The sequence below is a fragment of the Pseudomonas sp. Wu6 genome, assembly GCF_019891515.1.
GTDB lineage: Bacteria > Pseudomonadota > Gammaproteobacteria > Pseudomonadales > Pseudomonadaceae > Aquipseudomonas > Aquipseudomonas orientalis_A.
This window is the reverse complement of sequence record NZ_JAFLXH010000007.1, coordinates 115,344-214,931: the sequence shown is the minus strand read 5'-3', so window position 1 is coordinate 214,931 and position 99,588 is coordinate 115,344. Positions and strand designations below refer to the sequence as shown.

Sequence of the window (99,588 nt, the reverse complement as noted above, 5' to 3'; positions counted from 1 at the left end):
CGATGGCGGCCTCAGGGCCGACCAGGATGTTGGATTGGACCGAGTACATATCCATTTCTGCGGTAACGGCTGCTTAGGGTTCCGCCCTGACGGCGGCCCACGGATTCAAGCCTGCGTTCGGCCAGCGTGGTTTAACGGGCCGCCTAAGATCAAAAGCGCAAGCGCGGCGGCCTTCGAGCCGACCGGTATCTTGTGTCGATCCCGGTCAAAATGTGGGAGGGGGCTTGCCCCCGATGGCGGCCTCAGGGCCGACCAGGATGTTGGATTGGACCGAGTACATATCCATTTCTGCGGTAACGGCTGCTTAGGGTTCCGCCCTGACGGCGGCCCACGGATTCAAGCTTGCGTTCGGCCAGCGTGGTTTAACGGGGCGCCTGAGATCAAACGCAAAAGCGCGGCGGCCTTCGAGCCGACCGGTATCTTGTGTCGATCCCACATTTGGACAGGGATCTGCATCCCGATGCAACGAATCGCTCCCGCCGTCGCTCCTATGCTTACGAATCACCTTTAACCACCACAGGTATCAGGCTTATGACGGCGGCGGACAACGATCATGTGAATTGGCTGGTGCAACAGTCCATGCTGAACGCGGCGCGCCAGCGCGCCAAGCTCTATTCGGGGCAGGGACGCATGTGGCAGCAACCCTTCGCACACACCCGCCCGCGTGACGCTTCAGCCTTGTCATCGGTATGGTTCACGGCGTATCCGGCGTCGATCGTGACCCGTGAAGACGGTACGGTGCTGGAGGCGCTGGGCGATGAAAGCCTGTGGCATGCGTTGTCGAAAATCGGCATCCAGGGCATTCACAACGGGCCGCTGAAGAAGTCCGGCGGTTTGTCCGGCACCCGACACACTCCGACCATCGACGGCAACTTCGACCGCATCAGCTTCGACATCGACCCGCAACTGGGCACCGAGGCGCAGTTGCAGGCGCTGACGCGCATGGCCGCCGCGCACAACGCGGTGATCATCGACGACGTGATCCCATCCCACACCGGCAAGGGCGCGGATTTTCGGCTGGCGGAAATGGCTTATGAAGACTATCCGGGCCTGTATCACATGGTCGAAATCCGTGAAGAAGACTGGCCGCTGCTGCCGGACGTCGCCGAGGGCCGCGACGCGCAGAACCTCAGTCCGCCGCAGGTGGATGCACTGCGCGACAAGCACTACATCGTCGGCCAATTGCAAAGGGTGATTTTCTTCGAGCCCGGCGTCAAGGAAACCGACTGGAGCGCCACGCCCGTGGTGATGGGGGTCGACGGCAAGCCGCGACGCTGGGTGTACCTGCATTACTTCAAGGAAGGGCAGCCGTCGCTGAACTGGCTCGATCCGTCATTCGCCGCCCAGCAGATGATCATCGGCGACGCGCTGCACGCCATTGATGTCATGGGCGCGAAAATCCTGCGCCTGGACGCCAATGGCTTCCTCGGCGTGGAACGCAAGCTCGACGGCGCGTGGTCGGAAAGCCATCCGCTGTCGATCACCGGCAACCAGTTGCTCGGCGGCGCGATTCGCAAGGCCGGTGGTTTCAGTTTCCAGGAACTCAACCTCACCGTCGACGATATCGCCTCCATGTCCCACGGCGGCGCCGACCTGTCCTATGACTTCATCACCCGGCCGGCCTACCAGCATGCGTTGCTGATGGGCGACGCCGAGTTCCTGCGCCTGATGCTGCGCCAGATGCACAGCCTCGGCATCGACCCTGGTTCGCTGATCCACGCGCTGCAAAACCACGACGAACTGACCCTGGAACTGGTGCACTTCTGGACCCTGCATGCCCATGACACCTTTCTGTTCCAGGGCCAGACCTTTCCCGGCAACATCCTGCGCGAGCATATCCGCGAGCAGATGTATGAACGCCTGACCGGCGAGCACGCGCCGTATAACCTCAAGTTCGTCACCAATGGCGTGTCCTGCACCACCGCCAGCATCATCACCGCAGCCCTCGGCATTCGCGACCTGGACGCGATCACCGCGGCCGACGTGCAGCAGATTCGCCAGATTCATTTGCTGCTGGTGATGTACAACGCCATGCAGCCGGGGGTGTTTGCGCTGTCCGGTTGGGACCTGGTGGGTGCGCTGCCATTGGCCGCCGAAGAGGTCGGGCATTTGATGGCCGATGGCGACACGCGCTGGATTCATCGCGGCGCCTACGACCTGGTCGACCTCAACCCCGATGCCGAGCTGTCGGCCGGGCAGATGCCGCGTTCCAGAAGCCTGTACGGCAGTTTGAACAGCCAGTTGCAGGACCCGGATTCCTTCGCCTCACAGTTGCAGAAGATCCTCGGCGTGCGGCGTGCCTACGATATTGCCGCCAGTCGCCAGATCCTGATTCCGGATGTCGAGCACCCGGGCCTGCTGGTCATGGTGCATGAGTTGCCGGCAGGCAAGGGCACGCAGATCACTGCGCTGAACTTCGGTGCCACGCCGATCACCGAGTCTCTGCACCTGCCCAACATTGCACCAGGGCCGGTGGTGGACATCATCAATGAGCGTGTGGAAGGGGATCTGACGGAGGAGGGCACGTTCACGATTACGCTGGATGCCTATGAAGGGCTGGCCTTGCGGGTGGTGAGCAGTACGCCGATGTAACGGGAGTGGGGGCAGCCTCTTACACGCCGGGTTGAACGCGTTTAACGTCGTTCAACCCGGCGAGTGTGCTGTCGGGACAGTGTCGGAGGATCAGCGGTGCCTGTTCTTGTGCTTATGCTTGTTGCCTTTGTGTTTCCCGCCGTCGCCTCCCAGATTGTTGCCCACCGCGCCGCCGGCGGCGCCACCCAAGCCGGCGCCGATAGCCGAACCGGTGCTGCCGCCCAGGTGATTACCGATCACTGAACCACCCGCAGCGCCAACGCCGCCGCCCAGTGCCGCTTCCGCTCGATTGCCTTTGCGCGCGCCCACCGCGCCGCCGGTCGCACCCCCTACACCGGCGCCGATGGCCGCACCGGTGGAGCCACCGAGCTGCCCACCCACGACATTGCCCAGTACGCCGCCGACGCCGCCGCCCAGAGCGGCGGTGCCATCTCCGGCGGCCGAGGCGCCTTGGGAGATCAGGATGCCCAATGCCAGGGCTGGTAGAGTCATTTTCATTTTTCTTGTACCTCAAGGGCTGTCTCAGGCGCTCACGGGGTAAAGCACGCCTGTGTTGAGATTAGAGCACAAGCGCGCGCCCCGCCGTTCCTGCGAGAGCGATATCCGCCAAGAAAAATTTTTTTCCGCCCTCTTGAAATCCTTTTGTGCGTCCATAAATTTTTGATCACGCGATGCCGAATGCGGGTCGCGTCCTAAATCACTTGGAGAAACTCAGGAGATTTTAAAATGGCTACTACCCTTTCGTTGGCCCCACTGTTCCGTCAATCGGTGGGCTTTGATCGCTTCAATGACCTGTTCGAGTCGGCGCTGCGCAGCGAGGCTCCGAACTCCTATCCACCTCACAACGTGGAAAAGCACGGTGATGACGCCTACCGGATTGTCATCGCAGTGGCTGGCCTGACCGAGGAGGATCTGGATATCCAGGTCGAACGAGGTGTATTGACGGTTTCCGGCGGCAAACGCGAAACCGACGAGAAGGTCGCTTACCTTCACCAGGGCATCGCCCAGCGTGCTTTCCGGTTGTCGTTCCGCCTGGCGGACCACATCGAAGTGCGTGGCGCGGCCTTGAACAACGGGCTGCTGAGCATCGACCTGCTGCGCGAGGTGCCTGAAGAGGCTAAACCGAAGCGCATTATGATCGGTGGCGAGGCCAAGCCCGAGCTGCGTCAGGTCAGTTTGCAGTAAGGCAATCGGCGGTAAAAAAGGCGCTCTTCGGAGCGCCTTTTTTGTATGCGCGCAGAGTCGCAACCACACGGTCGCGGCCCGCGCGACCATTCATTTTGAACTGCCCGCGCCGCAGAGTGCCGAATCTCTACAACCTGGAGGAATCAGCCATGACCGAAGAAAAGCCCAAGGAACCCGAAGAGCAAACACCGGCGCACTCCACCGAAGAGGAGCGTGAGCGACTGAAGGATTTCAACAAGGACGGTATCCCGCCGGGCGCGTGCTGAAGGGCACTCTCACGTTCTGTCTGAACAGCCCACTTAGCCCTGTGCGCAACCGCGCTAGTGAAATAGAGGTGATTTATGGTCGATGACAATAACGGTCCCGCAGCGCCCTATCCCGGACCGGAAAAGCTAGTGCCCGACCTGGGCGAAGGCCACGCGTCAGGCCTGGAGCAAGCTGAATCCGAGCCCAAGCAGGGCACAGGCGAGAAGCCGGAAGATTGGAACCCCCCGCCGGGCAATCCCGGATCGGATCAGGACGCCCAGACCGACCGTAACAATGGCGGTGCGAAGTAGTTCATCCCACAGCATGAACTGACAAAACCCGGCCAAGCGCCGGGTTTTTCTTTTGCAGGCAGGAAGGATGTCTGCTCCCTGAGTAGGAAATGGTGTTTATGAAGAATTATTTAGGTTGCGCCCGCGGGTGATTCCTACTCGATATCCCCCTCGGCTCAGCCGGTTTTCGTGCCTGCAGATTAATGTCAAGTAATCAGCACGTTAGAAAATATGCAGGCAGTTAACCGGACTTCAGTGCCGTTATTTTTATTAGCTTCCTATCTTTATTTTCAAGTTGGCTATTCCAAAAAGGTCTTTTGTGGAGAAATCCAAGCCATGTTTTATTGCGGGCGGATGTAACAATTTGTTTCAGTTTTCAGCCGTTTTTCGGTACCGGCTAGGGGGCTTTCTGTCGGCGAACAGGTAATTTCCGTTCGTTGCGACGCTGTGGGTTAAGCCTGGGACATTGACGATTTTGCGTGTGTCTGTCCGGCGCACTGCAAACAAGGGATTTGACAATTATCGAGGCTTGAACCCATGAATCATGTGATCAATTCCATACTGGAAAATGCATCAACTCGCCCCTCAATCGGCCATACCAACCCCGCGCTACTGCATGACGTTCTATGGCGAGCACTGGAGCACGCACTCAAGGCCAACACGGATGATGCTTCCCAAGCCCCGCACACCCGCGCCTGCCTGAGAATCTATGCTGAAATCGATACGCTGTCGTATCTGGACAAGGGGGATTCGAAATTGGCCGCTGCCCTGGGCAAGGCGTTCTTTGAATCCCGTTCCAGCAAAGACGTCGAGGCGTTCTGGAAGTTGTTGCTGATCAAGCAACTGCTGTTCGAATTGTCGGTCAGGAGCGTGGCGACCCAGATTGCGTCGCAGGCCAGCCTGCCTCGTCAGTTGCTCACGCTTGACCCGCAGTTGATTACAGCGCCTGCGGGAGTAAATATCAGCCTGGGAGTGCTGTGCAAAGAGACTGACCAGCTCAAGCATTCCGTTGTGCTGGTCTTGCAGAAACTGGCCCAGCACGTCGAAGACCGTGGCCTCAAAAAGCCTCAAGTCACTGCGCAGCTCCTGCTGGAGCTGTACAACGCCGTGTGGTCGGGCAGTAATGGCACGGATATCGAATCACAGATTTTTTACGCCGACAGTGTGTATGACGCGTTGCCCGACGTGCATCACGCCCTGGGCCTGGCGCCGCAGGAAAAATGGCTGACCTTGTTCACCTGGTTATACGGCGACAAGGATGGCCGCCCTTATGACACCAACCAGCACACCGAAACCCTGGTGCTGGCGCTGGAAACGGCGCTGCGCAATCGCTACATCGCCGATATCGACAGCCTGATCAAGGACGGCGGCGCACGGCATCGCCTTGAAGAGATTCGTGCCCGTGTGGGCCGGGATCATCCCGAGCATTTCGAGCGTCCCGCCGAACTGATAGATGCACTGAGCAGCATTCGTTTTACCCAGCCGGCCGCCATCGACCGTCTGCTGCTGCGGGTGCATGCGTTTGGCTTTCACTATCTGGATATCGAGTTTCGTGAAAACGCCGAGATGTTCAGCAGCGTGGTCGATGAGATTCTGTCCAGCCAGTGGCTGGAAACCATTGGCCTGGGCCAGGGCCGGCACTACCACGAACTGGATGAGCGTGCGCGTCAGGCCGCGCTTGAGGTCGCGCTGGAAGGCGGAGCGGCCCAGACGCCCGCAGGCCTGTGGCAGGAGTATCTGCAACGCACCACGCCGCTTTACACCCGCAAAGTCGAGCAATACGCCGGCCAGGATTACATTGCGCTGATGGAGCAGGACCCAAGCTATATCCGCATGCACGATGCGCGCAACGCGGTGGAACGGTTTGAAATGATCGACCGTTATCGCGACCGCATGAAAATCCACGGAATCGCCGAGTACACCTCGGCCCTCAGCGCGCTGGAGGTGCTGTTTCTGATGAAAGCGGCCCAGGTGCGGGATGGGATCGACATCGCCCTGCAACCCGAAGACCTGGCAGGTGCCGAGCGCACGCTGGCCACCGTGCATGAGGTGTACGAAAACCCGGTGTACCGCCAGCACCTGGCAACGCGCGGCAACCGCCAATACATCACGTTTGGCCCCAGCGACACGGGCAAGCAGGGCGGCAAGGCCATGCACAAACTGAACATGGCGATTGCCAACCAGCACAAGCTGATCGCGGCCCGTTACGGCATCGAGGTGGTCGTCCACGTCATCATGGGCGGGGAACACGCACGGTGTAATGGGGTGATCGCCGAGACCTTGCAGGAGTTCGGCGCGCTGGAGGGCCCGGAAACCCGCTTCATGCTGGCCGGCTGCGCGGAGATGCGCGCGCATCTGCTGACCCGCAACCAGTCCGTCAACTTTCTCAGCCAGTTGTACCGTATGCACGCCGAGCCCCAGCCGCAACTGTCCGAGGAGGTCATTGCCGGCAGGATTCAACGTTGGGGGGACGTGGTGCGCCGCTACCAGGCGACGTTCTTCGAGCATCCTGCGCTGCCTTCCCTGCTGCGCGACCTGGCGCGATTCGATGTGGTCAGGGCCACCGCCAAAGGCACCCGGCCGCCTTCTCGTATCTTCAACATCAAGGTGTTCGAGTCGCGCCCCGATGCCATTCGTGCGATTCCCTGGACCCGCGCCTTGCTGGCCGGTGGGTTGCACAGCGAACTGATCGGCGTCGGGCAGTTCGCGCCAGCGCCGGCAACGCAGCTGTCGAAGGCTTTTAACGAGGATGAGAGCTTTCATACCTATGTCAAAGGGATGGCCTACGCCATTGCGCGAACCGACCTCAAATGCGCCTGGCTGACCCTGACCGGCAGCATTCCGGAGAAGGCCCACATCCTGGCGCTGGCGCAGGCCTTGAAGACTGAAGCTGTCGGCACGGCCGAACAGTTGCTGGCCAGCCTGCACCTGGAAGTGATTGAAGGTAAGCGCTTCGTGTTCAAGGCCACCACCGGTACCGAGCCGGCGGACCCATGGAAAATCAAGGAAAACAGCGTGCTCAACCTGTGGCCCAGTCTCAAGGCCGAGGTCTACCGCAAGGAAAAGAACCTGCGAATCTATCGGTTGTTCCTGATCTACGCCAAAAGCAATCCCTCGTTCATCCAGTCTTCATCGCTGAATGATTTCTACAGCGGGTTCCTCGCGGCCGTGAGTACCGACGCGGGCCTGGTCGATCCTGCAAGTGCGCACCATTTCACCTGGTGATTAACCCGATGGTTAACCCCGATGCCTGGGGCAACCCGGGTATCGGCAGGCGCTACCCTCCAAGAGGATCAACGGTATGACATTGACCACCCTGATACTGGATGCCCCCGGGCCGCCGTTACTGTTTGAGGAAGTCGATCGCTTTCTCGAACGGGGCCTGGGCGTCACCCTCAACCTGCACTATTTCGCCGACAAAGAGCGCATTCGGCAGCACTACGGCACGCGCATTGACTATGCCGAGATCAACTGCCATGACGAGCCTGGATTTATCGCCGCCGTGAGTCAGGCCGGGGGTTACAGCGTGTTCAAGACGCGCCTGAACATCCCCCTGGGCGCCGGCCTGATCCGAGCCGCCACCTCGTCGGCGCTGGCCACGCCACTGCGCGCCATTGCCCAGGCTGGCACAGGGGTCAATCATATTGATCGGCTGGCGTGCGAGCAGTGCGGCGTGGTGATCCTTAATACGCCGGGCTCCAACGCGGCCGCTGTTGCCGAGTACGTCCTGGCCCAGGCGCTGTTTCTGTCGCGCGACCTGGATGACTACAACGCCGAAACGCACAACGGCCATTGGGCAAAAGGCACCTTGGCACCTGCCTCCGAATACGCCGAACTGACGCTTGGGCTGGTGGGCACAGGCAGCATTGCCCGGCAGGTGGCGCGCAAGGCTGCGGCGCTGGGCATCAAGGTGATCGCCACCGGGTCCGAACGTTTTACCGAACCGGTAGCGCACAGCCTCGGACTTGAACGACGCGCAGGTCTTGAACAGTTACTGGCCGAGGCGGACATCGTCTCGATCCACGTACCGCTCACCCCCCAGACCCGAGGCTTGTTCGGCACTGCTGAGTTCCGGCAGATGCGCCAGGGCTCAATCCTCATCAATACCGCGCGCGGCGGGATCGTCGACGAGCAGCAATTGGCCGCCTTCATGCGCCAGTTTCCCAGGCACGTCAAAGCCGTGGCCATCGATACCTTTGCCCTGGAAAAAGACCGTTTCGCCTCGCCATTGACCGCTATTGCCAATGCGCAATTGACGCCGCACATCGCCGGCAATACCAGCACGGCAATCCGGACGGCGTCACGCCAGATCGTCGACAAAATCCACGCATTCAGTGCCGCCGCCACCGCGCGTTAACCCACAGGACACAAGGAAGGCCCCATCATGCAAACCTCTATTTTTACCCGTCTTGACGCCCTGAGCTGCACCGACCTCAGCGATGCGATGGACCGCCTCAATATCGTTTGCCAATGCACCGACATCATGCCCCTGGACCGCACGTTCAAGCTCACGGGCAAAGCCTGGACCCTGCGCTACGGCCCTATTGGCCTGGACGGTGGTTCGGTGGGTGATTACATCGATGACCTCGAAGCCGGCCAGGTGGTGGTGATCGACAATCAGGGACGGCAGGACACCACCGTGTGGGGGGATTTGCTGACCTCGACCGCCTCGCGCCAACACTTGGCCGGCACGGTGATTGACGGCATCTGCCGCGACGTTGACCGTGCGCTGGAACTCGGCTACCCGATCTTTTCCCGAGGTAACTGGATGCGCACCGGCAAGGACCGCGTGCGTGTCGAAGCGATCCAGGCACCCGTGACGCTGGGCGGCGTGCGGGTACAACCCGATGACTGGTTGCGCGGTGATGGTGATGGCCTGGTGGTGATTCCATCCGGTTCACTGAGCCAGGTGCTGGCGGTGGCCGAAGAAATCCACCAGGCCGAAGAGCATATTCGTGCGGCGATCGAGGCGGGCGTGCCGTTACGCCAGGCCCGCGCCGATTACGGCTACCACGCCTTGCAGACGCCGCGCCGCTGACAGCCCAACGACAGAAGCCGCAGTGGACGCGGCTTTCGTCTTGGGTACAACTGCCGGCCTCATCGCAGACGCGTGCCCGGGATGTATCCGTTCACAGCATGCGGCGCAGTACGTCGTTGCGAGGGTCGCGGTCGAACAAGCGGTGTTTGAGCGCGCCCGCGATATGCAGCACGATCAGGACCAGCAAGGTATAGGCCAGGACTTTGTGCAGCCATTGGAACACCACAAACCAGTTGTCATTCTTCGGCAGCAGCTCCGGCAGGTTCACGCCGAAAAAGAACACGCCGTCGCTCATGGTGAAGGTGCTCGACATCGAGTACCCCATCAGCGGCACGGCCACGATCAGTACGTACATGGAGCGTTGTACGAACCGTGAGAGGAATCGCTCATGCGCCGCCAGTGTGAGCGGTGGCTGCGGAAGGGCGGGGGTGCGAACACGCAGGGCGATCTGTACCAGCACCAGCAGAAACGCCAGCACGCCGAACGATTTGTGCCACGGGTAGTAGAGGGTGAATTTACTCACGACTTCATCATCAAGCCCGGTCATGTGCCAGCCGGCCCAGAGCAGCCCGGCTATGACGACGGCACGCACCCAGTGCAGGATGCGCAGGGACACGGGATACCGATCGATTGCCGTTTGTGTTTGGTTGTTCATCGCAGTCTCTTTATTGATCATCAAGGCGTCGAAACGCACGGCTGAATCCCACCCTCTGCGACCAGGGCCGAGAGGGTGGCAGGTGCAGTGACTGTTCTAGGCAGGCAGCAGCACGGTGATCACTTTCTCCTCGGTGTAGGCCAGCGCGCCGCTGATTCCGCCTTCGCGGCCAATACCGCTGGCCTTGACGCCGCCCCACGGCAGGTTGGCGTCCAGCGGGCTCCAGCAGTTGACGCCGATGGCGCCGGCCTTTACCGCTGCAGCCACGCGGTGCGCGCGCGCAAGGTCGGTGGTCCACACCGTGGCGGCCAGGCCGTAGGCGGAGTCGTTAGCCAGTGCCACGGCCTCTTCTTCGCTGTCGAAGGTGATCACCGTGCCGACAGGGCCGAAGATCTCGTCCTGGGCGATCGCCATGTCATTGCGGGCATTGGCGAAAATCGTCGGACGCACGAACCAGCCCTGGTCAGGGGTGGATACGCCGCCGGCCAGCAGCGAGGCGCCTTGGTCGATACCCAGCTGGATGTAACGGTTGACGCGATCAAATTGCGCTTTCTTGGCCACCGGCCCCATCTGGATGTCAGGTTGGCGAGGGTCGCCGACCTTGATCGAGCGAGCGGCCTCGGCCAGGGCGGCCGCGAAGCGTTCGGCGAGGCTGCGCTGGACCAGGATGCGCGAGCCGGCGGCACAGATCTGCCCCTGGTTGACGAACAAACCCAGGGTGCAGCCGAACAATGCATCGTCGAAGGGCGCATCGTCGAACACAATCTGCGGGCTCTTGCCGCCCAGTTCCAGGGCCACGCGCTTGAACAGCACACCCGCAGTGCGCTGGATCTCACGCCCGGCCTCGGGGCTGCCGGTGAAACTGATCTTGGCCACATCCGGGTGTTCGCACAGGGCCCGACCGACCTGCGCACCGTAACCGGTCACCACGTTGATCACGCCGTCAGGAAATCCCGCTTCCTGCGCCAGCGCCGCCAGGTGCAGGGCCGATTGCGGGGTTTCTTCCGAGGGCTTGATCACCACGGTACAGCCTGCCGCCAGCAATGCGGCGAGCTTCCACACGGTGATCATCAGCGGTGAGTTCCACGGCACAATCGCGCCCACCACGCCTACCGGCTCGCGTACGGTGTACGAGAGGGTCTTGCGACCGAAGTAGCCGCCGGTGGGAATGGTGCGCCCTTCAAGCTGATTGGCCCAGCCGGCGGCCGCGCGCAGGTTGGCGATGGCGTTGGGCAGGTCCATCCGGCGCGGTTCGAGCGGTGAGCGGCCGATGGCGTCGGCGTCCATGTCGGCCAGTGATTCGCTGTCGCGCTCCACCAGGTCGGCGAGTTTGGATAACAGCCGACCGCGCTGGGCGCCGTCAAGCTGGCTCCAGGCGCCACCTTCCAGTTGGGCGCGCGCCGCTGCCACGGCACGGTCGACATCGTCGGCGGTGCCGCTTGCGCAACTGCCGTACACCTGTTCGGTCACGGGGTTGATGAGAGGGATGCGCGCTCCGTCGCTGGCGTCGCAGGGCGCGCCCTGGATAAAGTGTTTCAGGTGCTCGGTCATGTGGGTGTCCATGCGTGATGGGAGGGGTTGGAGATGACGCACTCAGGCCTTGAGGGAGGCCAGGGCATCGCCGAAAATGTCCAACGCCTTGAAGAACAGCTCGCGCGTGATCGTCAGCGAAGGCATCACACGCATCACGTTGCTGTAACGCCCGCAGGGAATCATCAGTACGCCGTGGTTCATCAGGTAGCCCATGAGCTGGCCGATCTTGGCGCCTTCGAGCGGCGTCTTGGTGGCGGCGTCTTCAACCAGCTCGATACCGATCATCAGGCCGCGACCGCGAACTTCGCCGACGAACGGGCTGTTGAACCCGCGGATACGTTCCTGCGCTTCCAGGCCCAGGGTGTGGGCGCGATCGAGCAGGCCGAGTTCCGGGTCCTGCAGGATGCTGATATTGGTCAACGCCACGGCCGCAGACAGCGAGTTGGCGGCGAAGGTATTGGGCATCGAACCGTCGGGAATCTGTGCGGCGAGGTCCGCTCGCATGATCAGCCCGGCCATCGGCAGGTCGCTGCCAATACCCTTGCCGAAGGTGAGCATGTCGGGTTTGACGCCGGAGTGCTCGACCGCCCACATCTTGCCGGTGCGGCCCGCACCGGACTGGACTTCGTCAACGATCAGCAACGCGCCGGCGCGGTCGCAGGCCTTGCGCAACAGTTGCAGGAATTCGGGGGAGGGCGGCACGTAGCCGCCTTCGCCCTGCACCGGCTCCACAATCACGGCGGCCACGTCATCGGCGGCGGTGTAAGGGCTGTTCAGCAGGTAATCCACGTAGTCGCCGGCAATCTGCTCGGCACTTTTTTGCGTGGTGTCGAAGGGAAAACGGTAGGCATAGGGGTAGGGTGCGTGAATCACGCCGCCCATCATCGGGCCGTAGCCCTTGCGGTAGGCCGTGCCGGTGGTCAGCGCGCCCGAGGCGTTCCACACGCCGTGGTAGCCGCCGTGGAAGGCGAGGATCTGGTGGCGCCCGGTGATGCGCTTGGCAAACTTGATGGCCGCTTCCAGCGCATCGCTGCCGCTTTGCGTGAAGAACGTGATGCAGTCACCGCGCAAGCCCTCTGGCGCGATCTCGGACATCTTGGCGGCCAGTTCGGTGCGGCGGGTGCTGTTGATTTCCAGGGCATGCATCAGCACTTCGGACTGTTCGCGGATGGCTTTTACCACCAGCGGATGACAGCGCCCGACGCTGCTGACGCCCACGCCTGCGGAAAGGTCGATGTAGGTGTTGCCGTCGGGGTCCTTGAAGGTCGCGCCGAACGCGCGGTCCATGGCAATAGGCATACGGCCGCCGCCGCGCGCCATCGATTCGGTACTCGCCGACAACGCCAGCGCTTCGCGGGTCAGCGGGCCGGGCAGGGTGCTGGAAATAATGTGCGGGGCATCCGCGAAATGCAGGGGTTCTAGTTTGGACTCAATCATGACGCACTCTCTGGAATGTCGGTTTCAGTATGTGGATCATTCTCATGGAGTGTGCCTGTCCGTTAGCCCGAATCGGCAAATGATGAATCGGTCCATCGGCAGGCTCCGCCAAAGGCCCTATTTGAGAAGAAACTTCGCGGTAATTGATCTATGTGCGAATATTGCAAGGTAGCTTGAAATAAAAACAAAAATTGGCAGAGGCTTTTCGCACATTATGAAAAATCATCATATAAGCCATTTTCGCGATATCCACGTCCATGCGGCCAATGTCCAGGAGTGGAGCCAGGATTACAGCCAGTTGACGGCCGGTCCGGCCGAGAGTTCGTTGATGCAGCTGACCACTGCGCGTTGCCACGTGTTTCGCGAGCAGATCAACCAGCGGGTGGTGCAGCGCGGTGTGGCACCGCGAGACAAGATGTGCTTTGCCGTGCCGATCAGCGTGCCGGGTTCGACGCGCATGCAGGGTCGCGAAGTCGATGACAGCAGCCTGTTCTTTCTGCAGGGGGGCGAGGAGTTCATGTTCCATATGCCGATGGGCATGGAACTGCTGTCCGTGACCTTCGAGCGCGAGTGGTTCGAGCAGGTACTGGAGCAAACGGCGTCGGCCAGTGAGATCAGTCGGTTGCTGCGCCAACCCGTGATCCGGGTGTCTGCGCAACGCTTCGCCCAGGCTCGGCTTGGATTGCTCGCCGTGCTCTCCCTGGCGGAGGTCGGCGAGGAACTCGACAGCGCGGGCGAGCAGGGGCTGGAGCGGGCGTTGCTCGGTGAGTTGTTGCAATTGCTCACCGACCCGGCCTGCGACAAGCTCCAACGCAGCCCCAGTTCCACGCGCAGCTTCATTGTCGAGAAATGCCACCGACTGGCGACCGCCGAAAGAATCGACGTGCCCAGCGTCAACGAGTTGTGCCAACGCCTGCAGGTGAGTCGGCGCACCGTGCAGAACAGCTTCCGCTCGGTAGCCGAGACCACGCCGCTGAACTACTTGCGCTCTGTCCGGCTCAATGGCGTGCGTCGGACCCTGATGTGTACCCTCGCGTCCCGCCTCTCCATCGGTGATGCCGCCGCCCAGTGGGGCTTCTACCACCTCAGTCATTTTGCCGAGGAGTACCAGGCACTGTTCGCAGAGTTACCGTCCCATACCGTCCGCGCCGCCATCCCCGTCTGCGCGCGCGCGTGATGGCCTGCACGGCGGCGCAACGGCACGCCACGGGTTAAGCGCGGAACTGATCCATCAGTTTCATTTGCTGATTGGCCCGTTCGTTGAGCTGGCTGCTGATCTGCGCCGACTCGCCCGCCTGCTCGGTCAATGTCTCGGTGACACCGCGAATGGTCGAGACATTGCGATTAACCTCCTCGGCCACCGCGCTCTGCTCTTCTGCCGCGCTTGCGATCTGCAGGTTCATGTCATTGATCACCGTCACCGCTTCGCTGATTTTACCGAGCGCCTCCACCGCCTGATGGATCTGGCTGGCGTTGCTCTGGGCCTGAGTCTGGCTTGAATGCATGGTTGCCACCACGCCACGCGTGCTGGCCTGGATGCGCTCGATCACCAGGCGAATTTCCTCTACCGAGTCCTGGGTACGCTTGGCGAGGTTGCGTACTTCGTCGGCCACCACTGCGAAACCTCGGCCGCTTTCGCCGGCCCGTGCGGCCTCGATCGCGGCGTTGAGGGCGAGCAGGTTGGTCTGTTCGGCGATACTGCGGATCACTTCCAGCACCGAACCGATCTGTTCGCTGTTGACCGCCAGGGCTTCGACTTCCGTCACGGCCTTGCTGACTTCGCTGGCCAGTGCGTTGATGTCACGGGTGCTGCGCTCGATGATGGTGATGCCTTCCCTGGACGCCTGGTCTGCGCCCCGGGCCGCCATCGCTGCGTTTGACGCGCTGTTGGCGACTTCGTGGGCCGTGGCGCTCATTTCGTTGGACGCGGTTGCCAGTTGATCGATCTCGCGAAATTGCACCTGCATCCCTTCGCTGGTCTGGCGCGCGATGTGCGACGACTGGTCGGCGGTGCCGCGCGCAGCGATGATGCTCTGCTTGAGCTGCGCAATGGTGGGTTGCAGTTTGTCGAGAAACCGATTGAACCAGTTCACCAGTTCGCCCAGTTCATCTTTCTTGCGGTAATCCAACCGCTGGGTGAGGTCGCCGTCGCCGCTGGCAATCGCCTTGAGCATCCGAGCGACGCTGTTGATCGGGCGTGTCGCACCGGAGGCGGTGAACCAGATGAGCAGCAAGCCCAGCAGCCCCGCACCGACGGCGACCAACAGTGACTCCAGGGTGTCCCGGGTTTGCGTCTGGTCAAGCAAGGTCTGCAGCTTCATCGAGTCCGCCAGCAAGACATCCTTGGGCAGGTCGATGGCCACTCCCCACGCCGGCGCTTCGGCGATGGGTGCAACGGGGTACACAGCGCGAATCAGCGCATCACCGACCAGCACCACCGGTTTTTGTTGCGCCAATGCCGCAAGCACGACCTTGCCCTCATCCTTCAACGGAACGTCGATATTTTTGCCGACCTGGCTCGCATCCGCGCTGTAGGCGGCAAGTACGCCACTGTCGGAAACAATCAGCATGCGCCCTGAACCGTTGAACAGGGTACGCTGGGCATCGCTCGCGGCAGCTTGCAGGGCGCCGAGCGCGAGGTCGACCCCAAGGGTGCCGATCACCTTGCCATCGGCGATCAGGGGCATCGACAGCGTGGTCATCAGTTGAACCTGCCCGGCCTGGGTGTCGGCATAGGGGGCCATCAGGCAAGTGCGTCGCGTGTCTCGCGGGCAGGTGTACCAACTGTTGTAGGGCGTGCCGCTGATGCTCAACTCGGTCTTCTGCAAATCGCTTTCGGGAACCAGAATATTCATCGCTTGACCCGCGCCGCGATTCCAGGCGCTGGCAAAACGTCCGTTCTCGTTGGCGGCGCGTGCGGCGTCGTTGACGAACTCACTGTCTTTGCCATCCAGCGCATCAGGTTCGTACACCAGCCAAAGCCCGAGAATCTCGGGATTGCGTTCGAACGTGGTCTTGAGCGCCAGGTTAAGTTCTTCACGCAATGTCGCAGCCGCCAACCCCCGCTGGGCGGCCATGGTGCGCAAGCCGGCCGCCTGGTCGGAAAAAGCGGTGATGATCTGCCGGCTGCGGGCGAATTCGCCCTGCAGGTTCTTCGCCTGTTCCGCCGCCCTGGCCAGCAGCAGGGTCTTGCCGCTGTCAGTCAGCATCGTACTGCTCGAGGTGCTGATCAACTGGTTGTTCTGGTTGCCCTGGTAGAGATTCATGCCGACGATCAGACCGATCACGCCAAGCAGGCACAAACCCGACAAGAGGACGAATTTCAAACGGATGGAAAGGGCGTCGAGCATTGGGCTATCTCACTGGTAAACCGCGTGTTGATCGATCATCGGTTGGTGTGGCACCACCGACTTTTTTTATTGGATGTGTCACTGCATCGGCTGATGTCACTGATTCATGACACCCGGTTGCGTGGCCTGACCAGCAGCGCTGCCATCAACAGCAATGCCGCACAGGTGGCCAGTACGGCGACGAAACCCGCGTCGAACGCCGAACGGGCCGACCCGATCAGCATCGCCGCGTCCTCCGGCGCCAGCGTCGCGGCGACCACCAGCGCATCGTCGAGGCTCTCGAAGATCATGGGATTGAGGGCCAGCCATGGAGGAATCATCTGGCTCGCGGAGTAGGCGTAGATGGCCGATAACAAACTGCCCGCCAACGTCACGCCTGCGGCGCCGCCCAGTTCAAAGGAGACTTCCTCAAGGGAGGCGGCCATGCCGGCTTTGTCGGCGGGCACGCTGAGCATGATCGTGCTGGACGCTGCGGTCAGTGCGGCGCCCATCGTAAGACCCAGCAGTGCGAGGCTGACGATCTGCACTGGCACTGCGGCGTTGTGCGCCAGCAAGTAGGTCAGCATTGCGGCAGCCGAAAGCAGCAGCGTCCAGAACAGCATGCGCTGCTCTCCCAGGCGCGGCAGGTAATGCCCGGCTAGCGGCCCGGCGACGAACGAACCCAGCGGCAGCGGCAGGATGAACAGCGCCGCCTCCAGCGGCGACAGGTCCAGCACCAGTTGCAGGCGTTGGCTGAAGACCAGTTCCATGCCGATCAAGGCGGCGGCTGATACCACTGCCGAAATCACCGCATTTCTGAAGCCAGACGTGGAGAACAGCGACAGATCCAGCATCGGCTGATCGGCCCGCCGTTGACGTCGAATGAAAAGCGCCAGAAATAGCGTGCCCAGGACCAGTGCTATCAGCATGGCCTCGAAGGAGGGTTGCCGTTTACCCAGCTCCTTGACCGCATAAGCTACGCTGATCAAACCGATCATGACCTGCAGCGAACCCAGCCAGTCCCAGCGTGTCTGGCTATTTCCCGGATGATCGGGAATGGCTATCGCCCCCAGCAGCAAGGCCAACAGCACAATTGGCACATTGATCAGGAATACCGAACCCCACCAGAAATGCTCCAGCAACAATCCACCTACGACCGGTCCGAATGCGGCGCCCCCTGAAGCCACTGATGCCCATAGTCCGAACGCCATCGCCTGTTCGCGTCGGTCGGTAAACGTCAACCTTACCAGGGCCAATGTGGCGGGCATCATCATCGCCGCGCCCACCGCCAGGAACCCACGGGCAACGATCAAGACGCTGGCCGATGGCGAGAACGCAGCGATCAGCGAGAACAGGCCGAAAACGCTCAGGCCGCCGATAAACAGCCGTTTGTGCCCGAGACGGTCGCCGAGGGTGCCCATGCCCAACAGCAGGCCGGCGGCGATCAACGCGTAGATATTGATGATCCAGAGCTTTTGCGACGCCGTGGCGCTGAGCTCCCGCGTGAGTGTGGGCAGCGCGGTGTACAGCACCGTCATGTCAATGACGATAAGCAGCAGCGCGCTGGAAATGATGGCAAGTATCAGCCAGCGACGTTTGGAGTCGGTAAAGGGCATGGCTGGCGTCCGTAAAAGAGGGCTGGACCTAGCATGCCTGAATGCACAAGGGCGCCGTTATCCCAAATCGGCCGTGACTTTCGGGGCATTGCCGGTCGGGGGTGACGCCGGCGATGTTACCGATTTGGGATAGCGGGGTGTTCGTGGGCGGGCATAGGATCGAATACAGCGTGCAATCCCAAAAACAAAAGCGCTATCTGGTACCGATGGCGCCTTGATCGGTCCTATACCACAGCGACTGCCTCATACAATAAGGTTAATAAGATGAGTGTATCTATCCCGGTCAACAGCTCCACGGAGCTCAAGCGTGGCGCCTTGGGTGTCGGCTTTATCATCTTCTTCGTGATTTCGGCGGCGAGCCCGCTCAGCGTCATCGCCGGAGGTTTCCCGATTGGCATCATGCTGGGCAACGGTGCCGGCACCCCGGCCTTGTTATTGCTGGCCCTGGCGGTGCTGCTGGCGTTTTCGGTCGGTTACACCACCATGGCCAGGCATGTCACCAACGCAGGTGGTTTTTACGCCTTTACCTCGCGCGGCCTGGGCGGCCTGGCCGGAGGGGCGGCGGGCGTGCTGGCGATGTTTGCCTACAACATCCTGCAGGTCGGCCTCTATGGCATGTTCGGCGGCGTGGTCAGCGGCACCATGGAAAGCGTATACGGCGTGGTGTTGCCCTGGTGGTCCTACTCGCTGATGGCGATGGTCAGCATCGCGATCCTGGGCTATCGCAAGATCGATCTGTCCGCCCGCGTCTTGTCGGTGGTCGTGATTGCCGAATACCTGGCGATCCTGACCCTGGATATTGCGATTCTCAAGACTGGCGGCGACAGCGGTGTCAATCTCGACTCGTTCACCCGCCAGCATGTGTTCAGCGGTACCCCGTCGATCGGCCTGCTGTTCTGCTTCGCGGCCTTTATCGGCTTCGAGGCCACGACGATTTACGGCGAAGAAGCGAAAAATCCGCACCGCACCATTCCGATTGCCACCTACAGCTCGGTGCTGCTGATCGGCGGCTTTTACGCGCTGTCGGTCTGGTCGATGGTGGTGGGCGTAGGTACGGATAAAATCGTGCCGATGCTGCAAGCCCTGCAGGACCCAACCACCTTTATCTACGGCATGTCGGACCACTTTGTCGGCCCGTACCTGACGCAGATTATCCGGGTGCTGTTCATGGTCAGCATCTACGCCGGGCTGCTGGCATTCCATAACGCCGCGGCGCGCTATTTCTACGCGATCGGGCGCGACGGTCTGCTGCACAGTCTGTTGGGCACCACCCACCGTGTGCACCAAAGCCCGCATATGGGCTCGGCGCTGCAAAGCCTGATCGCCGCCGTGGTGGTGCTGATCTTCGCCGCCATGGATGCCGATCCAATCCTGCAACTGTTCGCCTGGTTCTCCAACCTCGCCACCTTGTGCGTGATTTTGCTCATGGCGATGACTTCGGTCTCGGTGTGTGTGTATTTCCACCGGCACCCGGAACTCAATGTCGGCCTCTGGCGCGGGCGTATCCTGCCGATTTTCTCCAGCCTGGCCTTGCTGATGGTGCTGATACTGGCGGTGGTGCATTTCGATGTGCTCACCGGCGCCAGCCAGCTTTTGTCCTACGCACTGTGCGCGGTCATTCCAGCGGCGCTGCTGGGCGGCATTTTTCTCGCCGCGCGACTGCGCAAGGTCTCGCCGCAGCGCTTCCTGGCGCTGGGCAGCCACAAACTCTAAGGCATCAAGCGATACCGCCCCACTGCACACTGTTCGCTTGCCGTTGTCCGGCAAGGCTCGCCAGCGTTAAAGGAAGATGACACATGCACCACTACAAGATGCTTATCAATGGGATTCAGGTTGCCGGTGAAAACGGGCAGTTTGATGTGATCAATCCGGCTACCGGCGCCGCATTCGCCCAATGCCCGGCCGGCTCGCTGGCTCAATTGGACGACGCGGTGGCCGCCGCTCAAGTGGCCTTCAAGGCGTGGCGTCACGTTTCCCATGCTCAACGCTGCGAGCGGCTGTTGGCGATTGCCGAGAGTATCGAGCAGGGCGCCGATGAGTTGGCCCGGTTGATCGTGCAGGAACAAGGCAAACCGTTGGAACTGGCGTTTTCCGAAGTCATGGGCGCCGCCGCGTGGACCCGCTATGCGGCCGGGCAGCAGATTGAAGTGGAGCTGGTGGAAGAAACCCCGACCCAGCGCATTGAGCTGCACCGCAAACCCCTGGGTGTGGTGGCGTCCATCACGCCATGGAACTGGCCGTTCATGATTGCCGTGTGGCACATCATGCCGGCGCTGCGGGCCGGCAACTGCGTGGTCAGCAAGCCGTCGAGCCTGACGCCGCTGAGTACCCTGCGCCTGGTGGAAATCATTGCGAAGCATGTACCCAACGGTGTGATCAACTGCGTGACCGGCGAGCAGGGTTTCGGCAGTGCGATCACTTCGCACCCCGGCATTCAGAAGATTGTCTTCACCGGTTCCACCGCCACCGGCCAGAGCGTGATGCGCGGCGCTGCGACCAATCTCAAGCGCCTGACCCTTGAACTGGGCGGCAACGACGCTGCGATTGTATTGCCCGGCACATCGGTGGAAGAGGTCGCCGAGGAAATTTTCCAGGCAGCCTTCCTCAACATGGGCCAGACGTGCGCAGCGCTCAAGCGTTTGTACATTCACGAATCCCAATACGAGGCCTTCGCCGACGCGCTGACGCTGATTGCCCAGCGCCAGGTGGTGGGGGATGGCCTGGAGCCCGGCGTCAACTTCGGGCCGGTGCAGAACCTTGAGCAATTGCAGTTGGTTGAAGCCCTGGTCGCCGATGCACGGGATCAGGGGGCGCGGGTCCTGTGTGGCGGCGCCCGTCTGGACCGTCCGGGGTTCTTTTACCCACCGACATTGGTTGCGGATGTGACCGATGGCCAGCGTCTGGTGGACGAGGAGCAATTCGGCCCGGTGTTGCCGCTGATCGCTTACAGCGACGTCGAGGACGTGCTGCGCCGCGCCAACGCCGGTGACATGGGCCTGGGTGGCTCGGTATGGGGCCCGGATGTCGAGCAGGCGCAGGCGTTGGCCAGCCGCCTGGAAAGTGGCGTGGCCTGGGTCAACTGTCACGCCCGGATCCAACCGAATACGCCATTCGGCGGCAGCAAAATGTCCGGCTTCGGTGTCGAGTTCGGCCTCGAAGGGCTGTTGGAGTTCACCGGCCAGCAATTGCTGTTCGTCAATAAGCGCGCGGGCGAGTAACCCTCGGCCAACAGGGGCGCGGCGTCGCTGCACCCCTGTTGCCGCTATCTGAGACAGCCTTTAACGACGCGCTTCAAGGAGCTTCGATCATGCGCTACCCATCCACTTTATTCTTCGGCGGTACGCTGGCATGCAGCTTGACGCTCTGCGCCATCAGCCAGGCCCAGGCCTATGAGCTGTACAGCGATGACAGCCGCCATCTCAACGCAGACATGACTGCCGTATTCGGTATGTTCAACAGTCGCAAGAACTACAACGGCACGTCGGGCGGCTCAACCTGGCGTGAAGGCTTTATCAAATACGGCCTGAGCGGCGACCAGTCCCTGGCAGGCAACGGCACCGCCTACGGTGCGTTCGCCCTGCTCAGCTCCGCCACCTGGGGCGACGGCGACGCGGCCGGCAATACCCTGGGCACCGAACGCACCACCAAAATCGAAGACGCTTACCTCGGGTGGCGCTCCGGCGACCTGTTCCCGGCACTGGGCCAGGACGGCGTGGATATTTCCGGCGGGCGCCAGGTGGTCAAGCTCGGCAGGGGCTTCCTGGTCAACGATGACGGGCCGAACCTGGGCAAGGGCCCGGCCGATGGCGCGCTGAACCGGGGCGGTGCCTACTATCTGGCGGCGCGGCATGCGTTCGATCAGACCGCGTTCCTGCGCCTGGGTGGCAAGGACGGCCTGCATGGCAGTCTGTTGTGGCTCAAGTCCGACAACCGCGCCCAGGCCGAAACCGAAGTGGCCGCCGGTACCCTCGATTACACCACCAAGCCCGGCACCTTGGGGTTGACCTGGGTGCATGGCATCGATGTAAACGACCGCTGGGCCAGTGATTTTCAGCGCCAGCGCAAGGGTATGAATATCTACAGCGTGCGTGGCGAAGGCGACGCGGGCCTGCCCAATGTCAGCCTGGCCTTCGAATACGCCTGGCAGGACAAGGACAGCGGGCCGGAAAAAGCCTGGTACGGCGAAGCCGGTTACACCTTTGCCGATGTCGCCTGGGCACCCAAGGTCACCTACCGTTACGCCCGCTACTCACAAAAATGGGATTCGCTGTTCACCGGCCAAAGCACGGGCTACGGCACCTGGCTGCAAGGCGAAGTCGGCGGCAACTATTCCGGACCGTTCAACAGTAACACCCGCATCCATCATGTGGGCCTCAAGGCCACGCCGCTGGAAAACCTGACCCTGGGCGCGTTGTACTTCGACTTCGAGACCGTGCGCAAAAGCAATGCACTGAACCTCGATGCGCGGGAGCTGGACGTGTACGCCGAGTGGGCGGTCAACCCGCACCTGATCATCACGCCCCTGATCGGTCTCTACAAACCGAAACAGGACTCCACCACGGGCGGCAACCAGGCCGTCGGCAACGGCACCAATGTGTACAGCCAAGTGACCGTCGCCGTACCGTTCTGATCCACCCTGGCTGTCGCGTCTTGACCTCAGGACGTGGCGGCGCCCGGCTGATTGCGCATGTTCTCGGCAATCCGCCGGGTGGTGTCCATCACCATCTCGATCACGGTTTCCTGGCGCAGCAGCTTGAAGCTCTGGGTGCTGCCGACAGCGGACAGGCTGCCCACCACCTCGTCAATATCCGGCTGGATGATCGGCGCCGCGATGCCGGTCAGGCCCAGGTTCAGTTCATCGTGGGTCATGCAATAGCCGTCCTTGCGAATCTTCTTCGTGGCCTTGGAAAAGCTTGCCCAGTCGTAGGCACTGTCCGCATCGCCGGCCATGTGTTCTTCGAACAGGCGTTGCAGGCGACGACCTTTCTGAAAGGCGATCAATACCTTGGATTGCGCGCCACGAAAAAACGGCAGCGGGTGACCGCGCCCGAAGGAGAAGTGGTAAGTGTCGGTGGGTTCGGCGATGTAGGTGTTGATGATGCGTCCGTCATAGAAAACGCTGGCGAACACCGCAAGGCCGGTCTGCGCCGACAACTCATGCATCAGTTCGCGCCCGGCGAGGAGGATGGGGTCGTACTGTCGCATCATCCAGTCCAGCTCGATCACGCGCGGCCCCAGGCCATAGTTGCCGGCGTCCACGCGCGTCAGCAGCCCGGCGTCGCATAACTCCTTGACGTAGCGGTACGCGGTGGCACGCGACAGGCCCATGCGCTCGGCGATGGTGTCCGGGTCGATCTTCAACGTCTGTGGACCGATCAGATCCAGGACCCTCAACAACTTGTTCAGACTGCTCATTTCGTTCCTAGAGAAGGGGTTGCACGCGGGTATGCACTATAGGCGAAAACGCCCCGGATCCACTGTAGGAGCGAGCTTGCTCGCGAAAAACTCACAGGCACCGCGTTCCTTCAGGAGGCACGCGTTATCGCTGACGGTTTTCGCGAGCAAGCTCGCTCCTACAGGTCATTACATTAACTTATCTCGGTTTAAAAATCGCATAAATCTCAATATAAGAGACTTATGATTAAAAATACTTGTCCTGTATGGTTTTATGTGTGATAAATCTCATCAAAGAAAACGCTCAAGTGAGAGGGCTGACAATGAATGGTGCGCAACTGATAGTGAATGCGGCAGCGGCAAGCGGTATCGAGTACTGCTTCGCCAACCCGGGAACCACCGAGATTCCACTGGTGGCCGCGATGGCCAGTGCACCCGCCCTCAAGCCGGTGTTGTCGTTGTTCGAAGGGGTGTGTACCGGTGCCGCGGACGGTTACGGCCGCATCGCCGGCAAACCGGCAATGACCCTGACGCACCTGGGCCCTGGCTTTGCCAACGGCATCGCCAACCTGCACAACGCACGGCGCGCCAACACGCCCATCGTCAATGTGATTGGCGACCACGCGTCATGGCACGTCAATTACGATCCGCCTTTGGCCAGCGACATCCAGGCCCTGGCCGGTACTGTGTCCAGCTGGGTACGCACCTCGCGCACCGCGTCGGGTGTGGGCGAAGACTTGCAGGAAGCCATGCGCGCCGCCTGGCAAGCCAAGGGCCAGATCGCCAGCTTGATCCTGCCCATGGACCTGCAATCCAATACCGTGACCCACAACGGCCAGTTCAGCCCGCTGCGTGCGCCGGTGCGGCGCTTTGCCGGCGACCGCATCGAAGCCGTGGCCCAGGCCCTGCGCGACGGCCAGCGGCTGGTGTTCATCGTCGGTGACCAGGGCTTGTCGGTGGCCGGCCTGGAAGCGGCGGGGCGCCTGGCGCAACTGCCCGGCGTGCGTATGTTTGCCGAAACCTTCCCGCGCCTGAGCTACCGGGGGGGGGGCTTGCCCGACCTGGATCGCCTGCCGTACTTCCCGGAAGTGGCCATCGAGATCCTCGAGCAGTACGACAAGGTCGTGTGCGCCGGTGTCGTGGAGCCCATCAGTTATTTCGGCTACGAAGGTATCCCGTCGCGGCTGGCTGAGCGTGAGCGTCTGCTGTCGCTGGCCGAAGTGGGCGACGATGTGGCCGGGGCGCTGACCGCGCTGGCCGATGCGCTGGACGCGCCTGCCTACATACCGACGCCGCAGGACATCCAGCTGCCGCCGGGCGAGGCCGCGTTGAGCCCGCAGTCGGTGGGACAAGTGTTGGCCGCCGCGCTGCCGGACGACTGCATTGTCTCGGTCGAGGGCGGCACCTGCGGCTATCCGTTTTTCACCGCTTCTGCCCGTGCCGCGCGGCACCGTGTATTGACCAATACCGGTGGCGCGATCGGCCAGGGCATTCCGGTGGGGTTTGGCGCGGCCCTGGCTGAGCGTGGCAACCGGGTGTTCTGCCTGCAATCGGACGGCAGCGCCCAGTACACCATCCAGACCCTGTGGAGCATCGCCCGCGAGCAGTTGCCGGTGGTGATCCTGATTGCCGCCAACCACCGCTACGCAATCTTGCAGAACGAACTGCGCCGTTTCGGCATGACCGAGCTCGACCCGCAGTCGCTCAAGCTGACCGTACTCGACACTCCGCGCATCGACTGGAAGGCCCTGGCCAAAGGCTATGGCGTGCCGTCCTGCACCGTACACACCAATGCCGAACTGCAACGGGCGCTGGCCAATGCCGCCGCCGATGCCGGGCCTTGCCTGATCGAAATGGCGCTTTGAAGGAGTCGACCATGAACCAGCTCCCATTATTACCTGCCGTCCAGGCGTTCCTGGACCAGCCCGGTCGCCTGTTCATCGGCGGTACCTGGCAGGACGCCGCCAGCGGTCGCCGCTTTGCCGTGGAAAACCCGGCCACTGAACAGACCCTGACCGAAGTCGCCCAGGGCGATGAGCGCGATGTGAATGCGGCCGTTGCAGCCGCCCGCGCAGCGTTTACCGGCGCCTGGGCCTTCCAGTCACCGGCGCAGCGCGGCCTGTTGCTGTTTCGCCTGGCCGATCTGTTGGACCAGCACCGCGAGGAGCTGGCGCAACTGATCACCCTGGAGAACGGCAAGCCGATCGGCAACGCACGGGGTGAAGCGGCCAGCGCGGCCAACATCATTCGCTACTTCGCCGGCTGGCCCAGCAAGATCGAAGGCAGCACGCTGCCCGTCTCGCCGGCCAGCGGCGCGCCGATGCTCAACTACACCTTGCGTGAACCGGTCGGTGTCTGCGCGCTGATCGTGCCGTGGAACTTCCCGTTGACCATGTGCGTGTGGAAGCTCGGCCCGGCGCTGGCCACCGGTTGCGTGGCGGTGCTCAAGCCCGCCGAGCAGACGCCGTTGGTGGCGATTCGCCTGGTGCAACTGATCGAGGCCGCCGGTTTCCCCGCCGGCGTGGTCAACCTGATCACCGGCCTGGGCGCCGACACCGGCGCACCGCTGGCACAGCACCCGGACGTGGACAAGATCGCCTTTACCGGCTCGACCCAGGTCGGGCGGCTGATCGCCCAGGCGGCCACCGGCAACATGAAAAAGGTTTCGCTGGAGCTGGGCGGCAAGTCACCGAACATCATCCTGCCCGACGCCGACATCGTACGCGCCGCCAAGGGGGCGGCCGACGGGATTTTCTACAACCAGGGCCAGGTGTGTACGGCCGGCTCGCGCCTGTATGTGCACGACAGTGTGCTCGACCAGGTGCTTGAAGAACTGCAGCGCCACGCCGCCGCCTATGTGCTCGGCAATGGCCTGGACCCGGCCAACAGCATGGGCCCGCTGGTATCCGGCCGGCAGTTGAACACGGTCAAGGGCTACCTGCAGCGGGGCCAGGAAGAGGGCGCCCAACTGATCTGCGGCGGTGGCCGTCCTGAGCACCTTGAGCGCGGTCACTTCATTGAACCCAGCGTGTTCCTGGACCGTGCCGAGCGGGCCTGCGTGGCCCGCGAAGAAATCTTCGGCCCGGTGCTGACCGTGATGAGCTGGAGCGAGATCGACGACCTGGTGCTGCGCGCCAACGACTCGCCCTATGGCCTCGCCGCCGGCCTGTGGACCCGTGACCTGCGTTCGGCGCACCGCGTGGCCGCGCAGCTCAAGGCCGGCTCGGTGTGGATCAACTGTTGGAACGTGGTCGATCCGGCGTCGCCGTTCGGCGGTTACAAGCAGTCCGGCTGGGGCCGGGAAATGGGCAAGAACGTGATTGACGCCTACACCGAAACCAAAAGCGTCTTCGTCGATCTGGCCTGAATCGAATAATCACAAGAGGAAATGGCAATGGATCTGGAATTGAAAGGCCGCGTGGCAATCGTCACCGGTGGTGGCATGGGTATCGGCAAGGAAGTCGCACGCTTTCTCTCCGAGGAAGGCTGCAAGGTGGTGATCTGCGCGCGGCGCATGGCGTTCCTGCAACTGGCCGCCGAAGAGATCACGGCACAGACCGGCAATGAAGTGCTGCCGCTGTTCTGTGACACCAATGACATGAAGGCCGTGTCCGAGATGGTCGATGCGGCGTACAAGCATTTCGGCCGTATCGACATCCTGGTCAACGGTGCTGCCGCGCCATCGGGCGTGGTGCGCAATGACATCGAACACGCTGGCGACGATGAGTTGCTGTCGGACCTCAACACCAAGGTGATCGGCTACTTCCGCTGCGCCAAGGCCGTGACCCCGCACATGAAGGCGGCCGGCTTCGGTCGCATCATCAACATCGGCGGGCTCACCGGGCGCAGCAGCAAAGTGCTGTCGGGCATGCGCAACCTGGCGATTGCCCACATGACCAAAACCCTGTCCGACCAGCTCGGCCCGTCGGGCATCACGGTCAACCTGATTCACCCAGGCGTGGTGGATACCCCGCATATCCAGGAGCTGTACGACCGCGAAGCGGTCAAGCAGGGCAAGACCGCGGAACAGGTCGAGCAGGCCTACATCGACGCAACGCCGATTCGCCGCACCCTGGCGCCGATTGAAATGGGCTGGTTGATCGGCTTCCTGGCGTCGCCGAAGGCCGGCGCGGTAACCGGTGAGTCCATCGGCATCGACGGTGGTTTGACGCGCGGCATCTATATCTGAGGAGTATCAGAGATGAGTAACGGAACCCTTTTGGTCGCCACTGTCGGGCAAGCGGTGATTCGCAGCGCCGACGATGGCAAGACCTGGCACCGCCTGGGCCTGGGGCAGGACCTTGAGTTCGATGCAATCACCCGGTCCCTGAGTGTGCATCCCGACACGCCGGAGCGGATCTACGCCGGTACCGACGTGGGCTTGTGTGTCAGCCAGGACACCGGCGGGCATTGGCAGCGCATCGATTCGCCGTTCAACGGGCAGACCGTGTGGAAGGTAGCGGTCGACCCACAGGACGCCCAGCGGATTTTCGTCGGCACCGGCGCGCCGTCGCGTGCCGTGTTGTGGCGCACCCTGGACGGTGGCCTGAGCTGGGATCGCGCTCCGGTGGAGATCCCGGAGTTCTGCGACGGCGTCAGCCGTCCCCGCTTGCTGGCCTTCGCCTATGACCCCACCGACCGCAACCAACTGTGGTTCGGCCTGGAAGAGGGTGGGCTGTTTCACTCCCGTGACGGCGGTGACAGCTGGACCCGCGTCGACGACCGGCTGCTGTGGGACTACAACTCGGACATCCACAACATTGTGGTACTGCCCAATCACGGTGAAAAAGTCATCGTGGTGGTTTGCGTCAATGCGGTTTACCGCAGCCTGGACGAGGGGCTGACCTGGACCGGCATTGTCGGTCGCGAAGCCTTCGGCCTGTATTACCTGCGCGCCATGAACGCGCCGCTGGGCACGGAAAACGAGCTGTACCTGAGTATTTCCGATGGTACGCCGGGCACCACCAGCAAGATCCTGATATCCCGTGACGCTGCACTCACGTGGACCGTGCTGCCCCTGCCGCAACAACCCAACTCCTGCGTTTGGGCGATTGCCTTCAACCCGGCCAACCCGCGCCAGATCGTGGCGGGCACCAAGTATGGGCATTTGTTCACCTCCGACAATGGCGGGGATAGCTGGCAGAAGCACTGGCGCGAATTCAGCGAGATCGCAGATGTGCTCTGGACGCCTGCCGTGGCGCAGATCAAGGCCGGGCATCAATCCATCGTCAAGAAGAACTGAGGTAATCAGTGATGAAAGTCAAAATCCTTCGGACTCACTTATCGCTATTTGTGAGTGATCCTGATGTGTCGGCACTGTGGTACGCCGACATCCTGGGCATGCACGAAAGTGCCCGGGGCGAAAGTTGGGTCATGATGGCATTTGGCACCAAGCATCACGACATCGCCTTGATTCGTGCAGAACCGGGCGCCCACCAGGGCGGCCTGGGCCTGCAGCACTACGGATTGGAAATCGAAGGTGACATGACCACCTTGCGCCAGCTCTACGGCATGTTGCTGAAGAAGGGGGTGGAGGTGGTGAAAATTACCGATCATGAAATCGGCAACGGCCTGTATTTCAACGACCCCGATTGCAATCGCATGGAATTCTTTCTCGAGACCGAGCATGACGATGCGTGCGGCAAGGCCCGCTTCAAGGCCGCCCGTGCGCCGAGTCGCAACATCACGCTTGATCCCCTTGACCCGATTTGAACCGAGGTTCACCTGATGAAAACCGCGAATTTCGCCAGCTATCACATCCGCAAATGGTACAGCTTCGTCGAAGAAACCCTGGCTAACGAAAGTGGCCAGTTGGCCGATGGCGAACCGGTGTTCAAATACGCCGTGGCCGCCGTGATCGCCAACCCGTACGCCGGCCGTTACAGTGAAGACCTTGCGCAATTGATCGAGCCGTCGCCGCTGCTGGGCGAAGAGTTTGGCCGGCGCATCCAGGCCCTGGCCGGTGCCCGCAAGATCGAAAGCTACGGCAAGGCTATCCTGGTAGGTAGCGCGGGTGAGTACGAGCACGGCAACGCGTTCCTCACCAACCCGGCCGCCGACCCGATCCGCGTTGCCCTGGGCGGTGGCAAGTCGTGGGTGCCGTCCACCGGCAAGCGTGGCGGTCCGGGTTCGACCATCGACGTGCCGCTGGCGCACAAGGATGCACTTTACGTGCGCTCGCACTACGACACGTTCTCGGTGACATTCGGCGACGGCCCCTCGCCGGATGAGCTCGTCGTGATCTGGGCTTTCGCCACGCGTGGACGTCTGCATGCACGCTTGGGCGGGCTGAAAGTAGAAGATGTAAAGGGCCTTGACGGCTTGCACTGATAAAAGCACAGCAATTGCAGGAGCGAGCTTGCTCGCGAAAAACGTCAACGATAACGCGTTCATCCTGGATAAATGCAGTGTCTATGCGTTCTTCGCGAGCAAGCTCGCTCCTACGCGGTGCCGGACCCAAACCACAACAAGAAAGCGGTGAATAGCGATGAAGCAGGAGAAAACCCAGGTTGTCATCGTGGGCGGTGGCCCCAACGGCATTACGGCCGCGCACTACATGGGAATGTACGGTATCGACTGCATCGTCCTTGAGCTGGCCGATGGCATACTGCCTTATCCGCGTGCCGTGGGCATGGACGATGAGGCATTGCGTGTGTTGCAGGGCATCGGTATCGCCGAACTGGCGGTACGCGACATGATTTGCGATGTGCCGCTGCGCTACTACAACGCGCGCGGTGTGTGTTTTGCCGAGGTCAAGCCAAGTGCTGCGCAATACGGCTGGCCGATGCGCAATATTTTCATGCAGCAACTGCTCGAAGGCACCTTGCGCGAAAACCTTGGGCAGCACACCAGTGTCGAGTTGCGCCAGGGGCATGAACTGCTTGAACTTGAGCAGGACGGGCAGGGCGTGACGCTGCAGGTGCGCGGCGCCGACGGCGAGCTCTACCAGCTCCAGGCCGACTATGCGATCGGCGCCGACGGCGGCCGCTCCACGGTGCGTAAAAAGCTTGGCATTGAACTGCTGGGGTTGACCCATCCACGCAAATGGGTGGTGGTCGATACCGCCAACGACACGCTGGACGCACCTTATACAGCCCTGCATGCCGATCCGCAGCGGCCCTTCGTGTGCATCTACTTGCCTTACCAGCAGCGGCGCTGGGAGTTCATGCTGATGGAAGGCGAGGACGAAGCGAAAATGTGCGAAGAGGCGACGATTCGCAAGCTGATCCACGGGCATATCGGCGACGCCGTCGACCAACTCAACGTCATTCGTATTCGTGCCTATACGCACCACTCGCGCGTCGCGGCGCGCTTTGTCGAAGGGCGTGTGGCACTGGTGGGTGATGCGGCGCATATTTCCCCGCCCTGGGCCGGGCAAGGCCTCAATTCCGGCCTGCGCGACGTGGCCAACGTGGCCTGGAAGCTCGCCGCGATCATCCAGGGCCGGGCGGCGCCATCGATCCTGGCCAGTTACGACCAGGAGCGACGTGGCCACGCCACCGAACTGGTCGCCCTGGCCGACAATATGGGTGCTGTCCTTGGCTTGACCAACCCGCTGATGGCCGGCGTGCGCGACTGGCTGTTCCAGGCCGTCAACAGCGTCGACAATCTGCGCTCGCACTTGCTGGAGTTCAAATTCAAACCCAAGGCGACCATCACCAAGGGGCTGGTCTATCACGAGCGGGCCGAATTGCGTGAGGATGACCTGGTCGGGCAACTGTTCATCCAGCCCAATATCGAGGACGCCCAGGGCCAGCGCCGGCGCCTGGACGAAGTCCTCGGCAACGGCTATGCCGTGCTGGGTTATCGAGTGAACCCGCGCGCACACCTCAGCGAACCGATGGCCGAGTATTGGGCTCGTTGGGGCACGCGTTTCATCCAGGTCAATCGGTCGCGCAGCGGCGTGGGGCGTAACCAGCCGCTGACGGCCAATGACGCCGTGAGTGTGGAGGACGTGGATAACCGCTTGGGCGAATGGTTCTCCAAGGTGCGCGACTGCATCGTGGTGGTGCGTCCGGACCGTTTTGTCGCGGCGATTACCACCCCGGAGCGGCTTGATGGGGTACTGCGCAAGCTGGCGGAGCAACTGTCATGAGCGGCGCCAACGCGTTGCTCGTTGAACTGGACGAGGCCTTGCGCAGCGTCCAGCCCATTGCTCCTTTGGCGCCCGAAGCGCTGGACCGGCTGGAAGGCTACGGTCTGCAGCGCCAGGGGCTCGTGCGGCGCCAGGCCGGCGGCGAGCGGTTGAGCGGCTGGAAGGTCGCCTTTGCCGGCCGTGCGGCGCAAGCACGCTTCGGCCTCGACGAACCGGTGTACGGCGGCCTCACCACGGTCATGCAGGTCGAGCCGGGCAGTGCGGTGTCACTCGGGCGGTTGATCCAGCCCAAGCTTGAGATCGAGCTGGCGTTCGTCTTCGGGCGCGCGCTGGAACCGGGCGACTACGCGGATGAGGAGATTCTGGCGGCCATCGCCCAAGTGGCGCCGGCGTTCGAAATCGCCGACTGCCGCTGGCAAGGCTGGCGTTTCGGGCTTGGCGCGTTCCTGGCCGATAACGCCGCCGCCGCACTTTACTGTGTAGGACCGCATGTGCCGTTCGACCCTGTGCGGCATGCCTGCGTGGCGTATCACCTGGAACATGAGGGTGTGTATCTGGGGAGCGGCGATACCCTGGACCGAGAAGACACGCCCCTGTTCAACCTGTGCTGGCTGGTGCGACGCCTGCTGGCCGATGGTCATCGCGTGGAGGCCGGGCAGGTGGTGCTCTCCGGTGCGCTACTGGCGCCGATGGATATTCAACCGGGCACTTATCATCTGCACATGCTTGGCACGGAACTGGCTTTGGTTTTCCAGGCGGGCGTTGTGCCTGTCTAACGCCAACCAATGTCACGGACGACTGAGCCCCTTCGGGCCAATAGCAATAACCCGGCGGCCGAGGAGTGACGAATATGCTCGCTGAAGTCCGAACCTTCAATGACTCCCAACAGCACGCCGGCTCGATCCATGGCTGGCAGCAGGTGTATGACCAGCTCGGTCGTGGCTGCCTGACCAGTGAGCTGCGGCAGCTGTCCGGCGATCGCTTCCAGATCTTCCAGGAGGTGCTGGACAAGCGCGTGGTGCAGCATGGCCGCTCGCCCCAGGGCCGCTTGTGCGCAGCCATGTCACTGGGCAACCCTCCGGTGGTCCAGGGGCAGCGGGTAAGTGCGCAAAGCGTAGTGCTGCTGCGTGATGCCGAAGAGTTCGTATTGCATGCGCCGGAAGGCACGCATTTTTTCGCGTTCAACGTCGATGCCGTGCGTTTCGCCAAGCTGGCGGCCTTCGAGTTATCCAATGAGCAACTCAAGCGTTTGACCAGCGTGCCCGCGCTTAACGTGGATGAAACGTTACTGCTGCGCATTCGTCAGCGCATTCACCCCTTGTTTCGTCACTTTCTGCAACACGCGGACGCCATCAGCCCGGCGTCGGAAAAAATCCTCGAAGACGAGCTGCTCGGTGCGTTCCTCGACCTGTTCAGTCACGCCAGCGATGAAGTCCGTTGCCGGCGTGGCAATTTTGCGGTCAGCGCCTATCTGGTCAGGCGCAGCCAGGAATTGATCATCGCCAGTGGCGATACCCCGTTGAGCATCCTGGACCTGTGCGAGCAATTGCGTGTCAGTCGCAGGACGCTGCAGAACAGTTTTCAGGCGGTAACCGGCATGCGGCCGGTTGAATACTTGCGCAATTTGCGCCTCAACGCGGTCAGGCGACGCCTGATCGAAACCTGCCCGAGCCAGAAAAACGTCGGAGATATCGCCGTGGCCATGGGCTTTTTTCACCTGAGCCACTTCGCCACGCATTACCGCGAGCTGTTCGGTGAATCGCCCTCCGAAACGCGCAGGTCACCGCGCTGAATCACGCCAGGCCTGGGTCCACGCGCTTGCCGATATCCTTGAGCCGCGCCAGTTGGTCGATCATCGAGGGGGCTTCATCCAGGCAACTGACGAAGGTCCACAGGTAGGTCATCACCGCATAGATATGCCCGGCTTTCACCGCCGGCGCCAAGGCCAGTTGGGTGATCGCGACCACGAACAGCAGCGCCGCCAGAATGCCGATGGACAGGAAAGCCACGGCTTCACGATCCGATAGCCAGATGCGCAGCCGCGACAGCACCTGATAGTGGCGGTGCAAGGTGTGCGCACCGACCGTTTCCACCAGGCCGATTTCCTTTTCCAGTCGATTGTTCAGGCGTTCATGCAGGCGTTGATTGCGTCGCGCAAAACCCGGCATGAGCGTGACGCACAGCAGCAGCGCCAGCAGACAGGCCAGGCCGACCCAGGGCTCGATCACCAGCAGCATGCCCGCCGCCCCGACGATTGACACCAGCGCGGTGGCGATTGTCGGCACGTGCTTTTCAAAAAAGTCGACGAAGTCCCGTGCCAGCACGACCCGCGCCGCCGCCTTGGAGGTGCTGTGGCGCTGCAGGCGCTGGTTGAGAATCACCGGCACTGCAAGGTCGGCGTAGATGCGCGTAAAGGTCCGCGTGTCCAGCGCCCGCCGCGCCGCGCCGACTACCCAGAAGCCGAGGACCACGGCGGCATACCACAATGCACTGGCGGCATCGCCGCGGATGATCGAGTCCACGGCAAACCCGGCGAACAGCGGGTAGGCCAGCAACAGCGCATTTTCCAGTGCGACAAGCGACAAGGTGCCGAACAATTTACCGGGGTAGGCCCGGGCGATGGCCTTGAGCGTCTGGCTGGCGGATTGCTGCCCCAGCTTTTTACTTTCTTCGAGCAGAATCGGCGGTGTTACGGATGCCATGGTGCACCTGTGGCGCGCGTTGCGCGTTGATGATCGTCGCGGGAGATGCCCAGGCGATAACGCGCTTCATCGGTCATCAACAACAGATCGGTCTGGACTTCTTCGATAATGATTTCCAGGGTGATCAGGATGCAAATGGCCGGCGCCATCAACAGCCAGTGATAATAGGACTGAGTGATCAACGACGCACAGACGCCCACCAGCCACAGCGCCAGGACACACGACGGCGCATGCCGCTGCAATGGAATCCAGAAACGCTGCAACTTTCTGAGTTTGAACGTATAGAGCATCAATGATGCTTCCAGTTGTTTAAGGGTAATAGTGTTGCGAGCTGAATGCATTGTAGGCATAACAGTTATCCACGCTAGAGCGTTAAACAAGGGAGCCGGGCGTTACACAGTGCGGTTATTCGCTGCCTGGCGTTCCAGTTCAGGCAGCGTTTTATTGAGCCAGGCGAGATTGACTGCTTCGACTTCCACCCAGTCACCCGGGCTTGGTACTCCTTCGCAACTCATGAAAGCGATACAACGTCCGTGTATGTCCAGTAAGGCAAAGTGGCGATATTTAGTTGCTCTTTTGAATAGGGAAATACACAGGCGCATGCCATCACCTTGGTGAGTGCTGATAAAGCAAACCTCGCTCTACGGTTGTCAGGATTGGATAGTCAAATGGGTGCCGTTGGCCAACTGAGTTCAAATAACGTGCCGCCATGTACAAGTGTTCGACAGGCCACGGCGCCGCCATGGGCCAGTGCAATCGAACGCACCACGGCAAGGCCAAGGCCACTGCCGCCCTGGGCACGGGAACGCGAACTGTCGCCGCGTTGAAACGCATCGAAAATAAGCTCGGCGAACGGTTCGGCGACACCCGGCCCCTCATCCGCAACCCTGAGGAAATGACCGCGTTCGTCACTGCCGAGCTGGACGCTGACCTTGCCCGGCGTGGCATGCCGGCGCACGTTGTCCAGCAGCGCGAGCAATGCCTGGCGAATGCGGGCAGGGTCGCAGTTCACGGGGCCTTTGCGCAGGTCCAGCAGCAGCGCGAACCCGGCAGCGTTCAGGCTGGGTTCGAACAACCGCGCTTCGGCCTCCAGCGCATCGGACAACTCGACTTGCCGGATTTCAAGTTTCAGGTAGCCGTTATCCCCCATGCCCACGACACGTAAGTCTTCGACCATGCGGGTCAAGCCTTCGACCTGGCTCAGCAGGCTGTAGAACTGCGCGGTGTCCGGCTCGAATACGCCCTCGGCCAACCCCTGCAGACGGCCACGCAGGATGGTCAGCGGGGTGCGCAGTTCATGGCCAATCGCGGCGTTCCAGAAGGCTTGTTCTTCGGCCATGCGTTTCAATCGGTTCGCCATGCTATTGAAGTCATTCACCAGCCGGGCGGCTTCGCCCGGAGAAACGTCGGGCGCCACTGCCCGTGCATCCAGGTCGCCGTCAGCCAGGCTGCGCAGACTGGCCGCCACCGAGTTCAGCGGCATGAGAATGCGTCGGGCCAATTTGACGGCCACCGCCACGCCGACGCCCAGGCTGACGCAGGTGATCAAGCCCATCCAGGCCCATTCCACGCCGCTGGGCAGCCATTCATCCGACTCCAGCTCCAACTGCGTCGGCGGCGACAGCGCCCACAGCAACGAATAGAACACGTAGGTACCGACGACCGCGAGTGCGATGACGCAGAGCACCACGGCGGTCATCGACAAGATGATCTGGCGGCTCATGCCGCTGCCGACGTTCATGCCTGGCTCCCGAAGCGGTAACCGACGCCACGGATGCTGGTCGGTACGCCGCGCAGGCCGAGGTCTTCGATCTTGCGGCGCAGCTTGCTGATATGGCTGTCGACCGTGCGCTCCAGGCTGTCGCTCTCGGGGGAGCAGAGCACCAGCAGTTCGGCTCGGCTGAACACGCGACGCGGCGACTTTGCCAACTGCGCGAGCAACCTGAATTCGGTCACCGTCAGCTGCAACGGCTGTTTTCGCGTGCCGATGCGCACGCTCACCTCATGGTTGTCGATGTCGATCTCGAAGGGGTCGACGCGCAGCACACTGTGGCCACCGCCATGCCCCTGGTCGGCGCATCGACGCAGCACGGCCTGGACCCTGGCGATGACTTCCGCCGGGTTGAAGGGTTTGACGATGTAGTCATCGGCGCCTATGCGCAGCCCCATGAGCTTGTCCATGTCCTGATCCTGGGCCGTCAGCATGATCACGGGCGTGTTACCGCGATGACGAACTTCGGCCAGCACCATCCAGCCGTCAAGCTTGGGCATCAGCACATCGAGCAGCAACAGATCGGGCTTGAGCGTCTGATGCAGCTCCAGCGCGCGCCGCCCGTCCTGAGCATGCGCGGTTTTAAAGCCGGCGCGCTTGAGGTAGGCCGAGAGGATGTCGGCAATTTCCGGCTCGTCTTCGGCGATCAGGACCAGTGCCTGGTTGGAGCTCGATGCAAGGAGTGATTCAGTCATGGTGTGCTCGGTCGATGTGCTGGGCGGTGACTCAATGCTGCAACGGCGCGCAGGCGTTCAGCAACGGATAGGATGATGCCTCGTCAGCATGCACGTTCAGCGTAGGATTTATGGAGAAATGATGGAGGCGCTAAATAATTTTTTCGGCGAGGGCAGGGGATAGGGATTCAGGCGAAGCAGATGCGGTCGTTATAGGCGTTTCGCAGCATTTTGCGTTGGTATTCGCAGGGCGTGGTACTGACCAGTTTCTTGAAGTCGCGCAGGAAGTGCGACTGATCGGAAAAGCCCAGGTCCAGGGCCAGTTCCGAGAACGACACATCGTGTTGGGTATTGAGGGTTTCCAGCGCCGCCTGGCAGCGGATGATCCGGCAGAAGGTCTTGGGCGACAGGCCCGTGTCCTGGCTGAACTGACGATGAATGGTGCGGCTGGTGTAGCCACTGAGGTGTTCCAGCTGTTGGATGCGCAGGTCGCCGCGATGGGCGAGCGCCTGTTGAATGACCATGGCCGTCAACTTCGAGGTCCTGCCCATCAGGCGCGGGATCAGATAGTCGTTGAACAGCTTCATTTGCTCCTGCAACTGCGGGGCCTGGACGATGCTCTCGAAAATGCGCTGAGCAAACGCAGACACCTCCAGCAGGTCCCATTCCCGTTCGGTCAGGTCCTCGGCCATTACGGTGATAAAGCCGGGAATCACCCCCGGCGAAAAGCGCACGCCAAAATAATGATGACCCTGCAGCAACTCCACGCGCTGCGCCACCAACGGCGTGCCGCAAATCCTCACGCTGGGGCGCGTGGGGTCACAGTCGAACACGATGTCCACACAGCCATCCGGAACCGCCAGCAGGTCGGCCGAGTGGGCAACGTCGAAGGCGTAAAAATGCGAGATCGCCGGGTGATCCGAAGGCATTACCGAATAGCGCGATGAATTGAGTACGAACCAGGGTTGTTCGTATGCAGTGTGGTGCTTCAGCGGCGCACACAGGTTGACCATGACCGGACCTTTAAATGGTGTTATGCGCGAATATTCACGCATTTATCGCGCCAATTCCTGCGCGCGGAATAGATGTCGATGTCCGAAATTTACAATACCGCCCAAGTTCGCCCGCTGATACTCAAGGTCGATAGCGTGGAGCCGCGCCTACCGCGGTGATATCACCTTCAGTCCGAGAATAATTATGTCCATTACTACAAAAATAGACTTCATCTACTTGTCCGAGCAGGACATGATCCGCGCCGGCGTGACCGACATGCTCGCCTGTGTGAACACCATGGAAGAGATGTTCGCGCTGCTGTATAGCGGCGACTATCGCATGGCTGGCCCGAACAACGATTCCCACGGCGCAATGGTGATATTCCCCAAGGAGTCGCCGTTCCCGAACATGCCCAAGCCCACCGCTGACCGGCGCATGATGGCGATGCCGGCCTACCTGGGCGGCAGTTTCTGCACTGCAGGCGTCAAATGGTACGGCTCCAATATTGCCAACCGCGACAAGGGCCTGCCTCGCTCGATCCTGATGTTCACCCTCAACGACCCCGACACCGGAGCACCGTTGGCGCATATGTCCGCCAACCTGCTGTCGGCCTATCGCACCGGTGCGATCCCCGGTGTGGGTGCACGCCACCTGGCGCGCAAGGACTCGAAAGTGGTCGGCCTGCTCGGCCCGGGCGTGATGGGCAAGACCACGCTCGCCGCATTCATCGCCGTTTGCCCGTTAATCGATACCTTGAAAATCAAGGGCCGTGGCGAGAAGAGCCTGAATGATTTTCTTGCCTGGGTGAAGGACACCTACCCGCAGATCACCACGATTAAAGTGGTCGACAGCCTCGAAGAGGTGGTCCGTGATTCCGACCTTGTTACTTATTGTAGCTCCGGTGAGACGGGCGACCCCTCAAAGTACCCAATTGTGAAGCGCGAGTGGGTCAAGCCGGGTTGCTTCATGGCGATGCCGGCGGCCTGTTCGCTGGACGAAGGCATGGAGCGCGCCGACGTGCGCAAGGTGCTGGACAACACTGGCCTTTACGAAGCCTGGTTCGAAGAACTGCCCAAGCCTGCGCACCACAACGTGCCGGTGATTGGCGTGCGGTTCATGGACATGATCGCCGAAGGCAAGATGCAGCTCGAGGAGCTTGAAGACATCGGCAAGATCATCGCCGGCGATGCCCAGGGCCGCCGCAACGATGAAGAAATCATCATCATGTCGGTCGGCGGCATGCCGGTCGAAGACGTGGCCTGGGGCACGGTGGTGTACCGCAATGCGATCGAAAGAGGCATCGGCGTGAAGTTGAATCTGTGGGAAACCCCGGAGCTGCGCTGAGCCATTCCCTTTACAACTGACGAGACCTTCGACATGACAAAAATCATCAAGCTCAAGACCGGTTCCCCGTTTGAAGACCAGGCCAGCTATTCGCGCCTGGTGGTGGTGGACAACTGGATCTATGTGTCCAACACCGCCGGCCGCAACCCGCAAACCAAGCTGATCCCCGAAGACATCCTCGAGCAGACGCACCAGGTGTTCGCCAACATCGAATCGGCCTTGAAGGCAGTCGATGCCAGCCTGGCCGATGTGGTGTGCTCGCGGGTGTTCATCCAGGACCCCAAGGATGTGCCGGCGGTAATGGCCTTGATCGGCGAGAAGTTTCGCGGCGTCGACCCGGCCAGCACCGTCACGTGCCCGCCGCTGGGCTCGACGGTCTACAAGGTGGAACTGGAAGTGACGGCTTATCGCAACGCTTCCAAGGCGCAAGTCGAAGTCATTCGCCTGTCGCAGTAACCCGTTATGCGGCCGTGCGTGTGCGCGGCCGACCTCTATTGCTTATCGAGTCTTGATCATGGCCCCGACGATTGCGCCCGTGAATACGTCCACCGAGTTTCCCACCGCGACCAGCGTCGTCATTATCGGCGGCGGCATCATTGGCCTGACGGCTGCACTGACGCTGGCCGAACGCAATATTCCGGTAGTGGTGCTGGAAAAAGGCCGTATCGCCGGCGAGCAGTCCTCACGCAACCTGGGCTGGGTGCGCAAGACCAGCCGCCACGCGCACGATATTCCGCTGGCCCTGGCCGCAGACCGTTTGTGGGCACAAATGCCTGAGCGAGTGGGCGCGGATGTGGGCTACCGGCAAGAGGGCATCATGTTCGTCGCCCGCAACGACACGCAGCTGGCCATGCATGAAGGCTGGCTCAAGTCGGTCGACCACCTGTCCCTTGATTCTCGGATGCTGAGCAAACGCGAGATCGAACAGTTGGTGCCGGGCGGCGCGGGCAATTGGTCCGGCGGCATCTACACGCCGTCCGACGCGCGTGCGGAGCCGACGCTGGCCAGCAGTGCGATTGCCAAGGCCGCCATGGCCCTGGGCGTGGTCATCATCGAGCAGTGTGCGGTGCGTACGTTGCAGATGTCTGCCGGCAAAGTCAGTGGCGTGGTCACGGAAAAAGGCGAGATCCGCTGCGACCAGGTATTGCTCGCGGGCGGTATGTGGTCGCGGCGCTTCTTGGGTAACCTCGGGGTGTCATTGCCGACCCTGGCCTTGACCTGCTCGGTGTTGCGTACCCACCCGATGGAGGGCCCGACGGAAATTGCCGTGGGCGCACCAGACTTTTCGTTTCGCAAACACAAGGATGGCGGTTTCATCGTTACTCAGCGAGGCAAGCTGGACGCTTTTCTGACCCTCGATCACCTGTTGCTTGCCAAGCAATACATGCCGCAATTTCGTGCGCAGCGCAGCGTGTTGAACGTGTCGCTGGGCAAGTATTTTTTCAACGACCTGGCGCTGCCCAGGCGTTGGTCGGCCGACAGTGTCAGCCCGTTCGAACGTGTACGCATGCAAGACCCCGCCGCCAACCCGCGGCTCAACAATGATGCGATGAACAACCTCAAGGCGGCCTGGCCGGTATTCGAGCAAGCCCGGATCGCCCAGACCTGGGCAGGCACTATCGACGTGACTCCGGATTCCAACCCGGTAATAGGCCCGGTCGCACAGATTCCCGGGCTGACCGTGGCGACCGGTTTTTCCGGGCACGGCTTTGGTACTTCACCGGCGGCGGGTCACCTGGCGGCGGATATCGTCAGCGGGCACACGCCCATCATCGATCCAAGCCCTTATCGTTTCGACCGTTTCTAAGTCGACCCAGGCCCCAGATGCCACTGTAGGAGCGAGCTTGCTCGCGAAGAACTCAAATGCACCGCGTTCATACAGGATGCCCGCGTTATCGTTGACGTTTTTCGCGAGCAAGCTCGCTCCTACAGGAAAATCTTAACTGTACTTACGGAGCAAACCCATGTCCCCAGACAGCCGCTTTTTCATCAATCGCACCGGCTTGCGTTTGCATTTTCTACGTTGGGGCGATCCGAGCGGCGTGCCGCTGGTGTTGTTGCATGGCTTGCGCGCCTATGCACAGACCTGGGAGTCGCTGGTCGAGGCCTTGGGTGCCGGTTATTGTGTCTACGCGCTCGACCAGCGCGGTCGCGGCCTGAGTGACTGGGGCCCGGCCGCGAGCTATCACACGCAATCCTATGTCGAGGACCTGCAGGACTTCGTCGCCCATGTCGGCTTGCAGCGCTTCGTGTTGCTGGGGCATTCGCTGGGCGGCGCCAATGCCCTTGAATACGCACGGCAGGCACCGGGACGCTTGATGGGCCTGATCATCGAAGACATCGGCCCCGGGTCGTCGAGCCAGGGCGACGGTGCGGCGCGCATCCGCCGCGAGATGAACCAGACCCCCCTGCGGTTCGACGACTGGCAAGCCGCCCGCGCTTTCTGGCAGGCGTCCCGCCCGGGCTTGTCGGAGCAGGGCCTGGCGTCACGCCTGGCGCATTCGATGAAGGAGAGCGAGGGCGCGATCATTTGGCGCCACGATCAGCAAGGCATCGCCGAGGCGCGCCTGAGCATCGAACCGACGGACTTGTGGCCGGCGGTGCGCGCCCTGGATTGCCCGACCCTGTTTATCCGCGGCGCGCGTTCGGACTTTTTGCCGGCGGCGACGCTGCAGGCGATGCGCGACTGCAATGCGCAGGTGCGCACCGCCGAAGTCGCGGATGCCAGCCATTATGTGCATGACGATCAAGGCGAGGTGTTCAACGGGCTGGTCATTGAGTTTCTTGAGAGCCTGGCGACGTCGGCCCCGTCAGCGTAGGTATCTATTTACAGCGCTCCTGGTCCAAATGTGGGAGGGGCGGTGCGACGATTCGACTTGCTCCCAATGGCGGCCTCAGAGCCGACCAGGATTTTGAGTCGATCCAGGCCCAAATGTGGGAGGGGGCTTGCTCCCGATGGCGGCCTCAGAGCCGACCAGGATTTTGAGTCGATCCTGGCTCAAATGTGGGAGGGGGCTTGCTCCCGATGGCGGCCTCAGAGCCGACCAGGATTTTGAGTCGATCCTGGCTCAAATGTGGGAGGGGGCTTGCCCCCGATGGCGGCCTCTGGGCCGACCAGGATGCTGGATCAGTCGAGTACATATCCGTTGCTGCGGTAACGGCCACTTAGGGTTCCGCCCTGACGGCGGCTCACTTTTGAAAAGCGCAAAAGTAAGGTTCTATCGGTTCGACCTACGTGCACGGCCTGGATGTGGAAGAGAAATACGCCTTCGGAGATCGGGCTGAGCGCAAGGGCATGAACGTCTACAGCATCCGTGGACAGGGCAATGCCGGGATCGAGAACGCCGATTTTGCGTTCGAAGTGGCCCGTCAGGAAAAGCGTTCGGGCTCGCAGCGGGCGATGTTCTTCGACGCGGGTTACACCTTCGTCGACAAGCCATGGCAACCGACCGTCAGCTATCGTTATTCGCGCTATTCCGAAGGCTGGGACTTCCTGTTCCAGGGCGGTTATCGCAAGCGCCTGCAGGGAGAAATCGGGCTTAATTATGCGGGCTCCGTAACCTCGAATATGGAGATCCACGACGTGCTCCTCTCGGTCAAGCCGACCGAGAAGTTGACCCTTAATGCGATGGCGTTCAACTATCACCAGCTGTCCCGTCGCCATGAGTTGGACTTCGCTGCGCAGGAGGTCGATTTTTTTGTCGATTGGGCGGTCACGGAGAACATCACGCTGTCGCCGCTGATTGGCTTCTACAAACCGGAGAAGTGGCTGGGCAACGGTGGCCGGCAGAGCGGCGACGCCTCAACCAACACCTACATGCAGTTCATTGTGTGGGCGACGTTCTGAGTCGTCTGAGTCGTCATTGAGGGCTGGTGCAGTCAGGGCAGGCGTTGACGTTTTGCGTCAACGCCTCCTTGCGTTCATGCCCATGGTTTCTCGAATCTGCTCAACCCCTTCTCGTGTCAGCTCAACCCTTCGGCGCGGCAATAGCCGCGCCGCTGCGGTCCTGCAAACCCCCTCCCAGAGACTTGTACAGCGCGACTGTGTTGACGATATCGTCACGTCGCAACTCCAACAACGCCTGGCGTGCGGCGTAGAGCAGGCGCTGTGCGTCCAGCAGCTCCAGCCTGCCATCCAGCCCCGCCTGATAGCGCAGGGTTGACAGCCCAAGGCGGCGTTCCGCGGTCTTTACGGCACGTAGTTGCGCTTCGATTTGTCTATCGAATGTCGCTGTACCGGCCAAGGCGTCCGCGACCTCCCGAAAAGCCGTCTGGATGGTGCGCTCATAGAGGGCAATGGCTTCGGATTTACGCACCTTGGCCAGGTCCAGTTCGGCGCGCAGCTGCCCGGCCTGGAACAGCGGTTGGGTCACCTGAGGCACGAATCTCCAGACCTGCCGCGAGGGGTCGAACAAATCCCCGATTGATGAGCTGGCATAACCAAAAGAGGCAGTCAGTGAAATTCGCGGAAAGAACGCCGCACGCGCGGCGCCGATATTGGCGTTGCTGGCGATAAGGTGTTGTTCGGCCTGGCGCACATCGGGACGCGTCAAGAGCACGTCAGCCCGCAGTTCGGCGGGCAGTCGTGCGATGACGGGTTGCCGTTCCAGCGGCAGTGCCGAAGGCAGATCGTTGGGCAGCTCGCTGCCGACAATCAATTGCAGGGCGTTGCCGGCCTTGGCAAGCGTACGCTGACGTGCCTGCAAGTCGGCTTCGGCCAGTGCGACCTGGTTTTCGGCCTGGGCGACGTCCAACTCACTGCTCTGCATCGACGTCTTCATCAGGCGAGCCAGTTCCAGGGACACTCGCCAATCCGCGAGTGTGCGCTCGGCCAGTTGGCACTGCTCACGGGCCAGTTGCTGTGCGAAATACGTCTCGGCAACGGCACTCACCAGGATGATCTGAGCAGCGTCACGGCCATTTTCACTGGCGAAGTAGCGTGCCAGCGCGGCATCGGAAAGTGCCCGTACACGTCCGAATAGATCCAGCTCGAACGCATTGATGCCCACGTTCACACCCACCTGCTGAGTGACTTGGCGATTTTCGCTGCCCTGGCCGCTCACGCCTGCGGCCCGCTCGCGAGTGGCGCTTGCATCGGCGGACACGGAAGGAAAACGTCCGGCGATTTGAATCTGTGACATGGCCCGGGCGGCTTCGACATTCAGCGTAGCCAGACGCAGATCACGGTTGTTCTGCAGCGCCAGGTCAATCAACCGCTGCAAACGCAGATCGCCGAACATCGTTCGCCAGCCCAGGGCTGCAGCCGTCAACGAAGCGCCTGACTTCATCGCGGCCCCTTCCTGCAGTGGAAAGTGCGAAGGAACGGGCAGCGCCGGACTGTCCAGCTTGGGCGTCAGCACACAGGCGGACAGGCAGCCAGCCAGGGACAAGCAAACCAACAGGCGCATGTTTAATTTTCCGGGGTCATGGTTGAGGTGCTTTTGGAGCGGCGTGCACGCCATGCCTGGAAGCGTTCCTGGCTGCCGATTACGAAGACGAAGAACGCGGGCACAAAGAACACCGCCAGCAAGGTGCCACTGAGCATCCCGCCGAATACGCCAGTGCCGATTGCATGCTGGGTTTCCGCGCTGGCGCCCGAGGCGAGCATCAGGGGGACAACGCCGAGAGTGAAGGCCATGGACGTCATCAGAATCGGGCGCAGGCGTAGCCGAGAGGCGGTGACTGCCGCGTCGATCAACGTTCGGCCTTCAGCATGCAACTGCCGCGCGAACTCTACGATCAAGATGGCATTTTTCGCCGACAAACCGATGATTGTGATCATCCCGACCTTGAAAAATACATCGTTGGGCAAGCCTCGCAGCATCACTGCGGCGACTGCCCCGAGCAGGCCCAATGGCACCACCAGCACCACTGAAAGCGGAATCGACCAGCTTTCGTACAATGCGGCGAGCACCAGGAAAACCACCAGCGCTGACAACAACATCAACAACGGCGCCTGCGCTGCCGACTGTTTTTCCTGTAGCGATTGGCCTGTCCACGCCACAGCGAAGCCCTGGGGCAACTGCGCGACCAGGCGCTCCATTTGCGCCATCGCCGCTCCGCTTGAGACACCCTCGGCAGCGCCACCGGTAATGCGCACCGCCGGGAAACCCTGGAAGCGCATCATTTGCTGGGGGGACTCGGTCCACACCGGCGTCACCACTTCGCGCAACGGCACCATGCCATTTGTCGAGTTGCGTACACGCAGGCTCAGTACGTCTTCCAATTGCATACGCGCAGCGGCATCGGCTTGCAAAATGACGGATTGCAGGCGTCCTGCGTTGGGAAAGTCGTTGACGTAGAGTGAGCCCATGGCCGAAGACAACGTGCTGTTCACGGCGGCGAACGACAGGCCCATTGATTCGGCCTTCTGCCGATCGATCTCCAGCCGGACGCTCTCGCCAGGTGGCAGGCCATCGGCGTAAACGCCGCTGACGAGCGTGTCATGCGCGGCCAGTTTCAGCAGTTGCGCCTGGGCCGCCAGGAGCGCGTGCTCTCCACGATTTGCCCGATCCTGTAGAAAAAAGGTGTAGCCGGACGACGTGCCCAGGTCATCTATCGGCGGCGGCATCAGGCTCATCGTGGTGCCTTCGACACTGTCGGTCATCGCGCTCTGGGCCAGTGCGGCCTCATTGCTCGCTGTCGCACCATTGCGTTGATTCCAGTCCTTGAGCATGGTGAACGCCATGGCCGTGTTGGGGCCGGAACCTGCGAAGCTGAAGCCCTGCACCACCAGGTTGGCGGCAAGCGCCGGACGTGACGCCACATGGGCTTCGAACGCCTTGACCACATCCAATGTGCGCTCGCTGGTTGCGCCGGTTGGCAACTGGATCGATGTCATGAAATAACCCTGATCCTCCTCAGGCAGAAACGAGGAGGGCAACTGCGCCATGGCAACGGCCAATACGGCGCATATCGCCGCAAAAATCAGCATCATCCTGCCGCTGCGCCCGACCATTTGGCCAACGCGCTCGCTGTAGCGGCCTGTGAGTCGCTCGAAGGCTCGGTTGAACGCACCGAAAAAGCCGCGCTTGTCGTAATGACCAGGCGTGACCGGGCGCAGCAGCGTTGCGCAAAGCGCGGGCGTCAGGGTCAACGCCAGCAGCGCCGAGAACAGGATCGATACCACCATGGACAGGGTGAATTGCTGGTAGATGACGCCGACGGACCCGGTGCCGAATGCCATGGGTATGAACACCGCCGTGAGCACCAGGGTGATCCCGATCACCGCACCGCTGATTTCCTTCATGGCCTGGGACGTCGCCGCTCTTGGCGATAACCCCTGGGTAGCCATCAGGCGTTCCACGTTTTCCACCACGACGATGGCATCATCGACAATGATGCCAATGGCCAGCACCATGCCAAACATGGTCAATGCGTTGATCGAGAACCCCGCCAGCAACATCACGGCGAAGGTGCCGAGCAGGGCGATGGGTGCAACGATGGCGGGAATCAACGTGTAACGTACTTTTTGCAGGAACAGGTACATCACCAGAAATACAAGGACCATGGCTTCGAGCAAGGTATACACGACCTTCTCGATAGAGACCTTGACGAAGGGTGCTGTGTCGAAGGGGATGGAGTACGACATGCCTGTCGGCATGCTGGGTGCCAGCTCGGCCAATCTGTCGCGCACCGCCTGGGCGGTGCGCACGGCGTTTGCGCCTGGCGCGAGCTGAATGGCGGCGCTGGTCGCGACCTTGCCGTTTTCTCGATTGGAGAATGCGTAGGATTGCGCACCCAGCTCGACACGCGCTACTTCGCCAATCAGCACTTTTGAACCGTCCACATTGGCACGCAGTACGATAGCCGCAAACTGCTCCGGGGTTGATAGCTGCCCTTGCACGGTCAACGGGATCGTCAGGCGCTGGCCGGGCAGTGTGGGTTCGTCACCCAATCTACCCGGGGCGATCTGCGCATTCTGCTGCTCGACTGCCTGGGCCACATCACTCATGGTCAAGCCGAACGCCGTCAGCTTGGCCGGCTCCACCCAAATACGCATGGCCTGTTCAGCGCCGAATAACTGCACGCGACCCACGCCTTTGATCCGTCTCAGCTCCTGCACCACGTTGCGCGCCAGGTAATCGTTGAGGGCGAGTTCACCGAAGCGCAAGTCGGGCGATGTCATGCCGATCATCATCAGAAAACCCGACGCCGCCGACTCGACCTGCATGCCGTTCTGACGCACCACCTGCGGCAGGCGTGTTTCGACCGCCTTGACGCGATTTTGTACATCGATCTGGGCCATTTCGGGGTTGGTGCCAGGCACAAAAGTGGCGCTGATCTGCGCGGTGCCCGATGCGTCGACAGCGGATTCGAAGTACAGCAGATTCTTCACGCCTGATAGTTCACGCTCAATCAGGCTGACGACCGAGTCGTTAAGCGTTTGCGGTGAAGCCCCCGGATAACTGGCCGTCAGGCTGACTGACGGAGGCGCTACCGAGGGGTAACGCGCGATCGGTAGTTGCGGAATGGCAATAAGGCCGAACAATACAATGAACAACGCGATCACCCAGGCGAACACCGGGCGATTGATGAAAAACTGAGACATGAGGGGGTTCTCTGCCTAACGCGCAGTGGCGTTGAGTGGGAGCGCAGCGGCATTCGCCTGCCAGGAGGCGGCGCTGACTTGCGCGTTTTCGGTCAGGCGCTCCAGACCCTCGATGACCACGAGCTGTCCAGCGCTGAGCCCGGACACCACGCGGTAGCGGCGATCGACCAGTTCCCCCAGTTCGATTGCGACAGCGTGTGCCTGCTCCTTGGCATCTATCACCCACACGCGTGCCTGGCCGCCGCTACGCAGTACGGCTTGCTGCGGTACGCTCAGCGCCTGCGGATAATCGGCCAGTGGCACCCGTGCTTGTACAAACAGGCCTGGCAGCAGCTGGCGATGGGGGTTGTCGACCAGTATGCGGAGCAACACGTCTCCGGTACCCGCATCTACGTTGATCCCGGAGAACAGGATGCTGCCGTTGAGGCCGGTGGGGTTGCCGGAACTGTCGAGAATCTCTACGGGCAAGCCAGGCGCGCGTTGACCGTCCTGGGCGCTGAGTGATTCACGCAGCGAGCGCAGTGTCGATGCGGTTTGACGAACATCGACATACACTTGGTCAATCTGCTGGATTCTCGCCATCGGTGCGCTGTCAGTTGATGACACAAGCGCGCCTTCGCTCACCAGGGTCTGGTCAATGCGTCCGGCAATCGGCGCGTCGACTGTCGCGAACCTCAGGTCCAGCCGGCGTCGAGCCAGGGTTGCCTTGGACTGGGCGACATCCGCCTCAGCCTGATCGCGCAGTGATATGGCATCGTCGTAGACTTGGCGGCTGACTGCCTCGGCGTGCATCAAAGGCGAAAGCCGTTCGGCCTGGATACGTGCGCGTTTCAATGCGGCCTGCGCTTTGAGCACCAGCGCTGCAGCGCTATCGACTTCGGCTTTGAAGGGGGCCGGGTTAATCTGAAACAAGGCCGTGCCGGCAGTCACTTCAACGCCCTGATCAAATAGACGCTTGTTCACGATGCCGCTGATCTGCGCGCGAATGTCGGCAGTGCGAACTGCCGAAACACGGCCAGGCAGTACCTCGCTGACTTTTATGGAAGCGGGTTCAAGGGGCATTACGGAAACCTGTGGGATAGGCACGTCGTCGGCGACTTGCCCCTCGGGGTGACACCCGGTTAAGGCGAACATAAAAAGCCCGATCCATAAGGGACACGGTCGCCTGGATCTAAAAGACATACCTGAATAACCTCATTAAAAATATTGCCAGGCTCAAGGCCGTGGCGCTCGAATGGAATGTTCAACTAAAAGAGTTGGGATTCATTCGACGTTATGTGTAGGTAGTGTGGATTTTGAAACTAACGTGGCGGGCGGTAATGATGTTCGGAGTATCCGAAAACAGTAGCGTGGTTAAATCTCCATCAAAACTCCATCGTTTCTCCACACGGTCTTGGCATTGTTCATGGAGCATGCGTTATATATAAATAGCCCCTGAAAACCTGGCGCTGAATCGATCTGGCTGTTGGCAATAACGGTTGAGTCAGGGTGCGCAGAGGCAAGTTGGCACAGGTCGATATAATGAAATTTGATGGTTTTAATCAGCGGCTTAGACAGGCGATTGGCGGTGAAACAATCTATTCATTCGCGAAGAAAAGTGGTATTTCCGAACCCTTGTTGCGCAAATATTTGAGTGGTGAATCTGTCCCGAGTCTGGAAAAAGCCTGGAAAATGGCCGTCACGGCCAATGTCTCGCTTGATTGGTTGGCGGGGAAGGGAGCCCCGCACGTTATCCAGCAATCAAGCAGTATGGTATCCCTGGATCACAACTCACAACGTTTGAGCATTCCTCCTGGTGACGGCGCTGTCAAAGAATTTGGCGGGTTCAGCGCACGCTTGAAAAAAGCGCTGGGCGATGAAACACCCCACGCATTTTCAAATAAATGCGCAATCGCTAACAGTTCGCTATACAGTTATCTAAAAGGACGGGTTGTACCTAATATTGAAAGGGCCTGGAAAATGGCTGTCGTCGCCAACGTATCACTTGATTGGTTGGCGGGTGGGGGCTGTAAGGAGAGTCAGCCCGATCAAAATGGAGCAGGCAGTGGGGATAATGACGCCTACGTCTATATTCCACTTTACGAGCCTGTTTTGCGTGGCCGTAAGGGTCCAGGGAATCTCAGCGCAAACGTTCTCACCCACCTTGCGTTCCCCGCCGACTCATTGCACAAACAGAAACTGTGCCCGCAGCAGCTTTTAGCGATTCCAGTAATGGGTGATTCGATGGCTGGAATATTGAATGCGGGCGATATCGTAATGATTGACCTGGAACGCAACCAGCTCGATGCCGATGCCCTCTATGTGATTCGGTTGAACGACCAGTTGTATGCCAAGCGGTTGCAGCGACTTTCGGACGGTTCGGCATGCATCATTAATGAAAACAAGGCATACCGTGATGTGCTCGTAACAAAGGCTCAGGTCAATGATATTGACATTATGGGCCGTGTGATATGGACCTCCAGCTGGATGTAGGCGCTCAATATCGGGAAGCCTGCGTAGCGGCGTTGGCGCACAAGCGACATGCCGCAGGCAGAAGCGAGTGCGTTATTCCGCATCAGCGGGAAAAGGGCTATGGAAGCGTTTGCGCTGGCTGCGATCAACGCCAAAATGTACCAACATCCTTTGTCCTATACGTACGGAAGCGGGCACCGCCTGATCGAGCACCAATATGCATTCGACGGTACGCAGATTACCGCGTGTCTGCGGATCGTCCTCAAGCGTGCTATTACCAAACACAGGGCTGACACGCAGTACATGGGCAGATATGGCCGGTAGTCCGCTGCCGGTATCATCGGTGACTTGTGCCTTCATACCCGGGACAACGATGCCGATAAATGACTCGTTCAACTCGGCCCGTATGATGCGCTCTGTAGTGGGCAATAATATGAATGCGGGTCCTGATGACGCGGAGAGAGACGCGCCCAGTTGAACGAAACTACGAACAATCTGCGCATCCGCGGGTGAAACAATATTGCGCTGTTCCAGTTCATAGCGCGCACTGGCCAGTTTTCTCTTGGTGACGGCTGCGTCCGCGTCATTATCTTCAATTCGATCGTGCAACTGCTGCGCAGCTTCACGCGCATCGTCAGCACTCTGTTGATCGCCGGCCCCGACGCTTGCAGCGGTCGTCAACCGTTTGGCCTTTAGATCAGCGGCCTTGAAGTGTCTGGCCAATTGCTTGGCGCGAACCTCGAGTTGTTGTTGCTCGGCCTGCGCCGCACTGACGGCCAGTTGCGCAAGTTCGCTGTCCAGGGAGGCTAGCAATTGGCCTTTACGTACCTGATCGCCCTCGCTTACCCAGATTTTTTTCACGACACCCTCTCGCTGCGTGCCAAGCTTCAAGACCCCGCCTTCAACATCGAGACGGCCGCGCGCGATGGCCAGGTAGGGAGGGGCGGCAGGCACTGCGCCTGAAGAGGTGTCTTCCATACCGCAGCCGGTAAGACCCAGGGCGAGAACCAGTGCCAGCAATGGCCGAAACGAACCCGGATTCATAACACATGTTCCTTTTTACTGGCGATGTTGATTGCGTGGGAGAAAGAGGCGTGGTCAGCCAGGATTCGACCGTCTTCAATGGTCAAGACACGGTCGCTATGATTTATCAGTCGTGGGTCATGGCTTACGCACAACACCGTTGTGCCTCGATTGCGCGCAATCTTGTGCAGTATGTCGATAATGATCTGGCCGTTGGCCGCATCCAATGCGCTGGTGGGTTCGTCGGCGAACAGCAGTTCAGGTTCCTTTGCCACGGCTCGCGCAATGGCGACGCGCTGCTTTTCGCCGCCGGACAACTCGGAAGGACGCAGGTGCATGCGCGGCCCCAGGCCAACGTCTTCCAAGGCTTGGGTAGCACGTCTGGTGACGTCCTTGGCCGAGAGCCCGAGGTAGCTCAGGGGCAGCTCGACCTGTTGCAGCGCATTCAAGGCAGGAAACAGATTGAAACCCTGGAAAATAAATCCCGTGTGTTGCAGGCGAAATTTTTCCAGCTCATGGGTATCGAGTTTCCCAAGGTCATGCCCCAGCGCGGTAACGCGGCCTTGTTCCGGCCGTTGCAAGCCGCTGAGAATTGCCAGTAACGTACTCTTGCCACAGCCGGACGGTCCTGAGATCAACGTCAGCTCGCCTGGCCTTATCGCCAGATTGACATCATGCAGCACAGCCGTAGTCACGCCACCCGCTATAAAGGATTTGCGAATATTGCTTGCCTGAAGTGTGGCTGGAATTGCTGATCTTAACGGTTTCATAAGGCCTATCTCAGAAGACTCGCCGGATCGGCTTGACGTAAGGTTCGAATGGCTGCCAGTCCGGATACCAGCGCCAGAATCATGCTTAGCAGCAGGCAAGCCCCCACCGCAGCGGGTGAAATTTCCACGGGAACGTTGAAATGCCAGGCGATGGCGAACAATCCGCAAGCCAGGATGCTGCTGCCCAGCAGGCCGATCGCCCCGACCCAGAACGCTTGCTCCATCACCACTTTGCGCAGCGCGTTTACGCCGACGCCAAGCGCGTTCAAGGTCGCGTATTCACGAATGGAACCGGCCACGGCGGCCACCAGGGTTTGGCTGGTAATCACCGCACCGACCAAAAATACGATGGCGGCCATGAACAACACCCCAGCCCCGGCCCCGGTGTCGAAAATCCAATACATCTGTGAGCGATGAGCAAATTGCTCTGCAGTCCAGACCGCGTAGCTGCTGAACGCCGTCGCCCCTTCGAGACGACCGGCAACCGCATCCGCCTGGGCCGGATCGCGCACTTTGGCCACCAGGTAGGTGGTGCGGTCACTGGCGATGGCGGTATCGAGTAGCCGGGCGGTGGACAACGACGTCAGCACATTCACACCCCCCAAGGCCCGCAGTCCGCCGGTGATGCCCACGACGTGCACGCGACGGCCGTTAATGGTGGCCACGTCCCCCAGATTGACGCCCAGGGTGACCAGGTCGGCGCGGTCGACGATGACGGCTCCCGGCTCGTTCAAAAGCGCGCGTAGCGGCGTAGCCAGTAGTTGCTGAAACATCAATCCACGTGGCCCTGTCTCAATACCAGAGACAAATACCGAGACACCGCCGGTATCGCGTGCGCCTCGCCAATCGGCATCCAGCCATTGAAATTGCTCAACCCTGGTGATGTCGGGATCCATGCGCAGACGCATCTCCACGCCGGCGTCTATCGTTCGGCCCAGGTTGACGCTTTGAGTGCCTGGGAATCCCACCCAGAGATCAGCGGCGGAGCGGGTGATATAAACACTGGCGCTACTGAAGATTCCCGTCACCAGACCCACCTGGAGCAATTGCAGCAATCCGGCAAAACCCACCGCAATAATCGCGGGAAGGAACCGGCGCCATTCGTAGAGGAGCGTTTGACGCGCAAGGGCAACCATCAGTCAATGTCCTTCAGGGTATCTGCCGGCAATGGCGCACCGCCTAATGCTTTGTACAACGTGATGTAGGCCAAACCTCGCTCGGCGTTGGCGCGAGCGACCTGTTGCTGGGCGTTCAGCTTCTCAATCCGCGCATCGTCGATGTCCAGTTCACTCAGTAAACCCAATCGAGCGCGTTGCTCCAGCGCGGCAAGGTAAGCTTGAGATTCGGTTAACGCGTGCAGGGACGACTGTTCATACACACGCAACTGTTCGAGGTCTCCCAGCGCGGTTTCGGTTTCAGCGACGCCCTGTAATACGGATTGTTGATAGGCCAGGACCGCGGCCTGCAGTTGATGGTCCTTGGCCTGTGCATTGGCCAATCGCTGACCCCAGTCGAACAACGGGATACTTATCCCAGGTCCGGCCGAGAAGATGCTGTCGCCACTGCGTGTTCGTTTGCGGTTGCTGGCAATATTGACCGACCACTGCAATGACGCACCCAAACTGATACGCGGATAGATATCGGCCCGACTCATACCCAGTTCGCCCGCGGCAATGAGTACCTGAGCTTCGGCAATACTGATTTCAGGCCGCGTTCGCAACAGGTCAGCCGGTAAGCTGGTCAGTTGCCAAGGCCCCAGTTTGGGTGGGGGGCCGGGCTGCAGCCACAGCGGATCCGGCTCGCTTTGTCCGACTAATACCGCTAACTGTTGCGCGCTTCGGTTTATGGTTTGTCGTGGTGCATTCAGCGCCATTGTGGAACGCGCCAGTTCGGCACGCGCCTTTGCAATTTCAGTCGAGGCGGTGAGATTCAGGTGCTCGCGAACAAGCAATAATTCCAGCTTTTTACGTTGCACTTGCTCAATGGCGCTCAAAGTGGCTTCAAGCTGCTGCGCCGCGCGCAGTTCGAGCCAACGACTGCTCACTTCTGCGACCAATGACACGCGTACCGTGCGTAAGTCGCCCGTCATCAGCGCTTCATGGCCATGGGCAAGACGATCGGCACTCTGTTTCGCCCCAAACAACGGGAGCTCCCATTGTGCGTCGAGCCCCAGGAGCAAGTAAGACGTGCTGGTGTCAGGGCTGACGGCATCGGTGGTTTTTATTCCCAGTGCGGGCAAGTAGGGCGACTGCGCGCGCTGACTGAGTATTCGTGTTGCCCGTAATCGCTCTGTTGCCTCGGCAACATCCAGGTTTTTCTGTAAGGCGCGAATCACCAATGCGTCCAGCTCGGGATCACCGAATGCATGCCACCATTGCTTGAACTCCGGGTGTGCAGGCGCGGTGTAGGGACGTGAGTTACGCCATGCGTCAGGCGGCGCCGGGTTCAGCGGAGGCAGCGGCGCCACGGAGCAACCGGCAAGCACCAATAGCACTATTAGCGAAAGAGCCAACCTAGTCCTACTTGTTCTAAGTCTGATAAAAGGCTTGATGTTCTTCACCTGGTAGTAAATGGCTGTTCGAAGCTTTAGGGGCATGTGGTTAATTGCAAGAACCGCATCGTAGGTTGCGGTTCTGTATGGTTATTTTATTTTTTCAATAAGGATGGATCTTCTGAGCGCAGAGGTAGGGTTTTGCCCGCATGCTGAAAGTTAGGTTTTAAACGTTATCGTTGCAAATGGCGGATGCCCCGCAGCGGATGCAATGGTACTTACCCAATGTGTGCTTTTGCGCAAGGCTTGATGGAGAGTTTGTGGAGAAAGTGCTTTTGATTAGCGAGACGGTGTAGTGATATGGGTATTACGGGAAACCGGCATGGAGCCGCGTCAGAAAAAAGTGAGCCATAAATTGTCTGAAGAATTTCCAGAATTCTCGCTCAGGAGAATCAAGCTGAGAAAAGTCCGCCTTGGGGATGTTGCCTCTGTTTACGCGGGACTGTCGGATCCCCGTGTGGTCGCTCAGTACGGTGTTTCCTATACAAGCCTGGCTGCTACCGATGAGCAGATGAGGTGGTTTGAGCACATAGTCGCGCAGAAGACAGGAATGTGGTGGGCTATCGCCCTGAAGACCGATGACGCAATGATCGGAGCATGCGGCCTGAATGATTGGTGCCACAAGCACCGCAAGGCTGAAATCGGCTATTGGTTGATGCCAGAGCACTGGCGACAAGGCCTTTTGACTGAAGCTCTGCCGTCAGTTGTGCGGTACGGCTTGCGCGATATGGGACTCCATCGTATCCACGCAGACGTAGAGCCCGATAACGAGCCCAGCTGCGCGCTTTTGAAAAAACTTGGGTTTCACCTTGAAGGAACGCTTCGTGACGTTGAGCTGAAGGAGGGCAAGTTTTTAAGCCTCCACCAGTTCAGCTTGCTTGCATCAGACGCGGGTGCAGAGCGGGTCCTGGATTAATTGGCGAGACGGGTTATGGTGGGTGAAATTGGGTTTGCCTAAAAAGCCCCGCAAAAAGGGCGGGGCGTTACCATTTTCAAGGGCTTTTGCACCGCTAAGGCATGTCATCCGCGACAGCAGCTAGTAAAGTCAAACTGCGTTCATTGAATCCCGAACTTTGTGGAAGGACCCATCATGAAAGTCATTTGCACATTCACATTTTTACTGCTCGCCCAAGCAACATATGCGGCTGACTCCGCTCCTATCTCTGATCCCTACGGCGGTCCTGATAAGCGCCCAGAGAACAGTGAGAATGTCACAGTCTACTTAAATGAAGACGGTACCTCTACCACCACGGCAGTGATCGTTTACGGCGATGGTCATAAGGAGTTTTGCATTAGCCAAGCGGTACGGCCTACAGCGGACTTACGGCGGTGGAAAGTCACCAGCCATACGTGTACACGAATTGTCTCGTACCTCAAATAACGAAATGGCTATTGGGTGGACTGCCGGAGCAAGTGCCAAAGACTCATCCAGTGGGTCGAAAGCCGGATTGGAAAACGCTAACGCTGCGTTATCTCGATCCCATGGCAAGGGCTCAACTTCATACGTTGCCGTATGGGCTTGAAACATTGATGGCGCCATGTCTGGCACATCCCCATCAAGCTCATCGACAAAGCTCGCGAAGGTCTTGGACACTCGAACTGGGGCCACCGGCACCGCCTGGGCTATCACCTCAACAGGGGCGGCTGGTGGCACGTCGAGCGTTAGCTTGCCCAAGGTTTTCATGTATTGGAGTGCTGGCACTAATGTTTAGGCTGGTGTCGATATGAAAACCGGTGACACCCTTAATGGCGCCGGCGGAGCCGAACCCCATTCGCGCCCTGATGGTGGTCCGCCTTGCGCGCTCGATCAACTCGGCGCTCGTCCTCCAGGACAGTTCGAACTCTTCGCGGGAGCAGGGCGTGAACACCAGGCGCTCGACAAGCCCCGATCGCGAATCCTGATCCTGCAAAACTTGGGCGTGTAGGCAGAGAGCTGGGAATTCCTTTCACGCGGCCCGTGCTATGGCAGGAGTTTAATGTCGTGACTAAGCGCAAGGTCGTCAGCGAGATCGCTTAAGTCGTATCGACTAGACCCACTAATGAGGGTTGTCAGCCTGCCAAAAACGTCTATTGCCTCATTGCTGAGACTGTGAGGTGGCCGATTTTCATCTTCGATATTTAAATACTTATCACAAAGTTTGATTGTGGGAATCTTCGTGCCCTCTAGGGCAGCGAATATAATTTTTCGTGCTTCCTCGTGTTCTTGAACGCTTCTGCCTGCGCCTTGGATGGCAGCGCTAATTTCTTTCGCACGATCAATATTTTTTATAGCGACATCGCAATTCATTTGCTTATCCGTATGCGAATGAGGGAGGCGCAACGCTACTACGCGCGGCCCGAGCCTGCCACTGGCATTCCATCCACGCTGGATGCCTGGACAGCGGGCAGACTGCTGAAGACGAGAGGGAACTTTCTCTTTCAGTAGTGTCAATTTGACATGCACCTGCGCAAAGCGCCAGGGTGCCGAAAATGCCGGGTGGTCTCCCGGCAAACCAGGGAAGAAAACGATGAGATTGATTGTTGTGATGCTGCTAATGCTTAGCGGCTATGCCTTTGCCGGCTGCGACAGCATTGGCGATTCGGACCAGCGTGCTTACTGCAAAGCCAAGGAAGGCCGTGGTAGTTGCGGTTCGATCAACGATAGGGACCTACGTGCACAGCGTGATGCTTTGAAACACTGATTGAAGATGAACAGCGCGGTTTTTCTTCGTGAAAAAGATGGGTTGGGAGACAGGTCGGCAGGACGCCGGAGGAAGGGTAATTGCGGAACAGAAACGACAAGGGCCTGCCCAGGTTTCCCCGGCAAGCCCTTGATATCTATGGTGCCCGAACCCGGAATCGAACCGGGACGCCCTTACGAGCGGGGGATTTTAAGTCCCATGCGTCTACCAGTTTCGCCATTCGGGCGGTAGCGCGGTGCAGCAGGGTTGCGAATATATAGATCCAGACGCTTCGGTGCAACCTCGATGCATCCTTTCCTGCACAAACACAGGTCTGAAAAAACCTGCCAGATCAGTGATCTACGCTGCGAGGCAGGCTCCGCTCAGTCAATCAGCGCGAGCAGGTCGGTATCACCCACGTCCACGCCGGCCTGACTCAATAATGTGGTGACCTGGCCGCGATGATGGGTCTGATGGTTGAAGAAGTGCATCAGCAGGCCGAAAAACGGTTTTTCAGACGCTACGCCGCCCATGGTGTGATAACTCAATCGCAGGTCCAGGTGAGCGTCGCGCAAGCTGTGGGCCCAATCGAGGATGAGTTGATCCAGCCAGGCCCGATGGGCCGAGAGTTCACGGATGTCTGCGAACGCCAATTGCCTGAGGTCGCCGGGTGTGGCGATGGCGTTCAAGGGCGCCAACGCGCTGAATTCCGCCGGGTGCTGGGCAAAGCGTTTGAGCCAGACGGTGTCGCCCAGTGCCAGGTGATTGAGGGTGCCGAGGATCGAGCCGAAAAATGCCTGGCGGTCCGCAGTCAACGCCGCGTCTGTGAGGGTGCCGACAGCCTCATAGACCTTGCGATTCATCCATTGATTGTAGTTGGCCATCAACCCGATGTGCTCGATGCGGTTCACCTGGGTTCTCCCTTGAGGTTGTTGTGGCGCCATCATAAAGCTTGCCCGCCCGGCGGTCATGGTGTTCCATCAAGGGCGGACTAAGGTTGATTAACGCCACTACGTACCTGGGAGGGCGACACCATGAATACCGGCGATTTACTGGAGCAATTGTTGCGCGGCGCAGGGCAGGGCGGCGCTTCTTCGAGCGGCGGTTTGGGCGGGGTGCTTGGAGGACTGCTCAAGGGCAACCGCGCCGGTAATGCTTCGGGCGGCGGCCTCGGCGACTTATTGGGTGGGCTCGGCGGCATGCTGGGCGGTGGCGCGGCTACGCGTCCAACACAAGGGCGCTCCGGTGGGATGAACTATGCCGCGTTGGCGTCTCTCGGGATGATGGCCTACAAAGCGTATCAGGCCTGGCAGAGCCAGCAGGCGAGCCAGGCACAACCAGCGTTCCAGACGGCCGACCAGCTCTCGGGCGCGCAAGTCGAAGCGCACAGCCATGCAGTGCTGCGCGCACTGATCGCTGCCGCCAAGGCCGACGGCCACATTGATGAAAAAGAGCAGCAGCTGATTTCCAATGAGCTGGGCAAGCATACTGACGACCCGCAATTGCAGCAGTGGCTCGACGCTGAAGTCGCCAAGCCGCTGGATGCTGCGGATTTCGCCGAGTTTGCCGCAGACCCGGCGGTGGCGGCCGAGGTGTATCTGGCCAGTGTCCTGTTGGTCGATGACCAGCAGGATGCAGAGCGCAATTACCTGGACGACCTGGCGGGGCAGCTGCACATCGATCCGCAATTGCAACTGCACCTGGAGCAGCAGGCCAAGGCTTAAAACCTCAGGGTTGCCGCCGTGGTCAGCCACTGGTCACGCTCACCGATCAGGCTGCGCCCTATGACCAGGTCCACGTCGACACGCTTGCCGACGTGGAATCGCGGCCCGGCCTGCCAGGCCTGATCGCCGCCTTCCTGGCCGTAGCGCTCGGCGAGCAGCGTAAGGACCTCGGCCACGCGATATTCAAACCCCGCGCCCCAGGTCAGCCGGTGCTGCTGGTCGCCATCGTGGTAGGCATGAGTCCAGCCGGCATTCAGATTCAGGCGTAACGCGTCCAGGGCTTGCCACGTCAACGGCAGGTTGAAGTCAGCCCCATCGAATGTGTGCTGCCTGTCCAGGGCAAAGTGCGCCCCGGCGGCAATCGCCAGTTCAAGCCCCCAATCGTCCCGCGACAGCACCTGTGCCTTCAGTTGCGGACTGATTTGAGTCTCGCCCTTGCCCTCGGCAGTTGCGCGCGACAATGCCGTTCCCCACTGCACCGATTGCAGCTCGTTGAACGTACAGGCCGGCGACAGCGTTTCGTTATGGGTATCGCCAGCGTGGCGGTTGGCGGTGTGCCAGGCGTCGACATTACATTCGCCCGGGGCATTGATGGCGCCATCGTCGACCACATAGGCGCCGCCTGCCGCATGAGCCTTGGCAAAAAACACCATGAGCAGGACAACGCCCAGGCTCACCCCGATAAATATCAGATTGCGCTGCAGCGCCCGGCGCCTGGCCGGCGGCAACAGCAGCAGGCTGGGACGTACGGGACGCGAGTGACGCGCGCGGTATTTGGCAAATCCGTCCGCCTGCTTTGGTTTGTGAGGGTTGTGCATGATGCACCTCGCTTGAATTTCAGTTTTCTACGCTCAGCACCGAAATGCCGCTGGCTTTGGCCTGGCAGACCAGCTCCGAGGTGTCATCACCGCCCGGCAGGGCGATGATTACGTTGGGGCGGCTGTCGGCCAGCATGAAGTGATTGCGCTGGCGTTCCGCCTGCTTGCCGTGGCGTTGCCAATTCGGCGGATAGCGCACCACGTCAATCGCGTTTTCGCGGGCCCATTCCTCGATGTCGCTGCCCAGGAACTGGTTGCCGCCATGGATCAGCACCTGCACCGGGCGCAGGCGGTGGTAAGCGTCCAGCACCTGGCGGGACTTTTTGCTGTCGGCGTAATGCCGACCTGCACAGATCAACACGCGCATGAGTAAATCCTTGTGTTGCACGGTGAGGGCCGGGCGGCCTTCACCGTTTGAACGGAGGGGGTCAGTACCACTGCTTGAAGCGGCGGATGTAGATCGTCTTCATCAGTTGGGCGACGCAGCAGTAGGCGAGCAGGGTGCCCACCAGCCATGGGAAGTACGCCAGCGGCAACGGTTGCAGGCCCACCAGGGTGCCCAGGGGCGAGAACGGTACGTAGATGCCCAGGGCAATGACGATGCAGGTCATCATCAATACCGGCCAGGCGGCCGTGCTCTGGAAGAACGGGATCTTGCGGGTGCGCAGCATATGCACCACCAGGGTTTGCGAGAGCAGGCCCTCGATAAACCAGCCGGACTGGAACAGGGTCTGCATTTCCACGCTGTTGGCCGAGAACACGTACCACATCAGGGCAAAGGTGGTGATGTCGAAGATCGACGAGGTTGGTCCGATCCAGATCATGAAGCGGCCGATGTTCTTCGCATCCCATTTACGCGGCTTGGCCAGGTATTCCTTGTCCATCTTGTCCCACGGCAGGGCCAGCTGGGAGATGTCGTACATCAGGTTTTGCAGCAACAGGTGAATCGCCAGCATCGGCATGAACGGAATGAACGCACTCGCCACCAGCACCGAGAACACGTTGCCGAAGTTGGAGCTGGCGGTCATGTTCAGGTACTTCATGATATTGCCGAAGGTCTCGCGGCCTTTGAGCACGCCTTCTTCGAGCACCATCAGGCTCTTTTCCAGCAGGATGATATCGGCCGACTCCTTGGCGATATCCGTGCCGCTGTCCACCGAAATACCTACGTCGGCATCGCGCAGGGCGGGCGCATCGTTGATCCCGTCGCCGAGGAAACCGACGGTGTGGCCGTTGGCTTGCAGCGCCTTGAGCACCCGCGATTTCTGCAGCGGCGTGAGCTTGGCAAATACCGTGCGTTGTTCCACGCAGCGCAGCAGCGTCGCGTCGTCCATCGCTTCGATTTGCGGCCCCAGCAGCGGTTGACCGGGTTCGAGGCCGACCTGGCGGCAGATCTTGCTGGTCACGACCGCGTTGTCGCCGGTCAGCACTTTGACCGCCACACCGATTTGTTGCAGCGCTGCAATCGCCGGGCCGGCGGTTTCCTTGGGTGGATCAAGGAACGTCAGGAAGCCATGGATCACCAGGTTGCGTTCATCGGCGGTGGTGTACTGCTGGCGCGCCAGCGCTGCAGGGATGGTGCGGGTGGCGACGACCAATACGCGAAAGCCGTCTTCGTTGTAGTCATTGGCGATCGCCAGCAACTGCTCGCGGCGGCGCTCATCCAGCGGTACGGCGGCGCCGTTTTCCAGGGTGTGGGTGGAAATGCTCAGCATCTCTTCCACGGCGCCCTTGCACACCAGCAGATGATCGCCGGCGGCGTCCTTGACCATGATCGACAGGCGCCGGCGGACGAAATCGAACGGCAATTCATCGACCTTGCTGTAGGCAAACGGCACTTCGAACCTGGGATTCTGCGCAGCGAACTGCACCACGGCCTGGTCCATCAAGTTCTTCATGCCGCTCTGGTGAAAGCTGTTGAGCCAGGCCAGGGACAGCACCGCATCATCGCGCTGGCCACAGGCGTTGACGTGATGCTCGAGGATAATCTTGTCCTGGGTCAGGGTGCCGGTCTTGTCGGTGCATAGCACATCCATCGAGCCGAAGTTCTGGATCGCATTGAGGCGCTTGACCACCACTTTGCGCCGGGCCATGGCCGTCGCGCCCTTGGCCAGGTTGGCGCTGACAATCATCGGCAGCATTTCCGGGGTGAGGCCTACGGCAACGGCAAGGGCGAACAGGAAAGCATCGCCCCAATCGCCTTTGGAGAAGCCGTTGAGCAAGAACACAATCGGCACCATCACCAGCATGAAGCGGATCAGCAGCCAACTGACGCTGTTCACGCCACGGTCGAACGCGGTTTGCACCCTTGAGCCGACAATCGCCTTGGCCAGCGAGCCGAAATACGTGCGCGGCCCGGTGGCGACCACCACGGCTGTCGCCCGGCCGCTGACCACATTGGTGCCCATGAAGCAGATGTTCGGCAGGTCCAGCAGGTTGTCCGGGTCGGCAGACAACGGGGACGCGGACTTTTGCGTGACATCGCCCAGGGTGTCGTATTTTTCCACCGGCAAGGCTTCGCCGGTGAGCACTGCCTGGCTGATAAACAGGTCGCGGGATTCGATCAGGCGGATGTCGGCGGGGATCATGTCGCCGGCCGACAGGTGCACGATGTCACCGGCGACCAGTTCGCGCATCGGCACTTCGCGCAGGGTCGGCCGGGCGCCCACCTGTTCGCGGCGCAGCACCGTGGCGGTGGTGCGCACCATGGCCTTGAGCGCCTCGGCGGACTTGGCCGAGCGGTGTTCCTGCCAGAAACGCAGCAGGCTGCTGAGCAGCACCATGGTCATGATAATGATGACCTTGGTCGGGTCGGCTGCATCGCCGTCCTGCATCGGCAGCCAGCAATCGGTGATGAAACTGATGCCGCCCAGGGTCAGCAATACATAAATAAACGGATTGTTCAGTGCCTGCAGGAACTGGACGAGGGCGTGAGGCGGCTTGTCATGGGCCACTTCGTTGTAGCCTTCGCGATGCAGGCGCGCCGAGGCGTCCAGCTCGGTCAGGCCATCCTGGGTGGCGCGCACGTTGGCCAGGGTGGCGGACAGGCCGTTGCGGGCCTCACGGGCGGCGCGCATCGACAGTTTGGGGGTGCTGCCGTCGCTGCCTTTTTTGTGCTGCAGTGGCGTGTTTTTTACGGCGCTCATGGTGTGTACTCCTGTCGCCAACTCTCGACGCAACATGCCCGATACTTGCCTGATAACAGGCGAGCGAAAGCACGCCGAGCCGCGAACTTTGCGATCGGTTTAAATAAGGTCTGGACAACCCTTAATAGTGAATACTGACGGCGCGTTAATTAACGTGCGCGCAGCCATCCACGACTGGGAAAGTTCATAAGGAACTCCAGTGCATCAATAAGAAAGTTGCTGTTTCCAGTCAGGTCAGGCGGCGCGAGCGCTCAAGTAAAAACCGAGCATCACGTCAGCCTGGGCCAGGCTGGAAACGATCGGTCTCTGCGGGTCCTGAGGGTCGGCGTGATCCCACTGCTGCACCAATTGGCCGCTTTGCGGGCAGACACGCCAATGCGCCAGCGGGCGGGCTGGACGCACTTGGAGGGAGGATGAATCAAAGGCCGCGCGGGCAGGGCGCAAGCCAGTAGGCGCACGATGCAGCTTGGCGCGCAGGGCCGCGGCCAGGGTGCATACATCAGGTAAAACAAGGGTTTGCAAGGTCATAACACACCTCGGGACCGGACACGCGACCGGCGAGGCAGTTACGGTGGAGCATCAAGCTCTAGCGCAGCTTACCGGGCCTGGAGGGCAAGTCCCGTCATGTTCTGGGTTTGGCGCCCGACGCCCGCTGAGGCGGTGCTCGGACAGCGACTAGATACTGTGTCCATTGGCTTCTTTTGTGAGGTTTAAAAAAGGCCCCTGTTGCGGGCAGGGGCAATTTACTCAGGCAGTTACAGAATGTCAACGCATGGTTAATTAAATGAGTCGATATTCAGAATTTATTCAGATAAGTGGCGGCCTATGTAACTTCAAATACTCTGTGCCGCGAGGACTGCCAAATAAATCAATACAATACCGCAAGCGCCATAGCTGATGCGTTGCCAAGTCGGCGAAGCATTCTTGCGCAGCAAGTTGACCAGCGCGGCAGTAAGAAAGCAGGACAGCACCGACGCAAGCATAAAGCCTGCAAAAAACATCAGCGTTTGCCCATGGCTCGGAGTAGCACCAACGATGCCCGACAACGCGCTGCCCAAGGCGCCCCAGTAAACGATGTTCTTGGGGTTGGCCAGGGAGATCGTCGCGCCCACGACCAGTGCGTTTTTTGCCGAACTGGCGGGTGCGCTTTCGACTTGAGGTAGCTGCCAGGCATCGATCAGGCTGCGGATGCCCAGCCAGGCCAGGTAAAGCGCGCAGATCACCGTCAGCGGCACGCGTACCGCCTCATGCTGGATCAATAGCGCGATGCCCGTCAGCCCGATCACCGCCCAGACGGCGTCGCCCACCAGCGAGCCAACCTGTACCAACAGGGCCGGTGTGAAACCGTGGAGCAAACCACGGCGCAGGGTTTCGGCGAGCACTGCGCCGGGAGACAGGCAAAATACAAAGCCGAAAACCAGCGCGTAGAAAAAGATCGTCAGCATGCCCGTGTCCTTTCGAGAAAGTGCGAAAGCATACGTCAGTCCGAGGGCAGGAAACCATGCAGCATTGAATGTGCAAGAGCGGGCGCCTAGCTCTTGCTCGCGAAAAACTCATAGGCACCGCGTTCATTTAGAAAGCACGCGTTATCGTTGACGTTTTTCGCGAGCAAGCTCGCTCCTACAGACGGCCGTATACGCTCAACTGAATGGCATTCCTCAGACACTCAGGCGCAAGGCGAGGGCGGCGAGGGTGATCAACAGCACCGGCACGGTCAGCACAATCCCGACCTTGAAGTAGTAGCCCCAGGTGATGGTGATGCCCTTGCGTGCCAGGATATGCAGCCACAGCAGGGTGGCGAGGCTGCCGATAGGGGTGATTTTCGGGCCCAGGTCGCTGCCGATCACGTTGGCGTAGATCATTGCGTCCTTGACCACGCCCACGGCATGGCTGGACTCGATGGACAGCGCGCCGATCAACACCGTTGGCAGGTTGTTCATCGCCGAGGACAACAGCGCGGTCAGCACACCGGTGCCCATGGCCGCGCCCCACACGCCGTGGGCGGCGAAGGTGTCGAGCCAGGTGGCCAGGTAATCGGTCAGGCCGGCGTTACGCAAGCCGTACACCACCAGGTACATGCCCAGGGAAAAGACCACGATTTGCCATGGCGCGTCTTTCAAGACCTTGCGCGTGGAAATCGTGTGGCCCTTGGCGGCGATCACCAGCAACAGCACGGCGCAGACCGCGGAAATCGCGCTGATGGGAATGCCCAGGGGCTCCAGCGCGAAGCAGCCGACCAGCAGAATACCCAGCACCCACCAGCCGGCACGAAACGTCGCACGGTCGTGGATGGCACTGTCGGGTTGTTCCAGGTCGGCCGGGTCGTAGCTCTGCGGAATATCGCGGCGGAAAAACCACAGCAGCACCGCCAGGGTCGCAGCGACGCTGACCAGGTTCACCGGCACCATCACGGCGGCATATTCGTTGAAGCCGATCTTGAAATAATCCGCCGAGACGATATTCACCAGGTTCGACACCACCAGCGGCAGGCTCGCCGTGTCGGCGATAAAGCCTGCGCCCATGACGAATGCCAGCGTCGCCGCCGGAGAAAAACGCAGGGCCAGCAGCATCGACATCACAATCGGGGTGAGGATCAACGCCGCGCCGTCATTGGCGAACAGCGCCGACACCAGTGCGCCGAGCAGCACCATATAGGCAAACAGGCGCCGGCCTCGGCCACGCCCCCAGCGCGCCACATGCAGCGCGGTCCAGGCAAAGAACCCGGCTTCATCCAGCAACAGGCTGATGATGATCAAGGCGACAAAGGTGCCGGTAGCGTTCCAGATGATGTGCCACACCACCGGGATATCCGCCAGGCTGATCACCCCGCAGGCCAGGGCCAGGATCGCGCCCAGGCTGGCGCTCCAGCCCACGCCCAGGCCCTTGGGTTGCCAGATGACCAGCACGATGGTGACAAGGAAAATCGCAATTGCGACAAGCATGAATTAACGCTCCGATGGCTCAGCAGCAGGTGCTGGCCGGTTATGGTCTGTCGCCCAGTGCATCCGGACGCGGCGCGTCGTTCTGCCAGCAGGGCCGGCTGTCATCCAAGGCATGGATCAGTTCGCCTACGTAAAGTTCGCGCACGCGCAGGATTAATAGCGTCGGACGTGCTCAGGCGGCAGCGGCCAGCATTTGAACAGGATTGCGGATAAAGGGCCACGTAGGTCAAATCCTGATTTCGGTTGACGTGGATCAACTGCCCGATGATCGACCACAAGTGATTGAAATTAAAATGAAACATCAATGTCCTAAAGTGCCCGCCCATTGCTGATGAAGGAAGCTCCCGCGTGACCCGAGCCACTCGTAACCTGCGCAAAACCCTGGATTCCGTCGCGGATAATAACGAAACCGCGGCGTTTGACTTGATGCGTGCCGTCGAAAAACTCGGCGATGAAGTGCTGCGCCAGCGCCTGCTCAACACCATCCACCGGTTGAACCAGGACGCCTACGAACTGCGCGAAGCGCGCGACTCGGTGGAACTGGTCTCGGTAAAACTGGCCTGAGCAAGATCGTTCAAGACAAGCCCCCGCGTGCACCGGCATGCTGGCCGACTGTTTGTCGATGAGCCCCGTCCATGCCTGCTGCCCTCCCTTATGACGCGTTCACACGTGGCGCGATTGCTGTCATTCCGTTATCCCTGGCCTGCGCCCCCTGGGGGTTGCTCGCCTGCTCCATGGCCATCGATGCGCAGTTCACGCCGCTGCAAGCCCAGGGCTTGTCCGCCATCGTGTTTGCCGGCGCGGCCCAACTGGTGGCGATCGGCATGGTCAAAAGCGGCGCCAGCCTGATCTCCATCGTGCTGACCACCTTGCTGCTGACTTCCCAGCATTTGCTCTACGGCATGCACATGCGCCCGACGCTGTCCTCGCTCAACACTCGCTGGCGCATGAGCCTGGGCTTTCTGTTGACCGACGAGTTCTTTGCCCTGGTCAACCACTATGACCGCCAGACCTTCAATCGCTGGTATGCCCTGGGTGTGGGCCTCACGTTCTATATCATCTGGAACCTGTTCACCCTGGCAGGCATTGTGCTGGGCAAAAGCATTCCCGGCCTCGACCAGTTGGGGCTGGAGTTTTCGATTGCCGCGACCTTTATCGCGCTGATCACGCCGGTGGTGCGCGACGTGCCGACGCTGGTCTGCGTCGCCGTCTCGCTGTTGTGTTCGGTGTGGCTCAGTTACCTGCACTGGGAATCGGCGGTGGTGGTCTCGGGCGTATTGGGGATGAGTGCAGGGTTCGCCTGCAAACGCATGGGAGTCGGGCAGCGATGATCTACCTGATGATTGTGGCAATGGCGCTGGTGGTGTTTTTCAACCGCTACCTGTTTATCGAGCCGCGCCTGCCGGTACGGCTCAATCGGGGGACGCGTGAGTTCCTCGGGTTTGCCGTACCGGGCATGCTCACCGCGATTTGCGGGCCGATTATTTTCATCAAAGACCACCAGCTCAACCTGAGCCCGAGCAACCCCTACCTGCTGGCCGGGATCTGCGCCGTGGGGTTGATGCTGTGGACGCGCAGCGTGCTGGTCACGGTGCTGTCGAGCATGGCGCTGTTTTATCTGCTGCGCTGGTGGTTGTGAACCGCAGGCGAAAAAAAGCCCGCGGGAGGGCGGGCAGAAGGGAGACTTCTAAAAATGAGCGTGGCCACTATAAGCGGCCGGCTTTGCCTTTACAGTGAAACAAAGTTCATGGGCGCGTCAGTTGGCGGCGGCGCAATGGTAGAGTCACGGTTTTTCCAAGGAAGCACAGGCATGTACAAAGTGGTGATAGGCGCAGTGGTACTGGCGACGCTGGCCGGCTGCGCGGGTTCGAAGATGAAGGAGGCGCGTGCGGGCAGCCCGTACAAGACCATGGCGTCGGACAAGGCCACCCTGGTGGTCGCCCAATGCATTCAGTACGGCTGGCAGGACGAAGGCGTGTTCGGCGTCGATGCCGGCGGCTTCAAGGAAGCCACCGAGGCCGGGGGCTTTACGGTGTACACCACGGGCGGTGATTACTTTGTGGATGTGCTGAGCACGGGCGCAGGTTCTACCGTCAAGTATTACGCCGCAGAGGACACGATGCCCGCCAAACGTCGTCTGGCTGCGCTCGCCACTTGTCTGTAATACCTTGCCTTAGTCATATTCAGAAACGCCCGGCGGGACAGCCGTCGGGCATTGGCTTATTATTCACCGGCTCGCCCGACGTGATGGCTCTTTACCGGTACACGGATGTCGAGGCCGAAACGTCGGGCGGGCACCTTTTTTCCATACTCTGCTGTTCAGCGTGGCATGAAACCCAACTGCCAGCGCCGGGGTATCGCCAGGGTCGCCAGGCCCAGTGACCCCGCCAGCGCGCCACTGACCCACAGCGCGCGCAGCCCGATCTGCTGTTCCAGCAGCGCCCCGATCACCGCGCCGACAAACATCCCTGCCCACGGCACCAGCTGCATGCGCCAGCCATTGCGGCGTTCGCCCATCAACCAGCGGCCCAGCCCGCGACCGAAGCGTGAGAGCGCCCCGGTGACATAGGTGAGCCCCACGGGCACGCCATTGACTTGTTCGACAGCCGCGTTAAGCATGCCCATGGCGATAATCGCTGCCAACAGCGCGGGCAGCGTATCGGACCATGGCAGCAGGGCCGCACCACAGAGCAGGGCGCCGATGCTGAGCAGCAGGGGCAGCGCGTGGCGCTTGCTCAAGCGGCTGACAATCACCCCCAACGCGTTGCCGATGATGAAGGTGGCAACCAGCAATACCAAGCGTGCGGTCAGCACCCCGTCGCCTGCACTGATCGCGACCGCCAGGCGCGTGGTGTTGCCGCTCATGAACGAGACAAAATCGCCGCTGGCCATGAAACCAATGGCATCGGTCATGCCGGCAAGTACCGACAAACCAGCCACCAGCAGGAGGCCCACGCGTCCACGCCAGCGTTGTCGATGGGCGAGCGCGGCATTGGCGTAAGGCTTGACGGGTGAAGGCAGCATCGGCCGGTTTCCAGTGAGATTATCCGGCCACTACCCTAGGACGCTTTGCCACGGCGTGCAATCAGATCACACAGGCTCCAGGCGCCACCCGGTGCTGTACCAGCTCAAGTAATGGCTGGGTTGGATCGCCTGCAGGAACGCCTCGTCGTGGGACACCGCCATCAGCGCGCCAGTAAATCCCTGCAAGGCCTGTTCAAAGGCCACCACCGTCTCCAGGTCCAAGTGATTGGTCGGTTCGTCCAACAGCAACAGTTGCGCCGGTGCCCCGCGCCATAAAGCGATCGCCATCGCCGCCTTCAACCGCTCGCCACCGCTGAGTTGCCCGGCGGGTTGGGTCACGCGCCGGGCATCCAGCTGCAGCAAGGCCAGGCGTGTGCGCAGTTCAGCTTCCATCAGTGGTGTTTCGAGCAGGTTGAGCTGTTCGACGATACTGCGCTGGTCGTCCAGCAGCGTCAGGTGCTGGTCGATATAAGCGCAGGGCACCGTGACCGCGCAGGTGCCACTGACGGCGTGCCATTGCCCGGCAAGCAGCTTGAGCAAGCTGGATTTGCCGCAACCGTTCGGCCCACGCACTGCCACGCGCACCGGTCCGGTCAGGTCCAGGCTCAGGTAGGTCGAAGGTGCACGCGGGTCCAGCCAGGGCAACTGCGCCTGGTGCAGGCTGACCACCTGGCGACCGTTGGCCAGCGCCGAACCGGGCAGGGCGAGCAGGGTCGGCGTCTCGTCCACCACACGTGCGTAGGCCTGGCGCACCTGCGCGTCGAGGGTGTCTTTGTGATCGCGATGGGCGCTGCCCCGTGCGCTGACGATTTGCGTGGCCGCGCTCTTCCAGCGTGCCCTGGTAAAGCGGTCGACGTTGGCGGTCTCTGCCTGTTTGCGTGAGCGCGCCGCATGGCGCTGCAGGCTGTCATGGGCCTTTTGCAAGCGTTGACGTTCGCGGCTGCGCTGCTCGCGGGCGTATTCCCACGCTGCGGTAGCCGCCTGCTGTTGCGCGTCGCGTTGCTCAAGATAGGCGGCGTAGTTGCCGCCGTAAGCCTGCACACCGAGCGGGGACAGTTCGATGATCCGGCCCATGGTGTTGAGCAACTGCCGATCATGGCTGACCACCACCAGACCACCGCGCCAGGCGGCCAATTGCCGCAGCAGCCAGGCCCGCCCGCCACTGTCGAGGTGGTTGCTGGGCTCATCGAGGATCAGCAACGGCGGCGCCGCGAGCAAAGCACCGATCAGCGCCACCCTGGCCAGTTGTCCACCGCTGAGTTGATCGACCTGAGACGCGGCGCTGAGCGATGGCAACCCCGCCGTATCAAGGGCGCTACGCAGGCGTTCGGCCAGGTCCCAGCGCTCATCGATCAGCGCCAAGTCGCCGGCCAGGGCCACGCCCTGATTCATGCGTTCAAGGGCGGCCAGGCACTGGGCGGTACCGGTGAGGTCCGCGACGCTCGCACCGGGTCGCACCACCACGTTCTGGGGCACATACACCACATGGGCCGGGGCTTTCAACGTACCGGAGGTGGGCTGCAGGATGCCGGCCATCAATTGCGCCAGGATACTTTTGCCGCGCCCGTTGCGACCGACGATTCCGGTGGGGGCCCGGTCTATGGACAGATTGAGGTCTTCCAGCACGGTTTCGCCATTGGCGAACTGGAAACACAGGTGTTGCAGGGAAATCAATGCGGGCAGCCGGTTGACGTGAGTCATCAGCACCTCCAGGAAAATGTCGAACAGGCCAACAAGCGCGCCAGGCGGCTCGTTGCAGATGCATTTTTGGAAGGCTTAGTTGTTCACGTCGGCAATCATCCCGGGAGTCATAGGGGCTTTGGAGGCTAACCCACCTTGGCGGGCTTGGGCAAGTCTGCGACCAGTTGCTCAAGGAACATCGCCAGGGCGACTTCTTCGGCCTTGAGGCCCTTGCGCACCCTTGGCTTGGGCAGCTTGGACAGCTCACCCAGGCTGAAATGCTCGAGCACCGCCGGGTGGATATAGCACTTGCGACACACCGCCGGCGTATTGCCCAGTTGCCGTGCGACGTCCTTGACCATCGCCACCACATGGCGCTTGGCGTCGGACTCCGGTTGCCACGCCAATTCGCGCAACACCGCCAGCGCCATGGCCGTGCCGGCCCAGGTGCGGTAGTCCTTGGCGGTGAAATCCTCGCCGGTCAGGCTGTGCAGGTACGCGTTGACGTCCTGGGAGCTGACGGTATGGCGCTCGCCGTTTTCGTCCAGGTACTGGAACAGGTTCTGCCCGGGCAGTTCCATGCACCGCTTGACCACACTGGCCAGGCGTCGGTCCTTGACGCTGATCTGATGCTCCACGCCGCTCTTGCCGCGAAACTGGAATTTTATCTCGCTGCCCTTGATGTCCACGTGACGGTTGCGCAGGGTGGTCAAACCGTAGGATTTGTTGTCGCGGGCGTACTGGGTATTGCCGACGCGGATCAGCGTGGCATCAAGCAACATCACCACCGTGGCCAGCACCTTGTCGCGGGTGAATCCGGGCTGGGCGATCTGTGCTTCCAATTGTTTGCGCAACTTGGGCAGGGCCGCGCCGAACGCCTGCAGACGTGCGTACTTGTCGCTGTCACGCACCTCGCGCCAGCGCGCATGGTAGCGGTACTGCTTGCGACCACGGGCGTCGCGGCCGGTGGCTTGCAGGTGACCACGCGGGTCGGCGCAGATCCACACATCGGTGTAGGCGGGCGGCACCGCCAGCGCATTCAGGCGCTTGATCTCATCGGCATCGGTGATGCGCTCGCCGTCGGGGCGGAAATACTGGAACTTGCCGCGCAGCTTTTTGCGGCGAATGCCGGGTTGGCTGTCGTCAACATAGTGCAGGTCGCGGGGCAGATCGGCAGGCAGCGAAGAGTCGGGCATGGTGCGGGTTCCTTGGCAACGGATCAGGCCGGTATGTCTGATTGACCGCGTCGTCCTGCGGTCGTGCCAAATGGTTTAGGCGAGCACCGCCACCGCCTTGATGTGCGCCCACAGCACTTGCCCCGGCTGCACATTCAACTGGTCCCGCGAGAACCGCGTGATGCGTGCCAGCAACGGTGTGCCGGCGGCATTCAGGCGCACCAGTACATGGGCGTTGTTATCCGCTGCGACGTCCTGGATGACCGTCACCGGCAGGCGGTTGAGGATGCTGCTGTGCGCTTGCGCCTGGTGGCTGAGGCTTACGTCCCGTGCCTGAATCTTCACCCGCAACTGTGTGCCCAAAGCCATCGGCGTGTGGGCTACGCGTATCTGCAAGAGGCAATCGGGCAGTTGCAGGGTGAGCAACTGATAGTGCTCGTCGTAGGCAATCACGCGGCCAGTGACGACCACACCGGCATCGTCGCCCCGCGCCAGGGGCAGGTCGAGGCGCGCCAGGGTTTCGCCGATGGGGCCGCTGGCCAGGGCCTTGCCGTCGCCGAGCAGGACGAGGTGGTCGGCCAGGCGCGCCACTTCGTCCTGGGCATGGCTGACGTACAGCACCGGAATATCCAGTTCGTCGTGCAGGCGTTCGAGGTAAGGCAGGATTTCGTTTTTGCGCTGGCTGTCGAGGGCCGCCAGGGGTTCATCCATCAGCAGCAAGCGGGGACTGGTGAGCAGGGCGCGGGCGATGCCGACGCGCTGGCGTTCACCACCGGACAGGTGCTGCGGGTCGCGCGCAAGCAAGTGAGCGATACCCAGCAGCTCAGTGGCCTGGGCCATATCCACGCGCCGCTGCGCACGTGGGATGCGCTTGAGGCCGAACGCCAGATTGGCCTGCACCGACAGATGGGGAAACAGGCTCGCCTCCTGGAAGACGTAGCCCAGGGCGCGTTTGTGCGGCGGCACGAACACCCCGTTACGGCTGTCTTGCCAGACCTCGTCGTTGATCTGCACAACGCCGTCATCGGCGCGCTCCAGGCCGGCGATACAGCGCAGGCAGGTGGTCTTGCCGGAGCCGGAAGGGCCGAAAAGGGCGGTGACGCCACGGCCCGGCAATTGCAGCTCCACGTCCAGCGCAAAGCCTGTGTACTTCAGGTGCAGGCGTACCTCAATCATCGCGATCAGCTCCAGCCCATTTTGGTTTTACGGCTGGAGTAGAGTGCCAGCAATACAAGGAACGCGAACACCACCATCGCCCCGGCCAGCCAGTGGGCCTGGGCATATTCCATGGCTTCGACATGGTCGTAGATCTGCACCGAGACCACCCGGGTCTTGTCCGGGATATTGCCGCCGATCATCAGCACCACGCCGAACTCGCCGACGGTATGGGCGAAGCCGAGAATCGACGCGGTGATAAAACCTGGGCGAGCCAACGGCAGGATCACCGTGAAAAACGTATCCCACGGGCCCGCACGCAAGGTCGCCGCCACTTCCAGCGGGCGCGTGCCGATGGCCGAGAACGCGTTTTGCAACGGTTGCACCACGAAGGGCATGGAGTAGATCACCGAGCCGATCACCAGCCCGGCGAAGCTGAAAGTCAGAGTGCCCAGGCCCAGCCACTGGGTGAACTGGCCGACGTAGCCATTGGGCCCCATGGTCAACAGCAGATAGAAGCCGATGACCGTCGGCGGCAGCACCAACGGCAGTGCGACGATTGCACCGACGGGCCCGCGCCACCAGGAACGGGTGCGCGACAGCCAAAGGGCGATTGGCGTACCGATCAGCAGCAGGATCACCGTGGTCAGCGAGGCCAGTTTGACCGTCAACCAGATCGCGGAAAAATCAGCACTCGTGAGCGGCATTTACAGTTCATAACCGTAAGACTTGATTACCGCAGCGGCCTTCGGGCCTTTCAAATAATCGACCAGGGCCTTGGCGGCGGCGCTGTCCTTGCCTTTGGTGAGGATCACCGCGTCTTGTTTGATCGGGTCGTGCAGGGACGACGGTACGATCCACGCCGAACCGCTGGACAACTTGCCATCCTTGTAAATCTGCGACAGCGCCACGAAGCCCAACTCGGCGTTGCCGGTGGAGACGAACTGATAGGCCTGGGTGATGTTCTGGCCTTCGACGATTTTGTCCCTGACCTTGTCAGTCAGGCCTTCCTTGGCCAGCACCTGAGTGGCGGCCAGGCCGTACGGCGCGGCTTTCGGGTTGGCGATGGACAGGTGCTTGAACGCATTGTGCTTGAGCACTTCACCCTGGGCATCCACGTAGCCTTCTTTCGCCGACCACAGGGCCAGGGTGCCGACCGCGTAGGTGAAGCGCGAGCCCTTGACGGTATCGCCTTCGGCCTCGAGTTTTTGCGGGGTGGTGTCGTCGGCACTGAGGAACACCTGGAACGGCGCGCCATTCTTGATCTGGGTATAGAACTGCCCGGTGGCGCCGAAGGACGCGACCAGTTTGTGGCCGGTGTCTTTCTCGAAGTCGGCGGCAATCGCCTGGATCGGCGCGGTAAAGTTGGCGGCGACGGCCACTTGCACTTCATCGGCCTGCGCCGAACCCAGGGCGAAGACGGCAAGCAGGGGGGCCAGGCGCGCGGCGCGGATCATCATGAAGCAACTCCTTGAGGGTGTACGGCCGATTGCCGCTATGTACGAGAATATATAGCGGTTACCGGCTGCCGGTACAGTACGAAATTGCGCCACGTGCCGACAGGCCTAGCGCAGCCTGGCCAATGCCTGCTCGGCCAGGTCGCGGGTCAGGTCATACGTCGAGCGGTCGTGACCCAGACGCAAGGCCTGGCCCGCCCACAGGTTGCTGAAGCCGGCTTCGTCCCTGGCCTTCAGCGGCAGCAATGCGCCACCGGCCCGTGGAAAGGCAGGCGCGGCGGGGTTGATCGCGCCCAGCTCGCGCATCACGCGGTTGACAATGCCCCGTGCTGGGCGCCCGGTGAACAGGTTGGTGAGGGCCGTTTCGCTGGCCTGGGCATGGCGCAAGGCATGGTGGTGGGAAGCGCTGACGCTGGCTTCGGGGGTGAACAGGTACGCCGTGCCGATCTGCACCGCCGAGGCGCCCAAGGCAAACGCGGCGAGCATTCCGCGCGAATCCGCGATACCACCGGCCGCGATCACCGGCACGCTGACGGCGTCGACGACTTGCGGCAGCAGCGCCATCAAGCCGATCTGGCTGTTGAGGTCGTCACTGAGGAACATGCCGCGGTGGCCACCGGCCTCAAGGCCCATTGCGATAATCGCATCACAGCCGTGCTGTTCCAGCCAGATCGCTTCCTCGACCGTCGTCGCCGATGAAAGTACCTTGGCTCCGGTGGCTTTTACCCGGTCCAGCAAGGCTTTTTCCGGCAGGCCAAAGTGAAAGCTGACGACGTCGGGGCGAAAGGTTTCGATCACTTCACACGCCGCTTCATTGAAGGGCGCACGATTGGAGACCGGGGTCGGCGCATCAAAATCGGCGCTCAGCTCGCGGTAGTAGGGCTCCAGCAGCGCTTTCCAGCGCCGCTCGTGTTCCTCGTTCGCTGCGGGCGCCTGGTGGCAGAAGAAGTTGACATTGACCGGGCGGGTGCCGGCCTGGCGGATGGCGGTCAACGCCTCACGCAGTTGCTCGATGCTCAGCGCAGCGGCAGGCATGGAGCCCAGTGCGCCGGCCTGGCTGGCGGCAATCACCATGGCGGTGGTGGTCGCGCCCGCCATGGGGGCCTGGATGATGGGCACGTCGATGCCCAGCAGGTCGAGAATGCGCGTGTCTGGCCAGGTGCTCATGGGGTGCGTCTCCAGCGTCAGTGAGGCTTTTCGCTGTTTTAACAGGCCCCTTGGCACCCGGCCACTCTGTTTTATTCACTGGACGAGGGCAGTGCTTTATGCAGCCGGGTCAGTCCGAGGTTTCCCGCGCCAGCAGCGTGCGCTTGCGCTCTACGCCCCAGCGGTAGCCGGACAGCGCGCCGTCGCTGCGCACCACGCGGTGGCAGGGGATTGCCACCGCCAAGTGGTTGGCGCCACAGGCCTGGGCCACTGCGCGAAATGCCGTGGGCGCGCCGATACGCTGGGCAATCTGCGCGTAGCTGGCCGTGCTGCCCACCGGAATATCCCGCAGCGCCTGCCACACTCGTTCTTGGAAGGCCGTGCCGCGTAGATCCAGCGGCAAGTCCAGGCCCAGGGCGGGCGCTTCGATAAAGCCCACGACCTGGGCGATCAATTGTTCGAAATCCCGATCCGCGCCGACCAGTTCGGCGTTGGGGAATTGGTCCTGCAGGTCGCGCACCAGCGTATCCGGATCGTCACCCAGCAAAATCGCACACACGCCGCGTTGACTCTGCGCCACCAGAATCGCTCCCAGTGAGCATTGGCCCACGGCAAAGCGAATCAGGTTGTTGGCACCGCCGGCCTTGTACTCCTGCGGCTTCATGCCCAGCACCTGGTCAGCCGCCGCGTAAAAGCGGCTGTTGGAATTGAAGCCGGCGTCGTACAGCGTATCGGTGACCGACTGCTGCGCTTTGAGCCCATCACGCACCTTGCGTGAGCGCAGGGCGCCGGCGTAGCCCTTGGGGGTGAGGCCGGTGATGGCTTTGAACACGCGATGGAAATGGAACGAACTCAAGCCGGCCTGGCGGGCGAGGGCCTCCAGGCTGGGCGGTGTTTCGGCCTGTTCTATCTGGCGACACGCGTCGGCGACCAGCTTTGCATGGTGGGCGGCCAGTTGAGTCTGGTCGCCGGCGGCGCGGCGGCTGGGACGATAACCGGCAGCTTCGGCGAGTGCCGGGGTGTCGAAGAATTCGACATTTTCCGGGCGCGGCAAACGTGAGGCGCTGCTGGGGCGGCAGTACACGCCGGTGGTTTTCACAGCGTAGACAAACAGTCCATCGGCTTTGGCATCGCGGGCAACGATGGCGGCCCAGCGTGGGTCTAGTGAGTGGTTCATGGCCTGCACTCTTGAGTGGTGATCGGCAGATTAACCCGACAGTTGGCGCTCGACACTCCGAAGCTTGCGGTCAAATCAGCCGGCGGTGCGAAAGGTCAGGTTGATGCGTTGCGGTCCCATGATCGGGTGCTCGCCTTGCTTGATCGGCATCACGCCATGAAAACGCAGGCGATCCACTCCACCCCAGACCACCACATCACCGTGGAACAGCGAGACTTTTTGCGTCTTGTCACTGCGCTGATGGCCGCCGAACAGGAAAATCGCCGGCAGGCCGAGGGACACCGACACCACTGGCGCGTCATAGCGCTGCTCGTTCTTGTCCTGATGCAGCGACATTTTGGCGCCGGGTACGTAGCGGTTGATCAGGCAGGCATCCGGCGAGAAATCGCTGAAACCCGCCGCGTTTGCCGCCGAGATGGCCAATTCGCGCAGCGCGTCGGGCATTGCCGGCCAGGGTTGCTGGCTGCGCGGGTCGAGGGCGCTGTAGCGGTAGCCGCGCGTGTCGGTGGTCCAGCCCAGCGCGCCACAACTGCTCAGCGCGGCCGACATGGTAAAGCCGCCGGGCGTGACCATTTGCCGAAACGGCGACTGGGCCAGGACACGCCGCAATTCGGGTAATAAACGCTCAATCCAGGGCAGGGCGTAACCTCCCAGGACGTAAGACTCTTCGCCAATCTGTTCGCGCCTTGCCGGTTGCTGCAAGGCCTCATCGGCGAACAGGTCAGCGGTAGGCCCGGCCATGGCTTACAGCGCCTTGCTCACGTTGATGTCAGTAATCTCGTCGCTGGCATCGTGGATTTTCGCCAGGGCCTGCCGGGCCTCCTCGACGCTGTTGCTGGTCAGTTGGGCAAATTCGAAGCGACGTTCGCCGTTGAGCTTGTACTTGATGACGTATTTGGTGGTGTTCACAGCTTTTTTCCTTACGGTGTTCAGGTCAGCTCAGCTTGGTGCTGGTGCGACGAACGATGCGAATCTTGTGGGACAGCGCCGGTTTGCGGGTAACGCTGATGGCGCGGCGCGTGACCACATCCAGGGTGATGTTCCAGAAACCGGTGCTGGGCGCGGTGATTTTCGCCGGGAATTTATCGAAGGCGCCACCGTGGTAGGTATGCCGGCCACCGTTCTTGAAACTGCGAAAATTCGCATCGCTCATTAGACGAATATTACAGGTCTGTGAGCATTCGATGACGACAATGTCTCCCTCGTTGAGGTGCTCACGCTGGTGGATGAATTTCATGGGGTGTCTCCAGAAGGGCTTTTTCTGAAAAATCAGAACGATACGTAGGTTAAGATGGAGTTTATCAGCCCCAGCGCGTTTATTATCGGGCCGTCGTCGACGACTTCGACAATTTAAAACAGTTATTTACCGAGTTTTTAGAGATAAATCCTACATTGGCGGGAGAAATTTCCTATACCCGCTGTCGTAGGGTCTTTATCGGAGGTTTTAGTATGAAGTGGAGTGTGTTGGTGCTGGCCTTGGCAATCGCTGGGTGTGCTTCGGTTGCAGATATCAAGCAGACCCCACCCACGTTGGTGGTCATTTCCGGGAAAAAGCCGCAGGAGTATGCGGCGTGCGTCGTGCGCAAGTTGGAGGCGACACGTCGTCCGCCACAGATCGAACCGCATAAGGAAGGTATTCAAGTGATCGTGCCGCAGAAATTTTCGTCCGATCCATCAGCGATCTTCGAAATCGAGGACCGCTCCAGCGGCAGCAGCATCAAGCTCTATGAAAGCATGTCCAACGTGCCGATTCGGCCGGGCGACGTGAAAAAAGCCGGGGAGGATTGCATTTCCGGTTAAGCCAGGGCGTATGTCCACGAACTGAATCCGATGAGAACCCCACCCGACAGGACGAGCCTCTTCGCGCCTGCCCGGTGGGGTTTTTTATGCGTTATTCGGTATTGAGGCTATAAAGCCGAGCGTGCTGATGAGAAGGCCCAATGGCGTGTCGATCGGCAGAGCATCCGTTAAACTGTCGGTCACTGCCTACAAGAATGCCGCTCAAACCCATCTGGGCAGCATCGCACCGCCTGGAATATCCCATTATGAAGCGAGAACACGTCAAAGCCCGCCATGCCGAAGGTCAGATCACGGCGACCCACGTCATCCAGAACCCTGCCGACCTGGGCGAGTGGATTGTCTTCTTCAAGAAAAGTGACGGCCGCAGTTACTTCCTGGTGGACGATCAGGATGAGGTCGAGTCATTCCCGCGCCTCGATGACTTGATCGAAACCCTGCGCGGCCTGGGGATCAAATTCGCCGAAGTTCACCTGTAACACCAAGGCTTACTTGCACACCACCACGACGCTGCGGCCTTTGAAATTGCCTACATCCTTGCCCAGGGTCTGCTCGCTTTCCTTGAGTGACGGAGTGCCGTCGGTGCCGACGATGCGGTAACCGGTGCCCGCGCAGGAGGCGTCGGCTTTCTCATAGCAACTGGCCCATGAATTGGCTTCGCCCGAGCAGTCGATGGTCAGGCCTTGTTCACCATTTTTCAGGTAAGTGTCGGAGGTGGTGGTGCAACCGGCCAGCGCCAATACCGCAGTGAGTGCCAGGATCTTGTTCATAGCCAGCATCTTGTTCATAGAGAGTCGTCTTCGAAGGTGTGGGGGAGAGCGCTGACACGGACGTGGGGCGTTGGCGGAAGATTATAGCGAACTGCCATCTAGGTACAGCCAAACACAAAAAAAGCCCCGCTCTGCGGGGCTTTTGCTGCAAGACCGCGTGGCTTACTTGCCCTTCGGCCGCTTGCTCGACGCGTGACCGGCTTCATCCACGAATACCTCAGCCACCGCAATCGCCATGCTTTCAGTCTCGAAAACGCCCGCGACGCTGTCGCCATGGAAGTTGATCAAGTGCCAACCGTCCGCACGCTGGGTGATCAGGTAGCCGTTTACGCCTTTGGGTTCTGACATCTAATTAGCAATCTCGTAAGCTGATTCAAGGGTGCAATGATAGCCGCAAATACCCCGCCGTTGCCCAAGTAATTCCAGCCCGGTGCCAGGCTTGGAAAAGCGTGCTACAAAGGATCAGGCCCTTTGGAAAATCAACATTTGAGCGCCGGCCAGCCTGCCGGTTGAAAGATCAGCGGAACTTACGCCGACATTTTTTCTCTATGATGACATCGCGGCGCCAGCAGGACCCATTGTAAGGTGACTGCGGCCTGATTAGACTGCGCCGAATTCCGTACGCACAGCCCTTTGTAAGGACTCATATGATCAAGAAATGCTTGTTCCCGGCAGCCGGTTACGGCACTCGCTTCCTGCCAGCGACCAAAGCCATGCCCAAAGAGATGCTGCCGGTGGTGAACAAGCCACTGATTCAGTACGGCGTCGAAGAGGCACTGGATGCCGGCTTGAATGAAATCTCCATCGTGACCGGCCGCGGTAAGCGCGCACTGGAAGACCACTTCGACATCAGCTATGAGTTGGAAAACCAGATCAAGGGCACCGACAAGGAAAAATACCTGGTTGGTATTCGCAAGCTGCTCGACGAGTGCTCGTTCTCCTACACCCGTCAGACCCAGATGAAAGGCCTCGGCCACGCCATCCTCACCGGTCGCCCGCTGATCGGTGACGAACCGTTTGCCGTGGTACTGGCCGATGACCTGTGCGTAAACCTGGAAGGCGACGGCGTGCTGACCCAGATGGTCAAGCTCTACCAGAAATACCGCTGCACCATCGTCGCCGTAATGGAAGTCAACCCGGCGGAAACCAACAAGTACGGCGTGATCGCCGGCGACGACATTGGTGATGGCCTGATCCGCGTGCGTGACATGGTCGAGAAGCCAGCGCCGGAAGATGCACCGTCGAACCTGGCGATCATCGGCCGCTACATCCTGACCCCGGACATCTTCAAGCTGATCGAAGAAACCGAGCCAGGCAAGGGCGGCGAGATCCAGATCACCGACGCCCTGCTCAAGCAGGCCAAAGATGGTTGCGTGATTGCCTACAAGTTCAAGGGCCAGCGTTTCGACTGCGGCGGCGCTGAAGGCTACATCGAGGCGACCAACTTCTGCTACGAGCACTTCTACAAGACTGGCAAGGCGTACTGATTTCACGCTTGCCGATCTGTTTCAACTGAAAGCCACCTTCGGGTGGCTTTTTCGTTTTTCAGCCCCATGTAAGTCGGTATGCTGGTGTCCTGCCGAGGAGAATGAAATGGCCTATGATTTTGACCTGTATGTAATTGGCGCCGGTTCCGGCGGTGTTCGCGCGGCGCGCTTTGCCGCAGGTTTTGGCGCCAAGGTGGCCGTGGCGGAAAGCCGCTACCTGGGCGGTACCTGTGTGAATGTCGGCTGCGTGCCGAAGAAGCTATTGGTGTACGGCGCACATTTTGCCGAGGACTTCGAACAGGCCAGCGGTTTCGGCTGGTCGTTGGGTGAGGCGAACTTTGACTGGGCGACCCTGATCGCCAACAAAGACAGGGAGATCAACCGTCTCAACGGTATCTATCGCAACCTGCTGGTCAACAGCGGCGTGACCCTGCACGAAGGGCATGCGCGAATGGTGGATCCGCACCAGGTGGAAATCAATGGCGAGCGCTTCACCGCCAAGCATGTCCTGATCGCCACGGGCGGCTGGCCGCAGATTCCGGACATTCCAGGCCGCGAACATGCCATTGGCTCCAATGAAGCGTTCTTTCTCAAAGAGCTGCCAAAGCGCGTACTGGTGGTAGGCGGTGGCTATATCGCCGTTGAGTTCGCGGGCATTTTCCATGGTTTGGGCGCGCAGACGTCGTTGCTGTATCGCGGTGACCTGTTCCTGCGCGGCTTCGATGGTTCGGTGCGCAAGCACTTGCAGGAAGAGCTGACCAAACGCGGCCTGGACCTGCAGTTCAATGCCGACATCGAGCGCATCGACAAGCAAGCCGATGGCAGTCTCAAGGCCACCTTGAAAGACGGTCGGGTGCTGGAAGCCGACTGCGTGTTCTACGCCACCGGCCGGCGCCCGATGCTGGACAATCTGGGCCTGGAAAATACCGGTGTCACCCTCGATGAGCGTGGCTTCGTCAGCGTGGACGAGCTGTATCAAACCAGCGAGCCGTCGATCCTGGCCATTGGCGATGTGATCGGCCGCGTCCAATTGACGCCGGTCGCCCTGGCCGAAGGCATGGCGGTGGCGCGTCGCCTGTTCAAGCCCGAGCAGTACCGTCCGGTGGATTACGCGATGATTCCGACGGCTGTGTTCAGCCTGCCGAATATCGGTACGGTGGGCCTTACGGAAGAGGAGGCGAAGAAGAACGGCCATAAGGTGCAGATCTTCGAGAGCCGTTTCCGGCCGATGAAGCTGACCCTGACGGACTGTCAGGAAAAGACCCTGATGAAGCTGGTGGTCGATGCCGACACCGACAAAGTGCTGGGCTGCCACATGGTCGGGCCCGATGCCGGCGAAATCGTGCAGGGCCTGGCGATCGCGCTCAAGGCCGGCGCGACCAAACAGCATTTCGACGAGACCATTGGCGTGCACCCGACGTCGGCGGAAGAGTTCGTCACCATGCGCACGCCTGTGGCGGACTGATCAGGTTTCGCCGGTTGCCTCTGGCGTCGTTGCAACGACGGCGGCCAGACGCAACGCTTCAATACTGGCCTGGGCCTTGAGAAGGTCCAGCTCCAGCGCCTTGTTGGCCTGCTGATGCTCAGTCAGCGCTGCCTGGCGTGACTGGCTTTCCAGCAGCGCCACCCGCAGGCGCTCCTGAAGCAGTGTGCGCTCGCTGTCGACCTGGCTGATCTTCTCGTTCAGCTCGAGTTGCAAGGCCTGGTCTTTGCGCCGTTGCTCCTGCAATGCGTTCAGCTCCTTCGTGGTCACCCGGTGTTCGATCAACAAGCGTTCGTTGTCTCGATGCAATTGGGTGATTTCGTCCTGACGCACCAGCGCACTCTGCTGGGCCTGGCGCAGCTCGGCTTGTACCTGCTGCAACTGACCTTCATGACGGCGCTGCTCCTGTTCACGCTGCTCCTTGACCGCATTGCGGTAATGCTCAAGGGCATCTCGGGCGTGCAGGTGCTTGTCTTCCAGGGAGCGAATCTGCTCGTCCTTGTCTTTGATCCTCAGTTCGTAATCGCTGCACGCCTGGCTGAGCCCGGCGTTGCGCGTTTGCTCGGTCTGCAGGCTGGTGCCGGCGGTTTGCAGGGCGGCGCTTTCCTCGGCGAGGGCGGCGGCCTGGATATCGAACTGCTGTTGCAGCTGATCATGGGCTCCTTGCAACGTTTCAAGCTGAGTGAGCAGGGCGCGTTTGTGCTGCTCAAACTGCGCCAGGGCGAGGTCGATGGGCTCCTGGGCCTTCTCTTTCAGGCGCTGGGCGAGCCGTGCCACCAATTCGCCAAGCTCATCATCAATGGGGGCTTCGGTGATGGTCTGGCGGGTCTCGCTTTCGTCCAGCTCCTTGAGATAGCGGTGAATGGTGGTTTTCGAGCCGGTATTGCCCATTTCGATGCGCACGGCGTCGATGCTGGGGTTTTCGCCACGGGCGAGGATCGCCAGGCGTGCCGTCTGAACGACTGCTTTGTTTATGCCACCACGAGCCATGGGGTCTCCGTCGATTTCGTACTGTGGTACAGGGTATGTATTTACATACTATATCACAGCTAAAAACTGCTTTAAATTCATGATTTAACAGATGGGATATTGGCGTATTATCCCGTGTCATCAGCATTTTTAGCGTCGAACCAGGCGTTCGCAGTACGAATAGGCCCTGCCATGAGTGATCTTGATCGTTACCTCAACGCCGCGACCCGTGACAACACGCGCCGTAGCTATCGCGCGGCCATTGAGCATTTCGAGGTCAGTTGGGGTGGCTTCCTGCCCGCCACCAGCGACAGCGTGGCGCGCTACCTGGTTGCGCACGCGGGCGTGCTGGCCGTCAACACGCTGAAGTTGCGGCTCTCAGCACTGGCGCAGTGGCACACCAGCCAGGGGTTTGCCGATCCGACCAAGGCGCCGGTGGTGCGCAAGGTACTCAAGGGTATCCGCGCCGTGCACCCTGCGCGGGAGCGGCAGGCCGAGCCGTTGCAGCTCAAGCACCTGGAGCAGGTGGTGGCGTCGCTTGAGCGTGAAGCCAGCGAAGCCCGTGACAAGCAGGACCGGCCTGGGTGGCTGCGCGCCAAACGCGACACGGCGCTGATCCTGCTGGGGTTCTGGCGTGGCTTTCGCAGCGATGAGCTCTGTCGCTTGAGTGTCGAGCATGTCCAGGCGGTGCCGGGAGCCGGCATCAGCCTGTACTTGCCGCGCAGCAAAAGTGACCGCGACAACCTCGGCAAGACCTACCACACACCCGCACTGCTGCGCCTGTGCCCGGTACAGGCCTACAGCGAATGGCTCAGCGCCTCGGCACTGGTGCGCGGCCCGGTGTTTCGCGGGATCGATCGCTGGGGCAACCTGGGGGAGGAGGGGCTGCACCCCAACAGCGTGATTCCACTGCTGCGCCAGGCGCTTGCGCGCGCGGGCATCCCGGCCGAGCAGTACACCAGCCATTCCCTGCGACGCGGCTTCGCGACCTGGGCTCATCGCAGCGGCTGGGACCTGAAGTCGTTGATGAGTTACGTCGGCTGGAACGACATGAAATCGGCCATGCGCTATGTTGAAGCGACGCCTTTTCTCGGCATGACGCTGGCGACCCAGCCGCTGCTATGAGATTTCTTCTATTAATACAGTCATCTGATAGAGAAACCCAATCGTCAGCATCAGGTTTGCCAATGAGCCATCGTCACAGAGAGTGGGTAGGATTCACCCCATCAACTTGTTAAGCCCTTCTACAAACCCTGACGGAGAGTCAACGATGCCTATCATCAACAGCCAAGTAAAACCGTTCAAAGCCACCGCGTTCAAAAACGGCAGCTTCCTCGATGTGACCGACGCTGACCTGAAAGGCAAGTGGTCTGTGGTGTTCTTCTACCCAGCCGACTTCACCTTCGTTTGCCCAACCGAGCTGGAAGACCTGGCTGACAACTACGCCGAATTCCAGAAACTGGGCGTAGAAATCTACAGCGTGTCCACCGACACCCACTTTGCCCACGCTGCCTGGCACAACACTTCGCCAGCCATCGGCAAGATCCAGTACACCATGATCGGCGACCCGACCCTGACCATCTCGCGCAACTTCGACGTGCTGATCGAAGAAGCCGGTCTGGCGGACCGCGGTACGTTCGTGATCAACCCGGAAGGCCAGATCAAGATCGTTGAACTGAACGACGGCGGTGTTGGTCGTGACGCGTCCGAGCTGCTGCGCAAGATCAAGGCAGCCCAGTACGTTGCTGCCCACCCTGGCGAAGTGTGCCCAGCCAAGTGGAAAGAAGGCGAGGCCACCCTGGCACCGTCCCTGGACCTGGTCGGCAAGATCTAAGTCTGTGAAGTCTCAAGGGCGGGTATCCGCACCTACCCAGTAAGCTGCAACCGCCCTCAAAAACGCCCGGGCGAGATTCGCTCGGGCGTTTTTTTTACCCAGAATTAAAGGAAATCGCCCGTATGTTGGACGCCAATCTTAAAGCTCAGTTGAAGTCATACCTGGAGCGGGTTACCCAGCCGATCGAGATCGTCGCCTCCCTCGATGACGGCGCGAAATCCCAGGAAATGCTCGCTCTTTTGCAGGACGTAGCCAGCCTCTCCACGCTGATTACCCTGCACAGCGATGGCAATGATGCGCGCAAGCCGTCGTTCTCCATCAACCGCCCGGGTGCCGAGATCAGCCTGCGTTTCGCCGGCATCCCCATGGGCCATGAATTCACGTCCCTGGTGCTGGCCCTGCTGCAAGTCGGTGGCCACCCATCCAAGGCCAGTGTCGAAGTGATTGAACAGATCCGTGCCTTGAAAGGCGAGTTCAGCTTCGAGACTTACTTTTCGCTGTCGTGCCAGAACTGCCCGGACGTGGTCCAGGCGCTGAACCTGATGGCCGTGCTCAACCCCAGCATCCGCCACGTAGCCATCGACGGCGCGCTGTTCCAGGCTGAAGTCGATGAGCGCCAGATCATGGCGGTGCCCAGTGTCTACCTCAACGGTGTGAACTTCGGCCAGGGCCGCATGGGCCTGGAGGAAATCCTCGCCAAGCTCGACACCAGCGGTATCGAAAAGGCCGCCGAGAAAATCAGCGCCAAGGATGCCTTTGATGTATTGGTCGTCGGCGGTGGCCCGGCCGGTTCATCGGCTGCGATCTACGCTGCCCGCAAAGGCATTCGTACGGGTGTGGCCGCCGAGCGTTTTGGTGGTCAGGTACTGGACACCATGTCCATCGAGAACTTTATCTCGGTACAGGAAACCGAAGGCCCGAAACTGGCCGGTGCCCTGGAAGCCCATGTACGTCAGTACGACGTCGACATCATGAACCTGCAGCGTGCCAGCAGCCTGGTGCCGGCGAAAAACGCCGGTGAGTTGCACGAAATCCGCTTCGAAAGCGGTGCGACGCTCAAGTCCAAAACCGTGATCCTGGCCACTGGTGCGCGCTGGCGTGAAATGGGCGTGCCGGGCGAGCAGCAATACAAGGCCAAGGGCGTGTGCTTCTGCCCGCATTGCGATGGCCCGCTGTTCAAGGGCAAGCGCGTAGCCGTGATTGGTGGCGGTAACTCAGGCGTCGAAGCCGCCATCGACCTGGCCGGTATTGTCAGCCATGTCACGTTGCTGGAGTTCGACAGCAAGCTGCGCGCCGACGCTGTGTTGCAGCGCAAGCTGTACAGCCTGCCGAACGTCGACGTAATCACCAGCGCATTGACCAGTGAAGTCAAAGGCGATGGTCAGAAAGTCACCGGTCTTGCCTACAAGGATCGCGACAGCGGCGAGTTCAAGACCCTCGACCTGGAAGGCATCTTTGTGCAAATCGGTCTGTTGCCCAACACCGACTGGCTCAAAGGCACTGTGGAACTGACGCCTCGCGGCGAGATCATCGTCGATGCACGTGGCGAGACCTCATTGCCGGGTGTATTTGCCGCCGGTGACGTGACGACTGTGCCGTACAAGCAGATCGTGATTGCCGTGGGCGAGGGCGCCAAGGCTTCCCTGAGTGCGTTCGACCACCTGATCCGCACGTCCGCCCCTGCGTAAAATCCGAAGCGCAAATAAAAAACCCCATGAGTGATCATGGGGTTTTCTCGTTCTCGTTCCCACGCTCCGCGTGGGAATGCCTACCGTGACGCTCTGCGTCACACGGCGTTACATCGGTGCTGGCTGAATGATTTCAACCCAGTACGCATCCGGGTCCTTGATAAAGGCCAGGCTTTTCATGCGGCCATCGCTCAGGCGCTTCTGGAAATCGCAGCCCAGGGCTTCGAAGCGTTCGCACGCCGCAACGATGTCCGGCACCGAGATGCAAATGTGGCCAAACCCACGAGGGTCGGTGTTGCCGTTGTGGTAGGCGAAATCGGCATCGTTTTCGGTGCCGTGGTTGTGGGTCAGTTCCAGAATGCCAGGGATCGACTTCATCCACTGGGTGCGCTCAGCCGCGTCAGCCGGGATCTGGGCTTTGTCCACCAGGGCGAGGAAATACAGGCTGAATTCGGCTTCCGGGAAATCGCGTTTTTCAACCAGGGAAAAACCCAGTACGCGGGTGTAGAAATCCAGCGACTTGGTGATGTCCTTGACCCGCAGCATGGTGTGGTTGAACACGAAGTTCGCGGTGGCGGTATCAGGTTGGGCAGTAACGCCGGGGAAAGTGTTCAGTTCGTGCAGGCTCATGGGCCCTCCAGAAAAAAATGGGGCAATGCGGTCCCTTGGCTTGCGGCAAGCATCCGTGCAGATGGGCCATGATACGCAAGGCTTGCCGGTCACGCCAAATGAAAAAGCTGACGCAACCCTTGCGAGCTGTGGGTCCGGGGCCGCAAACTTTGGCGCTGGAACCCTGGATGCTTTTTGCAATGATCGAGTTTCGTAAACCGCTGTTGAGTACCGTGTGTCTACTGCTGGCGAGCCCGCTCGTATGGGCGACCGACCCCGAGATCCATTGGCCCAGCGGTTGGCAGGTGGAGGAAGTTGAACCCGACGCCGCCGGAAAGAGCCAGGCCGTGACGCGTCAACGTGCGATCAAGAATGACGAAAATGGCCAGACCTTGATGGTGATGGAGTTGACCGGTACGCCAATTGAGGCCGGGCACCAAGTCAATCTTCAAGGCGTGTTGCTGGAGATGCGCAAGTCCATTCAAAAAGATTTTGCCCAGGGTGGTTATCAAAGCGTGTGCACCAAAATGCACGCCGCTACATTGAGCCGCCTTGATGCGCTGGAAACTACCTGTGTGATTACCGAGAACGGTCGGCATGTGCTATCGCAGACACTAGTGGGCGCGGTGGATAAGGAAAAGGCCTACGTGTTTTCATATGCGGGCCAGGCGCAAGCGTATGAGGCCAGTCAGGATGAAGTCAATTCAGTACGTGACAGCCTGAAACTTTGAATGGGTGTATGCGAAAGAAAGTGAACTTTAATTTAAGTTCGCTTGCGAACCTGAAAACGAAAAAGCCCCGCGTGAGCGGTAATGCCGTTCAGTTAAGGCTTTTTGTAGGAGCGAGCTTGCTCGCGAAAAACCACAGGCGCCGCGTTCAATCAGGAAACACGCGTTATCGTTGACGTTTTTCGCGAGCAAGCTCGCTCCTACAGAGGGCGATGTACGCTTAACTGAACAGCATTACCCGCGTGAGCGGGGCTTTCTATTAGTGCATGTTAATCAACCGCGAAGCCAGGAATCTACAGTGGCAGCGCCGTGCTCTTCTTTCCAGGCTTTCAGGCCGCGATGGTTGCCGCCTTTGGTCTCGATCAGCTCACCGGTGTGCGGGTTCTGATAGACCTTGACCACGCGGGCGCGGCGCTGTTTCGGTGCGGCCGCAGGCGTGGCGCCGCGCTTGGCCGGGTTTGGATCAAGGATGGAGATCACATCGCGCAGGCTCTTGTCGTAGCTGCCCATCAGTTTTTTAAGTTTTTCTTCAAATTCGATTTCTTTCTTCAGCCCGGCGTCGTTCTTCAGGGATTCCAGCTGGGCAAGCTGCTCTTGAAGGGCTTTTTCTGCTGCGCGAAATTCGGCGAGTCTGGACAAAATCTGTACTCCAATAGTGTAGTTAGCTGATATCTACTGCGAAGAAAGCCTTAAGCCAAGAGGGTTAAGCTAACTCAAACGAAAACACCTGACTGTGAGTGTATCGCCGGCAAGAAAAATTGTAGTAGTTAATCCACTTCGAGTAAATCATGTCTTTTGTCTAAATAACGTGCTGGCCGTGAAGGCAGTCGGTGACTGTTCACTGACGGGTCACCGACTTAATGAATTCATCGCCGGGTAATGGACGCCCGAACAGGTAGCCTTGCAGGAAGTCCACGCCTTTTGCGACGAGGTAATCACACTGTTGCGCTGTTTCCACACCCTCGGCCACGATGCCCAGGTCGAGTTTGACGGACAGTTCGATGATGCTGTCCAGAATATGCCGTGAGAGGGCATCCGCACCGATCATGGCGACAAAGCTTTGATCGATCTTCAAGTAGTCCACATTGAAGTGACGCAAGTAGCCCAGGCTGGAATGCCCGGTGCCGAAGTCATCTATGGCGATCATCACGCCCAACTGGTGCAGCGCGTCGAACAAGCGCCGTGTGATGTCGGTGGGCTCGATCAACTCACGCTCGGTCAGTTCCAGTACCAGGGTTATCTGGCCGGGCGGGAAGGCCGCAAGGAACGCTCGGCAGTCGTCCACCAGCGCCAGGTCCTGGCAATGACGCGCGGTGATGTTCACGCCGATATGAAACCCCGGGCTGAAGCGCTCGGCGTGCGGCGCCAGTTGCGCGGCCGTCTGGCGCAGCAGGGCGCGTGTCATGGGCACGATCAGCCCGGAGTGCTCGGCCAGGGGAATGAACAGGTCCGGTCGCACCAGGCCTTCCTTTGGGTGTTGCCAGCGCATCAGCACCTCGCAACCGGCCCATTGGCGTGTGTCGCCGCGCACCACCGGTTGAAAATACGGAATGAACTCATCGGCGCCCAGGGCACGTTGCAACTCGTGGGTAGGCGCCGAAGAGCGCTTTTGCAGCCAATGGGCAAGGAGGCCGGCCAGCACACCAAAAAACACCACCAGGCTGAACACAGCCGGATAGCGCGCCTGCATGTAACGCCAGACCTCACCCTCGGGCATGCCCACGTCGACGCTGTATTGATAGCGGTTGGAGGCCAGGAAGTGAGGGGCTATGGCAAACTTCGGCGGCGCGTCGGTATGGACCTTGCCGTCGGCGTCCAGCCAGTTGGGGCCCACCTTTAACACCAGGGAGGCGTAGCGGCTGATCAGGCGCAGGGCATTGGTGAGGTGGTAACCGTCAATCGAGGCAAACGCGCCTCGATCACCGTCGACCAACCGGTACACCAGCAGTGCGGTATCCGGCGTGACGGGGTTGCCGTTCATCAACCACAAACGCCCGCCAACATAGTCGTCCGGGTTGACCGGCGAGTTATGCCGGCTGCCGAACAATGAACTGCAATAAATCTTTTTCTGCCAGGACAAGGTGGTAGCGCGCACGAACGGCCGGCGGGTGACCTGTTCACGCAGTGCCAGCGTTGCCGCGTTGTCACACGGCAAGCCGGCCAGCGGCAACAGGTCCTGGGCGGCGAGGGCGGTGTTGTCGAGCATCAAGTCGAACTGACGCACCGCTTCCCTGGCCGTTTGCGCAGTGCTTTGTTCAAGCGTGCGCTCGGCTTGCCAATAAAGAATCACGACCCCCAATAAAACGGGGAGCAGGCCGCAGACGATGCTCAGGCAATAACGGGCAACTCGGCTTCGTGGGCCTTGGGATGTAAAGGGCATAGAGGAGCGGCCGTGCAAAAAAAAGAAGGGGACAATGCCGATGATAGATGGCATTCACACAAGTCGCTCAGCAAAACGTAACAGCGTCTGCCCGGGTGACAAAGCCCTTGCGCGCGGCAAGGCAATGGGGATTTGATAAGCGTACGGGCAAATAGAGCGCGGACAAAAAGTGTTACGCTGTGTAGAATCGATTTACGCATACAAGAATATGGACTTGCGCTCACGCAAGCCTCGCCGTCAGAGACTGATGACACCATGAAGCAACTCGGTTCTCCCCTGATTTTTGGTGACTTCCTCGCCCGCAGTGTGCGAGGCCTTTCCTGTGCGCCACCCGCCGACCTCATCCTTGCCGGTAAATAACCAGTCGTTAATCCAAGCATGATGAGGCACCCGACATGACCGACCAATACGAAAACCCGATGGGCCTGATGGGCTTTGAATTCATTGAGTTCGCATCGCCGACCCCGGGCATCCTGGAGCCGATCTTCGAGATCATGGGCTTCACCAAGGTGGCGACCCACCGTTCCAAGGACGTGCAGCTGTTTCGCCAGGGCGAGATCAACCTGATCCTCAATAACGAGCCCAACAGTCTGGCCTCCTACTTCGCCGCCGAACACGGCCCGTCGGTGTGCGGCATGGCGTTTCGGGTGAAGAACTCGCAGCAGGCCTACCAGCGCGCCCTCGAACTGGGGGCCCAGCCGATTCATATCGAAACCGGTCCGATGGAGCTGAACCTGCCGGCGATCAAAGGCATCGGCGGTGCGCCGCTGTACCTGATCGACCGGTTTGGCGAGGGCAGCTCGATCTATGACATCGACTTCGTCTACCTCGAAGGCGTAGACCGCAACCCGCAAGGCGCCGGCCTCAAGGTCATCGATCACCTGACCCACAACGTCTATCGTGGCCGCATGGTCTACTGGGCCAATTTCTACGAAAAACTGTTCAACTTCCGTGAAGCGCGCTACTTCGACATCAAGGGTGAGTACACCGGCCTGACGTCCAAGGCCATGAGCGCGCCGGATGGCATGATCCGCATCCCGTTGAACGAAGAATCGTCCAAGGGCGCAGGCCAGATCGAAGAGTTCCTGATGCAGTTCAACGGCGAGGGCATCCAGCACGTGGCGTTTCTCACCGATGACCTGGTCTCGACCTGGGACGCGTTGAAGAAGATCGGCATGCGCTTCATGACCGCGCCGCCGGACACTTACTACGAAATGCTCGAAGGCCGCCTGCCCAACCACGGCGAACCGGTGGACCAACTGCAGGCCCGCGGCATTTTGCTGGACGGCTCGTCGATCGAAGGCGACAAGCGCCTGTTGCTGCAGATTTTCTCGGAAACCCTGATGGGCCCGGTGTTCTTCGAGTTCATCCAGCGCAAAGGCGACGATGGGTTCGGCGAAGGCAACTTCAAGGCGTTGTTCGAGTCGATCGAGCGCGATCAGGTGCGTCGCGGTGTATTGACCGCCGACTAGGCAAAAAATAAAGCCCGGCTTCGGCCGGGCTTTATTTTGCCTGGGATTCAGGCTCTGCGCTGACGCACCAGGTGCTTGAAACCTTCATACATCAGCACCATCACCGCCAGCCAGATCGGGATATAGGTCAGCCATTGCCCGCCCTTGATGCCTTCACCCAGCAGTAGCGCTACGGCGAGCAACAACACCGGCTCCACATAACTGAGCAGGCCGAACAGGCTGAAGGCCAGCAATCGGCTGGCGATGATGTAGCTCACCAGCGCCGAAGCACTGATCAAGCCCAGCATGGGAATCAACGCGTACAACTTCGGCTGCGCATCCAGTACCGCGAAACCCTGCTCGCCGCTTTGTACAAACCACCAGGCCACCGGCAACATCAGCGCCATGTCCAGCCACAGGCCGCCCAGATGGTCGGTGCCCAGGTACTTGCGCACCACGAAGTACACCGGGTAACCGATGATCACCACCAGCGTTGCCCAGGAAAACCCGCCAGCCTGATACAACTCGTTGAGCACGCCCAGCGTGGCAAACACCACGGCGATCTGCTGCAAGCGCGACAACTGCTCGCCGTAGACCAGCCGTCCGGTCAGTACCATGGTCAGCGGCAACAGGAAATACCCCACCGACACGTCCAGGCTGCGCCCATTGAGCGGCGCCCACATGAACAGCCATAACTGCACGCCGAGCAGCGCGGAGGACCCCAGCACGCCGCCGATCAAGCGCGGCCTGGTTGCCAACATGCGCAGCAACTCCCACGCCCGTCGCCATTCGCCGCTGACCACCATGAAGACGGTCATGCAGGGCACGGTCAGCAACATGCGCCAGCCGAAAATTTCCAGGCCACTCAGGGGGGTGAGCAGCGACGTAAAGTAATACATCACGGCAAACAACACCGAGGCCGATACCGATAACACAACACCTTTAGACACGCAGTCCTCGCGAAAGCCGATTTGAGATAAACAGGAAGAATCGAGAGGCAGATTATGGTGCTTTTGGTGGCTCAGGTGCGCTGATTTGGGGCAAAAGGCGGAAAAAGGTTGAAAATGGTCGTTTTACACGCTTTGGCTCAAGGGTTGTCTATGAGCGCACCGTACGACCCGAGACAAAGTGACTCACATCATTGAACCCCGGCGTGGACGAGTGCCCAGGGGTTACCAGCGAATCGATGAATGCTTCATCTTCCGCGCTGATCTTCACCTCAAGTGCGCCGGTATAGGCATCCCACTGCGCCTCGGTGCGCGGGCCGACAATCGTCGAGCTCACCGCTGCGCTATTGAGCACCCAGGCAATCGCAAACTCGACCATGCCCACGCCACGCCCCTGGGTGTATTGCTGGATCTGCTGGGCGATGCGCAGCGATTCGACGCGCCATTCGGTTTCCAGGATGCGTTTGTCCTGGCGTGCAGCGCGGCTGCCAGGCTCGGGTGTCAGGTCCGGCGCGTACTTGCCGCTGAGCACGCCCCGCGCCAGCGGGCTGTACGGCACCACCCCCAGGCCATAAGCGGCAGCGGCGGTGATCTGCTCGACTTCGGCCTGGCGATTGACGATGTTGTACAACGGCTGACTGATGATCGGCCGGTCAACGCCCAGGCGTTCGGCCACGCGTATAACCTCGGCAATACGCCAGCCGCGGTAGTTGGACAACCCCCAGTGGCGAACCTTGCCCTGGCGAATAAGGTCGCCGATCGCTGATACCGTGACCTCCAGCGGAGTGTCGGGGTCCTCGCGGTGCAGGTAGTAGATGTCCAGGTAGTCGGTGTCCAGGCGGCCCAGGCTGGCCTCCAGCGCGTTGAACATACGCTTGCGGCTCAGCCCGTTGCGGTTGGGCATGCCATCCGCCGGGCCCATCCCGACCTTGGACGCCACCACCCAGTCCTGTCGGTTGCGCGCGATGGCCTCGCCGACGATTTCCTCGGAGCGTCCGCCGGTGTAGACGTCGGCGGTGTCGATAAAGTTGATGCCTTGATCCCAGGCCTTATCGATGATGCGCAGCGAGTCTTCAGTGTTGGTCTGTTCGCCAAACATCATGGTGCCCAGCGTCAGGGCGCTGACCTTTAATCCGGACTGGCCCAATGTGCGGTAAATCATGCAGAGCTCCTCATGGCAGGCAAACGTGTGTCATGCAATACCAGACACGAGCGCTTTGGAACAAGCGCTGTGTGTGTTTTTTCATGCACTCAGCAGGGGCTGGCAGCGCTTCTGTAAAAACCGCTGCGGCATTTTCATCCGTTCCGAGACTGGCAGGCGGTGGGGACACTTCAGGTTGAACGGCGCCGGCTGACGGATGCTTCACAATCCAAATGTGGGAGGGGGCTTGCTCCCGATGGCGGCTTCTGGGCCGACCAGGATTTTGTGTCGAGCCTGGCCCAAATGTGGGAGGGGGCTTGCTCCCGATGACGGCCTCTGGGCCGACCAGGATTTTGTGTCGATCCTGGTCCAAATGTGGGAGGGGGCTTGCTCCCGATGACGGCCTCAGGGCCGACCAGGATTTTGTGTCGATCCTGGTCCAAATGTGGGAGGGGGCTTCCCCCCGATGGCGGCCTCAGGGCCGACCAGGATGTTGGATCAGATCGAGTACATATCCGTTTCTGCGGTAACGGCCACTCAGGGTTCCGCCCTGACGGCGGCTCACTTTTGAAAAGCGCAAAAGTAAGCAAAACGCTCTTGCCCCACCACTCGGCACCTCGCTAATGCTCGGTGTGCCCGAACGCAGGCTTGAATCCGTGGGCCGCCGCAATGGGCCATCCCTGGCCCAGTGCGGCTAACCCGGCGTCCTGCCGGGTTACCCACGGATTCAAGCCTGCGTTCGGCCAGCGTGGTTTAACGGGGCGCCTAAGATCAAGAGCAGATCAAGATCAAGAGCGGCTCGCTTCGCATCGTGGTTACGTTTGGGGGCTGCAGGGTTGTGTAGTACCTATGCCCCCATGGGGCGTTTTAAACCTTCAAGGTGCGCGTCATCCGTAACGCCAGCACGCTGCCGGCGACGATGACCGCCGCCAGCAGGTACAGCGCCATGTCCGTGGACCCTGTTGCATCTTTGACGAAGCCGACGATGTAGGGGCTCAGAAACCCGGCCATCTGGCCCATGGAGTTGATCAGTGCCAGCCCGCCGGCCGCGGCGCCCGCGCTGAGCATGGCGGTGGGCACCGGCCAGAACATCGGCAGGCCGGTGAGGGCGCCCATGGTGGCGATGGTCAGGCCGAGGATGGCGATCGCCGGGGTGGTGGCGAAGTTCACCGCGATGACCAGGCCAATCGCGCCCATCAGCATCGGTACCACCAGGTGCCAACGACGCTCTTTGCGCAGGTCGGCCGAGCGGCCCACCACCAACATGAATACGGCCGCCAGCAGGTACGGGATCGCACTGAGCCAGCCAATCACCAGATTATCGCTGAACCCCAGGCTCTTGATGATCGATGGCAGCCAGAAGTTGATCGCATAGACGCCGCTCTGGATGCAGAAGTAGATCAGGCCGAACGCCCAGATCGCCGGGTTCTTGAAGACCTCGGCCAGGGAGTCGGTGGTGGTTTTCGGCTTGTTCGCCAGGTCGATGGCCTGGTCGGCTTCCAGCAGCGCGCGTTCGTGGGGCTTGAGCCACTTGGCGTTGGCGAAGCTGTCGCTGAGCAGGAAGTAGGCGAGGGCGCCGAGGATCACGGTGGGGATGCCTTGCAACAGGAACATCCACTGCCACCCGGCAAGGCCACCCTGGCCGGCCGCGAAGTGGTTGAGAATCCAGCCGGAGAACGGGCTGCCGAGCAGGCCGGAAACCGGAATCGCCGACATGAACAGCGCCATGATCCGGCCACGGCGAAAGGTTGGAAACCACTGCGAGAGGTACAGCACGACGCCGGGAAAGAAGCCCGCTTCGGCGGCCCCGGTAAACAGGCGCAAGGTATAGAAATGCGTCGGCGTGGTCACGAACAGCAGGCATGTGGACAGGGTGCCCCACACGATCATCATCAGCGCGATCCAGCGCCTTGGCCCGAACCGGGTCAGCGCCAGGTTGCTCGGCACGCCACACAGCACGTAGCCGATAAAGAAAATCCCGGCACCCAGGCCGTACACGGTTTCACTGAATTTCAACGCATCGAGCATCTGCAACTTGGCAAAGCCAACGTTGACCCGGTCAAGGTAGTTGAACAGGTAGCAGATAAAAATGAAGGGGATCAGGCGCAGGGTTACGCGCTTGTAGATGGCGTTTTTATCGTCATCGGTGGCCAGTGCTGCAGCGGCGCTCTGTGACATGGCGAGTCTCTCTTTATTATGATTTTTGGCGATGCGAGGGTAACGTTGATCGCTTGAACAGTCTCGGTGAGGCGATGGGCAACTGTCTTTGTGCTCGCGCACAGTCAAGCCCGCTTTGCGCTGTGCCGCTGACCAACCCGTTTCGAGGAAAATAGCCCCCATGTTCGAGCTGGATCATGAACTGGCCCAGGATATCGTCGATCGCACCATGGCGATCCTGCCCTACAACGTCAACGTGATGGACAACCAAGGCCTGATTCTCGGCAGCGGCGAGCCGGAGCGCATCAACACCCGTCACGAAGGCGCGCAACTGGTGCTGGCCAACGGGCGCGTGGTGGAAATCGACGGGCAGACCGCCAAACACCTCAAGGGCGTGTTGCCGGGCATCAACCTGCCGCTGATGCATGACCAGCGCCTGATCGGCGTACTGGGTATCACCGGCGAACCGGACGGGTTGCGCACCTACGCCGAACTGGTGCGCATGACCGCCGAAATGCTGGTCAGCCAGCGGCACCAGCAGGCCGAGCTGCAATGGCGACGCCAGCGCTGTGACGATCTGCTGGCCTTGCTGTTGGCCGACGCGGGCGACTCGCCGCGTCTGGTCGACGAAGCGCAACAGTTGGGCCTCAAGCCGCAACTGGCGCGCACGCCGTACCTGTTCGAGCTGGACGCGGGGCAGTCGGCTGAAGCCTTGAGCGCCTGGCTGATGTCGCGTTATCCGGACAGCTGGTGCGTGAGCTCCGCGCAGTTTTCCCTGCTCTGGTGCCGTCCCGCCGCCCTGCAAGTCGACGACCCACGCCTGCTGGAAAAGCTCGACGGCCTGGGTTGGAATATTCTGCGGGTGGCCGTAGGCGGGCAGGCGCAAGGACTGGCCGGCCTGCGCCGCTGCTACCGCCGCGTCGGTGACTTACTGGCCTACGGTCGCGATATCCTGCCCCACACGCGCCTGTTGCTCCTCAACCGCTATCGCCTGCCGGTCATGCTCTGGCGCCACCGCAACGATGACGCCCTGGACGAATTGCTCAACCCACTGCGCAAAGTGCTGGCCAGGGACAGCAACGGCCAACTGCTGGCTACGCTGCGCAGTTGGTGCGAGCACGACGGGCAAAGCCAGGCCTGCGCCGACGCCCTGGGCATCCACCGCAACAGCCTGCGCTACCGCATGGAAAGGATCGCCGAACTGAGCGGCGTCGACCCGCTGACTCTGGACGGCATGCTTGCGCTGTATCTGGGCGTGCAGTTGTTGCCCCAGGCTTTGTAAGAATGAACAACAAACCTCACCCGCACTTGTGCATCGGACTGGCGTCAGCGGCGGTGCCAACTGTCAGCATGGGCGTTATAAAAAACGGAGAACGCCCATGAAAATCATCATCGCCCCCGACTCGTTCAAGGACAGCCTCAGTGCCGAACGGGTCGCCCAGGCCATTGCCGATGGCCTGGTTCAGGTCTGGCCTGACGCGCAGCTGGTGCAATGCCCGATGGCGGATGGTGGTGAAGGGACGGTCGCGGCCGTGCTCGCTGCGTGTAACGGCCAGCTGCGCAGCCAGACCGTGCGCGGGCCGCTGGGCGCTGCGGTGCAGGCGCACTGGGGATGGTTGGCCGACAGCCACACCGCGATCATCGAAATGGCTGAGGCCAGCGGCCTGCAGCTGGTTGCGCCGGGCCAGCGCGATGCATGTTCCAGCAGCACCTATGGCACCGGCGAACTGATCCGCACGGCCCTTGATCTGGGCGCCCGACGCATCATTCTGGCAATTGGCGGCAGTGCGACCAATGATGGCGGCGCGGGTGCGATGCAAGCGCTCGGGGTGCAGTTGTTCGATGCCCAGGATCAGCCGCTGGCACCTGGAGGCCTGGCGTTGGCAGGCCTGGCCCGCATCAGCCTGGAAAACCTCGATTCGCGTCTGGCTCAGGTGCGCGTTGAAATCGCCGCGGATGTAAATAACCCGTTGTGCGGGGCCCATGGCGCCTCGGCGATTTTCGGCCCGCAGAAAGGCGCCACTCCCGAGCAGGTTCAAAAGCTGGATGCCGCTCTCGGTCATTTTGCCGACCACTGCGCGCGAGTGCTGCCCGGAGACGTGCGCGACGAACCCGGCAGCGGCGCCGCCGGTGGCCTGGGGTTTGCCGCCAAGGCGTTTCTGGGTGCACAGTTTCGTGCCGGTGTTGAGGTGGTGGCCGAGTTGGTCGGGCTGGACGCCGCCGTGCGCGGTGCCGACTTGGTCATCACCGGCGAAGGCCGCTTCGACGCCCAGACCCTGCGCGGTAAAACCCCGTTTGGCGTGGCGCGTATCGCGCGCCATCACCAGGTCCCGGTGATCGTGATTGCCGGAACCCTGGGCGATGGCTACGAACAAATGTACGCCCACGGCGTGGATGCCGCGTTTGCGTTGCCATCGGCGCCGATGAGCCTGGAGCAGGCGTGCAGCGAGGCGCCGCGACTGTTGCGCGAGCGCGCGGCGGACATCGCCCGGCTTTGGCGCACAGCGCTGCGAGGCTGAACCCGGGATCAGGGTGATTCGTAGCAGATCGAGAAGCGGTCTGGTTTACGTCCATAGGCCAGGAAATCTCCGACATTCTTGTTCACGCACGCATTGGACCCGGAGGACGAAACGCCGTGTCGGTAGGCGCCCTTGAGCAGCGTCATGTGCGCGGCGGGCACGCTTCTGAACGCTTTGATGGCACCTGCTGCGGGCGTCTGATCGTCATATTCGGCCTGAACCATAAACAGACCGTCGACCTGCGCCAGCTTGCGCTGCGGCACCCCGTCAAGCGTTTGGCCGCGCCACTCGGCGCAATGCCTCGCCGGGAAGAAACTGCCGCCCACCGGATACTGAATGGCGTACTGGTTTTCCTGTTCGGTCCAGAATGCATCGTCTGCCGAGACTGAATCGTTGCATAACACTGTGCTACGCACAGACTGCCTGGGCGTAAGCTCCAGGGGGCCGAGCGCCAGACCATTCCACGGTGACGGGCGGCGAGTGACGTCGAGCAGGCGTATAAAGGCCTGTTTCGCCGCCGCATTGACGCCAGGGTCGGGGCTGAATCGATGGGCGCGGGCGTTGGCCAGCAGCCTGGCGTCCGGCAGGCCTGGCGATTCACGCAGCCACTGACTGAGTGCGCGGGCCGCCATCAGGTATTCGGGCGCGCTGTAGTACGCGTTGTCCGAACGCAGCGCCACCCTGACCGGAGGCAACAGGTCGAGAAAAACCGCGCCTATTGCCTTCGGGGTGCTGCCCATTTGGTAGCGGTGCGGATCGTCGGCGGCGCGCCGGGCAACAAATCGCGCGAACACGCGTTCTTTTTCCGGCGCCTGAACCAACGAGGCGTCCTGGAAGGTGGCGGTCCAGTCCGTACTCGAGTCGAGCACCATGCGTCCGACCTGCTTTGGAAACAACCCGGCGTACCAGGCACCCAGCCATGTGCCGTAAGCGTTGCCGACGTAATTGAGCTGGGGCTCGTTGAGCAGCACACGTACCAGCTCCATGTCGCGCGCCGTTTGTTCGGTATTGATGTAAGGCGCCAGGTGCTGGCCGGCGCAGCCCCGGGCCAGTACGCCGGCGTTATGCCGAATAGCCTCGATATTGGCCGGACTGCGATCTTCGGTGATGTCGTTTTGCGCAACGATCTCCTCGTCGGATCGGCACACCAGCTGCGATTGCGGGTCACTGCCCATCCCTCGCGGTGTAATTCCAATCACATCGTAGGTATCGAGCAGGTGCCGATAGGCCTCACCCTGTGGCTGATCGGCGTAGCCTTTCCATTGGGAAACCGCCAGCACAGTG

92 protein-coding genes, 1 tRNA gene and 1 pseudogene (1 of these 94 cut by a window edge) are annotated in these 99,588 nt (G+C 60.8%); 43 read left to right on the top strand and 51 right to left on the bottom strand.

Going from position 1 to position 99,588, the window contains the following annotated elements; genetic code table 11:
* Positions 1-531: 531 nt before the first annotated feature.
* Positions 532-2,592 (top strand): maltose alpha-D-glucosyltransferase, encoded by a 2,061-nt coding sequence (treS, locus tag J1G34_RS07455; protein WP_222993698.1) that lies wholly within the window; start codon positions 532-534, stop codon positions 2,590-2,592.
* A gap of 90 nt (positions 2,593-2,682) precedes the next feature.
* Here the strand turns inward: treS and J1G34_RS07450 are convergent, their stop codons facing one another.
* On the bottom strand, positions 2,683-3,090 hold the full coding sequence (locus J1G34_RS07450; protein ID WP_065885594.1) for a hypothetical protein: 408 nt from the start codon (positions 3,088-3,090) through the stop codon (positions 2,683-2,685).
* 228 nt (positions 3,091-3,318) lie between these two features.
* On the opposite strand from J1G34_RS07450, the gene J1G34_RS07445 reads away from it, so the two are divergent.
* The 5 genes from J1G34_RS07445 to J1G34_RS07425 all read left to right on the top strand — a co-directional run bounded on the left by J1G34_RS07445 (position 3,319) and on the right by J1G34_RS07425 (position 9,351).
* Complete coding sequence (locus J1G34_RS07445) at positions 3,319-3,777, top strand: Hsp20 family protein (protein WP_057722310.1); 459 nt, start codon at positions 3,319-3,321, stop codon at positions 3,775-3,777.
* A gap of 341 nt (positions 3,778-4,118) precedes the next feature.
* Entirely contained in the window at positions 4,119-4,334 is a 216-nt protein-coding gene (locus tag J1G34_RS07440) for a hypothetical protein (protein WP_065897936.1), read from the top strand.
* A 516-nt stretch (positions 4,335-4,850) separates the two neighbouring features.
* Positions 4,851-7,538 (top strand): phosphoenolpyruvate carboxylase, encoded by a 2,688-nt coding sequence (locus tag J1G34_RS07435; protein WP_222993696.1) that lies wholly within the window; start codon positions 4,851-4,853, stop codon positions 7,536-7,538.
* A 76-nt stretch (positions 7,539-7,614) separates the two neighbouring features.
* Entirely contained in the window at positions 7,615-8,670 is a 1,056-nt protein-coding gene (locus J1G34_RS07430) for an NAD(P)-dependent oxidoreductase (protein WP_065897938.1), read from the top strand.
* A gap of 27 nt (positions 8,671-8,697) precedes the next feature.
* Positions 8,698-9,351 carry an RraA family protein gene (locus J1G34_RS07425; protein ID WP_065897939.1) on the top strand — a complete coding sequence of 218 codons (654 nt, stop codon included), beginning with the start codon at positions 8,698-8,700 and terminating at the stop codon, positions 9,349-9,351.
* A 91-nt stretch (positions 9,352-9,442) separates the two neighbouring features.
* Here J1G34_RS07425 and J1G34_RS07420 read toward each other — a convergent pair whose 3' ends face one another.
* The 3 genes from J1G34_RS07420 to J1G34_RS07410 form a co-directional block, all read right to left on the bottom strand.
* Entirely contained in the window at positions 9,443-10,006 is a 564-nt protein-coding gene (locus tag J1G34_RS07420) for a cytochrome b (RefSeq protein WP_065885604.1), read from the bottom strand.
* Between the two features lie 96 nt (positions 10,007-10,102).
* On the bottom strand, positions 10,103-11,557 hold the full coding sequence (locus J1G34_RS07415) for an aldehyde dehydrogenase family protein (RefSeq protein WP_065885606.1): 1,455 nt from the start codon (positions 11,555-11,557) through the stop codon (positions 10,103-10,105).
* Between the two features lie 42 nt (positions 11,558-11,599).
* A complete protein-coding gene (locus tag J1G34_RS07410) occupies positions 11,600-12,976 on the bottom strand; it encodes an aspartate aminotransferase family protein (RefSeq protein ID WP_122582640.1) in 1,377 nt (458 codons plus the stop codon).
* Positions 12,977-13,190: 214 nt separating this feature from the next.
* Between J1G34_RS07410 and J1G34_RS07405 the strand changes: the two genes are divergently transcribed.
* Positions 13,191-14,153, top strand: a complete 963-nt coding sequence (locus tag J1G34_RS07405) for a helix-turn-helix domain-containing protein (RefSeq protein WP_065891983.1) — start codon at positions 13,191-13,193, stop codon at positions 14,151-14,153.
* A 34-nt stretch (positions 14,154-14,187) separates the two neighbouring features.
* On the opposite strand, the gene J1G34_RS27620 is transcribed toward J1G34_RS07405, so the two are convergent.
* The 3 genes and pseudogenes from J1G34_RS27620 to J1G34_RS07395 all read right to left on the bottom strand — a co-directional run bounded on the left by J1G34_RS27620 (position 14,188) and on the right by J1G34_RS07395 (position 17,921).
* The gene (locus tag J1G34_RS27620; protein WP_370737769.1) at positions 14,188-14,943 is read right to left on the bottom strand and encodes a methyl-accepting chemotaxis protein; all 756 of its coding nucleotides are present in this window, start codon (positions 14,941-14,943) and stop codon (positions 14,188-14,190) included.
* Between the two features lie 102 nt (positions 14,944-15,045).
* Positions 15,046-16,053: pseudogene (locus tag J1G34_RS27615) on the bottom strand (methyl-accepting chemotaxis protein); the annotation flags it as partial.
* 377 nt (positions 16,054-16,430) lie between these two features.
* Entirely contained in the window at positions 16,431-17,921 is a 1,491-nt protein-coding gene (locus J1G34_RS07395; RefSeq protein ID WP_222993692.1) for an MFS transporter, read from the bottom strand.
* A 264-nt stretch (positions 17,922-18,185) separates the two neighbouring features.
* Between J1G34_RS07395 and J1G34_RS07390 the strand changes: the two genes are divergently transcribed.
* From J1G34_RS07390 to J1G34_RS07380, 3 genes are all read left to right on the top strand, one after another.
* Complete coding sequence (locus tag J1G34_RS07390; RefSeq protein WP_222993690.1) at positions 18,186-19,634, top strand: APC family permease; 1,449 nt, start codon at positions 18,186-18,188, stop codon at positions 19,632-19,634.
* 83 nt (positions 19,635-19,717) lie between these two features.
* Complete coding sequence (locus tag J1G34_RS07385; protein WP_065891979.1) at positions 19,718-21,139, top strand: aldehyde dehydrogenase family protein; 1,422 nt, start codon at positions 19,718-19,720, stop codon at positions 21,137-21,139.
* Positions 21,140-21,228: 89 nt separating this feature from the next.
* Entirely contained in the window at positions 21,229-22,551 is a 1,323-nt protein-coding gene (locus tag J1G34_RS07380) for an alginate export family protein (RefSeq protein ID WP_065891978.1), read from the top strand.
* A 26-nt stretch (positions 22,552-22,577) separates the two neighbouring features.
* Here the strand turns inward: J1G34_RS07380 and J1G34_RS07375 are convergent, their stop codons facing one another.
* Entirely contained in the window at positions 22,578-23,336 is a 759-nt protein-coding gene (locus J1G34_RS07375) for an IclR family transcriptional regulator (RefSeq protein WP_065891977.1), read from the bottom strand.
* A 302-nt stretch (positions 23,337-23,638) separates the two neighbouring features.
* On the opposite strand from J1G34_RS07375, the gene J1G34_RS07370 reads away from it, so the two are divergent.
* The 9 genes from J1G34_RS07370 to J1G34_RS07330 all read left to right on the top strand — a co-directional run bounded on the left by J1G34_RS07370 (position 23,639) and on the right by J1G34_RS07330 (position 33,202).
* Positions 23,639-25,180, top strand: coding sequence for an acetolactate synthase large subunit (locus tag J1G34_RS07370; RefSeq protein ID WP_065885618.1), 1,542 nt, complete (start codon positions 23,639-23,641; stop codon positions 25,178-25,180).
* 11 nt (positions 25,181-25,191) lie between these two features.
* Positions 25,192-26,682 carry an aldehyde dehydrogenase family protein gene (locus J1G34_RS07365; RefSeq protein ID WP_222993688.1) on the top strand — a complete coding sequence of 497 codons (1,491 nt, stop codon included), beginning with the start codon at positions 25,192-25,194 and terminating at the stop codon, positions 26,680-26,682.
* A 27-nt stretch (positions 26,683-26,709) separates the two neighbouring features.
* A complete protein-coding gene (locus J1G34_RS07360) occupies positions 26,710-27,504 on the top strand; it encodes an SDR family NAD(P)-dependent oxidoreductase (protein ID WP_065885621.1) in 795 nt (264 codons plus the stop codon).
* A 12-nt stretch (positions 27,505-27,516) separates the two neighbouring features.
* Positions 27,517-28,557 carry a WD40/YVTN/BNR-like repeat-containing protein gene (locus J1G34_RS07355; protein ID WP_065933302.1) on the top strand — a complete coding sequence of 347 codons (1,041 nt, stop codon included), beginning with the start codon at positions 27,517-27,519 and terminating at the stop codon, positions 28,555-28,557.
* An 11-nt stretch (positions 28,558-28,568) separates the two neighbouring features.
* Positions 28,569-29,027, top strand: coding sequence for a VOC family protein (locus tag J1G34_RS07350; RefSeq protein ID WP_065885625.1), 459 nt, complete (start codon positions 28,569-28,571; stop codon positions 29,025-29,027).
* Positions 29,028-29,042: 15 nt separating this feature from the next.
* Positions 29,043-29,645, top strand: a complete 603-nt coding sequence (locus tag J1G34_RS07345) for an amino acid synthesis family protein (protein WP_065885626.1) — start codon at positions 29,043-29,045, stop codon at positions 29,643-29,645.
* Positions 29,646-29,802: 157 nt separating this feature from the next.
* Entirely contained in the window at positions 29,803-31,410 is a 1,608-nt protein-coding gene (locus J1G34_RS07340; RefSeq protein ID WP_065891974.1) for a bifunctional 3-(3-hydroxy-phenyl)propionate/3-hydroxycinnamic acid hydroxylase, read from the top strand.
* Positions 31,407-32,186 carry a 2-keto-4-pentenoate hydratase gene (locus tag J1G34_RS07335; RefSeq protein WP_065891973.1) on the top strand — a complete coding sequence of 260 codons (780 nt, stop codon included), beginning with the start codon at positions 31,407-31,409 and terminating at the stop codon, positions 32,184-32,186. The genes J1G34_RS07340 and J1G34_RS07335 overlap by 4 nt, the downstream gene beginning before the upstream one ends.
* 74 nt (positions 32,187-32,260) lie before the next feature.
* Positions 32,261-33,202: a helix-turn-helix domain-containing protein gene (locus tag J1G34_RS07330; RefSeq protein WP_065885629.1), complete on the top strand. Its 942-nt coding sequence runs from the start codon at positions 32,261-32,263 to the stop codon at positions 33,200-33,202.
* A 1-nt stretch (position 33,203) separates the two neighbouring features.
* Here the strand turns inward: J1G34_RS07330 and J1G34_RS07325 are convergent, their stop codons facing one another.
* The 6 genes from J1G34_RS07325 to J1G34_RS07300 form a co-directional block, all read right to left on the bottom strand.
* The gene (locus tag J1G34_RS07325) at positions 33,204-34,112 is read right to left on the bottom strand and encodes an ABC transporter six-transmembrane domain-containing protein (protein ID WP_065885630.1); all 909 of its coding nucleotides are present in this window, start codon (positions 34,110-34,112) and stop codon (positions 33,204-33,206) included.
* Positions 34,100-34,402, bottom strand: a complete 303-nt coding sequence (locus J1G34_RS07320) for a hypothetical protein (protein ID WP_240995423.1) — start codon at positions 34,400-34,402, stop codon at positions 34,100-34,102. Before J1G34_RS07320 ends, J1G34_RS07325 begins: the two co-directional genes overlap by 13 nt.
* A gap of 102 nt (positions 34,403-34,504) precedes the next feature.
* The gene (locus J1G34_RS07315) at positions 34,505-34,714 is read right to left on the bottom strand and encodes a hypothetical protein (RefSeq protein ID WP_083203298.1); all 210 of its coding nucleotides are present in this window, start codon (positions 34,712-34,714) and stop codon (positions 34,505-34,507) included.
* Between the two features lie 62 nt (positions 34,715-34,776).
* Positions 34,777-35,853 carry a sensor histidine kinase gene (locus tag J1G34_RS07310; RefSeq protein WP_222993686.1) on the bottom strand — a complete coding sequence of 359 codons (1,077 nt, stop codon included), beginning with the start codon at positions 35,851-35,853 and terminating at the stop codon, positions 34,777-34,779.
* Complete coding sequence (locus J1G34_RS07305; RefSeq protein ID WP_065885633.1) at positions 35,850-36,578, bottom strand: response regulator; 729 nt, start codon at positions 36,576-36,578, stop codon at positions 35,850-35,852. The genes J1G34_RS07310 and J1G34_RS07305 overlap by 4 nt, the downstream gene beginning before the upstream one ends.
* A gap of 167 nt (positions 36,579-36,745) precedes the next feature.
* Positions 36,746-37,570 carry an AraC family transcriptional regulator gene (locus tag J1G34_RS07300; RefSeq protein ID WP_065898012.1) on the bottom strand — a complete coding sequence of 275 codons (825 nt, stop codon included), beginning with the start codon at positions 37,568-37,570 and terminating at the stop codon, positions 36,746-36,748.
* 184 nt (positions 37,571-37,754) lie between these two features.
* Here J1G34_RS07300 and J1G34_RS07295 point away from each other — a divergent pair, with 184 nt between their 5' ends.
* From J1G34_RS07295 to J1G34_RS07275, 5 genes are all read left to right on the top strand, one after another.
* Complete coding sequence (locus J1G34_RS07295; protein WP_065891968.1) at positions 37,755-38,894, top strand: tyramine oxidase subunit B; 1,140 nt, start codon at positions 37,755-37,757, stop codon at positions 38,892-38,894.
* Between the two features lie 33 nt (positions 38,895-38,927).
* Positions 38,928-39,350, top strand: coding sequence for a RidA family protein (locus tag J1G34_RS07290; protein ID WP_065891967.1), 423 nt, complete (start codon positions 38,928-38,930; stop codon positions 39,348-39,350).
* 58 nt (positions 39,351-39,408) lie between these two features.
* On the top strand, positions 39,409-40,701 hold the full coding sequence (locus tag J1G34_RS07285; protein ID WP_065891966.1) for an NAD(P)/FAD-dependent oxidoreductase: 1,293 nt from the start codon (positions 39,409-39,411) through the stop codon (positions 40,699-40,701).
* A 157-nt stretch (positions 40,702-40,858) separates the two neighbouring features.
* On the top strand, positions 40,859-41,713 hold the full coding sequence (locus J1G34_RS07280; RefSeq protein ID WP_065885637.1) for an alpha/beta fold hydrolase: 855 nt from the start codon (positions 40,859-40,861) through the stop codon (positions 41,711-41,713).
* Between the two features lie 416 nt (positions 41,714-42,129).
* A complete protein-coding gene (locus tag J1G34_RS07275) occupies positions 42,130-42,741 on the top strand; it encodes an alginate export family protein (RefSeq protein WP_240997020.1) in 612 nt (203 codons plus the stop codon).
* A 121-nt stretch (positions 42,742-42,862) separates the two neighbouring features.
* On the opposite strand, the gene J1G34_RS07270 is transcribed toward J1G34_RS07275, so the two are convergent.
* Genes J1G34_RS07270 through J1G34_RS07260 form a run of 3 tightly spaced genes read right to left on the bottom strand, consistent with a single transcriptional unit; the run spans position 42,863 to position 48,507 of the window.
* Positions 42,863-44,302: an efflux transporter outer membrane subunit gene (locus tag J1G34_RS07270; RefSeq protein WP_065892118.1), complete on the bottom strand. Its 1,440-nt coding sequence runs from the start codon at positions 44,300-44,302 to the stop codon at positions 42,863-42,865.
* Positions 44,303-44,304: 2 nt separating this feature from the next.
* Entirely contained in the window at positions 44,305-47,445 is a 3,141-nt protein-coding gene (locus tag J1G34_RS07265) for a multidrug efflux RND transporter permease subunit (protein ID WP_222993684.1), read from the bottom strand.
* 15 nt (positions 47,446-47,460) lie between these two features.
* Positions 47,461-48,507 (bottom strand): efflux RND transporter periplasmic adaptor subunit, encoded by a 1,047-nt coding sequence (locus J1G34_RS07260; RefSeq protein WP_240997019.1) that lies wholly within the window; start codon positions 48,505-48,507, stop codon positions 47,461-47,463.
* Between the two features lie 459 nt (positions 48,508-48,966).
* On the opposite strand from J1G34_RS07260, the gene J1G34_RS07255 reads away from it, so the two are divergent.
* The gene (locus tag J1G34_RS07255) at positions 48,967-49,917 is read left to right on the top strand and encodes a S24 family peptidase (RefSeq protein ID WP_130138264.1); all 951 of its coding nucleotides are present in this window, start codon (positions 48,967-48,969) and stop codon (positions 49,915-49,917) included.
* A gap of 72 nt (positions 49,918-49,989) precedes the next feature.
* Here J1G34_RS07255 and J1G34_RS07250 read toward each other — a convergent pair whose 3' ends face one another.
* The 4 genes from J1G34_RS07250 to J1G34_RS07235 all read right to left on the bottom strand — a co-directional run bounded on the left by J1G34_RS07250 (position 49,990) and on the right by J1G34_RS07235 (position 54,285).
* Entirely contained in the window at positions 49,990-50,940 is a 951-nt protein-coding gene (locus J1G34_RS07250; protein ID WP_065892124.1) for an HlyD family secretion protein, read from the bottom strand.
* Entirely contained in the window at positions 50,937-51,614 is a 678-nt protein-coding gene (locus J1G34_RS07245; RefSeq protein ID WP_333964880.1) for an ABC transporter ATP-binding protein, read from the bottom strand. The genes J1G34_RS07250 and J1G34_RS07245 overlap by 4 nt, the downstream gene beginning before the upstream one ends.
* Before the next feature lie 80 nt (positions 51,615-51,694).
* The gene (locus J1G34_RS07240) at positions 51,695-52,825 is read right to left on the bottom strand and encodes an ABC transporter permease (protein ID WP_222993683.1); all 1,131 of its coding nucleotides are present in this window, start codon (positions 52,823-52,825) and stop codon (positions 51,695-51,697) included.
* Complete coding sequence (locus J1G34_RS07235; protein ID WP_222993681.1) at positions 52,825-54,285, bottom strand: efflux transporter outer membrane subunit; 1,461 nt, start codon at positions 54,283-54,285, stop codon at positions 52,825-52,827. The genes J1G34_RS07240 and J1G34_RS07235 overlap by 1 nt, the downstream gene beginning before the upstream one ends.
* A gap of 277 nt (positions 54,286-54,562) precedes the next feature.
* Here J1G34_RS07235 and J1G34_RS07230 point away from each other — a divergent pair, with 277 nt between their 5' ends.
* Complete coding sequence (locus tag J1G34_RS07230) at positions 54,563-55,156, top strand: GNAT family N-acetyltransferase (protein WP_262411735.1); 594 nt, start codon at positions 54,563-54,565, stop codon at positions 55,154-55,156.
* 1,044 nt (positions 55,157-56,200) lie between these two features.
* On the opposite strand, the gene J1G34_RS07225 is transcribed toward J1G34_RS07230, so the two are convergent.
* Positions 56,201-56,527 (bottom strand): hypothetical protein, encoded by a 327-nt coding sequence (locus J1G34_RS07225; RefSeq protein WP_222993679.1) that lies wholly within the window; start codon positions 56,525-56,527, stop codon positions 56,201-56,203.
* A 220-nt stretch (positions 56,528-56,747) separates the two neighbouring features.
* On the opposite strand from J1G34_RS07225, the gene J1G34_RS07220 reads away from it, so the two are divergent.
* Entirely contained in the window at positions 56,748-56,921 is a 174-nt protein-coding gene (locus J1G34_RS07220) for a hypothetical protein (protein WP_222993677.1), read from the top strand.
* A 139-nt stretch (positions 56,922-57,060) separates the two neighbouring features.
* On the opposite strand, the gene J1G34_RS07215 is transcribed toward J1G34_RS07220, so the two are convergent.
* Positions 57,061-57,147, bottom strand: a tRNA-Leu gene (locus J1G34_RS07215).
* Positions 57,148-57,283: 136 nt separating this feature from the next.
* Positions 57,284-57,811, bottom strand: coding sequence for a DinB family protein (locus J1G34_RS07210; protein WP_122560949.1), 528 nt, complete (start codon positions 57,809-57,811; stop codon positions 57,284-57,286).
* Positions 57,812-57,934: 123 nt separating this feature from the next.
* Here J1G34_RS07210 and J1G34_RS07205 point away from each other — a divergent pair, with 123 nt between their 5' ends.
* Positions 57,935-58,624: a tellurite resistance TerB family protein gene (locus tag J1G34_RS07205; RefSeq protein ID WP_065897957.1), complete on the top strand. Its 690-nt coding sequence runs from the start codon at positions 57,935-57,937 to the stop codon at positions 58,622-58,624.
* Here the strand turns inward: J1G34_RS07205 and J1G34_RS07200 are convergent.
* The 6 genes from J1G34_RS07200 to J1G34_RS07175 form a co-directional block, all read right to left on the bottom strand.
* Positions 58,621-59,442, bottom strand: a complete 822-nt coding sequence (locus J1G34_RS07200) for a hypothetical protein (protein WP_222993675.1) — start codon at positions 59,440-59,442, stop codon at positions 58,621-58,623. The two genes, J1G34_RS07205 and J1G34_RS07200, sit on opposite strands and share 4 nt — an antisense overlap.
* Positions 59,443-59,461: 19 nt before the next feature.
* Complete coding sequence (locus tag J1G34_RS07195; protein WP_222993673.1) at positions 59,462-59,809, bottom strand: DUF2493 domain-containing protein; 348 nt, start codon at positions 59,807-59,809, stop codon at positions 59,462-59,464.
* 61 nt (positions 59,810-59,870) lie between these two features.
* Positions 59,871-62,588: a magnesium-translocating P-type ATPase gene (gene mgtA, locus J1G34_RS07190; protein WP_222993671.1), complete on the bottom strand. Its 2,718-nt coding sequence runs from the start codon at positions 62,586-62,588 to the stop codon at positions 59,871-59,873.
* A gap of 234 nt (positions 62,589-62,822) precedes the next feature.
* Positions 62,823-63,116, bottom strand: a complete 294-nt coding sequence (locus J1G34_RS07185) for a hypothetical protein (RefSeq protein ID WP_065892150.1) — start codon at positions 63,114-63,116, stop codon at positions 62,823-62,825.
* Between the two features lie 305 nt (positions 63,117-63,421).
* On the bottom strand, positions 63,422-64,033 hold the full coding sequence (locus J1G34_RS07180; RefSeq protein ID WP_065892152.1) for a LysE family transporter: 612 nt from the start codon (positions 64,031-64,033) through the stop codon (positions 63,422-63,424).
* Between the two features lie 213 nt (positions 64,034-64,246).
* On the bottom strand, positions 64,247-65,530 hold the full coding sequence (locus tag J1G34_RS07175; RefSeq protein WP_065892154.1) for an arsenic transporter: 1,284 nt from the start codon (positions 65,528-65,530) through the stop codon (positions 64,247-64,249).
* A gap of 348 nt (positions 65,531-65,878) precedes the next feature.
* Between J1G34_RS07175 and J1G34_RS07170 the strand changes: the two genes are divergently transcribed.
* From J1G34_RS07170 to J1G34_RS07155, 4 genes are all read left to right on the top strand, one after another.
* Complete coding sequence (locus tag J1G34_RS07170; RefSeq protein ID WP_065892155.1) at positions 65,879-66,094, top strand: hypothetical protein; 216 nt, start codon at positions 65,879-65,881, stop codon at positions 66,092-66,094.
* 71 nt (positions 66,095-66,165) lie between these two features.
* Positions 66,166-66,861, top strand: coding sequence for an AzlC family ABC transporter permease (locus J1G34_RS07165; protein ID WP_222993669.1), 696 nt, complete (start codon positions 66,166-66,168; stop codon positions 66,859-66,861).
* On the top strand, positions 66,858-67,169 hold the full coding sequence (locus J1G34_RS07160; protein WP_057722326.1) for an AzlD domain-containing protein: 312 nt from the start codon (positions 66,858-66,860) through the stop codon (positions 67,167-67,169). Before J1G34_RS07165 ends, J1G34_RS07160 begins: the two co-directional genes overlap by 4 nt.
* Before the next feature lie 171 nt (positions 67,170-67,340).
* Positions 67,341-67,694 carry a hypothetical protein gene (locus J1G34_RS07155; RefSeq protein WP_065892159.1) on the top strand — a complete coding sequence of 118 codons (354 nt, stop codon included), beginning with the start codon at positions 67,341-67,343 and terminating at the stop codon, positions 67,692-67,694.
* 155 nt (positions 67,695-67,849) lie between these two features.
* On the opposite strand, the gene J1G34_RS07150 is transcribed toward J1G34_RS07155, so the two are convergent.
* From J1G34_RS07150 to J1G34_RS07100, 11 genes are all read right to left on the bottom strand, one after another.
* Complete coding sequence (locus J1G34_RS07150; RefSeq protein ID WP_065897961.1) at positions 67,850-68,554, bottom strand: YoaK family protein; 705 nt, start codon at positions 68,552-68,554, stop codon at positions 67,850-67,852.
* A 66-nt stretch (positions 68,555-68,620) separates the two neighbouring features.
* A complete protein-coding gene (locus tag J1G34_RS07145) occupies positions 68,621-70,255 on the bottom strand; it encodes an ATP-binding cassette domain-containing protein (RefSeq protein WP_222993667.1) in 1,635 nt (544 codons plus the stop codon).
* Between the two features lie 125 nt (positions 70,256-70,380).
* The gene (locus J1G34_RS07140) at positions 70,381-71,430 is read right to left on the bottom strand and encodes a DNA topoisomerase IB (RefSeq protein ID WP_065936673.1); all 1,050 of its coding nucleotides are present in this window, start codon (positions 71,428-71,430) and stop codon (positions 70,381-70,383) included.
* Between the two features lie 75 nt (positions 71,431-71,505).
* Entirely contained in the window at positions 71,506-72,585 is a 1,080-nt protein-coding gene (modC, locus tag J1G34_RS07135) for a molybdenum ABC transporter ATP-binding protein (RefSeq protein ID WP_065936672.1), read from the bottom strand.
* A gap of 5 nt (positions 72,586-72,590) precedes the next feature.
* A complete protein-coding gene (gene modB, locus J1G34_RS07130; RefSeq protein ID WP_222993665.1) occupies positions 72,591-73,271 on the bottom strand; it encodes a molybdate ABC transporter permease subunit in 681 nt (226 codons plus the stop codon).
* Entirely contained in the window at positions 73,272-74,024 is a 753-nt protein-coding gene (gene modA, locus J1G34_RS07125) for a molybdate ABC transporter substrate-binding protein (RefSeq protein WP_065892174.1), read from the bottom strand.
* 105 nt (positions 74,025-74,129) lie between these two features.
* A complete protein-coding gene (locus J1G34_RS07120; RefSeq protein ID WP_065892176.1) occupies positions 74,130-75,188 on the bottom strand; it encodes an NAD(P)H-dependent flavin oxidoreductase in 1,059 nt (352 codons plus the stop codon).
* A 109-nt stretch (positions 75,189-75,297) separates the two neighbouring features.
* The gene (ada, locus tag J1G34_RS07115) at positions 75,298-76,344 is read right to left on the bottom strand and encodes a bifunctional DNA-binding transcriptional regulator/O6-methylguanine-DNA methyltransferase Ada (RefSeq protein ID WP_222993663.1); all 1,047 of its coding nucleotides are present in this window, start codon (positions 76,342-76,344) and stop codon (positions 75,298-75,300) included.
* Positions 76,345-76,419: 75 nt separating this feature from the next.
* Positions 76,420-77,085, bottom strand: coding sequence for a DNA oxidative demethylase AlkB (alkB, locus tag J1G34_RS07110; RefSeq protein ID WP_065892178.1), 666 nt, complete (start codon positions 77,083-77,085; stop codon positions 76,420-76,422).
* A 3-nt stretch (positions 77,086-77,088) separates the two neighbouring features.
* Entirely contained in the window at positions 77,089-77,253 is a 165-nt protein-coding gene (locus J1G34_RS07105) for a hypothetical protein (RefSeq protein WP_163001619.1), read from the bottom strand.
* A gap of 25 nt (positions 77,254-77,278) precedes the next feature.
* The gene (locus J1G34_RS07100) at positions 77,279-77,581 is read right to left on the bottom strand and encodes a DUF1883 domain-containing protein (RefSeq protein WP_003173824.1); all 303 of its coding nucleotides are present in this window, start codon (positions 77,579-77,581) and stop codon (positions 77,279-77,281) included.
* 212 nt (positions 77,582-77,793) lie between these two features.
* On the opposite strand from J1G34_RS07100, the gene J1G34_RS07095 reads away from it, so the two are divergent.
* A complete protein-coding gene (locus J1G34_RS07095) occupies positions 77,794-78,144 on the top strand; it encodes a hypothetical protein (RefSeq protein ID WP_065885676.1) in 351 nt (116 codons plus the stop codon).
* Between the two features lie 245 nt (positions 78,145-78,389).
* Positions 78,390-78,620, top strand: a complete 231-nt coding sequence (locus tag J1G34_RS07090; protein ID WP_065885677.1) for a hypothetical protein — start codon at positions 78,390-78,392, stop codon at positions 78,618-78,620.
* Between the two features lie 9 nt (positions 78,621-78,629).
* Here J1G34_RS07090 and J1G34_RS07085 read toward each other — a convergent pair whose 3' ends face one another.
* Together J1G34_RS07085 and J1G34_RS07080 are read right to left on the bottom strand one after the other, a co-directional pair.
* The gene (locus J1G34_RS07085; protein WP_065885694.1) at positions 78,630-78,911 is read right to left on the bottom strand and encodes a hypothetical protein; all 282 of its coding nucleotides are present in this window, start codon (positions 78,909-78,911) and stop codon (positions 78,630-78,632) included.
* 162 nt (positions 78,912-79,073) lie between these two features.
* Positions 79,074-79,259 carry a hypothetical protein gene (locus J1G34_RS07080; protein ID WP_003173828.1) on the bottom strand — a complete coding sequence of 62 codons (186 nt, stop codon included), beginning with the start codon at positions 79,257-79,259 and terminating at the stop codon, positions 79,074-79,076.
* 299 nt (positions 79,260-79,558) lie between these two features.
* Between J1G34_RS07080 and galU the strand changes: the two genes are divergently transcribed.
* Complete coding sequence (galU, locus tag J1G34_RS07075) at positions 79,559-80,398, top strand: UTP--glucose-1-phosphate uridylyltransferase GalU (protein WP_003230743.1); 840 nt, start codon at positions 79,559-79,561, stop codon at positions 80,396-80,398.
* Between the two features lie 106 nt (positions 80,399-80,504).
* On the top strand, positions 80,505-81,863 hold the full coding sequence (gorA, locus tag J1G34_RS07070) for a glutathione-disulfide reductase (protein WP_222993661.1): 1,359 nt from the start codon (positions 80,505-80,507) through the stop codon (positions 81,861-81,863).
* On the opposite strand, the gene J1G34_RS07065 is transcribed toward gorA, so the two are convergent.
* Entirely contained in the window at positions 81,864-82,871 is a 1,008-nt protein-coding gene (locus J1G34_RS07065; RefSeq protein WP_130138283.1) for a DNA-binding protein, read from the bottom strand.
* A gap of 171 nt (positions 82,872-83,042) precedes the next feature.
* Between J1G34_RS07065 and J1G34_RS07060 the strand changes: the two genes are divergently transcribed.
* From J1G34_RS07060 to ahpF, 3 genes are all read left to right on the top strand, one after another.
* Complete coding sequence (locus J1G34_RS07060) at positions 83,043-83,975, top strand: site-specific integrase (protein ID WP_065936667.1); 933 nt, start codon at positions 83,043-83,045, stop codon at positions 83,973-83,975.
* A gap of 145 nt (positions 83,976-84,120) precedes the next feature.
* Complete coding sequence (gene ahpC, locus J1G34_RS07055) at positions 84,121-84,684, top strand: alkyl hydroperoxide reductase subunit C (protein WP_005788226.1); 564 nt, start codon at positions 84,121-84,123, stop codon at positions 84,682-84,684.
* Between the two features lie 122 nt (positions 84,685-84,806).
* Positions 84,807-86,372, top strand: a complete 1,566-nt coding sequence (ahpF, locus tag J1G34_RS07050) for an alkyl hydroperoxide reductase subunit F (protein ID WP_065936666.1) — start codon at positions 84,807-84,809, stop codon at positions 86,370-86,372.
* Between the two features lie 108 nt (positions 86,373-86,480).
* Here ahpF and gloA read toward each other — a convergent pair whose 3' ends face one another.
* Complete coding sequence (gene gloA / locus J1G34_RS07045; RefSeq protein ID WP_065892185.1) at positions 86,481-87,002, bottom strand: lactoylglutathione lyase; 522 nt, start codon at positions 87,000-87,002, stop codon at positions 86,481-86,483.
* Positions 87,003-87,181: 179 nt separating this feature from the next.
* Between gloA and J1G34_RS07040 the strand changes: the two genes are divergently transcribed.
* The gene (locus J1G34_RS07040; RefSeq protein WP_065892201.1) at positions 87,182-87,712 is read left to right on the top strand and encodes a DUF4946 domain-containing protein; all 531 of its coding nucleotides are present in this window, start codon (positions 87,182-87,184) and stop codon (positions 87,710-87,712) included.
* A 270-nt stretch (positions 87,713-87,982) separates the two neighbouring features.
* Here the strand turns inward: J1G34_RS07040 and J1G34_RS07035 are convergent, their stop codons facing one another.
* A complete protein-coding gene (locus tag J1G34_RS07035; RefSeq protein ID WP_065892186.1) occupies positions 87,983-88,348 on the bottom strand; it encodes a histone-like nucleoid-structuring protein, MvaT/MvaU family in 366 nt (121 codons plus the stop codon).
* Between the two features lie 199 nt (positions 88,349-88,547).
* The gene (locus J1G34_RS07030; RefSeq protein ID WP_222993659.1) at positions 88,548-90,089 is read right to left on the bottom strand and encodes an EAL domain-containing protein; all 1,542 of its coding nucleotides are present in this window, start codon (positions 90,087-90,089) and stop codon (positions 88,548-88,550) included.
* A gap of 395 nt (positions 90,090-90,484) precedes the next feature.
* On the opposite strand from J1G34_RS07030, the gene hppD reads away from it, so the two are divergent.
* Positions 90,485-91,561, top strand: a complete 1,077-nt coding sequence (hppD, locus tag J1G34_RS07025; protein WP_065892196.1) for a 4-hydroxyphenylpyruvate dioxygenase — start codon at positions 90,485-90,487, stop codon at positions 91,559-91,561.
* A 47-nt stretch (positions 91,562-91,608) separates the two neighbouring features.
* Here hppD and rarD read toward each other — a convergent pair whose 3' ends face one another.
* The 3 genes from rarD to J1G34_RS07010 form a co-directional block, all read right to left on the bottom strand.
* Positions 91,609-92,490, bottom strand: coding sequence for an EamA family transporter RarD (rarD, locus tag J1G34_RS07020; RefSeq protein ID WP_065897971.1), 882 nt, complete (start codon positions 92,488-92,490; stop codon positions 91,609-91,611).
* A 148-nt stretch (positions 92,491-92,638) separates the two neighbouring features.
* The gene (locus J1G34_RS07015; protein WP_065892197.1) at positions 92,639-93,649 is read right to left on the bottom strand and encodes an aldo/keto reductase; all 1,011 of its coding nucleotides are present in this window, start codon (positions 93,647-93,649) and stop codon (positions 92,639-92,641) included.
* 846 nt (positions 93,650-94,495) lie between these two features.
* A complete protein-coding gene (locus J1G34_RS07010) occupies positions 94,496-95,806 on the bottom strand; it encodes an MFS transporter (protein WP_065892775.1) in 1,311 nt (436 codons plus the stop codon).
* A gap of 160 nt (positions 95,807-95,966) precedes the next feature.
* Here J1G34_RS07010 and J1G34_RS07005 point away from each other — a divergent pair, with 160 nt between their 5' ends.
* Positions 95,967-97,067, top strand: coding sequence for a sugar diacid recognition domain-containing protein (locus tag J1G34_RS07005; RefSeq protein WP_222993657.1), 1,101 nt, complete (start codon positions 95,967-95,969; stop codon positions 97,065-97,067).
* Between the two features lie 97 nt (positions 97,068-97,164).
* Positions 97,165-98,304 (top strand): glycerate kinase, encoded by a 1,140-nt coding sequence (locus J1G34_RS07000; RefSeq protein ID WP_222993655.1) that lies wholly within the window; start codon positions 97,165-97,167, stop codon positions 98,302-98,304.
* Between the two features lie 8 nt (positions 98,305-98,312).
* Here the strand turns inward: J1G34_RS07000 and J1G34_RS06995 are convergent, their stop codons facing one another.
* Positions 98,313-99,588, bottom strand: the 3' portion of a protein-coding gene (locus J1G34_RS06995; protein ID WP_222993654.1) for an alpha/beta fold hydrolase. The gene runs 170 nt beyond the window's last position; only the last 1,276 of its 1,446 coding nucleotides appear in the window; its start codon lies beyond the right edge, outside the window — the gene reads right to left on this strand; its stop codon occupies positions 98,313-98,315.

Bases quoted from the DNA above. Each gene is read 5' to 3' on its own strand.
- treS (WP_222993698.1), top strand. From the start codon at position 532: ATGACGGCGGCGGACAACGATCATGTGAATTGGCTGGTGCAACAGTCC.
- J1G34_RS07450 (WP_065885594.1), bottom strand. From the start codon at position 3,090: ATGAAAATGACTCTACCAGCCCTGGCATTGGGCATCCTGATCTCCCAA.
- J1G34_RS07445 (WP_057722310.1), top strand. From the start codon at position 3,319: ATGGCTACTACCCTTTCGTTGGCCCCACTGTTCCGTCAATCGGTGGGC.
- J1G34_RS07440 (WP_065897936.1), top strand. From the start codon at position 4,119: ATGGTCGATGACAATAACGGTCCCGCAGCGCCCTATCCCGGACCGGAA.
- J1G34_RS07435 (WP_222993696.1), top strand. From the start codon at position 4,851: ATGAATCATGTGATCAATTCCATACTGGAAAATGCATCAACTCGCCCC.
- J1G34_RS07430 (WP_065897938.1), top strand. From the start codon at position 7,615: ATGACATTGACCACCCTGATACTGGATGCCCCCGGGCCGCCGTTACTG.
- J1G34_RS07425 (WP_065897939.1), top strand. From the start codon at position 8,698: ATGCAAACCTCTATTTTTACCCGTCTTGACGCCCTGAGCTGCACCGAC.
- J1G34_RS07420 (WP_065885604.1), bottom strand. From the start codon at position 10,006: ATGAACAACCAAACACAAACGGCAATCGATCGGTATCCCGTGTCCCTG.
- J1G34_RS07415 (WP_065885606.1), bottom strand. From the start codon at position 11,557: ATGACCGAGCACCTGAAACACTTTATCCAGGGCGCGCCCTGCGACGCC.
- J1G34_RS07410 (WP_122582640.1), bottom strand. From the start codon at position 12,976: ATGATTGAGTCCAAACTAGAACCCCTGCATTTCGCGGATGCCCCGCAC.
- J1G34_RS07405 (WP_065891983.1), top strand. From the start codon at position 13,191: ATGAAAAATCATCATATAAGCCATTTTCGCGATATCCACGTCCATGCG.
- J1G34_RS27620 (WP_370737769.1), bottom strand. From the start codon at position 14,943: ATGCAGGTGCAATTTCGCGAGATCGATCAACTGGCAACCGCGTCCAAC.
- J1G34_RS07395 (WP_222993692.1), bottom strand. From the start codon at position 17,921: ATGCCCTTTACCGACTCCAAACGTCGCTGGCTGATACTTGCCATCATT.
- J1G34_RS07390 (WP_222993690.1), top strand. From the start codon at position 18,186: ATGAGTGTATCTATCCCGGTCAACAGCTCCACGGAGCTCAAGCGTGGC.
- J1G34_RS07385 (WP_065891979.1), top strand. From the start codon at position 19,718: ATGCACCACTACAAGATGCTTATCAATGGGATTCAGGTTGCCGGTGAA.
- J1G34_RS07380 (WP_065891978.1), top strand. From the start codon at position 21,229: ATGCGCTACCCATCCACTTTATTCTTCGGCGGTACGCTGGCATGCAGC.
- J1G34_RS07375 (WP_065891977.1), bottom strand. From the start codon at position 23,336: ATGAGCAGTCTGAACAAGTTGTTGAGGGTCCTGGATCTGATCGGTCCA.
- J1G34_RS07370 (WP_065885618.1), top strand. From the start codon at position 23,639: ATGAATGGTGCGCAACTGATAGTGAATGCGGCAGCGGCAAGCGGTATC.
- J1G34_RS07365 (WP_222993688.1), top strand. From the start codon at position 25,192: ATGAACCAGCTCCCATTATTACCTGCCGTCCAGGCGTTCCTGGACCAG.
- J1G34_RS07360 (WP_065885621.1), top strand. From the start codon at position 26,710: ATGGATCTGGAATTGAAAGGCCGCGTGGCAATCGTCACCGGTGGTGGC.
- J1G34_RS07355 (WP_065933302.1), top strand. From the start codon at position 27,517: ATGAGTAACGGAACCCTTTTGGTCGCCACTGTCGGGCAAGCGGTGATT.
- J1G34_RS07350 (WP_065885625.1), top strand. From the start codon at position 28,569: ATGAAAGTCAAAATCCTTCGGACTCACTTATCGCTATTTGTGAGTGAT.
- J1G34_RS07345 (WP_065885626.1), top strand. From the start codon at position 29,043: ATGAAAACCGCGAATTTCGCCAGCTATCACATCCGCAAATGGTACAGC.
- J1G34_RS07340 (WP_065891974.1), top strand. From the start codon at position 29,803: ATGAAGCAGGAGAAAACCCAGGTTGTCATCGTGGGCGGTGGCCCCAAC.
- J1G34_RS07335 (WP_065891973.1), top strand. From the start codon at position 31,407: ATGAGCGGCGCCAACGCGTTGCTCGTTGAACTGGACGAGGCCTTGCGC.
- J1G34_RS07330 (WP_065885629.1), top strand. From the start codon at position 32,261: ATGCTCGCTGAAGTCCGAACCTTCAATGACTCCCAACAGCACGCCGGC.
- J1G34_RS07325 (WP_065885630.1), bottom strand. From the start codon at position 34,112: ATGGCATCCGTAACACCGCCGATTCTGCTCGAAGAAAGTAAAAAGCTG.
- J1G34_RS07320 (WP_240995423.1), bottom strand. From the start codon at position 34,402: ATGCTCTATACGTTCAAACTCAGAAAGTTGCAGCGTTTCTGGATTCCA.
- J1G34_RS07315 (WP_083203298.1), bottom strand. From the start codon at position 34,714: ATGCGCCTGTGTATTTCCCTATTCAAAAGAGCAACTAAATATCGCCAC.
- J1G34_RS07310 (WP_222993686.1), bottom strand. From the start codon at position 35,853: ATGAACGTCGGCAGCGGCATGAGCCGCCAGATCATCTTGTCGATGACC.
- J1G34_RS07305 (WP_065885633.1), bottom strand. From the start codon at position 36,578: ATGACTGAATCACTCCTTGCATCGAGCTCCAACCAGGCACTGGTCCTG.
- J1G34_RS07300 (WP_065898012.1), bottom strand. From the start codon at position 37,570: ATGGTCAACCTGTGTGCGCCGCTGAAGCACCACACTGCATACGAACAA.
- J1G34_RS07295 (WP_065891968.1), top strand. From the start codon at position 37,755: ATGTCCATTACTACAAAAATAGACTTCATCTACTTGTCCGAGCAGGAC.
- J1G34_RS07290 (WP_065891967.1), top strand. From the start codon at position 38,928: ATGACAAAAATCATCAAGCTCAAGACCGGTTCCCCGTTTGAAGACCAG.
- J1G34_RS07285 (WP_065891966.1), top strand. From the start codon at position 39,409: ATGGCCCCGACGATTGCGCCCGTGAATACGTCCACCGAGTTTCCCACC.
- J1G34_RS07280 (WP_065885637.1), top strand. From the start codon at position 40,859: ATGTCCCCAGACAGCCGCTTTTTCATCAATCGCACCGGCTTGCGTTTG.
- J1G34_RS07270 (WP_065892118.1), bottom strand. From the start codon at position 44,302: ATGCGCCTGTTGGTTTGCTTGTCCCTGGCTGGCTGCCTGTCCGCCTGT.
- J1G34_RS07265 (WP_222993684.1), bottom strand. From the start codon at position 47,445: ATGTCTCAGTTTTTCATCAATCGCCCGGTGTTCGCCTGGGTGATCGCG.
- J1G34_RS07260 (WP_240997019.1), bottom strand. From the start codon at position 48,507: ATGCCCCTTGAACCCGCTTCCATAAAAGTCAGCGAGGTACTGCCTGGC.
- J1G34_RS07255 (WP_130138264.1), top strand. From the start codon at position 48,967: ATGAAATTTGATGGTTTTAATCAGCGGCTTAGACAGGCGATTGGCGGT.
- J1G34_RS07250 (WP_065892124.1), bottom strand. From the start codon at position 50,940: ATGAATCCGGGTTCGTTTCGGCCATTGCTGGCACTGGTTCTCGCCCTG.
- J1G34_RS07240 (WP_222993683.1), bottom strand. From the start codon at position 52,825: ATGGTTGCCCTTGCGCGTCAAACGCTCCTCTACGAATGGCGCCGGTTC.
- J1G34_RS07235 (WP_222993681.1), bottom strand. From the start codon at position 54,285: ATGCCCCTAAAGCTTCGAACAGCCATTTACTACCAGGTGAAGAACATC.
- J1G34_RS07230 (WP_262411735.1), top strand. From the start codon at position 54,563: ATGGAGCCGCGTCAGAAAAAAGTGAGCCATAAATTGTCTGAAGAATTT.
- J1G34_RS07225 (WP_222993679.1), bottom strand. From the start codon at position 56,527: ATGAATTGCGATGTCGCTATAAAAAATATTGATCGTGCGAAAGAAATT.
- J1G34_RS07220 (WP_222993677.1), top strand. From the start codon at position 56,748: ATGAGATTGATTGTTGTGATGCTGCTAATGCTTAGCGGCTATGCCTTT.
- J1G34_RS07205 (WP_065897957.1), top strand. From the start codon at position 57,935: ATGAATACCGGCGATTTACTGGAGCAATTGTTGCGCGGCGCAGGGCAG.
- J1G34_RS07200 (WP_222993675.1), bottom strand. From the start codon at position 59,442: ATGCACAACCCTCACAAACCAAAGCAGGCGGACGGATTTGCCAAATAC.
- J1G34_RS07195 (WP_222993673.1), bottom strand. From the start codon at position 59,809: ATGCGCGTGTTGATCTGTGCAGGTCGGCATTACGCCGACAGCAAAAAG.
- mgtA (WP_222993671.1), bottom strand. From the start codon at position 62,588: ATGAGCGCCGTAAAAAACACGCCACTGCAGCACAAAAAAGGCAGCGAC.
- J1G34_RS07185 (WP_065892150.1), bottom strand. From the start codon at position 63,116: ATGACCTTGCAAACCCTTGTTTTACCTGATGTATGCACCCTGGCCGCG.
- J1G34_RS07180 (WP_065892152.1), bottom strand. From the start codon at position 64,033: ATGCTGACGATCTTTTTCTACGCGCTGGTTTTCGGCTTTGTATTTTGC.
- J1G34_RS07175 (WP_065892154.1), bottom strand. From the start codon at position 65,530: ATGCTTGTCGCAATTGCGATTTTCCTTGTCACCATCGTGCTGGTCATC.
- J1G34_RS07165 (WP_222993669.1), top strand. From the start codon at position 66,166: ATGCCTGCTGCCCTCCCTTATGACGCGTTCACACGTGGCGCGATTGCT.
- J1G34_RS07160 (WP_057722326.1), top strand. From the start codon at position 66,858: ATGATCTACCTGATGATTGTGGCAATGGCGCTGGTGGTGTTTTTCAAC.
- J1G34_RS07155 (WP_065892159.1), top strand. From the start codon at position 67,341: ATGTACAAAGTGGTGATAGGCGCAGTGGTACTGGCGACGCTGGCCGGC.
- J1G34_RS07150 (WP_065897961.1), bottom strand. From the start codon at position 68,554: ATGCTGCCTTCACCCGTCAAGCCTTACGCCAATGCCGCGCTCGCCCAT.
- J1G34_RS07145 (WP_222993667.1), bottom strand. From the start codon at position 70,255: ATGACTCACGTCAACCGGCTGCCCGCATTGATTTCCCTGCAACACCTG.
- J1G34_RS07140 (WP_065936673.1), bottom strand. From the start codon at position 71,430: ATGCCCGACTCTTCGCTGCCTGCCGATCTGCCCCGCGACCTGCACTAT.
- modC (WP_065936672.1), bottom strand. From the start codon at position 72,585: ATGATTGAGGTACGCCTGCACCTGAAGTACACAGGCTTTGCGCTGGAC.
- modB (WP_222993665.1), bottom strand. From the start codon at position 73,271: ATGCCGCTCACGAGTGCTGATTTTTCCGCGATCTGGTTGACGGTCAAA.
- modA (WP_065892174.1), bottom strand. From the start codon at position 74,024: ATGATGATCCGCGCCGCGCGCCTGGCCCCCCTGCTTGCCGTCTTCGCC.
- J1G34_RS07120 (WP_065892176.1), bottom strand. From the start codon at position 75,188: ATGAGCACCTGGCCAGACACGCGCATTCTCGACCTGCTGGGCATCGAC.
- ada (WP_222993663.1), bottom strand. From the start codon at position 76,344: ATGAACCACTCACTAGACCCACGCTGGGCCGCCATCGTTGCCCGCGAT.
- alkB (WP_065892178.1), bottom strand. From the start codon at position 77,085: ATGGCCGGGCCTACCGCTGACCTGTTCGCCGATGAGGCCTTGCAGCAA.
- J1G34_RS07100 (WP_003173824.1), bottom strand. From the start codon at position 77,581: ATGAAATTCATCCACCAGCGTGAGCACCTCAACGAGGGAGACATTGTC.
- J1G34_RS07095 (WP_065885676.1), top strand. From the start codon at position 77,794: ATGAAGTGGAGTGTGTTGGTGCTGGCCTTGGCAATCGCTGGGTGTGCT.
- J1G34_RS07090 (WP_065885677.1), top strand. From the start codon at position 78,390: ATGAAGCGAGAACACGTCAAAGCCCGCCATGCCGAAGGTCAGATCACG.
- J1G34_RS07085 (WP_065885694.1), bottom strand. From the start codon at position 78,911: ATGAACAAGATCCTGGCACTCACTGCGGTATTGGCGCTGGCCGGTTGC.
- J1G34_RS07080 (WP_003173828.1), bottom strand. From the start codon at position 79,259: ATGTCAGAACCCAAAGGCGTAAACGGCTACCTGATCACCCAGCGTGCG.
- galU (WP_003230743.1), top strand. From the start codon at position 79,559: ATGATCAAGAAATGCTTGTTCCCGGCAGCCGGTTACGGCACTCGCTTC.
- gorA (WP_222993661.1), top strand. From the start codon at position 80,505: ATGGCCTATGATTTTGACCTGTATGTAATTGGCGCCGGTTCCGGCGGT.
- J1G34_RS07065 (WP_130138283.1), bottom strand. From the start codon at position 82,871: ATGGCTCGTGGTGGCATAAACAAAGCAGTCGTTCAGACGGCACGCCTG.
- J1G34_RS07060 (WP_065936667.1), top strand. From the start codon at position 83,043: ATGAGTGATCTTGATCGTTACCTCAACGCCGCGACCCGTGACAACACG.
- ahpC (WP_005788226.1), top strand. From the start codon at position 84,121: ATGCCTATCATCAACAGCCAAGTAAAACCGTTCAAAGCCACCGCGTTC.
- ahpF (WP_065936666.1), top strand. From the start codon at position 84,807: ATGTTGGACGCCAATCTTAAAGCTCAGTTGAAGTCATACCTGGAGCGG.
- gloA (WP_065892185.1), bottom strand. From the start codon at position 87,002: ATGAGCCTGCACGAACTGAACACTTTCCCCGGCGTTACTGCCCAACCT.
- J1G34_RS07040 (WP_065892201.1), top strand. From the start codon at position 87,182: ATGATCGAGTTTCGTAAACCGCTGTTGAGTACCGTGTGTCTACTGCTG.
- J1G34_RS07030 (WP_222993659.1), bottom strand. From the start codon at position 90,089: ATGCCCTTTACATCCCAAGGCCCACGAAGCCGAGTTGCCCGTTATTGC.
- hppD (WP_065892196.1), top strand. From the start codon at position 90,485: ATGACCGACCAATACGAAAACCCGATGGGCCTGATGGGCTTTGAATTC.
- J1G34_RS07015 (WP_065892197.1), bottom strand. From the start codon at position 93,649: ATGATTTACCGCACATTGGGCCAGTCCGGATTAAAGGTCAGCGCCCTG.
- J1G34_RS07010 (WP_065892775.1), bottom strand. From the start codon at position 95,806: ATGTCACAGAGCGCCGCTGCAGCACTGGCCACCGATGACGATAAAAAC.
- J1G34_RS07005 (WP_222993657.1), top strand. From the start codon at position 95,967: ATGTTCGAGCTGGATCATGAACTGGCCCAGGATATCGTCGATCGCACC.
- J1G34_RS07000 (WP_222993655.1), top strand. From the start codon at position 97,165: ATGAAAATCATCATCGCCCCCGACTCGTTCAAGGACAGCCTCAGTGCC.